This window comes from Patescibacteria group bacterium (assembly GCA_041651355.1).
Taxonomy (GTDB): Bacteria; Patescibacteriota; Patescibacteriia; order Patescibacteriales; family UBA12465; genus JAPLVX01.
Genome location: JBAZJK010000001.1, coordinates 749730 through 865072 on the forward strand (window position 1 = coordinate 749730; position 115343 = coordinate 865072).

At 40.3% G+C, this 115343-nt stretch carries 112 protein-coding genes, 17 tRNA genes and 1 other RNA gene (2 of these 130 cut by a window edge); 84 read left to right on the forward strand and 46 right to left on the reverse strand.

Annotated elements, in window-relative coordinates:
• The 4 genes from der to topA all read left to right on the forward strand — a co-directional run.
• Window positions 1-33, forward strand: partial view of a ribosome biogenesis GTPase Der gene (gene der, locus WC441_03780; protein ID MFA5163618.1) — the final stretch only. 1386 nt of this gene lie to the left of the window's left edge; only the last 33 of its 1419 coding nucleotides appear in the window; its start codon lies beyond the left edge, outside the window; it ends in the stop codon at window positions 31-33.
• A 4-nt stretch (window positions 34-37) separates the two neighbouring features.
• The gene (gene pth / locus WC441_03785; GenBank protein ID MFA5163619.1) at window positions 38-598 is read left to right on the forward strand and encodes an aminoacyl-tRNA hydrolase; all 561 of its coding nucleotides are present in this window, start codon (window positions 38-40) and stop codon (window positions 596-598) included.
• Window positions 599-773: 175 nt separating this feature from the next.
• Window positions 774-1664 carry a DNA-processing protein DprA gene (gene dprA, locus WC441_03790; protein ID MFA5163620.1) on the forward strand — a complete coding sequence of 297 codons (891 nt, stop codon included), beginning with the start codon at window positions 774-776 and terminating at the stop codon, window positions 1662-1664.
• 127 nt (window positions 1665-1791) lie between these two features.
• Window positions 1792-4020, forward strand: coding sequence for a type I DNA topoisomerase (gene topA, locus WC441_03795; protein ID MFA5163621.1), 2229 nt, complete (start codon window positions 1792-1794; stop codon window positions 4018-4020).
• 55 nt (window positions 4021-4075) lie between these two features.
• Here topA and WC441_03800 read toward each other — a convergent pair whose 3' ends face one another.
• From WC441_03800 to WC441_03820, 5 genes are read right to left on the reverse strand one after another with little or no spacing between them, the layout of a single operon-like run.
• The gene (locus tag WC441_03800; protein ID MFA5163622.1) at window positions 4076-4390 is read right to left on the reverse strand and encodes a hypothetical protein; all 315 of its coding nucleotides are present in this window, start codon (window positions 4388-4390) and stop codon (window positions 4076-4078) included.
• A 37-nt stretch (window positions 4391-4427) separates the two neighbouring features.
• On the reverse strand, window positions 4428-6845 hold the full coding sequence (pheT, locus tag WC441_03805) for a phenylalanine--tRNA ligase subunit beta (protein MFA5163623.1): 2418 nt from the start codon (window positions 6843-6845) through the stop codon (window positions 4428-4430).
• Between the two features lie 4 nt (window positions 6846-6849).
• Entirely contained in the window at window positions 6850-7878 is a 1029-nt protein-coding gene (gene pheS, locus WC441_03810) for a phenylalanine--tRNA ligase subunit alpha (GenBank protein ID MFA5163624.1), read from the reverse strand.
• Between the two features lie 4 nt (window positions 7879-7882).
• Entirely contained in the window at window positions 7883-8266 is a 384-nt protein-coding gene (locus tag WC441_03815; protein ID MFA5163625.1) for a hypothetical protein, read from the reverse strand.
• A 10-nt stretch (window positions 8267-8276) separates the two neighbouring features.
• On the reverse strand, window positions 8277-10907 hold the full coding sequence (locus WC441_03820) for a valine--tRNA ligase (protein ID MFA5163626.1): 2631 nt from the start codon (window positions 10905-10907) through the stop codon (window positions 8277-8279).
• A 105-nt stretch (window positions 10908-11012) separates the two neighbouring features.
• On the opposite strand from WC441_03820, the gene WC441_03825 reads away from it, so the two are divergent.
• The 5 genes from WC441_03825 to WC441_03845 all read left to right on the forward strand — a co-directional run bounded on the left by WC441_03825 (window position 11013) and on the right by WC441_03845 (window position 14824).
• The gene (locus tag WC441_03825; protein MFA5163627.1) at window positions 11013-12152 is read left to right on the forward strand and encodes a DHH family phosphoesterase; all 1140 of its coding nucleotides are present in this window, start codon (window positions 11013-11015) and stop codon (window positions 12150-12152) included.
• A 51-nt stretch (window positions 12153-12203) separates the two neighbouring features.
• Window positions 12204-12277 (forward strand) — tRNA-Ile (locus WC441_03830).
• A 6-nt stretch (window positions 12278-12283) separates the two neighbouring features.
• A tRNA-Val gene (locus WC441_03835) sits at window positions 12284-12357 on the forward strand.
• Between the two features lie 94 nt (window positions 12358-12451).
• A complete protein-coding gene (locus tag WC441_03840; GenBank protein ID MFA5163628.1) occupies window positions 12452-12901 on the forward strand; it encodes an Hsp20/alpha crystallin family protein in 450 nt (149 codons plus the stop codon).
• 24 nt (window positions 12902-12925) lie between these two features.
• Complete coding sequence (locus tag WC441_03845; GenBank protein ID MFA5163629.1) at window positions 12926-14824, forward strand: VanW family protein; 1899 nt, start codon at window positions 12926-12928, stop codon at window positions 14822-14824.
• A gap of 252 nt (window positions 14825-15076) precedes the next feature.
• On the opposite strand, the gene WC441_03850 is transcribed toward WC441_03845, so the two are convergent.
• From WC441_03850 to argS, 3 genes are all read right to left on the reverse strand, one after another.
• The gene (locus tag WC441_03850; GenBank protein ID MFA5163630.1) at window positions 15077-15931 is read right to left on the reverse strand and encodes an MBL fold metallo-hydrolase; all 855 of its coding nucleotides are present in this window, start codon (window positions 15929-15931) and stop codon (window positions 15077-15079) included.
• A gap of 502 nt (window positions 15932-16433) precedes the next feature.
• Window positions 16434-17846, reverse strand: a complete 1413-nt coding sequence (locus tag WC441_03855; GenBank protein ID MFA5163631.1) for a glycine--tRNA ligase — start codon at window positions 17844-17846, stop codon at window positions 16434-16436.
• Between the two features lie 19 nt (window positions 17847-17865).
• On the reverse strand, window positions 17866-19572 hold the full coding sequence (gene argS / locus WC441_03860) for an arginine--tRNA ligase (GenBank protein ID MFA5163632.1): 1707 nt from the start codon (window positions 19570-19572) through the stop codon (window positions 17866-17868).
• A 190-nt stretch (window positions 19573-19762) separates the two neighbouring features.
• Between argS and WC441_03865 the strand changes: the two genes are divergently transcribed.
• The 4 genes from WC441_03865 to WC441_03880 are packed head-to-tail and all read left to right on the forward strand — an operon-like array spanning window position 19763 to window position 24876.
• Window positions 19763-20749: a hypothetical protein gene (locus WC441_03865; protein MFA5163633.1), complete on the forward strand. Its 987-nt coding sequence runs from the start codon at window positions 19763-19765 to the stop codon at window positions 20747-20749.
• A 4-nt stretch (window positions 20750-20753) separates the two neighbouring features.
• On the forward strand, window positions 20754-23777 hold the full coding sequence (locus WC441_03870; GenBank protein MFA5163634.1) for a GspE/PulE family protein: 3024 nt from the start codon (window positions 20754-20756) through the stop codon (window positions 23775-23777).
• A 14-nt stretch (window positions 23778-23791) separates the two neighbouring features.
• Window positions 23792-24370 carry a hypothetical protein gene (locus WC441_03875; GenBank protein MFA5163635.1) on the forward strand — a complete coding sequence of 193 codons (579 nt, stop codon included), beginning with the start codon at window positions 23792-23794 and terminating at the stop codon, window positions 24368-24370.
• 5 nt (window positions 24371-24375) lie between these two features.
• Window positions 24376-24876, forward strand: coding sequence for a YfcE family phosphodiesterase (locus WC441_03880; protein MFA5163636.1), 501 nt, complete (start codon window positions 24376-24378; stop codon window positions 24874-24876).
• Window positions 24877-24932: 56 nt separating this feature from the next.
• Here the strand turns inward: WC441_03880 and uvrA are convergent, their stop codons facing one another.
• The 3 genes from uvrA to WC441_03895 form a co-directional block, all read right to left on the reverse strand.
• Entirely contained in the window at window positions 24933-27428 is a 2496-nt protein-coding gene (gene uvrA / locus WC441_03885; protein MFA5163637.1) for an excinuclease ABC subunit UvrA, read from the reverse strand.
• A gap of 24 nt (window positions 27429-27452) precedes the next feature.
• Entirely contained in the window at window positions 27453-28490 is a 1038-nt protein-coding gene (locus tag WC441_03890; protein ID MFA5163638.1) for a phosphatidylserine/phosphatidylglycerophosphate/cardiolipin synthase family protein, read from the reverse strand.
• 125 nt (window positions 28491-28615) lie between these two features.
• Window positions 28616-28687 (reverse strand) — tRNA-Glu (locus tag WC441_03895).
• Window positions 28688-28804: 117 nt separating this feature from the next.
• Between WC441_03895 and tsaD the strand changes: the two genes are divergently transcribed.
• From tsaD to ychF, 4 genes are all read left to right on the forward strand, one after another.
• Window positions 28805-29830: a tRNA (adenosine(37)-N6)-threonylcarbamoyltransferase complex transferase subunit TsaD gene (gene tsaD, locus WC441_03900; GenBank protein MFA5163639.1), complete on the forward strand. Its 1026-nt coding sequence runs from the start codon at window positions 28805-28807 to the stop codon at window positions 29828-29830.
• A gap of 14 nt (window positions 29831-29844) precedes the next feature.
• Window positions 29845-29918: transfer RNA gene (locus WC441_03905), tRNA-Cys, on the forward strand.
• A 746-nt stretch (window positions 29919-30664) separates the two neighbouring features.
• Window positions 30665-30988, forward strand: a complete 324-nt coding sequence (locus tag WC441_03910) for a hypothetical protein (GenBank protein ID MFA5163640.1) — start codon at window positions 30665-30667, stop codon at window positions 30986-30988.
• Window positions 30989-31105: 117 nt separating this feature from the next.
• On the forward strand, window positions 31106-32170 hold the full coding sequence (gene ychF / locus WC441_03915; protein MFA5163641.1) for a redox-regulated ATPase YchF: 1065 nt from the start codon (window positions 31106-31108) through the stop codon (window positions 32168-32170).
• A gap of 54 nt (window positions 32171-32224) precedes the next feature.
• On the opposite strand, the gene WC441_03920 is transcribed toward ychF, so the two are convergent.
• On the reverse strand, window positions 32225-33373 hold the full coding sequence (locus tag WC441_03920) for a hypothetical protein (protein ID MFA5163642.1): 1149 nt from the start codon (window positions 33371-33373) through the stop codon (window positions 32225-32227).
• 152 nt (window positions 33374-33525) lie between these two features.
• Between WC441_03920 and WC441_03925 the strand changes: the two genes are divergently transcribed.
• On the forward strand, window positions 33526-33807 hold the full coding sequence (locus WC441_03925; GenBank protein ID MFA5163643.1) for a hypothetical protein: 282 nt from the start codon (window positions 33526-33528) through the stop codon (window positions 33805-33807).
• A gap of 52 nt (window positions 33808-33859) precedes the next feature.
• Here the strand turns inward: WC441_03925 and WC441_03930 are convergent, their stop codons facing one another.
• Window positions 33860-35050 (reverse strand): methyltransferase domain-containing protein, encoded by a 1191-nt coding sequence (locus WC441_03930; protein ID MFA5163644.1) that lies wholly within the window; start codon window positions 35048-35050, stop codon window positions 33860-33862.
• 270 nt (window positions 35051-35320) lie between these two features.
• On the opposite strand from WC441_03930, the gene rpsF reads away from it, so the two are divergent.
• The 4 genes from rpsF to efp are packed head-to-tail and all read left to right on the forward strand — an operon-like array spanning window position 35321 to window position 37093.
• Window positions 35321-35839, forward strand: coding sequence for a 30S ribosomal protein S6 (gene rpsF, locus WC441_03935; protein ID MFA5163645.1), 519 nt, complete (start codon window positions 35321-35323; stop codon window positions 35837-35839).
• A 32-nt stretch (window positions 35840-35871) separates the two neighbouring features.
• Entirely contained in the window at window positions 35872-36303 is a 432-nt protein-coding gene (locus tag WC441_03940; protein MFA5163646.1) for a single-stranded DNA-binding protein, read from the forward strand.
• Between the two features lie 14 nt (window positions 36304-36317).
• Window positions 36318-36530, forward strand: coding sequence for a 30S ribosomal protein S18 (rpsR, locus tag WC441_03945; GenBank protein MFA5163647.1), 213 nt, complete (start codon window positions 36318-36320; stop codon window positions 36528-36530).
• 5 nt (window positions 36531-36535) lie between these two features.
• Complete coding sequence (gene efp / locus WC441_03950; protein ID MFA5163648.1) at window positions 36536-37093, forward strand: elongation factor P; 558 nt, start codon at window positions 36536-36538, stop codon at window positions 37091-37093.
• 93 nt (window positions 37094-37186) lie between these two features.
• Here the strand turns inward: efp and WC441_03955 are convergent, their stop codons facing one another.
• Window positions 37187-37969 (reverse strand): hypothetical protein, encoded by a 783-nt coding sequence (locus WC441_03955; protein ID MFA5163649.1) that lies wholly within the window; start codon window positions 37967-37969, stop codon window positions 37187-37189.
• Between the two features lie 222 nt (window positions 37970-38191).
• On the opposite strand from WC441_03955, the gene WC441_03960 reads away from it, so the two are divergent.
• The 9 genes from WC441_03960 (at window position 38192) to WC441_04000 (ending at window position 44532) form a co-directional block, all read left to right on the forward strand.
• On the forward strand, window positions 38192-39544 hold the full coding sequence (locus WC441_03960) for an O-antigen ligase family protein (GenBank protein MFA5163650.1): 1353 nt from the start codon (window positions 38192-38194) through the stop codon (window positions 39542-39544).
• On the forward strand, window positions 39507-40214 hold the full coding sequence (locus WC441_03965; GenBank protein MFA5163651.1) for a pseudouridine synthase: 708 nt from the start codon (window positions 39507-39509) through the stop codon (window positions 40212-40214). Before WC441_03960 ends, WC441_03965 begins: the two co-directional genes overlap by 38 nt.
• Window position 40215: 1 nt before the next feature.
• The gene (locus WC441_03970) at window positions 40216-40539 is read left to right on the forward strand and encodes a hypothetical protein (protein ID MFA5163652.1); all 324 of its coding nucleotides are present in this window, start codon (window positions 40216-40218) and stop codon (window positions 40537-40539) included.
• Window positions 40540-40547: 8 nt separating this feature from the next.
• Window positions 40548-40634: transfer RNA gene (locus tag WC441_03975), tRNA-Ser, on the forward strand.
• Between the two features lie 57 nt (window positions 40635-40691).
• Window positions 40692-40970 (forward strand): hypothetical protein, encoded by a 279-nt coding sequence (locus WC441_03980; protein ID MFA5163653.1) that lies wholly within the window; start codon window positions 40692-40694, stop codon window positions 40968-40970.
• Between the two features lie 86 nt (window positions 40971-41056).
• Complete coding sequence (locus tag WC441_03985) at window positions 41057-41731, forward strand: hypothetical protein (GenBank protein ID MFA5163654.1); 675 nt, start codon at window positions 41057-41059, stop codon at window positions 41729-41731.
• 38 nt (window positions 41732-41769) lie between these two features.
• Window positions 41770-41841 (forward strand) — tRNA-Arg (locus tag WC441_03990).
• 89 nt (window positions 41842-41930) lie between these two features.
• Window positions 41931-42947, forward strand: a complete 1017-nt coding sequence (locus WC441_03995) for a phosphoribosylaminoimidazolesuccinocarboxamide synthase (protein ID MFA5163655.1) — start codon at window positions 41931-41933, stop codon at window positions 42945-42947.
• A 142-nt stretch (window positions 42948-43089) separates the two neighbouring features.
• Window positions 43090-44532: a lyase family protein gene (locus WC441_04000; GenBank protein ID MFA5163656.1), complete on the forward strand. Its 1443-nt coding sequence runs from the start codon at window positions 43090-43092 to the stop codon at window positions 44530-44532.
• A gap of 64 nt (window positions 44533-44596) precedes the next feature.
• Here the strand turns inward: WC441_04000 and WC441_04005 are convergent, their stop codons facing one another.
• Complete coding sequence (locus WC441_04005; protein ID MFA5163657.1) at window positions 44597-45382, reverse strand: helix-turn-helix domain-containing protein; 786 nt, start codon at window positions 45380-45382, stop codon at window positions 44597-44599.
• A 90-nt stretch (window positions 45383-45472) separates the two neighbouring features.
• Here WC441_04005 and WC441_04010 point away from each other — a divergent pair, with 90 nt between their 5' ends.
• Window positions 45473-45802 (forward strand): hypothetical protein, encoded by a 330-nt coding sequence (locus tag WC441_04010; GenBank protein MFA5163658.1) that lies wholly within the window; start codon window positions 45473-45475, stop codon window positions 45800-45802.
• Window positions 45803-45858: 56 nt separating this feature from the next.
• Here WC441_04010 and WC441_04015 read toward each other — a convergent pair.
• A tRNA-Asp gene (locus tag WC441_04015) sits at window positions 45859-45932 on the reverse strand.
• A 136-nt stretch (window positions 45933-46068) separates the two neighbouring features.
• On the opposite strand from WC441_04015, the gene WC441_04020 reads away from it, so the two are divergent.
• From WC441_04020 to WC441_04040, 5 genes are all read left to right on the forward strand, one after another.
• The gene (locus WC441_04020) at window positions 46069-46461 is read left to right on the forward strand and encodes a TraR/DksA family transcriptional regulator (GenBank protein ID MFA5163659.1); all 393 of its coding nucleotides are present in this window, start codon (window positions 46069-46071) and stop codon (window positions 46459-46461) included.
• Window positions 46462-46922: 461 nt separating this feature from the next.
• Window positions 46923-47585: a hypothetical protein gene (locus tag WC441_04025; GenBank protein MFA5163660.1), complete on the forward strand. Its 663-nt coding sequence runs from the start codon at window positions 46923-46925 to the stop codon at window positions 47583-47585.
• A 34-nt stretch (window positions 47586-47619) separates the two neighbouring features.
• On the forward strand, window positions 47620-47907 hold the full coding sequence (locus WC441_04030; GenBank protein MFA5163661.1) for a hypothetical protein: 288 nt from the start codon (window positions 47620-47622) through the stop codon (window positions 47905-47907).
• Between the two features lie 105 nt (window positions 47908-48012).
• Entirely contained in the window at window positions 48013-48702 is a 690-nt protein-coding gene (locus WC441_04035) for an AarF/UbiB family protein (protein ID MFA5163662.1), read from the forward strand.
• A 7-nt stretch (window positions 48703-48709) separates the two neighbouring features.
• Window positions 48710-48943 carry a hypothetical protein gene (locus WC441_04040; GenBank protein ID MFA5163663.1) on the forward strand — a complete coding sequence of 78 codons (234 nt, stop codon included), beginning with the start codon at window positions 48710-48712 and terminating at the stop codon, window positions 48941-48943.
• 54 nt (window positions 48944-48997) lie between these two features.
• On the opposite strand, the gene tsaE is transcribed toward WC441_04040, so the two are convergent.
• From tsaE to WC441_04065, 5 genes are all read right to left on the reverse strand, one after another.
• The gene (gene tsaE / locus WC441_04045; protein MFA5163664.1) at window positions 48998-49417 is read right to left on the reverse strand and encodes a tRNA (adenosine(37)-N6)-threonylcarbamoyltransferase complex ATPase subunit type 1 TsaE; all 420 of its coding nucleotides are present in this window, start codon (window positions 49415-49417) and stop codon (window positions 48998-49000) included.
• Window positions 49418-49501: 84 nt separating this feature from the next.
• Window positions 49502-49575: transfer RNA gene (locus WC441_04050), tRNA-Val, on the reverse strand.
• A 12-nt stretch (window positions 49576-49587) separates the two neighbouring features.
• Window positions 49588-49671: transfer RNA gene (locus WC441_04055), tRNA-Leu, on the reverse strand.
• A 10-nt stretch (window positions 49672-49681) separates the two neighbouring features.
• Entirely contained in the window at window positions 49682-50047 is a 366-nt protein-coding gene (gene rplS, locus WC441_04060; GenBank protein ID MFA5163665.1) for a 50S ribosomal protein L19, read from the reverse strand.
• A gap of 91 nt (window positions 50048-50138) precedes the next feature.
• Window positions 50139-50711 carry a cytidylate kinase family protein gene (locus WC441_04065; GenBank protein ID MFA5163666.1) on the reverse strand — a complete coding sequence of 191 codons (573 nt, stop codon included), beginning with the start codon at window positions 50709-50711 and terminating at the stop codon, window positions 50139-50141.
• A 58-nt stretch (window positions 50712-50769) separates the two neighbouring features.
• Between WC441_04065 and WC441_04070 the strand changes: the two genes are divergently transcribed.
• The 6 genes from WC441_04070 to WC441_04095 all read left to right on the forward strand — a co-directional run bounded on the left by WC441_04070 (window position 50770) and on the right by WC441_04095 (window position 56926).
• Complete coding sequence (locus WC441_04070) at window positions 50770-53433, forward strand: AAA family ATPase (protein MFA5163667.1); 2664 nt, start codon at window positions 50770-50772, stop codon at window positions 53431-53433.
• A 119-nt stretch (window positions 53434-53552) separates the two neighbouring features.
• Window positions 53553-54932: an extracellular solute-binding protein gene (locus WC441_04075; GenBank protein MFA5163668.1), complete on the forward strand. Its 1380-nt coding sequence runs from the start codon at window positions 53553-53555 to the stop codon at window positions 54930-54932.
• 3 nt (window positions 54933-54935) lie between these two features.
• Window positions 54936-55325, forward strand: a complete 390-nt coding sequence (locus tag WC441_04080) for a hypothetical protein (GenBank protein MFA5163669.1) — start codon at window positions 54936-54938, stop codon at window positions 55323-55325.
• Window positions 55322-55987, forward strand: a complete 666-nt coding sequence (locus WC441_04085) for a helix-turn-helix domain-containing protein (protein MFA5163670.1) — start codon at window positions 55322-55324, stop codon at window positions 55985-55987. Before WC441_04080 ends, WC441_04085 begins: the two co-directional genes overlap by 4 nt.
• A gap of 4 nt (window positions 55988-55991) precedes the next feature.
• The gene (locus WC441_04090; GenBank protein ID MFA5163671.1) at window positions 55992-56546 is read left to right on the forward strand and encodes a class I SAM-dependent methyltransferase; all 555 of its coding nucleotides are present in this window, start codon (window positions 55992-55994) and stop codon (window positions 56544-56546) included.
• Complete coding sequence (locus WC441_04095) at window positions 56543-56926, forward strand: hypothetical protein (protein ID MFA5163672.1); 384 nt, start codon at window positions 56543-56545, stop codon at window positions 56924-56926. Before WC441_04090 ends, WC441_04095 begins: the two co-directional genes overlap by 4 nt.
• 48 nt (window positions 56927-56974) lie before the next feature.
• Here the strand turns inward: WC441_04095 and WC441_04100 are convergent, their stop codons facing one another.
• From WC441_04100 to WC441_04110, 3 genes are read right to left on the reverse strand one after another with little or no spacing between them, the layout of a single operon-like run.
• On the reverse strand, window positions 56975-57724 hold the full coding sequence (locus WC441_04100; GenBank protein MFA5163673.1) for a glycosyltransferase: 750 nt from the start codon (window positions 57722-57724) through the stop codon (window positions 56975-56977).
• Window position 57725: 1 nt separating this feature from the next.
• Window positions 57726-59081, reverse strand: coding sequence for a glycosyltransferase family 39 protein (locus WC441_04105; protein MFA5163674.1), 1356 nt, complete (start codon window positions 59079-59081; stop codon window positions 57726-57728).
• Window positions 59082-59100: 19 nt separating this feature from the next.
• On the reverse strand, window positions 59101-60771 hold the full coding sequence (locus WC441_04110; protein MFA5163675.1) for a hypothetical protein: 1671 nt from the start codon (window positions 60769-60771) through the stop codon (window positions 59101-59103).
• A 115-nt stretch (window positions 60772-60886) separates the two neighbouring features.
• Between WC441_04110 and WC441_04115 the strand changes: the two genes are divergently transcribed.
• The 6 genes from WC441_04115 to WC441_04140 all read left to right on the forward strand — a co-directional run bounded on the left by WC441_04115 (window position 60887) and on the right by WC441_04140 (window position 63515).
• Window positions 60887-61282: a hypothetical protein gene (locus WC441_04115; GenBank protein MFA5163676.1), complete on the forward strand. Its 396-nt coding sequence runs from the start codon at window positions 60887-60889 to the stop codon at window positions 61280-61282.
• 110 nt (window positions 61283-61392) lie between these two features.
• Window positions 61393-61806, forward strand: coding sequence for a pilin (locus WC441_04120; protein MFA5163677.1), 414 nt, complete (start codon window positions 61393-61395; stop codon window positions 61804-61806).
• 1 nt (window position 61807) lies between these two features.
• Entirely contained in the window at window positions 61808-62203 is a 396-nt protein-coding gene (locus WC441_04125; GenBank protein MFA5163678.1) for a pilin, read from the forward strand.
• The gene (locus WC441_04130) at window positions 62200-62676 is read left to right on the forward strand and encodes a hypothetical protein (GenBank protein ID MFA5163679.1); all 477 of its coding nucleotides are present in this window, start codon (window positions 62200-62202) and stop codon (window positions 62674-62676) included. Before WC441_04125 ends, WC441_04130 begins: the two co-directional genes overlap by 4 nt.
• 4 nt (window positions 62677-62680) lie before the next feature.
• Window positions 62681-63088, forward strand: a complete 408-nt coding sequence (locus tag WC441_04135; GenBank protein ID MFA5163680.1) for a hypothetical protein — start codon at window positions 62681-62683, stop codon at window positions 63086-63088.
• A 4-nt stretch (window positions 63089-63092) separates the two neighbouring features.
• Window positions 63093-63515, forward strand: a complete 423-nt coding sequence (locus tag WC441_04140; protein MFA5163681.1) for a hypothetical protein — start codon at window positions 63093-63095, stop codon at window positions 63513-63515.
• Window positions 63516-63586: 71 nt separating this feature from the next.
• Here WC441_04140 and WC441_04145 read toward each other — a convergent pair whose 3' ends face one another.
• Window positions 63587-64369, reverse strand: coding sequence for a hypothetical protein (locus WC441_04145; protein MFA5163682.1), 783 nt, complete (start codon window positions 64367-64369; stop codon window positions 63587-63589).
• Between the two features lie 260 nt (window positions 64370-64629).
• On the opposite strand from WC441_04145, the gene WC441_04150 reads away from it, so the two are divergent.
• Window positions 64630-65220, forward strand: coding sequence for a hypothetical protein (locus tag WC441_04150; GenBank protein ID MFA5163683.1), 591 nt, complete (start codon window positions 64630-64632; stop codon window positions 65218-65220).
• A gap of 71 nt (window positions 65221-65291) precedes the next feature.
• Here WC441_04150 and ppsA read toward each other — a convergent pair whose 3' ends face one another.
• On the reverse strand, window positions 65292-67703 hold the full coding sequence (ppsA, locus tag WC441_04155; protein ID MFA5163684.1) for a phosphoenolpyruvate synthase: 2412 nt from the start codon (window positions 67701-67703) through the stop codon (window positions 65292-65294).
• 102 nt (window positions 67704-67805) lie between these two features.
• On the opposite strand from ppsA, the gene WC441_04160 reads away from it, so the two are divergent.
• The 4 genes from WC441_04160 to WC441_04175 all read left to right on the forward strand — a co-directional run bounded on the left by WC441_04160 (window position 67806) and on the right by WC441_04175 (window position 69989).
• Window positions 67806-67887 (forward strand) — tRNA-Leu (locus WC441_04160).
• A gap of 29 nt (window positions 67888-67916) precedes the next feature.
• Window positions 67917-68756, forward strand: a complete 840-nt coding sequence (lgt, locus tag WC441_04165) for a prolipoprotein diacylglyceryl transferase (protein MFA5163685.1) — start codon at window positions 67917-67919, stop codon at window positions 68754-68756.
• A complete protein-coding gene (locus tag WC441_04170) occupies window positions 68737-69912 on the forward strand; it encodes an MFS transporter (protein MFA5163686.1) in 1176 nt (391 codons plus the stop codon). The genes lgt and WC441_04170 overlap by 20 nt, the downstream gene beginning before the upstream one ends.
• A gap of 4 nt (window positions 69913-69916) precedes the next feature.
• A tRNA-Gly gene (locus WC441_04175) sits at window positions 69917-69989 on the forward strand.
• Between the two features lie 60 nt (window positions 69990-70049).
• Here the strand turns inward: WC441_04175 and WC441_04180 are convergent.
• The 6 genes from WC441_04180 to WC441_04205 are packed head-to-tail and all read right to left on the reverse strand — an operon-like array spanning window position 70050 to window position 75362.
• Window positions 70050-70442, reverse strand: coding sequence for a DoxX family membrane protein (locus tag WC441_04180; GenBank protein ID MFA5163687.1), 393 nt, complete (start codon window positions 70440-70442; stop codon window positions 70050-70052).
• The gene (locus tag WC441_04185; protein MFA5163688.1) at window positions 70423-71130 is read right to left on the reverse strand and encodes a glycosyltransferase; all 708 of its coding nucleotides are present in this window, start codon (window positions 71128-71130) and stop codon (window positions 70423-70425) included. Before WC441_04185 ends, WC441_04180 begins: the two co-directional genes overlap by 20 nt.
• 2 nt (window positions 71131-71132) lie before the next feature.
• Window positions 71133-72161: an endo-1,4-beta-xylanase gene (locus WC441_04190; protein MFA5163689.1), complete on the reverse strand. Its 1029-nt coding sequence runs from the start codon at window positions 72159-72161 to the stop codon at window positions 71133-71135.
• 6 nt (window positions 72162-72167) lie between these two features.
• A complete protein-coding gene (locus tag WC441_04195) occupies window positions 72168-73103 on the reverse strand; it encodes an EamA family transporter (protein ID MFA5163690.1) in 936 nt (311 codons plus the stop codon).
• 12 nt (window positions 73104-73115) lie between these two features.
• Window positions 73116-74384: a hypothetical protein gene (locus WC441_04200; protein MFA5163691.1), complete on the reverse strand. Its 1269-nt coding sequence runs from the start codon at window positions 74382-74384 to the stop codon at window positions 73116-73118.
• A gap of 39 nt (window positions 74385-74423) precedes the next feature.
• Window positions 74424-75362: an FAD-dependent oxidoreductase gene (locus tag WC441_04205; protein ID MFA5163692.1), complete on the reverse strand. Its 939-nt coding sequence runs from the start codon at window positions 75360-75362 to the stop codon at window positions 74424-74426.
• A gap of 344 nt (window positions 75363-75706) precedes the next feature.
• Here WC441_04205 and WC441_04210 point away from each other — a divergent pair, with 344 nt between their 5' ends.
• Window positions 75707-76357, forward strand: coding sequence for a SemiSWEET family transporter (locus WC441_04210; protein ID MFA5163693.1), 651 nt, complete (start codon window positions 75707-75709; stop codon window positions 76355-76357).
• Between the two features lie 57 nt (window positions 76358-76414).
• On the opposite strand, the gene WC441_04215 is transcribed toward WC441_04210, so the two are convergent.
• Together WC441_04215 and WC441_04220 are read right to left on the reverse strand one after the other, a co-directional pair.
• Window positions 76415-76488, reverse strand: a tRNA-Ala gene (locus WC441_04215).
• Window positions 76489-76619: 131 nt separating this feature from the next.
• Window positions 76620-76691, reverse strand: a tRNA-Arg gene (locus WC441_04220).
• 149 nt (window positions 76692-76840) lie between these two features.
• On the opposite strand from WC441_04220, the gene WC441_04225 reads away from it, so the two are divergent.
• Entirely contained in the window at window positions 76841-77236 is a 396-nt protein-coding gene (locus WC441_04225) for a polymer-forming cytoskeletal protein (GenBank protein MFA5163694.1), read from the forward strand.
• Window positions 77237-77267: 31 nt separating this feature from the next.
• Complete coding sequence (locus tag WC441_04230) at window positions 77268-78011, forward strand: diacylglycerol kinase family protein (protein MFA5163695.1); 744 nt, start codon at window positions 77268-77270, stop codon at window positions 78009-78011.
• Window positions 78012-78063: 52 nt separating this feature from the next.
• Here WC441_04230 and WC441_04235 read toward each other — a convergent pair whose 3' ends face one another.
• From WC441_04235 to rpmH, 3 genes are all read right to left on the reverse strand, one after another.
• Window positions 78064-78819: a YidC/Oxa1 family membrane protein insertase gene (locus tag WC441_04235; GenBank protein ID MFA5163696.1), complete on the reverse strand. Its 756-nt coding sequence runs from the start codon at window positions 78817-78819 to the stop codon at window positions 78064-78066.
• 17 nt (window positions 78820-78836) lie between these two features.
• A complete protein-coding gene (gene yidD, locus WC441_04240; GenBank protein MFA5163697.1) occupies window positions 78837-79094 on the reverse strand; it encodes a membrane protein insertion efficiency factor YidD in 258 nt (85 codons plus the stop codon).
• Window positions 79095-79458: 364 nt separating this feature from the next.
• Complete coding sequence (gene rpmH / locus WC441_04245; GenBank protein ID MFA5163698.1) at window positions 79459-79596, reverse strand: 50S ribosomal protein L34; 138 nt, start codon at window positions 79594-79596, stop codon at window positions 79459-79461.
• A 237-nt stretch (window positions 79597-79833) separates the two neighbouring features.
• Between rpmH and dnaA the strand changes: the two genes are divergently transcribed.
• Both dnaA and dnaN read left to right on the forward strand, forming a co-directional pair.
• Window positions 79834-81246 (forward strand): chromosomal replication initiator protein DnaA, encoded by a 1413-nt coding sequence (dnaA, locus tag WC441_04250; protein ID MFA5163699.1) that lies wholly within the window; start codon window positions 79834-79836, stop codon window positions 81244-81246.
• A 237-nt stretch (window positions 81247-81483) separates the two neighbouring features.
• Window positions 81484-82614 carry a DNA polymerase III subunit beta gene (dnaN, locus tag WC441_04255; protein MFA5163700.1) on the forward strand — a complete coding sequence of 377 codons (1131 nt, stop codon included), beginning with the start codon at window positions 81484-81486 and terminating at the stop codon, window positions 82612-82614.
• A 33-nt stretch (window positions 82615-82647) separates the two neighbouring features.
• Here dnaN and WC441_04260 read toward each other — a convergent pair whose 3' ends face one another.
• Window positions 82648-85476 carry a penicillin-binding protein gene (locus WC441_04260; protein MFA5163701.1) on the reverse strand — a complete coding sequence of 943 codons (2829 nt, stop codon included), beginning with the start codon at window positions 85474-85476 and terminating at the stop codon, window positions 82648-82650.
• An 87-nt stretch (window positions 85477-85563) separates the two neighbouring features.
• Between WC441_04260 and WC441_04265 the strand changes: the two genes are divergently transcribed.
• The 5 genes from WC441_04265 to glgP all read left to right on the forward strand — a co-directional run bounded on the left by WC441_04265 (window position 85564) and on the right by glgP (window position 90055).
• Window positions 85564-86343 carry an RNA methyltransferase gene (locus WC441_04265; GenBank protein ID MFA5163702.1) on the forward strand — a complete coding sequence of 260 codons (780 nt, stop codon included), beginning with the start codon at window positions 85564-85566 and terminating at the stop codon, window positions 86341-86343.
• 51 nt (window positions 86344-86394) lie between these two features.
• A tRNA-Arg gene (locus tag WC441_04270) sits at window positions 86395-86466 on the forward strand.
• Window positions 86467-86532: 66 nt separating this feature from the next.
• Window positions 86533-86605, forward strand: a tRNA-His gene (locus WC441_04275).
• 819 nt (window positions 86606-87424) lie between these two features.
• Window positions 87425-88396, forward strand: coding sequence for a matrixin family metalloprotease (locus WC441_04280; GenBank protein MFA5163703.1), 972 nt, complete (start codon window positions 87425-87427; stop codon window positions 88394-88396).
• A gap of 30 nt (window positions 88397-88426) precedes the next feature.
• Window positions 88427-90055, forward strand: a complete 1629-nt coding sequence (gene glgP / locus WC441_04285) for an alpha-glucan family phosphorylase (protein MFA5163704.1) — start codon at window positions 88427-88429, stop codon at window positions 90053-90055.
• 39 nt (window positions 90056-90094) lie between these two features.
• Here glgP and WC441_04290 read toward each other — a convergent pair whose 3' ends face one another.
• Together WC441_04290 and truB are read right to left on the reverse strand one after the other, a co-directional pair.
• On the reverse strand, window positions 90095-91411 hold the full coding sequence (locus WC441_04290; GenBank protein MFA5163705.1) for a ferric reductase-like transmembrane domain-containing protein: 1317 nt from the start codon (window positions 91409-91411) through the stop codon (window positions 90095-90097).
• Window positions 91412-91415: 4 nt separating this feature from the next.
• Window positions 91416-92102, reverse strand: coding sequence for a tRNA pseudouridine(55) synthase TruB (truB, locus tag WC441_04295; protein MFA5163706.1), 687 nt, complete (start codon window positions 92100-92102; stop codon window positions 91416-91418).
• A gap of 79 nt (window positions 92103-92181) precedes the next feature.
• On the opposite strand from truB, the gene WC441_04300 reads away from it, so the two are divergent.
• Window positions 92182-92466: a DUF4342 domain-containing protein gene (locus WC441_04300; GenBank protein MFA5163707.1), complete on the forward strand. Its 285-nt coding sequence runs from the start codon at window positions 92182-92184 to the stop codon at window positions 92464-92466.
• A 44-nt stretch (window positions 92467-92510) separates the two neighbouring features.
• Here the strand turns inward: WC441_04300 and WC441_04305 are convergent, their stop codons facing one another.
• Window positions 92511-93884 carry a phosphomannomutase/phosphoglucomutase gene (locus WC441_04305; protein MFA5163708.1) on the reverse strand — a complete coding sequence of 458 codons (1374 nt, stop codon included), beginning with the start codon at window positions 93882-93884 and terminating at the stop codon, window positions 92511-92513.
• A gap of 1 nt (window position 93885) precedes the next feature.
• A complete protein-coding gene (locus WC441_04310) occupies window positions 93886-95022 on the reverse strand; it encodes a hypothetical protein (protein MFA5163709.1) in 1137 nt (378 codons plus the stop codon).
• Window positions 95023-95080: 58 nt separating this feature from the next.
• On the opposite strand from WC441_04310, the gene WC441_04315 reads away from it, so the two are divergent.
• The 9 genes from WC441_04315 to WC441_04355 all read left to right on the forward strand — a co-directional run bounded on the left by WC441_04315 (window position 95081) and on the right by WC441_04355 (window position 103662).
• On the forward strand, window positions 95081-96694 hold the full coding sequence (locus tag WC441_04315; protein MFA5163710.1) for a tRNA uridine(34) 5-carboxymethylaminomethyl modification radical SAM/GNAT enzyme Elp3: 1614 nt from the start codon (window positions 95081-95083) through the stop codon (window positions 96692-96694).
• 109 nt (window positions 96695-96803) lie between these two features.
• The gene (locus WC441_04320; GenBank protein ID MFA5163711.1) at window positions 96804-97019 is read left to right on the forward strand and encodes a hypothetical protein; all 216 of its coding nucleotides are present in this window, start codon (window positions 96804-96806) and stop codon (window positions 97017-97019) included.
• Between the two features lie 109 nt (window positions 97020-97128).
• Complete coding sequence (gene glyA, locus WC441_04325) at window positions 97129-98370, forward strand: serine hydroxymethyltransferase (GenBank protein MFA5163712.1); 1242 nt, start codon at window positions 97129-97131, stop codon at window positions 98368-98370.
• A gap of 9 nt (window positions 98371-98379) precedes the next feature.
• Window positions 98380-99243: a bifunctional 5,10-methylenetetrahydrofolate dehydrogenase/5,10-methenyltetrahydrofolate cyclohydrolase gene (locus tag WC441_04330; GenBank protein MFA5163713.1), complete on the forward strand. Its 864-nt coding sequence runs from the start codon at window positions 98380-98382 to the stop codon at window positions 99241-99243.
• A 55-nt stretch (window positions 99244-99298) separates the two neighbouring features.
• Window positions 99299-101074, forward strand: coding sequence for an ATP-dependent DNA helicase RecQ (locus tag WC441_04335; GenBank protein MFA5163714.1), 1776 nt, complete (start codon window positions 99299-99301; stop codon window positions 101072-101074).
• Between the two features lies 1 nt (window position 101075).
• Window positions 101076-101777 (forward strand): class I SAM-dependent methyltransferase, encoded by a 702-nt coding sequence (locus WC441_04340; GenBank protein ID MFA5163715.1) that lies wholly within the window; start codon window positions 101076-101078, stop codon window positions 101775-101777.
• 58 nt (window positions 101778-101835) lie between these two features.
• Window positions 101836-102075: a metal-sensing transcriptional repressor gene (locus WC441_04345; protein ID MFA5163716.1), complete on the forward strand. Its 240-nt coding sequence runs from the start codon at window positions 101836-101838 to the stop codon at window positions 102073-102075.
• A 25-nt stretch (window positions 102076-102100) separates the two neighbouring features.
• Window positions 102101-102433 carry a thioredoxin gene (trxA, locus tag WC441_04350; GenBank protein MFA5163717.1) on the forward strand — a complete coding sequence of 111 codons (333 nt, stop codon included), beginning with the start codon at window positions 102101-102103 and terminating at the stop codon, window positions 102431-102433.
• Window positions 102434-102435: 2 nt separating this feature from the next.
• Complete coding sequence (locus WC441_04355; GenBank protein MFA5163718.1) at window positions 102436-103662, forward strand: Glu/Leu/Phe/Val dehydrogenase; 1227 nt, start codon at window positions 102436-102438, stop codon at window positions 103660-103662.
• Window positions 103663-103721: 59 nt separating this feature from the next.
• On the opposite strand, the gene WC441_04360 is transcribed toward WC441_04355, so the two are convergent.
• The 4 genes from WC441_04360 to WC441_04375 all read right to left on the reverse strand — a co-directional run bounded on the left by WC441_04360 (window position 103722) and on the right by WC441_04375 (window position 107816).
• Complete coding sequence (locus WC441_04360; protein ID MFA5163719.1) at window positions 103722-104687, reverse strand: hypothetical protein; 966 nt, start codon at window positions 104685-104687, stop codon at window positions 103722-103724.
• A gap of 67 nt (window positions 104688-104754) precedes the next feature.
• On the reverse strand, window positions 104755-105516 hold the full coding sequence (locus WC441_04365; protein MFA5163720.1) for a hypothetical protein: 762 nt from the start codon (window positions 105514-105516) through the stop codon (window positions 104755-104757).
• A gap of 67 nt (window positions 105517-105583) precedes the next feature.
• Window positions 105584-106351 carry an RNA pseudouridine synthase gene (locus WC441_04370; protein ID MFA5163721.1) on the reverse strand — a complete coding sequence of 256 codons (768 nt, stop codon included), beginning with the start codon at window positions 106349-106351 and terminating at the stop codon, window positions 105584-105586.
• Between the two features lies 1 nt (window position 106352).
• Window positions 106353-107816, reverse strand: a complete 1464-nt coding sequence (locus WC441_04375) for a flippase (GenBank protein ID MFA5163722.1) — start codon at window positions 107814-107816, stop codon at window positions 106353-106355.
• A 77-nt stretch (window positions 107817-107893) separates the two neighbouring features.
• Between WC441_04375 and WC441_04380 the strand changes: the two genes are divergently transcribed.
• From WC441_04380 to WC441_04425, 10 genes are all read left to right on the forward strand, one after another.
• Window positions 107894-108331 (forward strand): hypothetical protein, encoded by a 438-nt coding sequence (locus WC441_04380; GenBank protein MFA5163723.1) that lies wholly within the window; start codon window positions 107894-107896, stop codon window positions 108329-108331.
• Window positions 108332-108453: 122 nt separating this feature from the next.
• Complete coding sequence (nusA, locus tag WC441_04385) at window positions 108454-109743, forward strand: transcription termination factor NusA (GenBank protein ID MFA5163724.1); 1290 nt, start codon at window positions 108454-108456, stop codon at window positions 109741-109743.
• Between the two features lie 23 nt (window positions 109744-109766).
• Window positions 109767-111764: a sodium-translocating pyrophosphatase gene (locus tag WC441_04390; protein MFA5163725.1), complete on the forward strand. Its 1998-nt coding sequence runs from the start codon at window positions 109767-109769 to the stop codon at window positions 111762-111764.
• 64 nt (window positions 111765-111828) lie between these two features.
• Window positions 111829-113139 carry a trigger factor gene (gene tig, locus WC441_04395; GenBank protein MFA5163726.1) on the forward strand — a complete coding sequence of 437 codons (1311 nt, stop codon included), beginning with the start codon at window positions 111829-111831 and terminating at the stop codon, window positions 113137-113139.
• Window positions 113105-113599: an SsrA-binding protein SmpB gene (smpB, locus tag WC441_04400; GenBank protein MFA5163727.1), complete on the forward strand. Its 495-nt coding sequence runs from the start codon at window positions 113105-113107 to the stop codon at window positions 113597-113599. The genes tig and smpB overlap by 35 nt, the downstream gene beginning before the upstream one ends.
• Window positions 113576-113965: a transfer-messenger RNA gene (ssrA, locus tag WC441_04405) on the forward strand. Before smpB ends, ssrA begins: the two co-directional genes overlap by 24 nt.
• A gap of 8 nt (window positions 113966-113973) precedes the next feature.
• Window positions 113974-114057, forward strand: a tRNA-Leu gene (locus WC441_04410).
• A gap of 7 nt (window positions 114058-114064) precedes the next feature.
• Window positions 114065-114139 (forward strand) — tRNA-Gly (locus WC441_04415).
• Between the two features lie 68 nt (window positions 114140-114207).
• Complete coding sequence (locus WC441_04420; GenBank protein ID MFA5163728.1) at window positions 114208-114723, forward strand: hypothetical protein; 516 nt, start codon at window positions 114208-114210, stop codon at window positions 114721-114723.
• A gap of 83 nt (window positions 114724-114806) precedes the next feature.
• A protein-coding gene (locus tag WC441_04425) for a Type 1 glutamine amidotransferase-like domain-containing protein (protein MFA5163729.1) crosses the window boundary here: on the forward strand, window positions 114807-115343 show its 5' portion. Its footprint extends 93 nt past the window's final position; 537 of the gene's 630 nt are visible here — the first part of the coding sequence; the start codon lies at window positions 114807-114809; its stop codon lies beyond the right edge, outside the window.

Consider the following 115343-nt stretch of genomic DNA (forward strand, 5'->3'; position numbering starts at 1 on the left):
AAAAAACGCCGCGTCCATAGCGTGGCGGAATAAAAATATGCGCGTTATCATCGGTTTGGGAAATCCTGGCAGCCAATATCAAAACACTCGACACAACGCCGGCTACTTAGCAATCGACTATTTAGCCGCTAGGGCGGCTGAAAAGAGTAATGAAAACCTCACCTGGGAAGAGAACAAAAGATTCCAAGCTCTAATTTACAAAAGTAACGACACCATCTTTGCTAAGCCCCTAAGCTATATGAATGCTTCTGGTCGCAGCGCTCAAGCCATCTTAAACTATTACCATCTCTTACCTAAGAAAATCGGACTGATTAAAAAGAAAGATAGCGATCTCAGTGACTTTCTGATCGTTATTCACGATGATATCGATATAGAATTGGGTAAAATGAAAATATCTCTTGATTCCAGGAGTGCTGGCCATCGGGGAGTCGAATCAATCATCCAATATTTAAAAACTAAAAACTTCACTAGGATCCGTTTAGGAATAAACTCGCCAGCCAAGGGACAAATTCCCACCGATAAATTCGTCTTACAAAAATTCAGCCCGGCGGAACTAAAGCTGTTAGAAGGAGTGATTACCAGCTTAAATATCGATTAAAGACTTAGATACAATAATACCCAGGTTACCGCTTGGGTAAGAAGGATATAGATCATAAACGGCAAGGAGGATAGCAGTTTATAATAAACAAACTTCTTACAAAAGCAGTAATCTGGGTATTATTTTGACTTTATATATTAACAAAGCCTCGGACTAATGTCAAGGCTTTTATGTTATGGGAAATCTGAGCCAACAAAACCTAAGATATCTGGCTTTCAACCACTTCCCCGAATTCGGAGCAGTAGCTTTTAAAAAAATAATCGCCACCTTCGGCAGCCTAGACGGTTTTTGGCAGGCTGACTACCGCGACTGGCGTCGCAGTGGGCTAAGAATCGAACTATTGGCAAAATTTAGTAATTTCCGAAAAAACTTCTCAAGCGACAAAATAATTAAAATTCTAGAAAAAGAGAATATTAAACTTTTAAACTATGAGGATGTAGATTATCCCTGGTTATTAAAAGAAATCAGTAGCCCGCCGCCGCTTCTTTATTACCAAGGAAATATCAAAGCCCTGAAAATAAAAAATTTGGCTATCGTGGGTAGCCGTGAAGCTTCACCCTCTGCCGCTAATATTATCCATGATTTACTATCACCACTACTAATATATAATATTGGCACTGTTAGCGGTCTAGCTCGAGGCATTGACGCCCTGGCCCACCGGGAAACGCTAAGATGCCGAGGAACGACGACAGCGGTGATGGGGGCCGGACTTAGCCGAAGCAGTTTTTACCCGCGAGACAATTACCAATTATACTTAGACATTTTAGGCCAAGGAGGGTTAATCCTATCTGAATTTTCTCCGCTTACTCCGCCCCTCAAACAAAACTTTCCCCAAAGGAACAGGATAATTGCCGGCTTAAGCCAGGCGGTGTTGGTCATCGAAGCTAAAGAAAAATCCGGGTCTTTGATAACGGCTAGCTATGCTTTAGACTGTAACCGAGAAGTATTAGCCGTTCCGGCTTCGATTAGTCCTGAGTCACCCCAAGGAACGAACGAATTAATCAAACAGGGGGCAAGGATGGTTACTAAGAGCCAGGACATTTTAGAAAGTTTGAACATGCTTTAAGAGAAAAATTTTAGCTTTATCCCAACGAGCCATCAAAACCCTAGCAAGGCTCAAACTTGACACTTCGTCATTAAATAGTACACTAAGTATTATGATTATCAATAAATCATTATAAACTAGCACAGATATGCCTTTAATTATAGTCGAATCACCAACTAAAGCGAAAACTATCAGCAAATTCTTAGACAAGAAATACCAGGTCGAATCCTCATTCGGCCATATTCGCGATTTGCCGAAAAGCGAGATGGGAATTGATATCGAGAATAATTTCACCCCTCGTTATATAGTCCCTAGCGCCGCCAAAAAAACTGTTAGCAACCTAAAAAAATTAGCGGCTAAAGCCGACAAGGTTATTCTAGCTTCCGATGAAGACCGCGAAGGCGAAGCGATTGCTTGGCATTTAGCGGAAATCCTAAATTTAGACGAAAAAAAGACAGAACGCCTCGTCTTCCATGAGATAACTAAAGATGCTATTACCGAGGCTCTGAAGAATCCCCGTCATTTAGATCACCATTTAGTCGACGCCCAACAGGCGCGTCGCGTACTAGACCGCCTAGTCGGCTACGAGCTGTCTCCTTTTCTCTGGAAAAAGGTGGCCCGGGGCCTATCAGCAGGCCGAGTCCAAAGTGTGGCCATGCGCTTGATCGTCGAAAGAGAAAAAGAAATAAAAGCTTTTATTTCTCAAGATTATTGGAGCCTGAGTGCTGAATTAGCCTCCGCTCAAGATAAGGCCAAACGCTTTAACGCTAATTTGTATAAAATAAATAGTAAAACTTTTGATAAGCTGGAAATCAGCCAAGAACGAGCTGATGATTTAGAAAAAGACTTACAGCAAGCTGATTATAAGATTGCTAAAATAGAAAAGAAAAAACTTAATAAAAATGCACCCGCTCCTTTTACGACCTCAACATTGCAGCAAAGCGCTAATCGGATGCTCGGTTATAGTGCCAAGCAAACTATGACCATCGCGCAAAAATTATACGAACAGGGATATATCACCTATATGCGCACCGACTCGTTGAACCTGTCCCAAAAATTCTTAAGTGAGGCTAAAGACTATTTGGAAAAAAACCTAGGAGCAGACTATAGCTTGAAACAAGCCAAGATTTTCAAAAACAAAAGCAAGAACGTCCAAGAGGCCCACGAAGCTATCCGTCCCACTGAAGCTTTTAACTCGCCCGAAAAAATCCAAACCAAGATCGACAAAGGGTTTTTCCGTCTCTACCAATTGATCTGGCAAAGGGCCTTAGCCAGTCAGATGCCTCCTGCCGTCCTCGATGCCACCGTCATTGACGTTGAGGCGAAGAATAAAGATAAATATATCTTGCGCGCTACCGGCCAAACCCTTAACTTTCCTGGCTACCTCAAAATCTACCCGGAAAAAACCACCGAACAGGAATTACCGACTCTTAAAGAGAAAGACCAACTAAAACTGATCAAACTGCAAAAAGAACAGCACACTACCAAACCGCCCGCTCGCTACAGCGATGCTGGCTTGGTTAAAGAAATGGAAAAGCACGGTATTGGCCGGCCGTCTACCTACGCTCCGACGATTGCCACGATCATTGCTAGGAACTATGTAGTTAGGGATGAAGCGAAAAAATTAGCTCCCACCGATATCGCTTTCGTGGTTGAAGACGTGCTCACCAAGCATTTCCCCGAAATCATCGACTATAAATTCACCGCTAAAATGGAGAATGACTTAGATGAAATCGCTAATGGTGATAAGAAATGGCAGCCGGTTATACAAACTTTCTACAATAAATTCCACGATAACTTAAGCAACAAGTACGTGGAACTTAATAAACAAGATATTATGCCAGAAGAAAAATCTGAGGAGGTGTGCGACAAATGCGGTTCGGCCATGGTCGTCAAAACCGGGCGTTATGGCAAATTCTTAGCCTGCTCTAATTTCCCGGCTTGCCGCAATATCAAAAAAAATAATACAGGCTCGAATGGTTCTGGAATAAGTGACGACAAACACTTACAGGAACTGCAAGAAAAATACCAGGGCTTGGCCTGCGATAAATGTGGCGCTGACATGGTAGTCAAAAATGGAAAATTCGGTTATTTTCTGGCTTGCTCGGCCTATCCTAAATGTAAAAACATCAAGAACCTTGATGCTAAAGGCGGTGAGGCTAAAGATATTCCTTGCCCGGCCTGTGGCGAGGGAAAAATTGTTAAAAAATTTAGCCGTCGCGGCGCCTTCTATGCTTGTAATAATTACCCGAATTGCAAAAACGCCTATTGGGGGGAACCGACAGGCGAAAAATGCCCAGATTGCGGGGCTTTATTGGTTAAGGAAAAAACTGGAAAAATAAAATGTAGCGACCGATCCTGCGGACACGAGGAATAAGAATTTCACAAATGAAAAACAGGTCTCTCTAAGAGGCCTGTTTTGTTATTTAAGCTTATTTTTTTGCCTTAGCTTTTTTGGTTTCTTTCTTCTCCTGATAAGCCGCCTTGCGATCTTTAATAAAATCCATGGCATGCTTGGCAAACTCGGTAAACATCATTAAAGAAGCAGCGCCATTGGTGAATTTATTCTTAATATTAGCTACGATTCCTTCAGCCTCAATAGTAATCTTTTCTATCCTCTTAGTGATCTTATATAATTTTTGGATGCTAGCGACGAAATAATAAATCGCCCAACACAGAAAGAAGCTCAGAGCCAAGACGCAGACCGACAGGACTAAATTTAAGATGTCATTTGATGTTGAAAACATATTTTAAAAAATTAATTTTCCTCCTTAAGGCGCCGGACTAGAAATTTCTCAACTGCGCCTCAAACTTATTTTCTAAATGGCTGACTAGACGGGATTGCAACTCATCGACTTCGCTGGCTTTCAGGGTTCTCTCTGGCGACTGGTAGCTTAGATGGAAGGCCAAACTCTTAAGATTGCTAGCTAATTTCGAACCACTATAAACATCAAAAAGCTCTACCCGGACGATCAGTTCACTAAAGTTCTTAATCTCTTCCCTGATTTCATTATACAATACTTTTTGCGGAATCACAAAAGCTAAATCGCGAGTCAAAGCCGGATAACGGGCTGGCTCTTCATATTTTTTATTCTTAGCTTGTAGAAATAGGTCGTGCAAACTGCGCCAATCAATTTCAGCTACTGAGCAGGCTTTTTTCAAACCGAAATCACCAGCCCGATCTTCGCTGACCCGAGCTATCAAACCTAAAGAGACATTTCCGACACATACCTTAGCGGCTAAACCCTTGCTGGCCCAAGGAGTCTCTTCTTCGAGTGGCAAAAAATTAGTCTCTAAGCCTTGCCCTAATAGACTTTGTAAAAAGTTATTGACGCGACCCTTGAGATTAGCAAAAGAATCTCCTTGGTTACTTGCTATTAGTAGAGCTAAAAATTTATCCTGATATGGCAAGAACTCTCCATTATTATCTTTATTGATCGTCCCGCTTAAAGGCTTAAAAACCCGGCCGATCTCAAACAGGGCAATCTCTTCATAATTGAACTGGTTGGTGCGGACATTATTTAATAAGCCCACCAAAAGGTTCTGACGCAAAAGAGTGTGTTGTTCGGAAATAGGATTAACCAAGCGAAGATTGTTAGACCAATCAAGGTTTAATTTCTTCAGCTGGGTTTCATTCACGAAAGAATAATTATAAATCTCTGTAAAATGATTTTCTTTAGCTAAAATATCTTGAACCTGCCTTTCTAATTCATTCTCAGTCAGCGCTAAGGGTGGTCTTAGCTGTACTACCGGCCAAACCGCTTCGATGTTATCATAACCATAAATCCGGGCGACTTCTTCTAAAATATCTTCTTTGCTAGAAACATCTTTAGCGGCCCGCCAGGTCGGAATCAGAGCGGAAAATTCATTATGAGAGACGCTAACACTAAAACCAAGCTTTTCCAAGATATGAATAATTTTTTTCTTATCTATCTTAAATCCTAAGCGCTGACACAGCCAATCATGGCTAAATTGGACTGGTCCTAGATAAAGGTTGAAGCTGGCTGATTCGCTTAATTGGCTGCCTAGAACCATATCGGGGCAAACTTGTTTTAATAAGAATATGAAACGACGCCAGGCTAAATCGCTTAAATTGGGGTCCAGACCTTTCTCAAAGCGCATCGAGGCTTCAGTCCGTAAACCTAGGGTAGAAGAAGTCTTTCGAATAGAAACTGGTTCGAAATTCGCCGATTCCAAGATGATGCTTCGTGTTTCCGCTTTGATGCCGCTCTCCAAGCCCCCCATAACTCCGGCAATAGCGAGTGGTTTCTTGCCGTCGGTGACAAGAAGCATATCCTCGCTCAAATGGCGCTCGACCTCGTCTAGGGTGACTAAGCTTTCCTGGCGTTTAGCCCGGCGAACAACAATTTGCTTGATATTATCAGCCGCAAAAGCATGCAAAGGCTGGCCCAGCTCCCACATCACATAGTTGGTTAAGTCGACTACATTGTTAATGGGCTTGAGACCAACGGCGAGAAGGCGATCCTTGAGCCAAGCTGGAGATTCTTGAATCTTGATGCCATCAATCTTAATCGCCTGATATCTTGGACAAAGTTTTGCATCTTCAATTTTTAAACTAAGCTTTTCTTTCGCTTCCAACTTAAGTTCAAGATCGATAAAATCACTATAGGGCTTTAACTTTAAATCAAAAATAGTAGCCACCTCACGAGCTAGGCCGTATTGACCCCAAAGGTCACTCCGATTTGATAAAGACTTATTGTCTATCTCTAGAATAATATCATCATGATTTAAATAAGCAGAAAATTCTTGGCCAATTTTTGCTCTGTCTAAAACCATTATCCCGGAATGATCATGACCTAAGCCGAGCTCATCTTCAGCACAAATCATACCTCTTGATTTGACGCCCCTGATTTCTGACTCTTTGATCTCTAGGCCATTCGGTAGCTGCGCGCCCACTAAAGCGACCGGCACTAATTGGCCAACCGCGACATTAGGGGCGCCACAAACTATTTCCAAAACCTCTGAGCGGACATCAACTTTAGTCAAGCGTAGACGATCAGCATTAGGATGGGGTTCAACTGATAAAACCTTGCCGACGATAACCCTGTCATACCGCTTAGCGAGATCGGTAATACCCTCAACTTCAACCGTGTGCATCGTTAGTTTGTCTCTCAATTCGAACGGACTGATCGATTTTGGCAATTTTACAAAATCCTTCAGCCAATTAATGGATAATAACATATAATTAGAATTGTTCTAAAAATCTTAAATCTCCACTATTAAACAAGCGGATATCATCGATCCCGTATTTAAGCATCGCCAAACGGTTCAAGCCAAAGCCAAAGGCCAAGCCAGAATATTCCTCAGGATCCAAGCCTCCGGCCCGTAAAACGCTGGGATGGATAAGCCCGCAGCCGACGATCTCCAACCAACCGCTGTATTTGCAAACCCGGCAACCCTGGCCCCCACATAGAAAACAAGTGTATTCACCGTTAGAACCAGGCTCGACAAAAGGGTAAAACTTAGGCCGCATCCTTAATTTAGTATTCGGGCCATAAAGCCTTTGGCCGACTAACTCCATTAAATTCTTCAGGTGGCCGAAATTGATATTCTTATCAATCATCAAGCCTTCAAGCTGATAAAAAGTGTGCTCATGGCGAGCATCAGTGGCCTCGCTACGATAGGTGCGGCCAGGAATTATCGCTCTTAAAGGCGCTCCATACTTTTGGATAGCCCTCACTTGGGTATTAGAGGTCTGAGTCCTCATCACCAAGTCATAAACACCCTGCTTATTCTTAAGGTCCACATAAAAAGTATCTTGCATATCGCGAGCCGGATGATGCGGCGGAATATTAAGGGCTTCAAAGTTATAATAATCGCTTTCGAGCTCCGGACCATCTAGAGACATAAACCCTAAAGAAGCAAACAAGTCTTCTAGCTCCCTCTTTGTTTGAGTCAAAGGATGCAGCGACCCTCGAGAAAACTTGGGGCCAGGCAGGGTAACGTCAATAAAATCTTGACCTGGGCGTTCGCCTTGGACTAAGCGTTTAGCTTCATTAAACTTCGCCTCCAATTCATTTTTTATATTGTTGGCCAACTCCCCGACTTCCTTCCTTAGATCGGTGCTTAGTTCGCCCAAGCCGTGCATCAAGGTGCTTAAACGTCCTTTACGAGACAAATATGTAAGCTCCAGCTCCTTAAGGAGTTCATGATTTTTCGCTTCTTCTAGGCGAACCAAGAATTCCTCTCTCAGAGCTTGTAATTTATTCTTCATATGGTTAATTATTGTTGCTTTTCTTATGAGAAGAAAAATACTCCCAGATGGCAAATATTACAACTAATAAAATTAAATTAAGCCAGCTAAAGAGATGCTGGGCTAAAAGCAGGAATAAACAGATGATAAAGCAGGCAAAAATGAGCGATTGCTTGAAAGCGAGACGGACAACCCGAAAAGCGAGTTCATGTTTTAAAACCTTAAAACGCACCACAAATCCTAATAGCGCCGCCGTGCCGAACACCGATAAAAACAGAGAGGCGTAAAAAAGCAGGAAACCCAACCAATTGGTCTTTTCTGGATCAACCAAGTTGGTAATGAAAATAAAGACACCCCAACAAAGAGCGGTCAGCATTCCCATCACTAACAAATAATTTTTTAAAGTCATAAACGATTTATTATTTAAGCGATTGATTTATTTTCTCTAGCTCTTGTTGGTAGATGGCTAATTTGCTTTCCTCTTGAGCAACTATCTCTCTGGGGGCGTTAGCTTGGAATTCGGTATTAGCTAGTTTGGCCTGGGTGGCATTAACTAGCCTTTCTAAATTGGCTTTCTCTTTTCCTAAACGCGCCAACTCTTTTTCACGGTCTACGGCTCCTAACAAATAAATTTCCGTTCCCCGACTAATCACTTTGATGGCACTATCATCATCTAGTCTTTCTTTTATAAACTCCAGATCGCTGATACCCGTCTTCAAGCTTTTAATAAGCTCTGACTGCGATTCAATCAAATCTTGATCATCAGGGCTAAAAACCTTTCCCACCACCTTTTTCGCCGGCTCTACCCGATTCTGGCTGCGAGCGTCCCTAATGCTCTGGATAATCTCGATAACGCGACTTATAGATAATTCAGCTGCTTCTGAGTTCCTATCATCTTTCCAATCATTGCTTTGCGGCCAGGCCGCCACCATCAAAAGAGAATCGTTAAAATGACTCCAGATTGCCTCGGTAACGAAAGGAATAAAAGGATGCCACAGGATTAGCACATTCTTTAAGAGATAAACGAGAATTTCGTCTTTATTCTTTTCAACTTTGGCCATCTCTAAATACCAATCTGCTAGCTTATTCCAGGTAAAATCTTCCAGGGCTTCAGCGGCTAAAGAAAACTCATAATTTTTCAGATAAATATCAACGCGCTCAACGCATGACTTAAGATTAAACAAAATCCACTCGTCAGCAGCCGTTCTAGATAGAGGAGTTTTGTCAATCGGGGTCTTATGAGAATCCTCAGAAACGCTACCCAAGATATAACGGGAAATATTCCAAAGCTTATTAACAAAATTTCTCTTAGCTTCGGCCTTATCTTCACTGAAACGGGTAGCATTCCCTGGAGTCGATCCCATAAGCAGGGAGAGGCGCAGGGCGTCAGTGCCATATTTTTCAATCATATCTACCGGATCAACACCATTACCTTTGGATTTAGACATCTTTTTGCCGTTCTTGTCCAAAACCGTACCATGAAGATAAACCTTTTCAAAAGGAATCTCTTGTAGGGCAAATAAGGACATCATGATCATTCTGGAAACCCAAAGGGTTAATATTTCCGAACCAGTCTCTAAAACCTGAGTGGGATGAAAACGCGCTAAGTCGCCCGTTTTTTTATGTTCAGAAAAGCTCTCCGGCCAACCTAAAGTGGAAAAAGTCCACATCCCCGAAGAGAACCAAGTATCCAGAGTATCTGGATCCTGTTCCCAATTACCTGAAGCTGGCATCTCGCCCACCGCTATCTTATCGCCTTGATACCAGACTGGGATACGATGGCCGAACCAAATTTGGCGAGAGATGCACCAATCATGCAGGCTGGCCATCCAATCTAAATAACGCTGTTTGAAACGAGCGGGAATAAATGTGATTTGTCCATTAAGTGCCACTTCTCGGGCCACTGCTTTTAAGCTTTGTCCCCCGAGCTTAGCTACCGGCCGATCAACACCAACGAACCATTGCTGAGAGGGCAAGGGTTCGATAGCGGTTCCGCAGCGATAGCAAACCGACAAATTATTCATAACCTCTTCTTCTTTTTCTAATAAGCCGGCGGCTTTAAGATTTAAAATGATCGCTTCTCCAGCTGCCTTGGCATCTAAGCCGGCATAATCACCAAAATCCTTGTTTATCTGGCCTTCTTCGTTAATTACTTTTATGACCGGCAAATCATTATTCTCAGCCATCTGCCAATCAATTAAAGAATGGGCCGGAGTCACCCCTAAAGCCCCGGTGCCGAATTCCATCTCAACATTGTGATCAGCGATAATTTTTATATCGAGCTCCTGGCCGACAAAATTCACTTTAAAACTCTGACCGATATATTCCTGATAACGCGGGTCCTTGGGATTGACCGCCACCGCGGTGTCACCCAATTTAGTCTCCGGTCGGGTAGTGGAAATACTGATAGGAAAATCGGGGCCATACTTAAAAGTATAAAGCTTAGCGCTTTGCTCCTTATGCTCGACTTCATCATCCGCCAGGGTGGAGTGACAGCGTGGGCACCAATTGACTATCCTCTCTCCGCGGTAAATAACCCCCGCCTCATACATGTCTTTAAACATTTTTCGGACTGCCTCTTGCCGGGAGTCGTCGAGGGTAAAAGCCAGGCGGGACCAATCCAAAGAGGCCCCCATTTTCCTAGTTTGGTTTAAAATCGTCGCTTGGGTAACTTCTACGAATTTACTTACTTCGGCTAAAAATTTATCCCGACCTAAGGCGTGACGGCTCAAGCACTTCTCGGCTAACAATTTTTTTTCAACCACGTTTTGGGTGGCGATAGCCGCATGATCCGTGCCTGGCAACCAAAGCGTCCGATATGATTTCAAACGGTAATAACGGATTAGCAGATCTTCGATGGCTAACATCATGCTATGGCCAACGTGTAATTTATCCGTAATGTTAGGAGGAGGCAGGATGATGGTATAAGAAGGCGCCCCTGGTTCAAGGTTCAAATTATCCGGATTAAACAGCCCGGATTCTTCCCATTGTTTGTAGATTTTAGCCTCATAATCCTGAGGATTATAGACCTTGTTAAATTCAGCTTTCATACCTTTAAAATTACCAAAAAAAACGCCCTGAGTCAACCGAAAAAGCCTTGACTCGGGCTAAAAAATTCTCTATATTTAAAGATTAAATCTATCGCATTAGACAACATGCTCAACCAAGAACAGCAAATCTTCAAACAAATAGAGAAAGCTAATAATATCATTATCGTCTTCCCTAAAATAGCGGATGGCGACGTCTTGGCTTGTGCCCTGGCCTGGCTTCTATTTCTAAAGAAACTAGACAAAAAAGTGGAAATAGTTGGGGGACAGCCTCTCTCCCTCAAAACCTGGTCATTCCTACCTGGGTCAAGCGAAATTAAAGAGAACATTGATAACCTAAGGAACTTTATCGTGTCTTTGGATATAAAGAATGCCAAAGTCGGACAAATCAAATATCTAGTAGAAAACAACCAGCTTAACTTCATCATTTCGCCTAAATCTGGCTGGTTCACGCCAGAAGATGTCTCCGCTTCGGCCAGCGGTTTCAAGCATGATTTGATCTTGAGCCTAGGAACGGCTGATTTAGAGTCTCTCGGGGACGCCTATGACCAGAATGTCGAATTTTTCTACAAGACCACTATTATAAATATTGATAACCACCCAGACAATGAAGAATACGGACAGATAAATTTCATCGACCTCAACTCTCTATCCTTGACTGAGGCCAGCTTCCATCTTTTCAAGGCATACCAAGAAAAAAATATCGATGAGGATATCGCTACCTGCCTATTAGCTGGAATAATTGCAAAAACCAAGAACTTCAAGACGCCTAACTTGACCCCGCGCATCCTTCTCAACAGTTCTGATCTGATCAATCTCGGCGCGCGCCGCGAGGAAATAACTGATCGCCTATACCGGTCAAAAGGCCTCAACGTCCTAAAACTTTGGGGGCGAGCCCTAGAAACATTGCAAGCCGAGGCCGGTAACCACTTGATTTGGTCAATTCTAAATAAGGAAAATCTGCCCCCCAACTATAACCCAGAAAATGACTTAAATGATATCATTGATGAGCTGATCATCAACATTCCAGAGGCTAAGATCATTATTGCCTTTTACCCTGGCGATAATGATAATGAGAGCCGCGCCCTCGTCTACTCCGTTAAAAACATCGACCTTAAAGAAATATTCAAAAACTACGAGCCAGAAGGAAGGATAAAATCCGTCAAAATAAAGATAAACCACGAGCTTACCAAAGCCAGCGAAGAGATAACAGAGTTAGCCAAAAAAGCGCTTGTCAAAATAGTTTAGGTAGGTATAATAAAGGTGCTAGCCATTTTTTCTAGAATCATCTATAATATCGGGCATATAGCTCAGTTGGTTAGAGCACCGCTCTTATAAAGCGGGGGTCGATGGTTCAAGTCCATCTATGCCCACTAAACGGACCCGTAGCTCAGTTGGTTAGAGCGTTACGTTGACATCGTAAAGGTCGCCCGTTCGAGCCGGGCCGGGTCCACACTAAAAACAAGCCTGTCATCGGGCTTGTTTTTATTAAGATAATATTTACTTTTCCCTGAAAGACTGATAAATTAGAGAGGTAGATACTCTATATGATTAAAATATTCAAAAACCCTAAGATAAAGAATGAAGAAAAAAATAACCGTAACAGTTTTTTGGAAGAAATCGCTCAAGATCAAGATGATTGGAGCCAAGAAGATCAAATTGAAGGACAATTAGCTATTGATGTTTATCAGACCAAACATAAAATTATCATTAAATCGACTATTGCTGGCGTCAAACCGGAAGATTTAAAGATATCGCTCCATCACGATCTCTTAAGCATCAAAGGACATCGTCACCTCGATGAAAACATCGATGAGAACGACTATCTATTTAAAGAGTGCTATTGGGGTAATTTTTCCCGAGCGATTATCTTACCGTCTGAAGTCGACCCCGGCCGCATCGATGCCGTTCTGGAAAACGGCATCCTAACTATTAGTTTAGAAAAAATCAAAACCGAACCGGTACAGATTGCTGTCCAGGAAGAAGAATCCGAATAATATAGGCCTTAAGGCCATACATCTATGGTCAAGAAAACTAAACACGTTGTAATATTCTCCCTGCTGGCCGTGCTTATAATAGCGATGGCGACCGGGAGCATTTTTTTATACCAATCTTGGCGAAATCAACAAGGCAAAATATACCCAAAGCTCTATCTGGGCTCATACCAATTAGGTGGCCTAAGCCAAGACGAGGCTTTACGCTTAATCAGTGAAAAAAGTGCGGAATTAAGCAAACAAGGTTTAAATTTCTCATACAATAACAAAAAATTAAATGTTGGACCAATCGTCTCAGCCGGATCAGATGCTTACGCTATTAATGTTTTTACGCTCGACCCAGAAAAAAACCTACAACTGGTCCTAGACTACCAGGGTCAGGGTTTCTTAGCCTATCTCCGCTACCGCTGGCAAATCCTCTTTAAAAACCCTCAACTCCAATTCAGCTACGATTTAGACCGGGAGGAACTAACAAAAATATTAAACGAAGCCTTCCATGACCAGGAGATCCCAGCTGTCAACGCTGGTTTCAAGCTAGCCTCTGAAAAAGATTTAAACTTTCAACTAGAAGCCGAGAAGGCCGGAAAAATAATAGACTACGAAGCTGCTTTAAATGAAGTGGAAAATAACCTGGCTCGGCTGAATCAGCAAACTATCTTCTTGAAAACCAAGACCGAATATCCGGAAGTCTATCAGAAAGACTTGCCCGCCCTAGAGGCTGACGCGCGGGCAATTTTGAGCCAAGGTGAAATAACTTTGAATTTTAAAGATAAAAAATGGCTCGTCAACTTAACCAGGATAGCCTCCTGGCTTAAGACAGAAAAAAAAGACTCCTCCCTATCCCTTGGTCTGGACCAAGAAAAAATACAGGAATTTTTAAAAGACAAAATAGCTCCAGAGATAGACAAGGAAGCGGCCTTGCCTCGTTTTTCTATGATCAACTCTCGCCTCGCTAATTGGCAGCTCGGAGAAGATGGGCAAAAATTAAACTTGGAATCAAGCAGCCAAAAAATACAAAAAGAATTTATCGAAGACAAGAAAAACAGCATCGAACTGGAAGTCGACGTAGTAAAAACTGATAATTCTAACCCGGAAAACAATCTCAATATCAAAGAAATAATCGGCACCGGCCATTCAAACTTCTCCGGTTCACCAGCTAATCGCCGCCATAATATCAAAGTCGGGGCCGATACGCTTAACGGCCTACTGATAAAACCAGGAGAAGAATTCTCCTTAGTCAAAACCCTGGGGGATGTTGAAGAAGGGTCTGGCTATTTGCCGGAATTAGTGATTAAAAACAATAAGACGGTGCCCGAATATGGCGGGGGTCTCTGCCAGATCGGCACGACCGTCTTCCGTGCCGCCATGCAAAGTGGTCTGCCGATTACCGAGAGGCGCAATCATTCATACCGAGTTAGCTACTACGAGCCGGCCGGGATGGATGCCGCGATTTATATTCCTAAACCAGACGTTCGTTTCCTCAACGATACCGGCAACTATATCCTGATACAAGCCCGCATCGAAAAAAGTGATCTTTATTTCGATTTCTGGGGAGTTAGCGATGGACGTCAGGTGGAAATCAGTAAACCAACCATATACAATATAGTAAAACCGGGGCCGACCAAGATCATCGAAACCACTGACCTTAAGCCTGGCGAAAAAAAATGTACAGAAAAAGCCCACAATGGAGCTGATGCTTTCTTTGATTATAAGGTTGTCTACGCGCAGGCAAATTCTAGTGAAGACGCAACAAAAAAAGTGCGCTTTAATTCGCACTATGTCCCTTGGCAGGAGGTCTGCTTAGTCGGAGTCAGTGCCAGCAGTACGGCTAGCAGCACGGCTTCCACCAGCCCCATTATAGCCACCAGCACTAATCCCGATATTGAATCAGCTACTAACACTGCTAGTAGCAGTCAAACAAACTAATCCTATTATACAAAAAGACCGACTTTAACGGGTAGGCAAGAAAATTTCTCCTAGGAATTCTCGAGCTCACTACAATCAATTAATATCATAATTGATTAAAGTAAGCCCAAAAAACCCTAGCAAGAAAATCCCCATGCTTGTCGTGCCTGACCCGTTACAATCGGCCTTTTTCTTTTTGTAAATTAAATAACTAAGTACTATAGCATAGTAAAAATTATTTGTCAATAGTAAGTAACGCCGACCCGAGCACCATCAATCAAAAGATAATTTATCAATAACATATTTGCCATTATTAGCATAAATTTTAAGATCACCATCGAAGTCGGTTCTAAAAACTTTAAATTTTAAACCAGCTAATCTCAGTAAAGTGCTGGTAGCTGGGTGCCCGAATTTATTATTCTCACCAACAGAAATAATCGCTACCGTAGCGCCGCTTGCCTTTAAAAATTCCGGGGTACTAGCAGTCTGAGAGCCATGATGAGATATTTTAAAGAAGCCCGCCGATAAATCCAACCCTGAATCAATCAAAGATCTTTCAACTTTCTTGCCCGCGTCGCCAGTGAATAGAACGGCTACGCCGGGGCACTCGAACTTAAAAACTAAAGATGAATCGTTAACATCGGAAATAATAAAATCACTTTCAGATAAAGGGTATAAAAAATTTAGGGAACAGCCCGCTCGTAATCTGATTATCTGCCGGTGCGAAACTATATAAGTTCTCTGTCGGGAAAGTTGTGAAAATAATTGATCCGCCGCCGTATCAGAAAATAATGATGACCGCACGACATTCTTAACCTGATAACGCCGCCAGATTTCTATTAACCCGAATAAATGATCGTCGTGCGGATGACTAAGGATCAGATAATCTATCTGTCTTTGCCAAAAAGACAAGACTAAACCCAGCTTCTTTAAAACTGATAAATCCGGGCCGCCATCCACCACAATCAACTCCCCGCCTCGGCTTTTGATCAAAATAGCATCTCCTTGCCCGACTTGGAATATAAAAATCTCTGCCCCAGGCAGCTGCTTATCAAACAAGAACAAAAAAAGAACGATGAAAATAAAAATAGCTATTAATGGCCAAAATAACTTATTTTGATCGCCCATAAAGCATTTCGATAAAAAATAACCCGGAATAAGGAGTAAACTAGGTAATAATATAGCAGACCCTGATAAAATCTAAATAAACTATTTACAAATACAAAGGCCACCCCAGAACAGGGTGGCCTTTGTATAATTTTTAAATTAATAAAACTTACTAATTTCTAAATTAATAAATTTTACAATTTGAAGCTATGCTTATTTTTTCTTTTTAGCTGGTTTCTTCTTAGCAACCTTCTTCACAGCTTTTTTTACAGGTTTCTTCTTAGCAACCTTCTTCACAGCTTTTTTAGTAGCTTTTTTCTTAGTAGCCATAATTATTCACCTCCTTTCATGAGAATAATTGATCTAAAAATTTATTTTTTTAAAAATAAATTTATCGTTCTTTCTAAAATTTTATATCTCTAAGTTAATTATACTCTTTTATTTTTTTTATGGCAATAGTTTTAACTAAAAAAATCTCCCATCGCTGAGATAGGAGATTTATTTCTAAAAAAATTATCACCCATTAAAATTTATCCGCTAAGAAATTTTTTAATTCAGAAATCTTGACTCGCGGTAATTCGGCGCCACTCCTCTTGTCACCCCTAGTTCTAATCGTGACGTCATTATTTTCCAGACTATCGAAATCGACCGTGATACAAAAAGGCGTTCCGATTTCGTCTTGGCGACTATAGCGCTTACCGATGTTGCCATTATCGTCAAACTCACAATTATAGGCAAGCTTTAAAATATTAAAGACCTCTTTGGCCTTGGCCACTAAATCCGGTTTATTCTTAAGCAAAGGAAAGACCGCTAACTTCACCGGGGCTAAATTATAGGGTAGATCTAAGCTAACCCTGACTTCGCCGTTTGTTTCTTCCTCGCGGTAAAATTCGCTTAAGACGGCCAAAAAAGTCCGACCCACGCCAACGGATGATTCGATGATATGGGGCAAATATCTTTCTTGGCTACCAGTATCTACATAACTTAAATCCTGACCGGAAGCTTGGGAGTGGACGCTAAGGTCATAGTTCCCGCGGGCATGGATGCCCTCTAATTCAGAAAAGCCGAAAGGAAAATTATACTCGATATCATACGCGGCCTTAGCGTAGAAAACTAGATTCTCATGCTTATGCCAACGTAAATTTTCCGGGTTCAAGCCTAAATCAAGATAATATTGCCAACGGGCGGAGCGCAACTTTTCATATTCTATCATCTCCTGGCTGGGATGGACGAAATACTGCATTTCCATTTGCTCAAATTCCCGAGTACGAAAAATAAATTGACGGGCCGTGATTTCATTGCGAAAGGCTTTACCGATCTGAGCGATGCCGAAAGGAATCCTGACACGAGCAGAGTCTAAGACATTCTTATAATTAACATAAATGCCTTGGCAGGTTTCTCCCCGTAAATATACCGGCTCTTTCGTCCAATCGCTGGTAAAATTTCCTAGATTAGACTGGACCAATAAATTAAATTTTTTCAGATCGGTAAAATCACTTGATCCGCAAGCCGGACATTTTATCTTCTTAATATTTTTAACAAACAGCTTGCTGATTTCTACTTCGCTCATCTTTTCGTCAGCCTTGAGCCCAATTTCCTCCAAGGCATGATCGACGCGTAAACGCTGGTGGCATTTCTTGCACTCAACCAAGGGGTCAGAGAAGCCTTTGACGTGGCCGCTAGCTTCCCAGATGCGGGGACTCATGAAGATAGCCGAATCCAAACCGACTACATCTTCCCGCCACTGTACCATGTTTTGCCACCAAATCCTCTTAATATTATTAGCTAATTCTACGCCATAAGGTCCGAGGTCATAAATAGCAGCCATGCCGCCATAGATTTCCGATGAGGGATAAACGAAGCCGCGCCGTTTGCATAAAGAAACTATTTTTTCCATCTTCTTGCTATCATTTTGTTTGAATTTAGCTGTTTTCATAATTTTAAAATCTTGTAAATTACATTTCCTCCAAAGTTTCGATGCCTAATAACTCTAGACCGTTACTCAAAATCTGCCCCAACGCTTGCAACAAACTTAGGCGCCAAGTTTTTTCTCGGCTCTCAGCCTGTAAGACATTAACTGATTGATAATAATCGTTGACCATTTGGGCTAAAGAAAAAAGATAATGAGCAATTTCCGAGGGATCACGTTTAGCGGCAGCTATTTCCCTGATCTCAGGATATTTAGCCATAGTCATCAACAAATTCTTTTCTTTTTCTAAAATTAAGCCCTCCAAATCAGCTGGGCAAGTTAAGCGTTTACGCCCAGACTTCCTAATAAGACTTTTAATACGAACCAAAGAATATTGCAAATAAACAGCGGTGTAGCCGTTGAGGCGCAAAGCTTCATTGATATCAAAGGTAATAATCTTGTCAGCTGAAACTTTCAGCATCTCAAACTTGATTGTCCCCAGGGCTAGCTTTAAAGCGAGTTGGTCGATCTTCTTTTGGTTCCAATCAGAGTGCCTAGACTTAATTTCCATCTTGTTCTTTTCCCAAGCCTCCTGCTTTAATTCCTGATAAGTGATAACGTTGCCGGTCCGCGAAGCCATCATGCCCCCAGGCAAGGTGACAAAATCATAAACTAAATGGCTACGTTTATTCTTGTCTCCCATTAGCTCCAATATCTTAAATAACTGTTTGAAATATAAGCTCTGACGCAAATCCACCACATAAATGGATTCAGCCAGCTTATATTTCTTGGCTTTAATCAAAGCTAAGGCTAAATCAGCCACCGGGTATAAAGCCGTGCCGTCAGATCGAATGATGGGCAAAACGCCTAAATCATAGGCTTGCAAATCGGCCACAATCGCTCCTTGGCTTTTAACCAAAATGCCTTTAGCTAATAAAGACTCAACTATTTTTAGCCCCTGTCCTATTACTTCGCTTTCATAAAACGTTTCCTGGAATACGATTCCTAACTCTTTATAAATCTTGGCGAAATAAACCAGGCTCCAACGGCGGCTGGTCTGCCAGAGCTTGTACATCTTGCCCTGCCGTCCCTCAATCACTTTCATCACTTCCGCCACCTCGCTCTTAGCCTTTTCGTATTCAGAAATTTTCTGAGAAGCGGCGCTATAGCATTTGCCTAAGAGATAGCCCTTATCCAGACCTTTAGCTGAATCGCCGATGCGGCGCAGATAATCCTCCCAAAACCACAGAGTCTTGGCAACATGAATCCCGAAATCATTTATATAGGAAACCGGTACCACTCGATAACCGCTACTAGATAATAAACGAGAAGCCGACTCCCCGTAACAAATATTGCGCAGATGCCCCACATGATATTCCTTATGAGTATTGCCATTAGAATACTCTATCATCACTGTCTGTTTGCCGCCGATATGGCTCTGTCCGAACTTAGCGCCCTGCCGGCTGATATCTTTAATCAGGGAAGCGGCTAGATATTCTTCTTTGAGATAAAAATTAAGATAAGCCCCCTCTGCCCTGATTTCTTTAATAACTTGCTTTAGCTCTGGATGCTGACTATATTGATCGGCTAAATCCTTGGCTACCAAGACCGGATTCCTTTCCAACTCCTTAGCTAAAATAAAACAAGGCAGGCTTAAATCACCTAAGTCCGCTTGGGGAGGATAAATAAAATCACCAGCCTCCCGGTCTAAAACCTTAGCGATCATTTTTCTTATCTGTTCTAAAACTGTCATTTATTTAAATTTTCTTATTTATGGGTCGAACTGAAAAATACGGACAAAAACAAGAAAAACGGCATCTTTCCAAAAACAAAAAAATTTGGTAATTATTTAGATTTTATGATATAATATTAACAAACTTCTTTGGTTTTTTCAATAATATAAAAAAAATTAACAAGCTAAGAGTCTTAGCTATTTTAAACTTATGTTCTCTTATCGCGCTTTATTAAAACAAGCCTGTAAAATCAGCTGGCAGCACAAATATCTTTGGTTTTTCGGCCTATTTGCGGCCATGCTAAGCGCTGGCGGCGGCTGGCGACTACTAACCCAAAACATTCAAGCTAATTATCAGGGGGATTTCTGGTCTGGCCTGCTGGGTTTCCTTAATGTGAAATTCTTCTATCAAAATGTCACCGTCGGATTAGCCAATATGTTCAAATACGACTGGATATTTGCCTTAGATAACATCCTGGGCCTTATTTTGATTGGCTTTATCGCCATCTTCTTCATCTGGCTAACTGTCGCCTGCCAAGGCGGCCTGATCAGCCATATCCAAAAAATTATCAACCACAAGAAAGGCTCTACGCCGGAATTAATGGTTAAAGACGGTTTGCATACCGGACACTTAAGCTTCTGGCCGCTATTCGGATTGAATATACTTTTCAAAGTCCTGATTAATTTTGCCTTCATCTTAATCAGCATCCCCTTCTTATTCCTAACCTTGACTGACAACGGTTGGCTCGGAGCTTCTTATATCCTTTTATTCCTAATCTTCATCCCGGTGGCTATCGCCCTTAACCTCATCGTTAGATATGCTATGGCTTATGCGGTTATCGAGAAAAATTCTTTCGTGGAGGCGGTTGAAAATGCCTGGCGCCTATTCAGCAAAAATTGGCTGATTAGCATGGAAATGCTAATTGCTCTGTTTATAATCAATTTCGTGGCTGGCGCTTTAATCTTATTATTTCTCACTATCTTCGTTCTGCCGCTTCTCATCGTTAGTGTCACCTTCGCCATGGGCTGGCTAACCGGCTTGATGATAGTTATCGGTTTGATCGTCCTCGCTCTAGCCGGATCTGTCTTAACTACTTTCGAGAATGCGGGCTGGGTCAGCCTTTTTGTCCGTCTAGAAGAAAAAGGCGGATTAGCAAAATTAGAAAGAATTTTCCAAAAAAAGAAAAACAAAAAATAAAGCTATGAGCGGTTTCTCCTCGATTGAAAACTTGCTAGATCCGGCCGATGAAGCCCAAGACGAAGAAAGCGTCGGCGCCCAACTCAGCCGCAAACAACAAGAAATAAAAAACAAAGAAATAGAAAGGCAAACTGAGGCCAAAGCGAAAAGCGCTGGCCTTAATTATGTTAATCTTAACGGTTTCCCCATCAGTCCAGAAGCGCTATCGATGGTAGACGAAGATGAGGCTAAAGAAATCAAGGGCGCTTGTTTTTTTTATGACGGCCATGCCATCCGCTTGGCGTGTTTAGCTTATACCAAGAAAATCGAGGATAAAGCCCTGGAACTACAAAACAAATATTTTGCCGAGGTAAAAATATATTTGATTTCACCGGCTAGCTTCGCTCGCTTATTGGATTTCTATCACGCCCTGCCCAAAACAAAAAAAATAATCGGTGGAGTGGAAATCAAAGAGGAAGATTTGGAAAAATTTAAACAGGAAATTAGTAGCTATAAAAGCTTGAACGCCAAAATAAACGAAGTGAATATCTCTGATGTCGTAACCCTGCTTTTAGCTTCAGCTATGAAAACCGGGGCGAGCGACATTCATGTTGAAGCTGAAGAAAGCCGCGTTGTCATCCGTCTGCGTATCGATGGCGTTCTGCAAGAGGCGGCCACGATTGAAAAGTCACAATGGCAAAAAATTATCAGCCGTCTTAAGATAATCTCAAAAGTTAAGATTAACATCGATGATAAGCCGCAAGATGGCCGTTTTTCCATATATTCTCAAGCGAAAAAAATTGAAGTCCGATCTTCTTTCCTGCCCACCGCTTACGGCGAAAGCGTCGTCATGAGGCTGTTAGACTCCCAAGCCGTACCTCTAAACCTTAAAGGCTTAGGCATCCGCCCTAATATAATCGAAATCTTGGAAAAAGAAATCTCTAAACCGAATGGCTTAGTTTTGACTACCGGACCGACTGGCTCAGGCAAAACCACTACCTTATACGCAATCATCAACCAGCTCAATCGGGCCGGCACTAAAATAATTACCCTGGAAGACCCAGTCGAATACCAACTAGAGGGTATCAATCAGAGCCAAGTCGATGCCGCTCATGGCTATTCTTTCTCTGATGGTTTACGTTCAATCTTACGTCAAGATCCGAATATCGTCATGGTTGGAGAGGTGCGCGACCTAGAAACCGCCGAAATAGCTGTCCAGGCAGCTCTGACTGGCCATTTAGTCTTATCAACTCTACACACCAATGACGCCGCCGGAGTCATCCCGCGCCTTTTAGATATTGGGGTCAAACCATATTTCTTGATTCCCGCGATTAACGCCGTTATCGGCCAGCGCTTAGTCAGAAAGCTTTGCCCCCATTGCCGCCTTGAACACGCGCTAAGCGCCGAAGAAGATGAACAGATAAAAAGAATCTTGGCGGTAATATCCCCTAAAGCCGGAGTTGAGGTTCCACCCACATTGCCGACGATCTACAAGGCAAATCCAAGCGGTTGCGCGGAATGTAATTTCATCGGATATAAGGGGCAATTAGGTATCTTTGAAATTTTTACCATGGCCGATAACCTTAAGCAATTAACAGCGGATAATGCTCCTTCTTTTCAAATATTGAGACAGGCGATTGAAAATGGCATGCTCACCATGCTCCAAGATGGCATATTAAAGACCTTAGATGGTGAAACTAGTCTCGAAGAAATTTACCGTGTCGTTGGTGATTTTGATTATGTGAACGAACTTTATGACTTAATTATTTCCCAAACCATCGGCCGGGGATTAGTTGTAAGCCAGGAAATCAAACAAACAGCCGAAACTCTTAGCCAGAACCTTGGTGGACTGAAAGATAAGCTCCAAAACCTTTCCTCTCAAGAACTCTTGAATTTGACAATGGCGGTCGCGGCCGCTTCTGAAGCCGGCGATATACACATCGAGCCAGAAGAAGCTAGCGTTAAAATCCGCTTCCGAATCGATGGCGTCTTGCATGATATCGCTGATATCCCTAAAACCCAATACCTGCCCCTGATTGCTGAGATAAAGACCTTAGCTGGCTTTGCCACCAATGTCAGACGGGCAACCCTAGATGGCCGGTTTTCCTTAATCTTCCCAGAGAAAAAAATAGATTGCCGCCTATCAATCATCATCGGCGGACGAGGAGAAACGATCGTTATCCGCCTGCTAAACAATTCAGCGGCAACTTTAAAAATGGAAAAATTGGGCATTACCGCCAGTACTAAAGAAACCTTGGAAAAAGCCATCAAGAAAACCCGAGGTATTATCCTAACTACCGGTCCGACCGGTTCCGGTAAGACCACCACTCTCTACTCCCTACTGAACGAACTCAATCATCCGGATGTAAAAATCATTACAGTCGAAGATCCAATCGAATATGAGTTAGCCGGAATAATGCAAACCCAAATTGATCCAGAAAGAGGCTACACTTTTGCGGCGGCCATCCGCTCCCTCCTACGTCAAAATCCCAACATCATGATGATTGGAGAAATTAGAGATGAAGAAACAGCTAAGATCGCCCTAGAAGCCGCCTTAACCGGACACTTGGTGCTTTCCACTATCCACGCCAACAGCGCCGCTGGAGCTATCTCCCGTTTTGCTGGCCTAGGTATCGACCGCAAAATCTTAGCTAATGCCATAGAGTTTGCTATCAGCCAAAGACTTGTCAGACGCTTATGTCCACATTGCAAAAAGAGCTATGAAATAGATGCCGCTACTGAAGAAAAAATCAGGAATATCTTTAAAGACCTAAAAAACCCGGCTATTAAAATACCTAGTGGCCGGACATATTATCAGGCGGTTGGTTGCGACAAATGCGGTAATATCGGTTACAAGGGACGGATTGGCCTGTATGAAGCCATGGAGAATAACCCTGAATTGCAAAAAACTATCAGCGCCGAAACTAGTACGGATCATGAGATTGAGCTAGATGCCGTCAACCAAGGGATGGTCACTATAGCTCAGGATGGTATTATCAAAGCCTCGCAAGGTGACACTAGCTTAGATGAAGTATTCCGAGTTATTTAATATAAGAAACAAATATGATCAATGCTAAATTTTTAGTCCAACTTAAAAAAGAATATCGCACCCAAGAATCGGAACGCCGCCAAATTATCAGCGCTTCAAATAATATCCTATTCCAAGCTAAGAAGACGATTTTTGCCTTGCAACGACAGGATTTCTCTGCGGGCCAGGAAAAACTGGAAGAAATGGCTAAGCTGCTTAAGGATTTAGCTCAACGCTTCGGCGCCAACCGCTTGAATCAAGAGGGGACATATAAAGCGGCCGTGGAAGAATACCTCGAAGCCTATACTTTTCATCAAATTATAAAAGGAAAGAAAATAGATAAGGTTAAAGGCCTATCCTTAGACCACAGCAGCTACCTCGGAGGTATCTGCGACCTCATCGGAGAACTAGTCCGCTATGCTACCAACCAAGCGGCTAAGGGCAAATTTTCCGAGGTCGAAAAAATCAAAGCTATTTCCGAAGATATTATGGCCGGGCTTCTAGATTTCGATATGACTGCCTATCTGAGAACTAAATACGACCAAGCCCGAGGCCACTTGCGTAAACTCGAACAAATGGCTTATGACATTAGAATCAGGTCTTTAGATAAATAAGCCTTATGCTGGCCGCCATCATTTCCGATATCCATGACAACCTAGTGAACCTAGATAAATGCCTTGATTGGTGTCAACAAAAAGGGGTGACCTCCCTGATTTGTCTGGGAGACCTTACTAACTCGGAAAGCCTGGCTAGAATAGACGCTAATTTCCTCGAAAAAATTTTTCTGATCCAGGGCAATGCAGAAATATATCAGACAGAAGAAATAAAAAATTTCCCCAGGATCAAGAATTGCGGACGCTACGGATGGATAAGATTAGATGATGTTAATATCGGCTTAGTCCATGAGCCGTTTTTTATTAACCAGTTAATAAAGGAGAACCAGGAGATAAACTTTGATTTTATTTTTTACGGCCACACCCACAAACCCTGGCTTGAAGAAAAAAATGGCTTTAAAATAGCTAACCCAGGAACCTTGGGCGGTGTCTTCCAAGCAGCCAGCTTTGCCATTTTAGACTGCCAAAATAAAAGATTGGATTTAAAAATACTCAACGAACTATAGTTAGCCCTAACAAAAAAACAGTCTTCAATCAGACTGTTTTTTATAAAATAAAATTATTATTTTCCTAAAATTTCCTTAAGATATTTAGCTGTATAACTATTTTTAGCTTGAGCTACTTGCTGAGGACTTCCTTCTGCGGCGATATAACCACCCTTATCGCCACCTTCTGGACCAAGATCTATAATCCAATCAACCGCCTTAATTACATCAAGGTTATGTTCAATAATCAGGACGGTATTACCCTGGTCAACCAGCATATTCAACACTTTCAATAATCTTTCGATATCGGCAAAATGCAGACCGGTAGTCGGTTCGTCTAAAATGCACAGAGTCTTACCGGTCGCTCGGCGTGATAATTCGGTGGCTAATTTGATCCTCTGCGCCTCACCACCAGAAAAAGTAGTTGCGCTCTGCCCTAACTTGATATAGCCGAGTCCGACCGAGTCTAGAGTCAACAGCTTCTGGTACAAAGCAGAAATTTCCTTGAAAAAAGGCAAAGCTTCGCTCACCGTCATCTCTAAAACATCGTAGATATTCTTGCCTTTGTAGTTTATTTCTAGAATCTCTGGCTTAAATTTTTTACCACCACAAACATCACAAGTTAGATAAATGTCGCTCAAGAACTGCATATCGACTTTTATCACTCCATCTCCAGCACAATTTTCACAACGGCCGCCAGCTACATTAAAAGAAAAATGCCCAGCGCCATAGCCTTTCAACTTAGATTCTGGCAAAACAGCGAACAAGTCGCGAATATAAGTAAACGCCCCGGTATAGGTAGCTGGATTAGACCGGGGTGTCCGGCCAATCGGCGACTGATCAATATCAATCACCTTGTCGATATTATCCAAACCTTCAATCGACCGGTGCTTGCCTGGCAAGGCCTTAGCTCGATAAAATTTCTGCTTCAGAACGTTGGCTAAGATATCAGTCATCAAGGTAGATTTGCCAGAACCGGAAACACCAGTAATCGCCACCAGCTTACCGAGAGGAATCTCGACATCGATATTTTTCAGATTATGCTCACTAGCGCCGATAATCTTCAGGCTCTGCTTTTTACCAGGCCGAAAATTATCCCTAGCCGGAATTTGCTTAATGCCGCTCAAATATTTCCCGGTTAGAGATTCTGGGCAATCCTTGATGCCAGCCGGCTGGCCGCTATATATGATGTGTCCGCCCATCTGGCCGGCGCCCGGACCGATATCAACTAAATGATCAGCCGCTAACATCATAGCGGCATCATGTTCGACCACAATAACAGTATTATCGTTATCCCGGAGATTTTTTAGCATCGCTATCAACTTATCATTATCTCTCTGGTGCAAGCCGATTGATGGCTCATCCAAGACGTAAAGGACTCCGCTTAGAGTCGACCCGACTTGAGAGGCCAAACGGATACGCTGGGCTTCACCGCCTGATAAACTGGCGGCCGAGCGGGTCAAACTCAGATAATCTAAGCCGACTTTCTCTAAAAATTCTAAATTCTTAATCATTTCGCCAATAATCGGGGCGACTATTTCCGCTTGACCGTTCAAATTTTTAGCGCCAGCTATAAGGGTGCTGAGAAACGACTTGAGTTGGCTGACATTCTTGTCCGCTAGATCATAAATCGAGAGACCATCTATCTTCACTGCCAAGACGGCTGGCTTCAAACGCTGTCCATGACAGGTTGGGCAAGATGTTTCGCGCATACATTTCTCGATCTCTGACTTTATGAAGCCCGACTTAGTCTCTTGGTAGCGCTGTTTGAGCATTTTTATCAAACCAAAAAAATCATCATCCCCGAAAAGAAGGAAATCCAGCTCGGTCTTAGAAAAATTCTTAATAGGGCGGTTCAGGTCAAGCTGACGGCTTTCGAGTTTAACCCTCAAATCACTTAAAAAAGAGGTTTGATTGGCAAGGTTGAAGTGACGCCAAGGCTTAATGGCTCCCTCAGCAATACTGAGATTAGTGTTCAGCACTAAGTTTGGATCGATCTCTAATTTCACACCGAGGCCCAGGCAATCAGGACAAGCTCCATAGTTAGAATTAAAAGAAAAATCTTTGGGTTTTAGATTGAGAAGCTGATGCGAGCACTGTTCACAGGCATAGGACCACTCGCTACGCTTATTGCCCGTAATTTTCCCATTCCTATTAGTGCTCGGCTTCAAATCTTTGATTTTCTTTAATTTTATCTGACAATTAGGACAGTATGGAATCCCGATTTTAGCGAACAAGAGACGCAAATAATCATATATCTCTGTTATCGTCCCCACTGTGGAACGAGGATTGTGCCCTACTGTCCTTTGATCGATAGCGATTGCCGGAGACAATCCTTCGATTAGATCTAATTCTGGCTTATCTAACAGATTGACGAATTGCCTGGCATAAGAAGACAAAGATTCAACATAGCGACGCTGGCCTTCGGCATAAATAGTATCAAAAGCTAATGATGATTTGCCTGAACCAGATAAACCGGTGACGACAATCAGCTTATGTCGGGGCAGGTCAATATCTATATTTTTTAAGTTATTAACGCGCGCTCCGCGAATTTTAATCAAATTATCTGGCATGTTGTCTGGTTTAATTAATAATATTTAAAAAATTGGATAAAAGAGCTTCAGCATAAAAACCAGAAAACGATCACTAGTCTTCATGAGAGGCCGTGGATTTTGAAAAAATTCTCCCTCTTTTTTCCACTTAGCTAAAATCTTCTCTAAATCAGCAATTAAGTTCTTCTGGCGGAAAAAGACGCCTGCTTCCATATTAAGGCCGAAAGAAAGGATATCGATATTAGGAGAACCGACTACGCCTTCCACGCCATCGATTAACATAATTTTGGCGTGGTTCATAAAAGGCAGAAAATAAAATTTTACCCCCAAAGATGACAAACGGCAAGCATTGATATAATTAATCTTATTCAAAGGCCCGACGTCTGTAAACTTAGGTATGATAATCTCGATATTAACCCCGCGCCGGATAGCCTCATCAAACAAGGCAATCAGCCATCTCGGCGGCAAAAGATAGGGGGTGGTTATCTGGATAAGGCTCTTGGCCTCAATTATCTTCTGCCGATAATAATTATTAAGGTAATATGAATTCTTACGGCTAGTCCAGTTATCAAGCAGCCAGGACTTTATTTTTTGGGATAAAGCCGCCTTCTGATGGATTAAGATGGATGCTTTGCGGCCCCCGGCCATGCGATAGGCATAGGCAAAAGATTTTAAAATCGGCTTTACGATTTTACCTTCGATCCGAATATTTAAATCGTTCCAGTAACGGGTTTTTTCTTTAATATTAACGCCCCCCAGAAAAGCTATCTTATCATCTATAATCACAAATTTACGATGGTTACGCCTCAGCCAATGGCTAAAAAACAGGAATTCCACACCGGCCGCCTTCAAATCATTAACGTCAGAATTTTTCAAATCAAAGCTGCCAAAATAATCAGCCACAATCACAACCTCCACCCCTGACTGAGCCTTAGCCTTGAGCCTGCCCAAGAAATCGTGGGTGTTATTGGTATCAGCTAAAAAGATATACATTTCTATATAAATGGATTTCTGGGCTAAGTCAATCGCTTTAAGCATCCCATCCCAGGCCTTGAGCGAAGTTTTATAAAATTTATATTTCATTTTTTTAGTTTAAATAATCAAGGCTAATTATAGCACTAATTTATGATTCTTTTAAGGCTAAGGCAGCTTAGGTGACAATATTGACATAAAAACACAAGACAGGCCTTTAGCCTGTCTTGTGTACGCAGTCCCTGGGGGAATCGAACCCCCGTTATCAGGATGAAAACCTGACGTCCTAACCACTAGACGAAGGGACCAGATGAAAAAATAAAATCTACCATTTATAAACTGAGATTACGGTAGATTTTTTTTCTGAAGTATGTTAATACTAAAAATAGTATAAATAACTTTTTTTGTCTAGTCAAGATTAAATTATGTATATTTTAGGCATAGAAACCAGCTGCGACGAAACCGCCGCCTCTATCATTAAAGCTGATTCCCAGGGGAAAATGGCTGTTTTATCAAACATCATATCCTCACAAATAGATATTCATAAGAAATACGGAGGAGTAATTCCTGAGATTGCCGCCCGGGAACATATTCTAAATATTCTGCCAGTAATAGATGAATCATTCAAGAAAGCTGGTATAGGCCCAGAAAAGATTAACCTAATAGCCGTTACCAAGGGGCCGGGACTAATCACCTCCCTAATTGTCGGTGCTGAAACGGCTCGGACCCTAGCTTCGGTCTGGAAAAAGCCTATGATAGGCATCAACCACATAGAGGGTCATATCTACTCTAATTTCATAGCTCCCCACCGAACCATTAAATTTCCGGCCTTAGTTCTAACTGTTTCTGGCGGCCACACCCTCTTAGTTATTATGAAGGAGCATAACCAATACAAGATGATCGGGGAAACTCTAGATGACGCCGCTGGAGAAGCTTATGACAAAGGCGCTAAGATGCTAGGGCTCGGTTATCCAGGCGGTCCGATTATCTCTCAATTAGCGGCTGAATACAAAAAAATGGGACAAAAATCAAATTTGATATTTCCTCGCCCTATGTTGCATGCTAAAAACTTTGATTTTTCCTTTTCTGGACTAAAAACATCCCTTCTATACCAACTCAAAAAAGACAAGAACTGGAAAAAGAGGATTAATGAGTATTGTTTTGCCTATCAAGAAGCGATTATTGATATATTAGTTAAAAAAACTCTCAAAGCCGCCGATAAATATAATATTAGAACTATAATGCTGGCCGGAGGCGTTTCGGCTAACGGGGCTCTACGGGAAAAATTCATTCAAGAACTAGATAAAAAAAGGCTTTTCTTAGTTCCAGATCTCCAATATACCACTGATAACGCCAGTATGATCGCGGCGGCGGCCTACTTCCGCTACCAAAAAGCCAAGAATTGGAAAATTCCCAGCCTCAAAGTTGACGCTAACTATAAATTATCATAATATATAGAAATAAAGGCTGGATGGCGAAGTGGTCCAACGCTGCAGTTTGCAAAACTGTCATTCGTGGGTTCGAATCCCACTCCAGCCTCAGAATAAGTCTAAGATATCTTAGACTTATTTTTTATTTACCCAAATTAACAATTAAAAATAAATAAAATCTGTGGATAACTTGTGTTTTTTGTGTATAAACTAAGACTTTAAGTCTACTATTTCTTAGACTTAAATATTAAATTTTTACATTATTTGGCTATTATAAAACAAATTTTGTCATAAAGTACAACTTAAGTCCATAATATTGACCCCATTTTCTAAAAATGATATAATAAAGATATAGAAATGAACATTAACAATTTAAGCTAAAAGGAAATTTACCGAAAAGTTCTTTTGGGTCAATTTCCTTGCTTTTTAACTGATTATCAATCTCCATTTTATTAACACTGGCGTAATAAAATCTACTCCAGATGTTTTATCCACGTGCTAAACAAAAATAAAAATTTGATAAGTAACAAAAAGATTATTTACTAAATTTCTATAAAAATAGCAAAAACAATTAAAAAAATCGATAAAACATACTAATAATCGGTAAAAAGCCAGCTTTTAAGCCAGTAAAAAGCTCAATCCCTAATACGGTAAATATTTCAACTCTAAATAAGGAGGAACAAAGAAATATTATTAGGGACGAGGCTCAGAATATACCCCTTATAAATCATAAATTTATATAAAAAGGGGCCCGTCTGGGCCTCTTTTTTATACAAGAATTAATATTGACATTTTCAAACAAATATACTAATATAAGCTCAGTTCCGTAAAACAATCAAAAAAAATATATTGACCATGGAAAATCTGATCTTTTTTCAAAGGACTTTAAACCCAACAGTCCTAAAGGTTTCTATTCGCAGCGGTAGCGAAAACCGCACGGTAGATGCTGCTAATCGGCTGAACAAAGAGTTGGCGGATAAAATCGCATCTGCCCATATTTCAAAGGCCTTTACCGGTCTGTGTGCCAGCTTCATCGACATCGAGGATGGAAGACTGATAATCTCGACTGATGTCGGAAAAATCGAGCCTAACAGCACCGAAGAAGAAGACAAAATCTACATTCAAGAGATTATGGAAGCCCTGGAAAACGCTGGGATTAATAAAGCTATAAGAATGTAAAGACACGCCGCCTCCAAGGTTTAAAAACACGAGAAAGCCGCTCACCTAGGGTGGCTTTTTGATAATTGCCTTTTTCTGGATAACTTGGTTTAATAGACTTATATTTATAATCACACTATGTCCCTATCAATCGGTATCGTCGGTTTGCCCAACGTCGGCAAATCAACCTTATTTAATATTCTAACTAAAAAGGGTGTAGAAGCAGCCAATTACCCCTTCTGCACCATCGATCCTAATGTTGGCGTCGTTAAAGTCCCTGATTTTCGCTTAGACAAACTAGCAGAAGTATCTAAACCAGCTAAAATAATCCACGCTACCATCGAATTCGTGGATATCGCCGGCTTAGTGGCCGGGGCCAGCCAAGGAGAGGGCTTGGGTAACAAATTCTTGGCCCACATCCGGGAATGCGACGCTATCTGCGAAGTAATCAGGGATTTTCAAGACAAGAACATTATTCACGTTACAGGCAAAATAGATCCAGAAAGCGACCGAGAAACCATTAATCTAGAGCTCATCTTAGCGGATTTAGCTACAGTGGAGAAACGCTTAGACAAAACTAGACGTGATTCTAAAAGCGGGGATAAAGAATTAATCTGGCAGGGACAAATCTTAGAAAAAATTAATAAACAGCTAAGCGATAGCCGGCCAGCCAGGGATTTAGAGTTTAGCCCCGAAGAAATGATATTTGTGAAAACTTTAAACCTATTAAGCATCAAACCCCTAATTTACCTGCTTAATATCGATGAAAACCATGAAAGCGATAAGTTTTCCCATCCCGGAGAAGAATTAATCAAGATCAATGTTCGGCTAGAAAATGAAATAGCTAATCTGCCAGAAGAAGAACAGGCAGAATATATAAAAGAGCTGGGCCTAGCTCAAAGCGGACTAGACAAACTAATCCAAAGCTCCTACCGCATTCTTGGCCTAGAAACATTTTTTACGACCGGAGCGGATGAGAGCCGGGCTTGGACTATAAAAAAAGGAACTATCGCTCCTCAGGCAGCTGGGGTCATCCACACCGACTTCATTAAGGGCTTTGTCCGGGCAGAAGTAATCAATTGGGAGAAATTCATTAATGCCGGCAGCGAAGCTAGAGCCAAGGAATCAGGTCTGGTACGTACTGAAGGCAAAGATTACGTGGTTCAAGATGGAGATGTCTGCCACTTCCTGATAAACAAATAAAATCACCAAAAAACACCCCTATTCCAGGGGTGTTTTTGAACATAAAATTAATCTTTAAGCTGTTTGGCGCTTAGCTTGAGACCTTTCCGCTTCTTTTTTCTGCAAGAATTTCTCGGGATTTTCTGTGCTGACCATTAAATTCAAGGGAGCAACGGCAAAGTTAGGGTTCTTCTTGTCCACGAAAAAAGCGTCTGGATTCACATCAAAGTAATATTCGCCCTCGGGCAAATCATTCGAGAATTGAACATATCTAACCTGCTTATTCGCGTTAGCTTCACGATCATGAAAACGCATGATATTCAATAGTTGGCGTCGACCCTTGAATTCTTGGGATCGAAAATTAGCTTTCGGCCAACCTTTATAAGCAGCGTATTCCTGAGCGCTCTCTAGAATTTGAGCTTCATTCAATTCACCACCTTTGGCAAAACTAGGGCGGGGCAATCGTTGATTTTTCAGCCAGGCAACCGAAGCTTCCATAACCTTTAACTCTTCTTCAGAAAACTCCGGGACATCCTTCCAGCTGTCTTCTGACTTAGCAATACTCACCTTAGCTCGAGCCGGATTAGTGATTTTATCCTCTAATAAAGAAATGCTTTTAGATAAATCTAATCTTTTTTCTTGGATATTACTGATAAAACCATTCCGCTGGGAATCTAGGCCCTTATTAGTAGAGTAGACGATGCTACCATCAATTGGTCCTCTGTCCAAACCAGCTTTCTCGTTAGCGGCGGCAATCTCGAAATCTAATTCGCCCAGCCTTTCTTTCATTTCAATTAATGATTTAAGGTCTTCCTCAGAAGCATTTGCTCTTTCCTGCTCAGTAAAGGGCAAGCCATCATCAGACTTAGCGGCCAAATATTCTCTATAGAAAATGGCTAGATTCCTAACCTCATCTATATTTTTAAGCGGCTGTGCCCCTTTGCCAGTCTTGAGATAATCCTCACATTGTTTCATTAAATCCCTTAATTCCCACTCTTCCCGTTCATATTTTTCCATTAATTCTCCAATTTCTCCACCCCGACTATTATCAGCCACTGTTTCATTGAAAACATATTCATCTTCAAAGCCTGGCTCATTATAATTATTCTCGCGGTCTACGACGTCCCAGCCTTCTCGGCGGTTTTTAGGATTAGGCTCTGGCTCGGCCTTATAATCATAATTATCATCCTCCTTAGAAACGTGCCTGAATTCAAAAAGTTTCATAAACTTAAAATTAATTATAAATCTTAATTATATTATAGCATAAACCGAAAAATTTTTATCAAAAAATATATCATTGACAAAAAATCAATTTGATTATAATATAAGCGAACCTAAGCCACTATCTTTAATAAAAACTTAAAAAACCATGAGCCATGACACGGCACCGACAAGAAGGCCAAAAATTGCGACACAAAAGAAAAACCCGTAATGTCATCCGCTTATTAAATGCCAATATCGGAGACCTGAATTTAAGCGTTATCGCTCGAGCTAGCTTAGAAAAAATGGATATTAAAAATCTAGCTCAATTTAGGAACGATTTACTCGAGTCCAAAGTGGATCTTAAAAATATGGGTCTGAAAGCCAGAGAAGAGCTGCACCAAATATTTAAGACCAACCACATCAAAATGCCAGCCAATTGGATATGGGGCCTATAGGACAAAAAAGCGAAGATTTAATCTCCGCTTTTTTCTTATATAAGACTTTCGATTATTTCTTCTCCAAGATAAGTATCTCTCTGAATACTCGCTGGCCAGGCCGACCATAGACGATGGTCTGGCGCTCAGTAATTTTTAAATCCTTAGATGATAGTAAGGCCTGGCTAAAAGGCGGGACTATTTTGAAGCTGCCTAAATCTGGAGACAAAAAGTGTTTATTCAAAAATACCGGCCAAACCATCACGACACGGCCACTGCTCTTCAAGACTTTAGAGAATTCTAACAAAGCTTTGGAGTAGAGGTCATTTAATTCCCTGGCCACGGCGGCCGGCTGGAAAAAGCCTCGTTGCGGCCCCAAATAAGGCTCCGTCACGATATAATCAATCGATTCTTTTTTGATGAACCTTTCTAAATCCAAGACGCTTTTCTTAAATAATTGGTAATGGCCGTCACTGATGCTAAAATTACTGATCAGCCATTTCAGGTTAGCCCGGGAATCATCCAGGGCCGTCTTGGAAATATCGCTACCGATAACCTGCTGGAAACCGATTAAGAGCGCTTCGGTTAAAATCGTGCCCGAGCCACAGAAAGGGTCAAATAAATTGGTAGCAGGGGATACATGAGGACCAGTAGCCAGATTAATCATCATCTGTGCCAGCTTCGGGGGTAACATTCCGGACTTATCGTCCCGGCCCGGTCGGCCATAATCCCTTTTTGATAAACCTTTAAAATCCTGGACGGCTAGGGTGCGGCCGATTAGAATATTCTTTTCCTGCCGAATCAAGACGATTTCCGCTCCTCTGGTTAAAAGTTTGTTCTGAGCGATAATCACGCTGGATAAATTAGCTTCCCGACTGACAACTAAGCGGGAATTAATCTTTTTTTCTCTTAAAAAATTCTTTAATTCCAAGCCGATAATCTTCAAATTAACCGGCTTCTGACCATAAAAAGAAAAACCGAAATTAAACTTACCTGCAGGTAGCGAGGGCTTAGAACACAGGATATTGAATAAGCCTTTTAACTTATCAATTATCTGGTTCTGGCCACCCACGACTTCTTCCTCTATCACTCCGACCTTGATTGTCCCACCTAAGCGCTTGATCAAATTCTCAACTGGTAAATCGACGGCTTCCATTAATAAAACCTCCGGGCTAGCTAGCCAGCATTTAGCATCAGGAAAAAGGGCTTGGATTTCCGCAACTGACAAGGCAGGATGATTGCCTAAAACAAAGAAATATCTCATAATTTTAGATTAACTACTTCCAAGATATAACAATTTGCTAACTATTGCAATTTTATAAGATTCATGATAAGCTAAGCAAACAAATTAATAAACAAATATCTTTCCCACGCCCTGGCTGATAGCCAAGGCAATCCTATCAACTAGAATAGGATTAAAGGTATTCTAAGCCCTCAGCGATCTTGGAATACTGGGGTTTTAATTTAATCAGGGGTTTTAAAGAATATTTAGAGAAGATTTAAATAGTTTTTAAGCCCTGACGCTAATATAATTATGTCAAAAACCAAAGCTAGCGGCTCATCTCATTATGAGATCCTCTTTATTGTCCCTAATAAATATACTGAGGCTGAAGCCAAACAAGTTATCGCTAAGACCAGCGATATCATTAAAGAAAACGGGGGTACGATCACCCTGGAAGAATATTGGGGCAAGAAAAGATTAGCCTATGCCATCAAGCAAAACCACTATGGCTACTATGGCTTATTTGAATTTGACCTAGAAGGGGAAAATTTAGCTAAACTCGATAAGACCTTCCGTCTTTCCAACGAAATCTTGCGCCACCAGATTGTTAAAAAAGCCCTGCGCAGCCCAGAAGAAATAAAACTGGAAAAAGAAAGACGAGAAAAAATCGATCTAAAAAAAGCGGAAGCCGAAAAAGATAAGAAACCAAGCAAAGCGGCCGCACCAGCCAGCCCCGCCAGTAGCGCCCCTACCAGCGCCAAAGCTAAAGTCGATTTAAAAGATTTAGATGAAAAACTGGAAGGCATCTTGAGTGCGACCGATTTAATTTAATCGCCTCTTAAAATAAACTAAGCTTCAAACATATGAATCTTAACAAAGCAATGCTTATCGGCAATTTGACTCGCGACCCGGAAATAAAAACCACCCCGTCGGGTCAAACCGTAGCCACCTTCTCTATCGCCACCAATCTGGTCTGGACTGATCAGAGCGGCGTGCAGCAGAAAAAAACTGAGTTCCACAACATCGTCGCTTGGAGAAAATTAGCCGACATCTGTGCAAAATACCTGCGCAAAGGCTCCAAGGCTTACGTCGAAGGTCGCTTGCAAACAACTGACTGGACTGGACAAGACGGCGTCAAGAGATATCGGACGGAAATCGTCTTGGAAAACATGATCATGTTGGATGCCAAAAATACCAATAGCGGCAATAGTTCCTATAGCTTGCCCGAGGAATTGCCAGCGGAGGCGGAGATGGTCGATGAAGAAGAAATCCGCGTAGAAAATATACCCTTCTAAGAATTTAAAAAAATATGAATAACAAAAAACAAAAAGATTGTCATTTTTGCGCCAACCAAATCGAAGTCGATTATAAGGATGGTCGCACCCTTAAAAAATTCGTCAACTTCTACATGAAAATACTACCTGGTAGCCGTACCGGGGTCTGTGCTTGGCATCAAAGAAAATTAGCCGCCGCCATAAAAAGAGCCCGCGTCATGGCGCTAATGGCTCCAACCCACAAATAAACCATATGTTAAACTTTAACGAAATAAAGTTGGGCAAGGTCATTAAAGCTAACGACGAGCCTTATGTCATTATCAAAACCGAACACCATAAGATGGGCCGGGGCGGTGCTGTCCTTAAAACCAAGCTACGGAATTTAATCAACGGCAACATCCTGGAAAGAACCTTCCAAGGAGCAGAAAAAGCAGAAGAAGCTGAAACGGAAAGGAAAAAGGCTAGTTTCATGTATAAAGACGCCAATGAAGCCTATTTTATGGACGCCGATACTTATGAACAATTCAGCATCGGTCTAGAAGAAATTGGTGATAAAGAAAAATTCCTAAAGGAAGGAATCGAAGTAAATACTCTTTACTACAATAGTCGCCCAGTGGCCGTAGAACTGCCGATCAAAATGGAATTCAAGGTCGTCAGCGCACCTCCGGGAATAAAAGGCAACTCTGCTGGCAACGTTAACAAACAGGTTGAGCTAGAGGGGGGATATAAGATCAATGTCCCAATGTTTATCAACGAAGGCGATATTATCCGAGTCAACACTGATACTGGCGAATACGTAGAAAGGGCCTAAAGACAACAAAATATTCCCGATACAAGAAAAGGCTGCCCGCTTTCGCTGGCAGCCTTTTTTTATTAAAAGAAGAGAGAACTAATCACTTAATGATTACTTTAAACTTTGCTTATCGTCTTCGCTGATAACATTAAGGTTTTCAACCAGGGCTTTATTTTTCTTCTTATTCGAACGGTAATAGCTAATGAATCCGCTAATAATTCCACCTATTAAAGCCGATAGATATATTGGAGATATTCCCGGAGACCCTGCTGTCAGCACCAAAAAAACAAACAGGATGGCGACATTCAAAATTACATCTGGCCATAACCTTTCAAGAGCTGAACATAAAAGTACGCTGAACAGACTGCTTAGGAAAAAGGCGCCGATTAACAACCAATAATCAAACCTCACCTCTTCATAAGAGTAATCTTTGAATTCACTAAAGAGAGTTTTTTCCTTCTCAGAGTAAGTAGCCAAGGAGGCTGTAAATTCATAAGGCCTATGCTTCATTAAATTAAGAAAACCGCTTCTTTTGGTTTCTCCGCGCTGAGGGCCAAGCTGACAACGAATAGTTTGGCCGGGATTCAAGATTAAATCCAGCATACGATAAGAATATACCCAGTTAGCGATCTTTTCTCCACTGCACCTAACGAGCATAATCTTATAACTGGTAACTTGTTGATATGTTGTAACCAAGGAATCACCAATCAAGGTGTCGTGTTTTACTTCGCTTACTTTGGCATAAGGCAAAACGATCTTACAGATGTTTGAATCCCCCCTATAGGGATACTCCCATTTAACATTTGACCGGTTATATTGCTGAACGCCTTGGGCGACCAGAAATTGCGCACTCAGAACGCAAAAAACTATTACATACAAATACAACTTTTTCATTATTATAAATTTTAGTGATTAATTACTTTTAATTATGAAATTTTCAAACAACTGCGCTTAGATTAGCATAAAAATATAATAATGTCAATACTTTATGTAAAGCTTTTTTAGTGTTATAATTATATTTAGCTAATTATAAACAAAATGACTCTATTAATAATTATCTTCGCCTGTCTTTTTTGTCTTCTTTGCCTGAAAAAGCTCAACTGGGCTCTTTTCTTTATGATAGCTACCCTGCCTAGCTACCTCATTCGCTTCAAAATTGGACCTATCCCCAGCACCTTACTAGAGGTAATGATCCTGATCTGTTTTGCGGTCTGGTTCTTTAAAGACAAACCATATAAACAATGGAGAAATAGAAATAACGACAAGCAGCAAAAAATTAATTATCCTTTCCGCTGGGAAATCATATTAATATTAATCATTTCTTTCCTAGCTCTTATCCCCGCCTCTTTCTCTAGTGATGCCTTAGGAATAAGCAAGGCCTATTTTTTGGAAGCCATCTTAGTCTTTATTCTCATTATTAATGTATTTAAGGACGAAAGGAATTATCGCTCAATATTCTGGGCCCTCAGCCTATCAGCTTTCAGTGTTTCCCTTTGGGCGATTATCCAAAAAATAAGCGGACAATTCATCGCTAATCCCTTTTGGGCTAATCCACAAAATTTCCGAGCCGTTTCTTTTTATGGCTATCCTAACGCCATCGGCCTTTATTTGGGCCCGGTCATCATCATGCTTGCAGCCTTCCTAATTTCTTTGATAAAAGATGTTGATTTCAAAAAATCAAAATTCCCTGAAATCAAGATATTTTTTTTAGGGCTCACCATTATAACATCCATAACGTCTATTATTTTGGCTCGTTCCGAAGGAGCTCTAGCAGCAGTATCAATATCAACTTTTGTCCTATTTATAATTTATGGCCGCCGAAGTCGCTATCTAGCCATCTCCCTGGCCCTCATATCGATAATATTGGTATCCTTTTTACCAAATACTAAAAACTACATTTTAGAAAAAGCTACACTAGAAAATCTTTCCGGCCGAATCAGGCAATTACAGTGGCAGGAAACCTATAACATGCTAAATGACGGCCACTTCATATTAGGGGCTGGACTTAATCAATATCCGATAGCTATCAAGCCTTATCACCAAGAAGGTCTTTTCTTCAACCGCGATCATTTAGATAATTTCGATCAAAGGCTCAGGGTCAGCGCCGAACTAAGGAATAAATACTGGCAGCCGGTCGAAATATATCAATATCCCCACAATATCTTTTTGAACTTTTGGAGCGAAACTGGACTTCTTGGTGCCATATTGTTCTCATGGTTCATTATTAAATTCTTGATAACAAGCATCATCCAGGCAAAAAAATGGGGTCAAGCTAGCCAGAAACCTGAAAAATTGATTGCACTCGGACTCTTTGGCGCGATGACAGTAATCACCCTTCATGGTCTCGTCGATGTACCTTATTTCAAAAATGATCTCGCCGTCCTATTCTGGCTATTACCAGCGCTTTTAGGGATATTAATAATAAAAAATAATGAAAATAATCTTGCAAAAACTAATCGCCCAAACTAACGACTATTCCCGCCGACAGGCTGAGCAACTAATCAGGGATGGCCTAGTTGTCCTAAATGGGAAAACCGCTGTTTTGGGTGATAAAGCGGATGAAACTGATAAGATTAAGGTTGGCGGCCAAAACCTTAAGCTGGATGCAGCTAAAAAGGTTTATATCAAGTTAAACAAACCAGCTGGCTACACCTCAACCACTCGCGCATTTAAAGGAGAAAAAAACATACTTTCTTTGGTTCAATTACCAATGCGCCTATTTAGTGTTGGCCGTTTAGACAAAGATAGCTCTGGCCTGATACTACTAACCAATGATGGAGACTTCGCCCTCCAGCTTAGCCACCCGCGCTTTCAAAAGGCTAAAATTTATGAAGTAAAAACCGCTCGCTCTGATAAAAGACCAGAAGAAATAATGTCAGCTCTTAAATCAGGAATCAATATAGGAGATGGGGACGGTAAAGTTAAGGTAAAACACGTTAAATATTTACAAAACCAAACATTTGTAATAACCTTAGGGGAAGGCAAAAAAAGACAAATCCGTCGCATGTTTCAAATGCTTAACATCAAGGTTATCAAGCTACACCGGACAGAAATTGCTAATATTAAACTGGGTAATTTAAAAACTGGCCAATGGGAGTACCTGAAGCCAGAAGAAATAAAAATAACTAATAATAAATAATATGAAACAAGAAAACCTAAAATTATTTAAAAGAGCCGCCTTAAGCGCTCTGGGCGTGCTTGTCTATATCTTCCTGCTATCTTTGTTTATGAATAATGGCAATAAAATTTTCGGCGCTGAAGACAATAACATGTTAGCCCCGATCCTATTTTTAATGCTCTTTGTCTTTTCTGCCTTAGTGACTGGATTCCTTATCTTAGGCAAACCGATCATGATGTACCTGGACAATGAAAAAAAGTCAGCCCTTAAGTTACTATTCTATACCGGGGTCTGCTTGTTCGTGTTATTAATCATCACCGGCCTATTACTTTTCTTGCTGAAATAAATACACTAGGAAAGGTGCGAGAGTGGTTGAATCGGGCGCTCTCGAAAAGCGCTATGCCGGAAACGGCATCGAGGGTTCGAATCCCTCCCTTTCCGCGTTTACGTTTTTGCCAAATTGGCTTATTTTATGGATAAGACTATTTAATAAATAATATGAAAAATTTTGAAGCGCCAAATAATTACACACAATTTGAAGGTAAAAATTTAGAAGTTGATCCTGAAGGGTTTGTTCGCTTTGGTGATATAGCGAGATATTTTTTAAATCAACAATCCCAATACGCAAGTCGTTATATAGATGGTAAAATTGAAGGTTACCCTAATCTTGGAGAGGGTTTAAGATTTAAAGGAGAAAGCTGGAATTATCATTCTGTTCAAATACACAAAGACGATATTGCTGAATTTATTAAAAGATATATAGAACATCAGAAATAGCCTCAATTTTTAAGCATTTCAGTTCTAACAACATCCACGACACTCCACAACATCGCGTTAGCACAAAATTGTTAATCAATAAAGTTATGAAAAAATTATTAATGATTTCTTTTTTATTCTTAGGCCTGCTATTTTTATCAGCTTGTTCTAAAAATAATAATGAAGCTCAAGAATTAAACTCAATAAATAATAATCCTGTAAATTCAATTTCGGAAATCAACAGAGATGTGGACAAAAATAATAACACCGAAGAGTTATTAAGCAGTGTTAGTAGTAATTGGCCGCTATTTAAAAACAATGATTATTTGTTTGAATTTAAATATCCTAATAATTCCTTAAGAACAGAAACTTTGTTAGGACAAAAAGTTATAATTCCTAAATGGAAAAACGGAGCAGCGGTTAAAGAGGAAGTATTATCAGATAAATATTCATTAAAGATTAATTCTCAAAATGATGCTGTTGAAACTTACTATTTTAATATAATGGTTTATCCTAACACAGACAAGAAATTTGAAGATGTTAGAAATAATGTCTTGTGCAAACCAGAAAATATCGATGTTGTCTGTGAGAATATTAAAATTGGTAATATAGTAGACGCTTACAAGGTCACTGTTAACTCTACTCAAGCAGTGCCTGGTTCAGATTATTATTTTATTTATAAGGGTAACTATTATATTGTTCAGCACTCTATTAAACCTACTCATGGTTCTAATGTTAATAATTTCGGCGAAGAAATTTTTAAAACTTTGTCTTTATTGTAATTAAACCCTAACAGCGGCGACAACGCTTCAATTAAATTGCCTCTATAGTTCAACGGATAGAACGTGAGCTTCCGGAGCTTAAGATGGGGGTTCGATTCCCTCTAGAGGCGCAGATTAAACCGGTTGACTAATCCTGATTAATCGTCTTAAATATATTATCGACCTTTTAAAACCCAGTATTAACCTAATAATGAACACGATGGCAAAAATTCCTGCACTCCTGCAAGCCGATCCTTTAATCCAACATTTTCAGGGACTCGGCATCCCCCTTGTTGGACAGGGCAAAGTCCGAAACACTTTTCGCATCAGCCAAGAGCTTCTCTTAGCTGAAGCTACGGACAGAATCAGTATTTTCGATTTCGTCTTAAATGGCCTTATCCCTAAAAAGGGGGAAGTCCTAACCGCTCTAACCCATTTCTGGGGTAATACCTTTGATTGCTTTCCTCACCACTTGATCAAAAGTGAGTTTGATCCCTTATACAACGGCGCCTACGATTTGAAGAAAAAATATCCAAGCATTCCCCTGGAAAGATGCCTACTGGTTAAAGATCTGACCGGAGAGCTGGATGGCTATGAATTAATCTTCCGCATGCATATCGGCGGGTCAGTGTACTCGGTTTATATCAAAACCGGCATCGTGGCCGGCCAAAAGACAACTCCTGGCCTGCCGGAATGGTCAAAGCTGAAAATAGCAGTCTTCACGCCATCAACCAAAGCAGAAACTGGCCATGATATCAATGTGGACGCTAAGACATACTTCGATGCCAACGGCCGCAAAGGCAGAGAGTTTATCAAAATGCTCAGAGACTTCTATGCTGCCGCTTATCAGTATGCTAAAAGACAGGGCATTCTCATCCTGGACACAAAATTTGAAGGCTCTTCATCTTTAAACATTATCGGAGATGAATTTTTAACGCCAGACTCTTCCCGCTTCTGCGATGTTAACGACTGGAAAAAAGCCATGAAAACCGGGAGCAAGCCAAAATTCATGGACAAACAATTTGTCCGCAACTGGGGAATGAAAATCGAAACCCCCTTTGGTTTTACCGGAATCAACAACCTGGATCCAGAGAACAAAGAACATGTGGATTTTGTCCACTCCCTGGATATACCAGCCGAAATCATCGACCAGACCAGCGAAAAATACCTGGAGATATTTTACCGCTTAACCGGGATGAAACTTGCTGACTATCAAAAAGAAATGATGGGGGCATAAGAACTCCTGACAATACAAACAAAGCTGTCTTTAAATAGGTGGCTTTTTTAATATACAAATAAATTGACAAAAAGCCTTAATTTGATAAGCTAATAAGTCAATTAGCACCTTAAACAACCAAATAATCACCAAACTTTAAACCATGAAAAATCTGATCCTGCCGGGCAATCCCCGCTACCAACCTAAACAGATGCAAGACATCTTTGGCTATGACAACCTATACCGCATGCCAATCGCTGTTGAGCTGGCGACAATGAAAGTTCTCCATGACCTTGGAATTATTCCGGACGAAGAATATGCCGCCCTGAATCAACAAATCGAGGAAGAAATTAAGAGCGTCACTACCAGCGAAGTAGATGAAATCGAAAGCAACGTCACCCATCACGATGTGAGGGCCCTGGTGATGATCATCCAGAGCCTTATCAATGAAAAATTGAAACGCTGGGTACACGTACCGCTGACCAGCTACGATCCCTTGGATACCGGCCGGTCTTTACAGTTTTTAATGGCCTATCGCCAGGTAATAAAACCAAGCATATATGAAACGGCTGGCTATTTGATGGAAATGACCGAAAGATATGCTAACACCTTACAAATTGGCCGCACTCACGGTCAACATGCTCTGCCGGTAACCGTTGGCTTCTGGTTAGCCAATATTTTGGACCGCCTGCTCAACAACTGGATAGAAATGGACAGATATGCTCACGCGCTGGTCGGAAAAATTTCTGGAGCAGTTGGAGCCTATAACGCCCAAATAGCCCTCGGACTCACCGGGACTAAGTTAGGGAAAAAGAGTCTTGAAAGCTTAGTCCTGAAAGAGTTGGGTTTAAAACCGGCCAGGATCAGCACGCAAATACTGCCGCCCGAGCCTTTGGCCTACTTTCTATTCAGCTGTACCATGACTTCGGCCACTTTAGGCCAATTCGGTCGCGACTGTCGTCATTTGATGCGGAGCGAAATCGCTGAAGTGGCTGAATCATTTGAAGCCCACCAAGTCGGCTCATCGACTATGGCCCATAAGCGCAACCCGATTACCTTTGAAAACTTGGAAGGCACCTGGCTCAAAACCAAATGTGAATTTAACAAAGTGTTCGAGATTTTAATCAGCGAACACCAACGCGATTTGGTTGGCAGTTCGATCTTAAGGGACCTCCCTATCATCGTCATCAATCTCCAGCAGCAATTAAATACGCTGAATAAAAAAAATAAAGCCGGGGTACCTTTCTTGAAAAGGATAAGCATCGATGAAACTAACTGCCGCCGCAACTTCCAACAAAACGCTGGCTACATCCTGGCCGAGCCGATATACTTGGCCCTGCAAATGCATGGCTATGAAAAAGATGCCCATAAACTGGTTAATGAAGTTTTAATGAAAATCGCCAAAGAGAAAAAGATCAATCTCTTTGAAGCTTTACAGCTTCAAGCCCGGGAAGATGCCGAAATCGCTGGTATACTTTCTGCCTTTTCTCCTGATATGCAGGCCGCTTTTCAGACGCCAGAAAAATACACCGGTCTGGCTACAGAAAAAGCTATAGATGTTGTAGGCAGGACCCAGGATGTCATGAAACTTATGGAAATATCTTAAAAAATAAGTATTTCCTGATAAAAAATAACCGCCCCAAAAAGGCGGTTTTTAGTTTTACTCTGACCTATTTTATAATCTTTGACTTATTCCAAATGAAATCAAACCAACTTTTAAGCATGACTACTAAGGGACCGCTTTCAATAAGAGAACCAAATAAACCGTCTTCCAAAGAATAAAAGGCGACCTTATCATCCCAGAGTATAATATTAGATTTCAAACGGATTAAGCCCTCGGGACGCAAGCGTAATTCCCGGAAATATTTAGAGTCTTCGCCTCTTTCATGGCCGCCTCTTTTAAGTCCAGGCCTTAAAGATCTTATAAATATACCCTTGGCGACTCTTCGCTGCTGGTAATCCATAAGGAATTCCTGTCCCAATTTTTCAAGCATATCTAATTCTGAACCAGCAAAACGTAATTCCTTATCCACGCTCTGAAGAGAAAGCCTAATCAGCTTTTTCAAACTCTCTTGACCCTGAAAATAAGAAAGCTGAGAATGGCTGGAAGATGGAAAGGAGCTTAAGCTTTCAAAAGCTGGCAATAACTCATGTAACTCATTTTTAAGAACAGAAATCTCTTTAGCTCTATCATTAAGAATCTCCAAAATTTCTTCAGCCTTATTAGCCTTAATCTTGCGACCATATTCTGTCCCCTGACTAAAACAGAGCCCACGTTTTTCCAGGCTTTTAACTACATCGTAAGCATTAGTTCGCACCAAACCGCAAGTTTGCGCGATACGGCTAACTGTTTGCGGGCCAGAACTGAGTAAAAATAAATAAACTCTTTCCTCTTTATCATTAAAACCGGACTTTTTTAAAAATTCTTTAATTTTACTAGGGATTTCGAGTTTCATATTAGCTTTGTTGTCGAATGTTATACGACATATATACATGTTAACGCTTTTGCTTTTAAATAGCAATATCATTCTTTAAAAACCTAAATCATGGGAACAAAAACCGAAAAACTAAATTATTTAGTAGAAACTAAATTCAAGAGTCGGGGTGAAGAACACTATTTCTTTTGTAGCAAATGCGGCTCTAAACTGCACGCCGGCATTTATCGCACTCTATTCTGCCCCCAGTGCCGTAGCTCGGAAAACCCCGAACAACTGATCGAATGGGAAATGTCTTGCTGTCATTGTCGGCAAGCTGCCGTTATCATGCTTACCTCAGATGGACGCCGCGTTTGTCGCTGCGACAACCCTAGCTGTGGCGATTTATTCTCCATGCAGGATTTAACAGGAATTGGATTAGAAGCGCCTATCGGCGGCTAAATCTAAAATCCCAAATCTAAAAAACCGCCCCAACTAATGAGGCGGTTTTTAAAATGCGGAACGGACGGGACTCGAACCCGCGACCTCTGCCGTGACAGGGCAGCGTTCTAACCAACTGAACTACCGTTCCTTTAAAAAAATGACTATTTGCTAAGTCAACAAAAAAAGCATAGCAAATAGATTCAGACTTGTCAAAAACGTATTTTTACCCTATAATGAATACATAAAATGATGAATTTTTATATATTTTGAGTTTTTCCAAAACTATGTCAAATGAAATTAAGGTAGATGAAAAGACAATCAAGGAAATCGAAAAAAACCTGCTTCAGGAGAAAAAGCAGATTTTAGATGATTTACAAGATTTATCTAAAAAAGATAACCATGACGCTGATAATATGGCAGCTAAATTCCCAGAATATGGGGATAAGCCGGATGAAAATGCCCAAGAAATAACAGACTATTCGACCGCGGTTGTTACTGAAAAAGTATTAGAAAAGAGTCTAGAGGACATCAATAAGACCCTAGAGCGCATCAATAAGGGAACTTATGGGATCTGTCGTTATTGCCAGAAGCCAATCAACCCTAAAAGGCTTATGGCTAGACCAACAGCCAACTCTTGTATTGATTGTAAAACAAAGCTTCAAGAAGAAAATGAATAAGCTTTCTAAAAAAACTATTAAAAATATAGCCATAATAATCATGATGGCTATATTTTTTATACTTGACAGATGTCTTAAGTATTTAGCTCTTCAAACAATATCAGGCCAACCGATGGGGCTCATTGGTTCATTCCTCCAATTTTCTTTCTCAAAGAACTATTTTATTGCCTTCTCTTTACCCCTGGCTGGCCTGGCTTTAAACATCTTGATAGCGCTTATTATTATAAGCTTACTTTCTTATATATTTTATCTAATAATAAATAAAAAGGCGCCAAAAAGCCTTATTCTTCCCTTGACACTTATTTTATTTGGTGCTATAAGTAATTTTACTGATCGTTTCATCTTTGGCTATGTTATCGACTACTTCGATTGCCGATATTTTACCGTCTTTAACATCGCCGATATAATGATCAGTCTAGGCGTCGCTTATATTCTATTAGAATCATGGAAAAATAAAAAATATGTTTAGCTATGACTCGCTAGAAAAATCTATCAATAAAATAGATAATAGCGGCACCTTACTGGAGTTCGAATGTTTTTCCGGCATCAATCAGAATAAATATGGTACCGCCTTTATCCCTTTAGCCCACCCCGAAGAATTCACCGCTGATAAAAAAGAAAAAGACGAGATGGCTGAATATTTCCGCAGGAAAAACCTAGTTGATAAATACCATAACGAAATATATAAATTCGACACCTACTTGCCCTATGACAAGGCGATTGAACTAGTTAAGGACTGTCAACCATTTAATCCGGAAAGTCCGAGCCCAGATTTTGCCAAGAAACTACATGCCGCCATTGAGTCATACATAAAAATAGGAGATGGATTATCTTTAAAATTCTTTACAGCCGTTAATTCCCATCTTGACTATTTCCACGGGGTCGACGCTTTCTTTGAAATTAGCGATCAATCTGATAATATAGCCGCCAGGACCACGATTGACATTAAAAAATATAACCCAGAGAAGGCCATTAAAGCCGATCTACTAATGGTGGTCACGGAAACAGAAAAAGAAGCGTACGAGAAGGATGACCAAGCATACCAAGACAGAATAAACCAGGAAGCGAGAAAAATTGCTGTCAAACTCCTGGATAATTTTACCAAAAGAGCTAAAAAAAATTAATCAATAAAACATTTTTCTTTAAAAAAACTAAGCAGTGAAAAACCTAATCGGAGAGATTACCAAGAAACGTCTCGGCTTCTATCGTGTCGATGAGACAGCCCTAAAGAAACCCTTTGAATGGCCGCGAGCGGTATCCAGAAATTTCTGCACCAGCTGCGGCACCTTAACGGAAATTGGCCCTGATTATGCCAAACTTCTGCTCAAATATGCGCCTGAGCCCCGTCCTAACATTGAAGAGTTAAAAGACTTCTATTTAGAGAGTAACGGTTGCGGCGCTTGTAAAAAAAGAAGTACACAAACCAACATTAAGCCTATCTTATGAAAGGCAAGGAGCTAAAAACTCCTTTTTTTATTTAAAATTAAGTAAAATATACAATGAATATTTAACTTACTTGACATATATTTTATTTAATGATATATCTTCTTTATGCTATTTAAGGAACCAAAAATAGAGCCAGCTTTCGAACGCTACCGCGATCTTTTTGAACGTATAGTCGAAGAAGAGGTCCAGGAACTGGAAAAATGTGGTCATAGTATCGGCGAGGGGCGCACTGCGAAAGTCAAGGTTTCTGATGTAAAAGATTTCATCTGCCTTAAAATTATTGACTATCGTCAAGTTAGGAAGAATAGCGTCAACCTTACCAATAAAGCCAACGAAGAAATGGAATTTCTGGATAAATTATCCGATATTGATTTCCTAAAATCCATCGGGATTAATCAAAGGATAGTGCCAAGGCCGATGTATTCACAGAATAGCTCCAATTTTGGCTTTATCTTCATGCAAAAAATCAGCGGCTTTACTATCAAAGACTGGAGAGAGGGAGGGTGTAAAACCGAGGCTCTGCCAGCTGGGTTCAATTGGAAACAATATTTTGATCAGTTAGAAGATATTATAAATAAACTTAACAATGCAAATATACACCACCGTGATTTTCATGACGGAAATATATTTGTTGATGATAAGGGCCACCCGATTATAATTGACTTCGGTAACGCCAGAGAGACATTCTTAAGCGACGAAGACCCTTACCGGGAAGATGACTTCCGAGGTGGCACCACCGTCTACAGCTCTGATAAAAAAATGCTTTCGGACATTAAAAAAAACATTCTAAAATAAAATAGCTATGCTCAGTAGAGAAATGAAAAAAAGCATTACAACTAATGCTGAAAAACTCAACGAAGAAAATCAAACAATCCGGCTGGAGGAACCATTTAACGGCGTCCTGATCAGCCTGAACGAACCAGAAGATGAAAAGCTGAAATCACGATCGGAAAAAATCCCTTTCGCTGAAATCGGTCTGAGCCGGGAAGGCCATTTCTATCTCATCATCGAAAGAATGTTTGGAAAGAGAAACTAAGGCTAAACGCCTTAACCAAAAAAGGACTGAAAACAGTCCTTTTGTTTTTAAAAATTAGTAGAGTATTTCCCTTAAATCACCCTGTAAATGGCTAATCCTGATCTTCTGGGCGTTTTTTAAAAGCCCCTTAACTCTATCAGCCCATTCTATTAAAACCACCGTAGAATGGTTACAATAATCAGCAAAACCGATTGATTCTAGGTCCTGGGCAGAATGAAGGCGGTAAGCGTCAATGTGACAAAACTGTTTGATAGATTTATGTCCTTTCACCGGATAAACTTTCATGATATTGAAAGTGGGGCTATTAATCCTTGATTTTATACCCAAGCCACGAGCTATACCTTTAGCCAAAACCGTCTTGCCCGCCCCTAAATCACCATATACGGCCAAAACTTCTCCACCACAAAAGTCGGCCGCTAACCTTTGGCCGAAGGCGAATGTTTCCTTATCTGATTGGCTTAATAGCTTAATCATAATTCAAGCTTAAATGATTTTCTAGAAAAATAAAAGCATGATTCGCATAAAACAAAATAAGCCTGCAAGGCTTATTTTATTAAGTGGGCGCACAAGGATTCGAACCCTGGACCCCTTCGGTGTAAACGAAGTGCTCTAACCAGCTGAGCTATGCGCCCCTTCAACCCCGGTGGGCGAAAGAGGACTCGAACCTCCACGGCCTTGCGGCCACAAGCCCCTCAAGCTTGCGTGTCTACCAGTTTCACCATCCGCCCGGCGTCTAAATTAAGATTTAACAACCTTTTCTTTAAGTCTCTTCTTATAGCCGGAACGCAAATAATATAATTTAGCTCGTCTCACCTTAGCCTCTTTCTTCACTTCAATCTTGGTAATAGTCGGCAAATTCAAAGGGAAGATCTTCTCTACGCCAACACCGCCATCGGAAATCTTGCGCACGGTAATCGTAGCACCAATCTCTTTTTTGTGCTTACGGGCAATGATTAGACCCTCAAAATACTGGACCCTCTCCTTTTCTTCGCCTTTAGAATTCAATTCTTTAATCTTTTGATAAACTCTAACGGTTAAACCAGGTTTTAGTTCTGGAAAACCAGCCTTGGCTTCCGGTTTATCAATCGCTTTGTTTTCAGCCATAGTATTAATGGAAACAAATAACGCGTAGTCTAAGACAACGCGACTGTTTAAAATAATAATTCACTAACTTTCCTTTATATTATAAGTAAATTCATTTCTTGTCAATATGACTCCGGACAAAGCCTAAAACAGCTTTAAAAACCTGTTTCAGGCTCAAATCGCTAGTATCTAGATAAAAATCATAGTGTTTTTTCAGGTAAGGATTGATATTGAAATACTTCTTATACCTCTTCTTATCGCTTCTTTTTCTTTCTTTCAAGCTCCGCAGAACATCTTCGACGCTATTTAAGCCATCCGCCTCGTTGCGTGATTTTTGCCCGCTTTTTTGCTTTACATCTTGCAAAATGCGCTTAGCCGCCTCATGATCATCTACATCTAAATAAATTTTAAGAGAGTGAGGGATAAAATACCAAGAAGTCCGACCCTCGATTATAAAATTGTCCTTGGTACGCCCCAACTCTTCCTGATACTTATCTACGGCCAGATCAGTCTGGGGATCGCTTTCGCCTAGCTTGTTATACTCAGCTAAGGTCAGCCCCATCTTTCTGGCTGCTTGCCGCCTCAGACCACCCATATAATAACGCGGCCAGGACAATTCATCGGCTAACATTTGCGCGATCGTACTCTTACCCGAACCATGGTTGCCACTGATGGAAATTATCATATTTTTAGTTTACTTTTCTAAATGAAGTATACTATAATGATACCATAATCATACAAATATGTATTTAGAAAAACTAGAAATCCAGGGTTTTAAGTCCTTCGCGCATAAAAACAAATTAGTTTTTCCGGGAATAATCAGTGGCACCAAAAGAGGCATAACCGCCATCGTCGGACCTAACGGCTCGGGCAAATCAAACGTTGCCGATGCGGTTCGCTGGGTCTTAGGAGAACAAAGCCTCAAGACTTTACGTGGTAAAAAAAGCGAAGACGTGATCTTTTCCGGGTCACATCAGAAACACCAGCTCAGTTTTGCCGAGGTATCATTATATTTGAACAATTCCGATAAATCATTCAGCTTCAAGGTTGATAACGATAATCAAAACGGCCAAGAATCCAATGATAGCTATATAAACTACTCAGAAATAATCATCACACGTCGCCTCTACCGTAACGGTGACAGCGAATACTTGATTAACAACAGTCGCGTCCGACTATTAGACATCCAGATGCTTTTAGCTAAGGCTAATTTTGGACAAAAGACATACAGCGTTATCGGCCAAGGGATGGTCGAAAACTTTCTCAATACCAGCGCGGCTGAGCGGAAAGATTTTTTTGATGAAGCGACTGGCGTCAAGCAATTTCAGATAAAACGCGACTATTCCTTGAATAAATTAGAAAATAGTTATGAAAACCTGCAGCAGACAGACATGTTGCTCAATGAAATCCAGCCTCGCCTGAAAAGCCTGACCAGACAGGTAGAAAAGTTAAAAAAGAGAGATGAGCTAGAAAAGGAATTGAGGGAAAAACAGCTCGATTACTATAGTTTTTTCTGGAAAGAAATAAATACCAAGTTGGAAAAAATAAATTCCGACTCTCTAGAATTAGAAAAAACTGAACGGGGGCAGAAGGAAAAGATCGAAAAACTCCTGGCGGATTTAAACAAAATTAAAAATACTAGCCAACATCAGGAAACCGAAGGCTTACGCTTGGATTTAGAAAAACTACAGGGTAATAAAAACCAATACATCAAACAGCTGGCTCGTCTGCAGGCGGAAATCGAACTTAATCTAGAAGCTCAGGGTCAGTTCGACCTTTCTTGGCTGAACAAAAAACAAGCCGAGCTGATTTTAGAGATAGAACGGGCTGATAAAGAATTAAAACTAATCCAAAATGCTGGCCCTCAAGAGAATAAAGAATTGGAAGCTGAATACCAAAAGATTCAAAAAGACTTAAGCCACCTAAACCAAACGCTAGCTGAGAGACAGCGTAATAGCCGAGACCAAGCAAAAAACAGCCAGCCAAGCCCGGGAAACGAACTGATCAAAGAACTACTAGTCGAACTAGAAGAAATCAGAAAAGAAAATGATTTAGAAAAAATAAGAGAATTAATAGAGAAACTGAGACAATCATACATTTCACGGCTGGAAAAGCTAGAAAATTCCGAGGCATCTGATGTCCTTAAGGAAATCCAGACTATCCAGGCGGAAATCATCTCGATCAGTGAAAGAAAACAAGAACTAAGTGAACAGATCAGCCGCTACCGCTGGGAAAACGACAGACAGGCAGAAAGAATGACCGCGGCCAAAAAAATCAAACAACAGCTAGAACAGGACTTATTGGATATAGAGAGTAAAATAAAAAAGAGCCAACAAAAAGTGTCTGTACCTCAGATCCAAAAAGAACAGAAAGAGCTGGAAGAAAAAATCAAAGGCATCAACCAAGAAATAGAAAATCTAGAAGATCAGCTAAGAAAAATCGCGGCTGGACAAGAAAATGAAAAAAAACAGTTATTCGAGCTCCAAAAAAACTTGCAGAATCTACAATCGGACCACAGCCGAATCCAATTAGAGCTAAACGATCTTAAAATTAACGCCACCCGGCAAGAAACCCGGCTAGAAGACCTGGAAAATAACATCCGTAATGAGAGCCTCGACCTTCTAGCCATAAAGAAACATGAAAGAAACTCCATTGAATTTGAAGCTGACAAAGCCCAAAAAAGAATCAATGACTTAAAAAATCAATTAGAGCAAATCGGCGGTATCGATCCAGAATCGGAAAAAGAATACGAAGAGACAAGGAACCGCTTTGAATTCTTAAATACCCAAACCCAGGATTTGAAACAAGCCATAGATTCTTTAGAAAAAATAATTGGCGAACTCGATGTTAATATTAAAAACCGTTTTGATAAAGAGTTTAAAATTATCGAAGAGAAATTCAACGAATACTTTAAGATCTTGTTTAATGGCGGCAATGCCAAAATCACCAAGCTCAGCCTAAGCGAACAAGAAAAAGAAGAAAACGGAGGCAGCGAAGGCGGGGTAGAGAAAACTAATGAAGAGCTAAAACGGGTAAAACTCCTTAAGAAATATAACGCCACCGGCTTAGCCGGAATTGAAATACAGGCGACTCCACCCGGAAAAAAGATCCAATCGGTTTCAATGCTTTCCGGAGGAGAAAGAGCCCTAACTGCTATCGCCTTAATTTGTGCCATCATTAGCGCTAATCCGTCGCCTTTTGTCGTCCTGGACGAAGTTGATGCCGCTTTAGACGAATCAAACTCGGAACGCCTGGCAAAAATCTTAGACGACCTCTCCAATCGCACCCAATTCATCGTTATCACCCATAACCGAGCTTCCATGAAAAAGGCCAATATCCTATACGGCCTGACCATGAATGAAGGCGTCAGTCAGCTACTGAGCTTAAAGCTAGATACGGAAAAATAAAAAATAAAAACAACTTAAAATCTGCTAAATAGCAGATTTTATTGTGGGCTAAACCTGAAAAACAAAATTTACTTTTTTACCTTAAATTTGATATAATATAAATGATTATCTTAAAATATATGACCAAAAAAATTTTTGCCCTTTTTCTTCTTGGAACCTTCATCATCACCTCTGGCTTCGGCTGTAAGACGACTGACTCTAAAACTAAAAAGGCCATGGAGCCAATTACGATCAACTACTGGCGAGTATTCGATGGTCCTGATGATTTCCAAGATATTATAAAAGAATACCAAAAATTACATCCATTCGTAACTATCAACTACCGCAAGCTGCGCTACGCTGAATATGAAAATGAACTGATAAATGCTTTGGCTGAAGACCGTGGCCCGGATATTTTTTCTATTCACAACACCTGGATTAAAAAATATCAAAACAAGATTGCTCCTCTCCCCGCTGAAATAACGATGGCTTATCCAGTAGTTACAGGCTCAATCAAAAAAGAGGTTATCAACCAACTCCAAACCAATAAAAGCCTGACAGCTAAGGATGTCCGGGACAGATTCGTCGACGTAGTTGGCAATGATGTGATTTTAGAAAACAACCAAATCTACGGCCTACCTCTATCAGTCGACACCTTAGCCATGTATTACAACCGGGACTTATTCAACGGCGCCGGCATTATCGAAGCGCCCAAGTATTGGAATAAGACTTTCCAGCAAAATGTCAAAAGCCTCAGCAAACAAGATCCTAAAAAAGAGATCATCCAATCAGGCGTAGCGCTAGGCGGTTCCACTAACATCAACCGGGCTAGTGATATCCTCTCGGTCTTGATGATGCAGAATGGTGCCGTGATGCTCGATAACAACACCGTCCAATTTAACCTGATTCCTAACAAGCCGGGATTTAAAGAAAACAACTTCAATCCAGGAGGGGACGCTCTAAAATTCTATACCGACTTCGCTAACCCAGGCAAAGAGGTATATTCTTGGAACGAAAAACTGCCCAATTCTCTAGAGATGTTCACTAGCGGCAATTTAGCTATATATTTCGGTTATTCCTACGATCTGCCAACGATTAAGGCTGACGCGCCAAAACTTAATTTCTCGGTCTCCAAGCTGCCCCAGATAGAAGGCAATCCGGATGTAAATTTTGCTAATTACTGGGTAGAAACCGTATCGAAAAAGAGTAAATACATCAACGAAGCTTGGGATTTTATCCAATTTATGACCCAAGAAAAACAGGTAAAGTCATATCTGGATAAAACTAAAAGGCCAACCGCCATCAGAGCCTTGGTCCCAGAGCAAAGAGAAAACCCCGAACTGGGCGTATTTGCCGACCAAGTCTTAACAGCTAAAAGCTGGTATCGCGGCTTAAATCCGAATATAGCAGAGAATGCTATCCTAGAGATGATTGACGCGGCTGTTAGAGATAAGGACAGCGGCCGCCTAATGGAAGCCCTAAATGATGGCGCCGCCAAAGTCCAACAATCTATTAATTAGAATATGAAAAACAAAAAAATAATCGGATTCATCATCGTTGCCTGTTTCTTCCTGGGTGGTATTAGTCGGACAGGTTCCGCCGCTCCACTAATCCCAACAAATGAAAGTGGCAACTACACTCTTAATGATTTTGTCATCCTAGGCGTCAATATCTCTAACCTCATCTTAGGATTAGTCGGCTCCCTGTCTTTACTGATGTTCATCTACGGTGGTATCACCTTTCTAATTTCTGCTGGCAATGCGGAGCAGGTGTCTAAAGCGCAAAAAATTATAATTGCGGCCGTAGTCGGGCTTATTATCGTATTCACCAGCTACCTGATCATCCAATTCATTATGACTAACCTAGGATATAAATTTAATGGAGGCGTCTGGAATGCTGTTTCAAATAAATGACCCCAACATTTACCCCCAAAAAAATAATCAACGAGGAAAATATCGGAAATAAGCTGCAACAAGCTAGAGCTTTTAAAGGCTTGAGCTTATCCCAAGTCAGCGAAGCGATAAAAATTAAAACCTCATACATCGAGGCCTTAGAGGAAAACAATTATCAAACGCTTCCCTCCGGCTTATACCGATCAAGTTATTTAAAGAAATATGCTAAATTCCTAGGATTAGATGAGAAATACTTATTCGCACAACAAGGCCCGCAATTTTTAGAAATAAACAAACAAGACAACCCCTTTTCCAGGCCAATTATCCAAAAAAGAAAATTACTAGTTTTTCCTAAAATAATTCGCAATCTCCTAATCACCATAGTCATCCTAATCTGTCTTTTCTACCTGGGCCTTTATATTAAAAAGATCTTCTTCGCTCCCTATCTCATAATATCCCAACCGAACAAGAATCTAGTCCAGGATTCCAACCGATTAGAGGTAATCGGCCAGACGGAGGTAGAAGCCGAGGTCAGAATCAATAATGAATTAGTCTTAAACAATAAAAATGGACAATTCTCTCAAACGCTCATCCTTAAGAAAGGCTTGAACAATATCGTTATCGAAGCCAAAAAAAAATATAGCCGCACCCAAGTCGTCACTAGACAAATTTTAATCCCTTAAAAATATGCTTCAACTAAGCAAAACAAATCCTTTGATAGACATCCGTTACATTATCGACCGCATCGGTTTTGAAGAAAACGACAAGGTGGCCGAGCTTGGCTGCGGCAGTTTTGGTTATTTCGTTTATCCTATCGCCCGCCTAGTTGGTAAAAATGGCCGGGTATATGCCGTCGATATCCTAAAAACCGCCCTAGAAGAAATCAAGAGAAAAGCCATCCAGGAAAACCTTAGACAAATAGAGACTATCTGGAGCAATCTAGAAATCTTCAAGGCTACTAAAATTCCCAGCAACTCACTGGATGTGGTTTTATTGATAAACGTGTTGAGTCAATCCGATAAGAAAGCGGAGATTATCAGGGAGGGCACGAGGCTCTTGAAAAGAAACGGGAAATTAGTTATTATCGAATGGAAAAGCGGTGGCACGTCTTTCGGGCCTATCCTGGAAAAGAGGCTAAAGATAGATTCTATGAAAAATGCAGCCGGACAGTTAGGCTTAAATCTAGATAAAGAATTCACCGCCGGGCCGCACCACTACGGCTTAATACTTAAAAAAATATGAAAAACCTTCTAAGCTTCAATTACTGGTTCAATCTAAGACCGGAGGCACTTAACCCTATGGCTAATAAGGCCTTCATCGCCCTTATCTTGTTACTAGTGATTGGCGGCGGCATCTTCCTATGGCTTAAGAACAGAAAAGGCTTTTATCGCTTCCTGTTCAAAAAACTATACAATTTCAGCATCAGCAATGCGATTATCGGTTTATTATTTCTATTTTTTAACTACGAAAACGCTATCTTTTTCTCGGCCCGCTTCTGGCTCCTAGCCTGGTTGATCATGATGATAATCTGGCTGATATTCATTGCTAAAGAACTAAGAAAGATACCTCTTCAGAAGCGCCAAGCCCAAGAAAATAAAGACTATAAAAAATATATTCCCTAAAATAAAAACCCTCGAATCCGAGGGTTTTTTGGTGCTTATCTTTAGAGGCTAACTTTTGAGACCGCTTGACGCTTTTAACAAGCGTTTTTTTAATTTTAATAAATTGGTCAGAAACTTGAAACTATCACGAAAAAATTTAACCTTACTGGGACGAGCTTGGTATCTTTCTTCCCGCCAATCAACCGGGATCTCTTGCAGGCGCCAACCCTGTCTAGCAGAAAAAACTAAGAGCTCGGTATCAAAAAACCAATGATCATCTAAAATCTCTTGAGCGACTGACCTAAAAACCTCATTTTTAAAAGCCTTGAAGCCGCACTGGGAATCAGAAAAACGGTGGCCCAGGAGGAGACGAGATAAAGCGTTGAAAATATAGGAACTCAAGGTCCGGTACCAAGAGCGATCAGTCTTTGACCCGGATAACAAGCGAGAAGCAAAGACTAAATCGGCTTCATTGCTTAATATCGGTTGTAAAAGAGCGGGCAGAGCTTTAAGATCAACCGCCAAATCAATATCCATATAAACCAAGACTTCGGCCTGGCTCAGCAAGAAATAATGTTTCAAGGACCGCCCCTTGCCGCCTAGTTTAAACTCTAGGGATTGAATTTTTTCCGGGAATCTCAAACATAAATCGCGGGTTATCTGAGCCGATTGATCGTTAGAGCCGTTAACTATGACCAAAAGGCGCCAATCTTTGTCTTGAAAAAATATTTCCCGCCCAAGATAATCAAGCACCTTTAAAATATTACTTTCCAAAATTTTTTCTTCATTGTAGACAGGGAGGCAGATCTCTATTTTCATATTACTTCACTTTATAAAAATATAACTTATCCTCGACGTCAAAGACTAGATCATATTCACGCCTGATATATGATTCTACCACATTATCACGCTTATGTCGGAAACGCTGCAAAGGATCAGCATAAGCTAAAATGGCACAATCTGGCCTATTTTCAGCCAGGTCGCCAAGAGCTGAGGCGAACTGTTCTTCAGTCTGATGCCCGCTAATTAAGATATCAAAACTAGTAGCATTAACCTTGCCGGATTCAAAATATAGATTAGGGAAAAATGGACCGACAAAAAGATAGGGCGAATGACAATTCTCTTGTATATAGGCAATAAATTTCTGGCTGCGGAAAGAAAATGGCCCCCACCACTTATCCTTAAGGTAAATAATCGAGGGAACAAGTAGCTGTAAAATAAAGATTAGAGCTACTACAGCCAGAACTATTTTCTCTATAATTCCCGACCTTACGGTTCTTAGATAGATAAAAGAAGCCAGACTAAATAAAGGGAAAAGCGATAAAAATAGATGATACTTATCGGGCAGGGGCCAACAAGCGACTAATAAAAATGCTTGCAAATAAAGCAATAAGCGTAAATCTTGACGTTTTTCTCGGCGTAAAAACAGCACAACTAGCAGCCAAATAACGGAAAAAAGTCCTAATCTGGCGTAAGAAATACGATTAGCTTCAATGTAGTGCAATAGAGGGAAATCTATTAAATTGGAATACAACACCTTTAGAGGCCATAACAACAGGATAAGCAAAGGAGCGATAGTGCTGATTGTATAATAAAATAATACCTTGGCTTGCGCGACGAACTCTTTTCTGAATAATAAGCTGAAAAAAATAAAAGAGGCCGCGGCCCCAAAAAATGCCAAACCCTTTTGTTGTAAGAACAATATTCCCAGGCCGCTCATTAGTCCCGCCCAACAGACTGATATAATCTTGTTATCTTTTAAATAAGACAGCAAAAAATAGGTAGCCCAAATCAAGCAAACAGTATTAAAAACATTATGGTTAATCAGCCAAAACCAAGCAGAGACAAAAACCAAAAAAATAGGGATTATATAATTAATCCAGGATCGACAAACTTTTTGGCTAATAGAAAAAATACCGACTATCCCGACAAACCAAATCAAATCGGCCAAAATTTGAGCCGGCCAGAAGCCCACCCCAAATATCTTCCAACAAAAGTAGACTAAATAGAAGCCAGCCGGAGGAATAAAGGCAAAAAAATCAAGATAAAGCTGCCGGTGATTAAACAGGTTCCAGGCGCCACCCAGTAAAACGCCCTCATCACTGTTTAAATAATGGGTTGAATGCAGGAAAAAAATGCCAAAAAATATCGTTAACCAATAAATTAGTCGTAACAATTTTGATGGCTTTAAAATTTTATTCCTTATTGCTATTTTTTTCATTTCGATGATAAAGGAGGCTAACAGAATCAGAGTATACCAGAGTCCAATCAGACGAAGAGGCTAAAAAATCCAATAATTCATTATCTTTATTGATTTCATCTTCGTTAATCATCATGAAGCTCTTTTCAAAAGCATTCAAATGTAGCCGTCCTACCGGATTCCTAGATAAAACCAAATCTATATTATATTCCTCAAGCTTATCAACCAGCTTATCCTGATCAAAAAAATCAAAATATTCTTCTAAGATAGAACGTCCTTTAAAATCAGCCTGGGGCATGCGTCCATCTATAAATAATTGCTTTTCTGGATATCGCCACAGCAAATAACCGCCCCAGCCAAAATCGTTAAACAAACGCTGGTTCTTAAAAAGAGGTTCGGATTTTATAAAAGCTAGAGCCTGACAAGGATAGAGGAATTGTCGGCGGCCGGGCCGATATTTATCCTCGCAAAAATTTTGGAAGGGATCCTGAGTGAACTTTATTCCTAAAGCCAAATTAGCAGTTACCACCAAGAAAGTCGAAATAATAAAAAACTTGATAAAGATATCTAGGCCCCTATTCTTAAGAGTTAGTCTCTCTTCTTTTGTTTTCCAAACCGGCAAAATATCACTAATAAATAATTTAAACAGGAGAGGAAAGGAAACGATAAAAAACAGAGGAAAGTGACGCCTTGATTTAATGGCTAAAACTAAAAAGAACAAAAACATCAGGCCGGCGAACAAATCCAATTTTATCTCTTTCTTTTTAAGAATTTTCCTAGTCCAAAAATAGATAGCCAAGAGGCTAACGGAAATATAGGTGAACTGCCAATATTGGTAAGGGAAGGCCCATTGGGGCAACCATTCAGATATATGGTTAAAATAGAAAGTGTTACCATAGCTAGAGAGGAAGTCGTAGAGGCTAAGGCCATAAGGACCTAGAAGGGTACTAACCCAAGCCAACAGCAAAAAGGCGACGAACATTAAAATTTCTAGCCAGGAGAACACCGTCGTGCGATCTAAGAAAGACAAGGCTTTTTGATTAATAACTAAACGCTCAAAAACCTTAAGCCCGATAAACATAAAAAGGATTCCTAAACCGAGTAAAAAGCCGCCGTGCAGATTCGCCCATAAATAAAAAAGTGGCAGCAGCCACCACAAGACCAGCCATTTTCTATATTTACTATAATTTAAGATTATAACCAAAAGAAGGACAAAAAAGAGCCAAGTGATCTCTTGTATTCTGACGCCTAGATGGGGTGCAACCGCTACAAGGGACAAGCTTTCAAATAAAATCAAAGGCCATAAATATTTTTTTAAGCTAATATTAAAATAATTATTTAAAAAATTATTTAAGATAAACAAGACAATCAAGGGTATGAAACAAAAAAATAAATTCAGCGTTAAATAACCAAGATTGTTATAAACATAGTAAATTGTCAAATTAGACAACCATTCATGATCCACCCAAGAGAAGCCTTCAAGGGTATAATTAGAGTAATTGATGGTTGGAACCTTGCCAGTACTGGCAATTTCTTGCCCTAAGCGAAGGTGCCAACCAAAATCAGGGTCGAGATAAGAAAAAGAATGCTGTAATAAAAAAACGAACACCAGAAGGTAAAATAAGACCCAGACTACTTTATAAAAAGGCAAACTTATTTTGGTCATAAAAGGCAAATCCTCAATTTGTGGCTAAAATTATGATAACATATTTGTTTTCATTTTTAAAATATGTTATCATTATTAGTATCAATAAAAATTACAACTAGAAAGGTGGTGAATTATGAATAAAAAATTATTAGGCAAAAGCCTTTTATCTTTCGCAATAATAATGCTTTTGATTTTACCAGTATTCGCTTTCGTTAGAACGTCTGCCGCCCAGGGTCTTGATGTTGGTATCAATGAGATCAACAATGAAATCCAATTAGGCACAGACGATCCTAGACTTATCGTCGCCAGGATCATCAACACTGCGATGTTATTCTTAGGTATTATTGCTGTTGTCATCATCTTAGCAGCTGGTTTCAAATGGATGACTGCTGGCGGCAATGAAGATAAGGTGGCTGAATCTAGAAAGTTAATGGGAGCTGGCGTCATCGGTTTAGTTATCATTTTAGCCGCTTGGGGTATCGCCAGATTCGTGTTAGAGAGATTAATCAATGCTACTAACAACCAATAAACCGTAGCATTATTTTCGGAGATCGATTTCGGAAAAAGTGGTCCTCATTAATAAATGGGGATCACCGCCCTAAATATAAAAATTGTATTTAGGGCGGTGATAACAATACTATGAATTTATCTCTTATAAAAAAGACAGTTTTATTTATGGGGCTGTTTTTTTGTTTTATTTCTTCATTCCAAGCTCTACCAGCCCTAGCGCAAACGCAAGTTGATAAAAGCTATGGTCTAGACGAGACCATGGGAGCGGACAATAGTAAATTAAGACAAGCTCTTTCAGACACCGACCCCAGGGAAAGAGTAGGTCAGATTATCGGCATCATCCTATCCTTCATCGGAGTTGTTTTCTTGGTCTTAATGATCTACGCCGGTATCCTTTGGATGACGGCGGCTGGCAATGACCAACAGGTTAACAAGGCAAAAAATTTATTGATAAACGCCATTATTGGTCTAATAATCGTCTTCGCTGCTTATGCGATCACTGCTTACGTCGGAGACCTACTAACCAACACTAGCGGGACATAAAATGAAAAAGTTAGCCAAAAATCTGATCGCCCTATGTTTGTCTGTTTTGATGCTTCTGCCGGTCCTAAGTCAGGCAGAAACTTTTAATTTTGCCACTGATACTGGCCTAGCTTCCACCAGCGACAAAGCTGGCTTCAGCCAAGAAAAGAAAAGTCCGGAAAATATAGTCCAGCCAATCATAACCGCTGTTTTATCTTTGATCGGTGTCCTATTCTTAGGTTTAGCAATTTTTGGCGGTATAAAATGGATGACGGCCAAGGGTAACGAAAAACAAGTGAATGAGGCGCAAATGATTATCACTAATGCCATAATTGGCTTAGTAGTAGTAGCGGCTGCTTATGCGATTACCTACTTTGTCCTTAAAAGCATCGCCAGCCAAACATTCAAGGGAGTATGAAAAAGCTATATCAATCAATAATTATAATCCTAATCTTGACGCTGGCTATATCTTTTGGATCTTCAGCTCTTCTAGCGGCCAGTTCTACGCCCCCGGTCAACCCTAAAGAATTAAATCTCCAAGATGCCTTTAAAACTCGGGACGGTAACGTCTGCCAAGGCGGCGACACTTTAGACTGCGTGGCTGATAAAGCTGGATTTGATACCGGTAAGATAGCCCAAAATGGCAGCAACGACACCATCGAGCCGATGATCCGGACGATTATAAATATAGTCCTATCATTATTGGGGATTATATTCATCGCTTTTATCATCTATGGCGGCTGGGATTGGTTTTCAGCGCGCGGAAATGAACAAAAACTAGACCGAGCTAAAGACACTCTAACCCAAGCCATCATCGGACTGCTGATCGTCTTAGGTGCTTACGCTATCAGTTATTTTGTTCTCAACATCTTTATCCCTTACCTAAAGTAAAATTATGAAAAAAAAATTAAAAGCCTTGCTAGTCTTGTTATTTTTAACCGCCATCTTGGTTTTGCCTTATTTCGTCTTTGCCCAAACGCCCACCAGCAGCCCCAGCAATAACCCCGTGGACAAGCTAAAGGTTGTAACTAGCGGCTCATACCAAGAAGCAGATGAATATACTTTAGCAGAGATACTAGGTCGAATCGCTAATGCCTTTCTTAGCCTCTTGGCGATCATTTTCATAATCCTTATCATCTTGGCTGGATACAACTGGCTTACAGCTAGCGGTAATGAGCAAAAAGTAGAAAAAGCGAAAGACACCATGACGCGCTCGATCATCGGCCTTCTAATTATATTGGGAGCCTGGGCAATTTGGATATTCATATTAAATAGCGGCCTTATCGGGGCGACCTTAAGCTAAAATTATGAAAAAAATTAAACTCTTGACTTTAACATTAATGGGTTTGGTGATAATGAATCTTGGAGTCCAGCCTCTTTTAGCGGCTACGAGCTCACCAGCTATTAATATCCAAGAGCAAAGCAATAGATTTAACCAGCAGGCAGGCTTCATGTCCAGCGACCTTGGCACTATCATCTCTTTAATCATTAAAGTGTTGTTAGGCTTCTTGGCCCTTATATTCCTAGTATTAATAATTATCGCCGGTTTCCAATGGATGACAGCGGCCGGTAATGAACAACAGATAGAAAAATCCCAAGCGACGATTAAGGCGGCGGCTATCGGGCTGGTTATCGTTCTCTCAGCCTACGCCATTACTTATTTTGTCTTCAATAAACTGCCATTCAACATGGCCGGACCAAGCGGTCCGGTTTCTAGCGGTCCATATTAAAAATAAAGATAAGCCAAAAGAAAAAAGGCGGCCGTTTTGGTCGCCTTTTTTTCAAAGATCGAGGTATATTATTAGTAAGGGGGGTAGAAGACATATCCATGACAGGCTATACCTGCATAATTCTGGACGACTCTTCCAACCGTGAGATTAATGGCACGTAAAGTGCTACGATATTCAGTAACTACCAGGTAGTTACCGGGGACCAATGTTATCTCCATTCTCGTTTTCGCTGGTACAGCGATTGATTGCGACAAACCGCCATTTAATGGTTTAAACTGGAATGAAACCATCCCTATAGCCTGGTTATCAATGACCACCTTCAACATTATTGTTGAATCAACCATGGTGCCATAAATAGGCAAATGTTCCAGTACATTAATTGAGGATTCCTCACGTCTTATGACGTTAGCTTGAAGCCTGCGCTTCATGGTATTCTGAGTCATCTCTCGGGGTATCCCGGTGGTGTTAGTATAACGATCAAAGATCGCTTTCCTGTTCTGCTCTAATTGAGCAATGCGGGAGTATAACCCGGTTAATTGAGAGGCGACAGCCCTGTTGTTTCTAACCTGTTCGGCCTTGCTTTTCCTTGTTTCATTCAGGAGGCTACTGAGTTTTTTAAGCTCCCTGATGCTTTTCAACTGGGAAGTAACATCTTTTGGATTAGCCGTATCGGCTTGAAGCTTGGCAATCAGAGCCATGAGTTTGGATTCCACCATAATCGTGGAGCTGGTGTCCTCCATGCTGTTTTCCAAGCGATTTGCCTGGTTCTGTAGACGAGTAATCTCGCCTTCAATGTGGGCAATTTGCCTGTTTTCCTGCCTAGTTTGGCCGGAAGCGACGGGAGCGGTGAACATAAGCCAAAAAATGGCTAAAATTACGGATAAAAAAGTGGTTGTCTTCATGATTGATATGTTTTTTTTGTTTAATATTCGTTGTTTTAATGTTCGAGTAAATCCTTTTTAATTTACTTAGGGTAAGTATATCACACTTTATTAATATTGTCAATATTTATCCCCAGGCCTAATCTTGACTTTAAAAGGCGGCTGTGATATAAAGATAAGTTCAAAAATTCCCCTTTAATAGGGGTTTTTGATTTCCCAAATTAAACAATTATATGAAAATATTAAAGAAATTAGGTGACGACTTAGTGCCTCTCAGTAGACGACAACATTCCTTGTTGTTCCTAATTGTCGCTTTGGTTTTCCAATTCATCTTTTTTGCTTTACCCAGCCTAGCTGATGAAATAAATACTAAAACCGCCAGGGCTGAAGGCGACTTAACTATAAAAGGCGATTCTTTAACTAAAAGTGACCAGCTAGACATGGTTATCGAGCAAGCCATCCAAAAAAGCCTGGATAGCCAAAAAGAATACGATACTGAAGTAAAAGAAGAAATAAAAGTTATAAGCTCCAGCGTGCGCCGATTAAGCGCTTATAACTCTGAAGCTGGGCAAACCGACAACTCTCCTTGTATAACCGCTAACGGCTTTAACGTTTGCGAACATGGCCAAGAAGATACTATTGCGGCGAACTTCTTAAGCTTTGGAACAAAAGTTAGAATCCCAGAATTATTCGGTGACAGAATATTTGTGGTCCGAGACCGCATGCACAGCAAAAACGGGCAAAAGGTTGATATCTGGATGAAGAACCGCTCTGACGCCCTTAAATTCGGGGTGAAGGTGGCTAAAATAGAAGTTTTAGAATAAAACATAGATATAAAAAACAAAAAAGCATCCTCCTCGGTGCTTTTTTGTTTTACTAACAGTTGGTGCTAGTTCTAGAAAAATAAAGGCAAGAAACGACGACGTCTTAAAAATCTTTCTTTCTTTAAAATCGCTAAAGTCGTAGGCACGACCGTGTCAGGAATCAAAGAGATACTATTAATACCGCATTCTACTAAAAACTCGGCAAAATCAGGAAAATCACTAGGCCCCTGGCCGCAAATTCCTACCTTGCGCTTATGCTTTTTAGCGCTAGCGATTAAATTCCTAATTAAAATTTTAACTGCTTCATTCTTCTCATTAGAAATTCCGGCCACTTCTAAGCTTCCGCCGGAATCTCGATCAATCCCTAAAGTTAATTGGGTTAAATCGTTAGAGCCGATAGAAAAGCCATCAAAAATCTGGCAAAACTTATCAGCTAAAATAATATTAGCGGGTATTTCTGCCATAACATAGACTTCTAAGCCATTCTGGCCCCGCTTCAAGCCGTTGCGCGCCATAATATCCAAAACCTTCTTCCCCTCTTCAACGGTACGGCAGAAAGGAACCATCACTTTTAGATTCTTCAAACCCAATTCATCGCGAACCAATTTCAGGGCCTGGCATTCTAATTCAAAGGCCGGCAAAAAACGCTTGGAATAATAACGACTAGCACCCCGCCAGCCAATCATAGGGTTGGATTCTTCCGGTTCATAAGCTTGGCCGCCGATCAGATTAGCATACTCATTGGTCTTAAAATCAGATAAACGGACTATTACATCTTTTGGATAGAAAGCTGCGCTGATCATCGCTATTCCTTGTGCCAGACGGTCGACGAAATATTTAGCCTTGTCCTTATAGCCCGGAGTTAGAGCTTCAATTTTTTTCTTCACAGCTAAATCCTTGAGCTTATTATAATCCAGTAGGGCCAAGGGGTGAATCTTTATGTAATTATTAATGATAAACTCTAAACGCGCTAAGCCGACTCCATCATTAGGGATAAATGAGTTAGCAAAGGCCATATCTGGTTCGGCAATATTAACCATTATCTTTGTCTTGGGACGTTTAAGATCTTTTAAATTTGTCTTTTCAATCTTAAAAACCGACTTACCTTCATAAACATAACCTTCTTCACCGCCAGAACAATCTACGGTCACCGCTTGTTTGTCCTTGATTTTAGTGGAAGCATTATTAGTCCCGACCACGCAAGGAATTCCAAGCTCCCGAGAGACGATGGCGGCATGGCAAGTCCTGCCTCCTTTATCGGTCACGATGGCGGCCGCGATCTTCATAATCGGCTCCCAATCAGGATCGGTCATATCTGTAACCAACACTTGGCCCGGTTTAAAATTACTAATTTCCTTAAGACTCATAATCCGATGGGCCATACCGGCACCAATCTTATTGCCCACGCTTTGGCCGCTGGTAATTACTGAACCGTGACGTCCCAATTTGTATCTCTCTAAAAAATTATAATCCCGCCGACTCTGGACAGTTTCTGGACGGGCCTGAATTATATAGAGCTCATGGTTGCGACCGTCTAAGGCCCATTCGATATCCATCGGCTTTTGATAATGTTTCTCGATATCAATGGCCCACTTAGCTAACTGCCTAACTTGGGCGTCGCTAATGGAAAATTTATCTTGATCAGCTAAACTAACCTTAACATTTTTAACCGTATTATGACCGCGGTTCTTATCATAAACCATCCGCAATCCTTTTGTCCCTAAAGATCGGGAAATAATCGACAGTGTCGGCTTAAAGACGTAAAACTCATCCGGGTTAACCCGACCTTGGACGATATTTTCTCCGAGGCCATAGATGGAATTGATTAAAACTGCATTCGCAAAGCCGGACTCAGTGTCGATAGTAAACATAACACCAGAGGCACCCAAGTCGGAGCGGATCATTTTTTGTACGCCGACCGATAAAGCAATGGAAAAATGATCAAAACCCTTATCAACTCGATAAGAAATTGCTCGATTAGTAAAAAGAGAGGCGATGCATTTCCTGACAGCTAACAAAAGATCTTTCTCTCCAACGACGTTCAAGAAAGTTTCCTGCTGACCAGCGAAGGACGCGTCAGGTAAATCTTCGGCTGTAGCACTCGAACGCACAGCTACATCTAACTGAGCCACTTTGTTTTCCTGAGATAATTTTTTATAGGCTTTCACGATCGCTTGTGAAAAATCTTTAGGGAATTCTGTTTGCTCGATCAATTTCCTAATAGCTGCCCCCTTAAGCGCCAAGCTTTTTAAATCATGCGTATCCAAACCTTTCACAATTTCCTTGATTTTCTTTTTTAAACCCGTGCTCTCTAAAAAATAATTGTAAGCATAGGCGGTAGTGGCAAACCCATTGGGAATCTTAATCCCTCGACCGGATAAATGCTTATACATTTCTCCTAAAGAGGCGTTTTTGCCTCCGACTTTAGGAACATCTTTAATGCTTAGATCAGAAAAAAACTTAATCAAATCGCTTTTTAGCATAGGAATATTATCTTAATTTAATTTTTTATTTTATGTTATGATTATAACACATTCTTTACATTAAAAAAATAATAATCTAAGATGAAAGAGCCCTCTTAAGGGGCGGACGTGGCGAAACTGGTAGACGCACTTGGCTTAGGACCAAGCGGGGCAACCCTTGAGAGTTCGAGTCTCTCCGTCCGCACAAGCAAGATCATCCAGAAAAAGCTATTTATGATCAATTTTCTTCACAATTTCCAGCCGCAGGCAATCCTCTGGTCCGGCTCTTTTTTTGATATCAGATGGTATGGCTTGCTGATGGTCACAGGGATCAGTCTGGCAATTATTAGCGCCTTACTACTAGCTAAAGCCTACGGCTATAAAACGGAGACTATCTTAGATTTAAGCTTCTGGTTGATAATCGGCGGCTTGTTAGGGGCTAGAGTATACGAAATCTTCCTAGAGTGGCCTTATTATTACCAAAACACTTTGTCTATCTTTAAGATATGGCAAGGTGGCCTAGCTATTCATGGAGCGATTATTGGTGGGCTAATAAGCGCTTGGCTATTTACCCATAAAAACAAGCTTGATTTTTGGTTTGTCACAGCCTTAGTCGTCCCCGGACTTGCCCTGGGGCAAGCTATCGGCAGGTTTGGTAATTATTTCAACCAAGAATTATTTGGTTTGCCGACAGACAAGCCCTGGGGCATCCCTATCGATCCTATCAACCGGCCACTAGAATACATCGGAGAAAAATTCTTCCACCCCACTTTTATCTACGAAAGCTTTGGCAGCCTGATTATCTTTTTAATTTTAATAGCGATTCATGTTATAATGTTAAGGAAGCTGAAAAGCGGGGATTTTAAAAAAATCTACCGTCATTTTTTCATAAGACTAACAGCAATTTATTTGATTCTCTACTCTTTGCTCCGTTTTTTTCTGGAATTTATTAAAGTCGACCAAACCCCAAAACTTTGGGGTTGGCGTTGGCCGCAAATTATCAGTTTAGTCATCATCTTCTTGGCTATCCCTCTATTTTTCAAGAAAAATAAACATGCCGAAATTGAACGCTAAAAAATCAAAGGCGAATTTAAAAATCCTATATCTACTGGGGCTGATTTTAGCTTTAGCAACAGCTATTCCAGCATATATTCAGTCTAACTTTATCGGGCAGTTCGTCAGTTTATCGCAAGTGAGTTTGTTTTTCGTTCTGTCAAATCTTGTGGCTGTTTTTGCTATCATATTTTTTCCTGGCTTTATTAAAAAGCTCAGCAATTATTTCCTCACTAAAATCGTCTTGGCTATCTACGGCGCTTCGCTTTTAGCTCTTAGTATTGCTAGTAGCGCCTGGGCAGTCTTTACTGCATTTTTATTCTTTAATATTAGCTCAAATCTAATCTGGATTAACATGGATGTCTTTGTTGAGGGATTTTCCAGTGATACAAAAACTGGCCGGATTAGAACCATATATTTCACTTTTATCAACATAGGCTGGATCCTAGGACCTCTTCTGTCTAGCTATCTGATCAAAGAAAACGACTATGCCTGGCCATTCGTCTTAGCTGCTCTCATCCTAATCCCCTTCTGCCTGATTTTCATACAACATAGCCGTGGCTTGCAAGATAAGATAAAATACCATAAGATAAATATCCGGCGGACCTTGACCAACATCTGGCTTAACCGCAATTTAAGGGGGGTTTTCAGTCTGTCTTTGCTCCTAAACATATTCTTTAATAGCGCAGTTGTCTTCATCCCGATATACTTGCACCATAATTTAGGAATAGATTGGGATAAGTTGGGGCTAATTTTCGCTTTTATGCTCCTCCCGTTTGTAATTTTTGAAATTCCGGCCGGGATTATCGCTGATAAGAAGTTGTGCGAGAAAGAAATATTCATGATCGGCTTTTCGATCTTAATCATTTCTCTCTTATCTTTCTTCTGGGTTAAATCAACCAGTGTTCTGATCTGGGCCTTGCTTTTATTCTTTAGTCGTATCGGCGCTTCTCTAATCGAGGCAATGAGAGAGTCCTACTTCTTTAAGATAGTGGACGTAAAAGATGTCGAATATATTGATTTTTTTCGGATTACCACCCCTTTAGGATATGTCTTGGGTTCAATTATAGGGATGATAGTCTTTAAGTTCTACAGCTTAGAAAATCTTTTCCTAGTCGTAGCTATAATAATGTTTTCCAGTTTTTATTTCCTCCATTTGATGAAAAATAATCATTAATCAGGCGGGTATCGTATAGTGGTTTATTATGTCAGCCTTCCAAGCTGAAGATGGCGGTTCGATTCCGCTTACCCGCTCAGCTAGTAAAAACACGCTCCTATGGGGGCGTGTTTTTATAATGAAAATGTTTGAAGTAATTAGGGGCGCCTAAAAAGACTGATAAGGATGAAAATAAACATCAGATGTAAAAACCAGCCAACTGCATTCGCTTGAAAAACAAACAAACTCGATAATTGCCTTAGTATTGTCTGATAATCAACGATTAGCGCTTGGGTGAGAGCAAAAATCAAGAATAAGACTAAAATCAGCGCGGCCTTCCTGCTTTCGTAGTCCAGAAAAAGACATAGGCCGCCGATAAATTCTAAGATGATGAGGGGCCAGACTAAAATTGGGGGGAGGCTTAAATTTACCAGTTCGATCCGAGCTGCTTCAGGGTTAAAAATACGGAAAATAGCTGCGCTTAAAAAAATGAGGCCCATGACCACCCTTAATAAAGTCCAGGGGTTATTTTTAATATTTCCCAAAATCATATTTAACAATCTTTTTTTTAATCTTTAAATTAAATAGGGTAAAAGTGGCCATTTTCAACCATTTAAATAATGTGCGGAATTTACCATCCTTTTCTAGACGACGAGAGGAATACGGTAATTTCACGCTTTTAATCATCCTGAAACGTCCTAAACGGGATAAACGAAAACAATAATCATAATCTTCAGCGACATAGATAGTCTCGTCAAAACCATTAATCTTATGATGGGCTAAATTTCTTGATATGATCCCAGCGCCAACGGCTGCTGGAGCGAAATATTGGCGAATAAATAAAAATTGATTGAGAAAAAAGGCGAATAAAGAATAGAGGGGGCGATTTGGACTAAATTTAATATAAAAACCAGCGCCAACTAAATCTCTGGACTGGAATTCGGTCAGGACGGTATCTGTAAAATTATCAGGCAAGACCGTATCAGCATCTAAAAATAAAAATAATTCTCCTTGAGCTAGAGCGGCGCCGACATTTCTCTGATGAGAAGGGTGTTTTACCGTAGAGTCAACTACAAACCTGCAGCCAGCCTCTCGAGCAATAGATGCCGTCTTATCATTTGAGCCGCCATCAGAAACAATCACTTCATAATCAGAAACTTTTTGGTTCTTTATGGACTCTAGTAATAATGGTAAATACTTTTCTTCATTTAAGGTGGGTATGATGTAGGATAGGAGCATAATTATTTAAAAAGCAATTTCGCTAGATTCCAGAACCTATCGTCGCCATTCTTATATTTCCAATACCACCACTCCACTCCCCAAAGATAAGTTTTATTGAAGTTTATCTTGGTGGCATACAATAAATTACCATAGAACTGGTCGAAACTCATCGAACGATCCGCTTCGTCTTTAGGTAGATAAATCATACTGCCCTGAGGCACCCAGGGTTCAGTTTGGAGCTCAATAATATAGCGCCGAGATTGATCGAGGCCGACCAGGTCGGCCTTTAAGCGATAGAACCAAGCAGGAATAGGATATCTGACATAACCCAACCACTTACCCCAAACTACCCTATAGACGGTCGTCCCAAAAACATCGCCGATTCTTGCTTCTTTATTCCAAAAACTTAACTCTCCAGTAGAAGAAACCATAACTGGCCTGGTATCCAAACTTTTAACCAAAGCAACTTCTTTCTTAAAAAATTCTATATCGCTAGGCGGACAAATCCCGAAAGCATCCAAAAATGGTTCATTTTCTACTTGCCAATACACAATATTGGAATAAAAACGATAATGGCTAACTACTTTCTCTATCATTTTAAGAGATTCTTCCCGGTTAGCCTGTAAGCTATTTTTGTTCGTCCAGGCAGGGGCGTGGCATTCTGGCCAACGAGGCAAACGCCAGCCGATATTAATTATAAAATTAACATTATGTCTCCGTCCCTCCTCAATAATGAAATCATAGTCGGAAAAATCAAAATTTCCCTTGCTTTTTTCGATTTCATCCCAATAGATCGGGAGACGTATTTCCTTCACTTTTAAATCATCCAGGGTGGCGCTATAAACTTCGCGCCAATCCAAGCCAAGCTCATTACAAAATTTGGTAGAAAAAGTTACCCCAAAAAAACCAGGGGGATATTTTAAATCCTTGTCAGTCGAGTAATTCTTGGCTACCTTAAAAAAATAAAAAATTATAACAAACAAAGACAGTGCCAAAAAGATGCTTATCTGCCAAAATTTATTGTTCTTAAAACGCCAGTCTTTTCTCATATAACTTTATAAAGCAATAAAATATAAACCCAAGCCGATTAAAAAGACAGCGGCTGTTTTTTGTAAAATTATCAAACCAGTAAAACTTTCTTTTAGCATTTTAGGCGCAGAAAAAGCTAAGATAGCGCTAATTAGCAAAATAAAGGCATATTGGACGCCCTGCAAGGCATTCACTAGGGCTACTGATCCAAGAAAAATAGCATAATTTTGCAAAATAAACCCAAGCGAGCCGAAACCTTGGCCTAATAGAACTAGGAATTTATGTTTTTGAGGCGAAGAAACGTGTAAAAATTTAAAGATTTCTCGGCGAGATTTTCTTTGTAGTAAAAATAATAAAACAAAAAAAGCGGCTCCTAAGCGCGCCCAGATAAAGGCGCTGGCAAAAGACTGACCATTAAAGGCATATTTACTACCGACAAAATAAAGTGCATAAGCTACGCCTGATATAAGCGCAAAAAACAAGCCATCAAGACCCACCTTTTGACTGATCCCAAGATGCCTGACCACTCGGCTTAAAAAACTGCGATGACTAGGCAGAAAAGCGATCAAAAAGGTTCCCAACACTAGTAGACCTAAGCCTCCCCACTGATCTAAGTTAAACTTTTCTTTTAAAAAAACTACTGATAAAAGTATAGAAAAAACTGGAACAACGCCCCCAACCAAGACTAGAGTCTTGGCCGCCTCACCTCTCTTTAAAGCCTCATATAGGAACCAAAGGGCAAGGGCGAATATGAAACCTAAACAAACATCCCAAAAGAATAGACGCCACCCTGGCCATTCTAATAGCCAAGGAGCGGCAACCACGACTATTCCTCCTAATAAACAAGCGACGAAAGCATACGCCTTACTACTACTAATGACATGATCGATAAGAAATTTATCAAAAAGATTGGAAACAGCTAAAAAAAGATAGGCCAATAAAGCGACTGTGATCCAAGACATAGGCTTAGTAGATTATTTTAAATTTTTTTCAATATTATAAACCCCTGCACTCTCAGCATTTAAAAAACCATCAACCGCCGCTCGGGCTAAGCGTCCAGAATTAAGCAAATCTACCCACCACTCTTCAATATTTTCAACCGCCAAGCTATCCAGGCCGGCTCCGACTGATAGCAGCCATTCTCGATTAAAATCTTCTTGAGAACCAACCGGCTCAGATATAATAATTGGCAAACCTAGGGCGCAATAAAAAGAGAGTTCAGATGGCTTAGTCCAAAGCACATCGGTAGTCCTTAAGCATTTATTAAATTCCTGAAAATATTCTAATTTACTCGGAGCAAAAATAATCTTTACATTACGACAATCTGTTAAATCATTCTCTTGGATGGCTCGGGAAAAAAAATCCTTCACTTCTGGCCTAGAACCAGCGACCAGGTTCAGCCGTAAGTCGCCTTGGCGCAAGAGCTTGGCTAATTTATTTACAATCATGGCACCAATCTCGGCCTGGGCGCCCGCCCCTCCAACTGCGAAAGTTAAAGTTATTCCTGAATTGTTTGAAGTATGCGCTTTTAAATCAAGGCTAGGAATATTTTTATAATAAGAGCTTTCCTCGCCCCGAGGATCCAAACGAAGCAAGCGTTGTCCTAAATCTTTTAAAAGGATTTCTTTATTCTCCCCTATATTCTCTTTAGGTAAAGGGAAGCCGCTAACAATAATGTTTTCTTGCTTGACGCCATACATCAGAAGTCTTGTTTTAACTCTATCGCTCGGAACAAGAAATTTCGTGCGGCTCTTTTTCGGCCAAATAGGCGCCCAAGCCCGAGAGATATCAGTATCACAAACCACACAATAAACATCACCTTTATACCCGTGGTAATCAGCTGCATAGGCAGCCACAAAGAAAGTGGTTACTAAGGGTAAGCCATTGCTAGACAAGGTATCCATCAAATCCTTCCCTAAACCCTTCTTGATCGCCCGCAAGAAAGTTAATTGTTGCCAACTAGGCTTCGATAAATCACGAAAAGGATAAAATGGCTTTATCCTTTGGAAATGATCCATTATAGAAAAAACTATTTTGCCTAAAATAGGGATTTTCTTAAAACGGGAAATCTTTTCATATAACGCCAGGTTATTCTGCCAATATCGACGTTCCCAGGCCGGCATTTGCGGATAATCATTCATGCTTAAAATCTCTCCTCCGGCCAAATCCAACAATGGGTAGGCGGCTCTTTGGTGTCCGTAACCCATATCAATAGCTACTAAATTTATCTTCTTGAGACTCATATACTTTTGAAGGCTCCTCTTTGGCTATTATAGCAAAAATTAATGATCTTTTGGAGTTTCCTGGATGCCTTTTTGCAGCTGTAAATATTGATAGGCACTTAAAGCGGCGACTGTCGCCTGCCCCATCGCTATAGTAATCTGTTTAAAATCAGAATCGACAACATCCCCAGCGGCAAACAAGCCAGGCGTCGTAGTAGACATTTTTTCATCTACAATCACTTGGCTGTTCTCTTTTCTCTCTGCTAAACCTTCAAGTAAATCTGTATTAGCTAGCCTGCCTACTTCGATAAAAACGCCGTCAACCGCCTTCTCTGTTATCTCTTGCTGGTCGTGATGACTTATTCTTATCTTCGCCACCCGATCACTTCCGACAATTTCCTCTATTTCCGAATTTAAAAATATTTCTATATTTTCTCTGGCTTTAACCTCGGAAACTAAGGTATCAAAAGCCCGAAAACTATCGCTTCTATGGATAAGATAGACCTGGGACGCTATCTTTGAGAGAAGTTCAGCCGCATCCAAGGCAGAATTGCCGCCCCCAACCACAGCCACAGTCTTGCCCTTGAATAAAGGGCCGTCGCAATTAGCGCAATATGATACCCCCCGACCATTAAATTCTAACTCTCCTTTTACTGCTAAACGACGCGGAGCTAAACCCATAGCCACCAAGATAGTTTTAGCTTGGAATTCTTCTTTATTAGTATAAACTTTAAAACTTCCGTCACTTAACTTTTCAATTTTCTTAACTTCATCTTCGCTCAGCTCGGCCCCTGAAGATAACATATGATCCTTAATCTTGTTGATCAATTCAAAACTCGTGATACTCTTAAAACCAGGATAATTTTCTATTTCGCTAGCCCAAATCATTTGCCCCCCAGTCTCTTTCCCAATCACTAAGGTTTTCATTTCTCGGCGGGTGCTATAAATAGCGGCTGTCATGCCAGCTGGGCCAGAGCCGATTATAATAATGTCGTACATAAAAATAATAAATTAACTCATTCGAAATCGATGAGGTTTAAAAAATAATTTAATTACTCTCTTATTATAATTTTTTTTAGTATTAATAGCAAACACTCAATATTGGGCTATAGGATTTAAATAAATATGCTTATATTTTTCAAGAACAACAACCAACAACAGATTATCCACAAGATATCCAATAATTTTATTTTGCTAATTTTAGGTAAAATTAAAAGTTAAGTCTACAAAACTGTAGACTTATACACCAAAAGCAGAAAAGTGTTTTTATCAACAACAAAAACGGAAAATTTGACTTTTATACTGAACAGAAATAAGATAAAAAAAGAAAGGAGAATAAAAAATTGGAAACGCTCTTTGAAATGATCAACAACACGATCGAGTTAAAAAACTTTGGTCTTAATGCTGTCACCATCAGCTTCATTGCTACTCTAGCTATCACTACCTTGCAAATAATTGCTGCGATTAAGCAAAACCAAAGGATTAGGAAAAATCGTTCTGGAGAAGCTTGGACCCTAAGCTTGTTTGCCTATCTTAGTTTTTATTTCCTGTCTTTCCTGTTTTACGGCATTAGTCGCAATAGTTTAGCCTTATTCCTCAGTGGAATTCCTGGTTTCTTTTATATCCCGATACTAATCAATATTTGGATATATCAAGAAAACTCTAAATTTGATCGCATCAGCTCAATATTGTTGTTTTTTGTAGTACCATTAATCGCTATTTCCCAGTATAAAGGCCTGATAATTTTACTCATATTTGGACTAGGGGCGATTGCGATGCTAATTCAAACCTATAAAATGGTAAAAAATAAAGACTACAAAGATGTTGAGCCTGTATTTCTCATTTCCTTTTTTGTCAGCTCTTTATTTTGGTTTATTTATTCAACAGCCATTAATGACCGAGCCGTACAAACTTCCAGTGGATTATCATTGATATTTTTGATCGTTTTGTTGTCATTATACTATCAATGGAAACATAAAAGATCTGCCAAATAGAGCAGATCTTTTTTAGTATAAAGAAAAGAGTCTAGAATATCCTAGACTCTAATACTGTGGACCATAAGGGACTTGAACCCTTGACCTCTTCCATGCCATGGAAGCGCTCTAGCCAACTGAGCTAATGGCCCGTTCTTCGTAGAACATTTTGTTCTATATTCTATATAATAATGGAAAAAATAGAATAGTCAAGAGTTGGACAAAAGAAACAATTATTAATTATTGTCAAGTATTTGACAATAATTAACTTTTCCATTAAATGTGTCCTCATCAGGAATCGAACCTGAATCTAGAACTTAGGAGGTTCTCGTTTTATCCATTAAACTATGAGGACGAAAATAGGTATCACTATATATAATAAGCTAGAGTTAGTTTTTTTTCAAATCTTAAACCAAGGTTTTGACAAAAGCTAAAAATTGGCTTAAAATTAAGGAGAAAAAGACAATTTTTATATACTCTCGTCATTAATTTAACAATAAAAATATGTTCAACAAGGATAATAGGCCAGAAAAATTCAAGGACGCCGAAACTATTATCGGCTCCTCGATTAAGGTAAAGGGTAACTTCCACGGCCAAGGTAATATTATCGTTGAGGGCAGCCTAGAGGGTTCGCTCAAGACAGAGGCCAACCTATTTATCGGAGATCATGCCAAGATTATAGCCAATATTGAAGCTCAGGAAGCGATTATCAACGGGGAGGTCAAGGGTAATGTAAAAGTAAAAAAATATTTAGCCATCGGAAAAACCGCCAAGATTTTCGGTGATCTCCAATATGGAGAGCTATCAATTGAACGTGGCGGTATCGTAAACGGCCAACTATTGATAAATTCGGAAAACAAGAAGGAGGGAAAAGAAAATAAGGAAGAAATAGAAAAATAATTATCATATATAAACCACTCTCTGCAAAAATATGTACGTTTATATATACGATGATTATTTAAATAAGAGTAAGTACACCAGAGCTTTAAACAAATTAGAAATTCGTTTGACGGATTTGGGCTTAAGCGGTAAAATCGTACGCCTAGGAACTATTAAAAATGTTAAAGATCTTATTCAGAACGAAATAAAGACTGGTGCTAAGACGATCGTAGCTGTGGGCAACAACAAAACCGTTAACAAAATCATCGGCGCTGTGGTTGATAATTCCCTATACGATTTTTTTCAAAAAAACATTCTATTATTTATAATCCCCATCGGAGATAATAATTCGATTGCCGAATCCCTAGGTATTAAGAAAGATGAAGCCTGTGAAACTTTACTAGCTCGAAGGATAAAAAAGATAGATTTGGGCACCGTGGCTAATAAATATTTTTTAAACAAGGTTTCCTTAGACAGCCAGGGAAGCGAGATAGAGATAGAAAAGAAATATTCCATAGAACCTGAGACACAAGGACAGATTCACATTGTTAATCTCGCCAATCAACAGGATTTAAACAACGAAATAAAATCTGACCCTCAAGACGGATTCTTAGATTTTTATTACAAACACAAGAACAAAGATTATACTTATCTTAAACTAAAAAACCTTAAAATAACCAATAAAAACAAGGTTTTATTACTAGACGACAGCGAAGAGGTCTCATCGCCAGCCGAGGTGGGCATATTAAAAGAAAGGCTTAATTTTATTGTCGGTAAAGATAGAAAATTTGATTAACTAAAATAAAGTAACAAAAAAACAGCCTTAAACAAGCTGTTTTTTTGATAGATTATTTTATCAACTCACCCTCAATAACAACCTTATCTTGTGTCTTGGAAATCTTTTTTAAAATTACAAACTGTTGCAAAGCGGTTAACAGGGTAATTACCAGCCAATAAAGAGTAAGCCCGCCGGGTAAAGTGGCTCCAATAAAAACCGTCAAAATTGGCATCATATAAGTCATCTGCTTATTCATTATCGCTGTCATGCTTTCATCTTTGGTACCACCTATAGATGTTTCGGATGTTGCTTTATTTTTAGCGATCATCATTTTTCCTTGCCAGAACTGAGCGGCCCCAGCTAAAATCGCTAAATAAATATTTTTCTCACTTAAATTAATAAAACCAAAAGAGATGGTATTAATTGTTTCTGGTTTAGAGATAAAGGAATAAACTAGGTCTAATTTGTTATTTAAGCCATCTCGGAACACCTGGTAAACTGCGATTAAAAAGGGTAGCTGAATCAGTATTGGCAAACAAGAAGAAAAAGGATTAATTTTGTGCTCCTTATACAGAGCCATGGTTGCCCTGGCCTGCTCCTCTTTATTGGTAAATCGTTTTTTTAATTCTTCCAACTTAGGCTGTAACACCTGAAGCTCTTTTTGAGATTTAATCGCCTTATTGGTAAGAGGCCACAAGATTAAACGGATTATTATGGTTAATAATATAATTGCCACGCCAATATCGTTAAAGGCGGCTGTATTATATAAAAAAACCAATAAACTTAGAATTGGCTGATAAAAAACTATCGTAAAAAAATAAATCATAGCTTTAAAATAATATATTACTTTAGGGGGTCATAGCCGCCCTTGTTCCAAGGGTTGCAACGCATAACACGCCAAAGCGATTTAAATCCCCCCAAAACCACCCCATACTTTAAGATTGCGGCTTTGCCATATTCTGAACAACTCGGATAAAAGCGGCAAAAACCATTAGGATATAGGTGCTTCATTGGTCCATGGTCAAAAGAAAGGCTCTTCTGATAAATATTAATTAACCTCACGACAAACAAGCGGGGTCCATATTTAAACAATTTCCACATACCTAGTTATACATATTAAGCCTCTTAAGAGACTCTTTAATAAGGATTTTAACTTCTTGAAAATTTTTTTCTAATATTAGAGGAAAAAAAATAAAAACACAATCGAAACCCTCTTTTAATAAACCACTTTCTCCACTTATAATTTCTCTTACTTGTCTTTTTAGCTTGTTTCTAACCACGGCCTTTTTACTCACTTTAAGACTTATAATTATACCAAAACGGTTTAAATTTGAATTATTTTTCTTTATTTTTAGCCCAAAAAAATCAGAATAGCATGACTTGCCACCTCTAAAAACCGAATCGAAGTCTTTGTTTCTCTGTAATCTTTGTTTTCTGGGCAGCATTTTATTTATGAGAAGGAATTTTACTTAGACAAAACCGCCCGCCCCCGAGTGCGGCGTCTTTTTAAAACATCCCGTCCATCCTTGGTTTGCATTCTCTTTCTAAAGCCATGTTTTTTAGAGGCTCTTTTCTTGTTTGGCTGATAAGTTCTTTTTGGCATATTATTAAAAACCACTAAAAAACGCTTTTCAATGGCTTTAAATTAATTTATATTTTCCATAGACACCTTAACACTTAAAGCAAAAAAGGTCAATTATATAAAAATTTCCAAAACTAGTATTATCCACTAATTGTTAACACCTTATAAACAAACATCAACCCTTGTGATAATGGTGTTTATTTAATATAATATAGCTACTAATAAGCTCTAATTTTTTCAAAAGAAAAAGATAAAAATATGACTAATGAACAAATCTGGCAATCAGTCTTAGGAGAAATGGAAGTCAGTTTATCCAAGGTTAATTTTATCACTTGGTTCAAAGATACTTTTATATCCTCGTTTGAAAACAACCGGGCGATTATTTGTGTGCCAAATGCTTTTGTAAAAAGATGGTTAGAGGAAAAATATCACCGCAACATACTTAAAGCGATGGAAAATGTCTGCCAACAAAAAATAGAGGGAATCATTTATAAAATAGAGCTAAAAAAACCAATGGGCGGTCAAGTCGTTTATTCCACTAATCAAAAGCCTTTGGAGACATCGATTGAAGCCGAAAAAAACCATCAATATCCCAACAATGAGAGACAAAATTCTGATTACCAAGTCCAAAATAATGGCCGTTTCGGCTTAAACCCCAAATATATCTTTGAAAATTTTATCGTTGGCAAAAACAACGAACTGGCCCACGCTGCCTGCAAGGCGGTAGTCAACAGTCTGGGTAAAGCCTATAACCCCTTATTTATCTATGGCGGAGTCGGCCTTGGTAAAACACATCTCTTGCAAGCCATTGGGAACGAAGCCGCTAAATATACTGATAAAATTCTTTACACCACCAGCGAAAAATTTACAAACAACTATATCCAGGCAGTCCAAACAGGTAAAGGAAAAGACTTTAAAAACATATATCGTAATGTCGATCTGCTACTAATAGATGATGTCCAGTTTATGGGTGGAAAAGATGGCACCCAAGAAGAATTCTTCCACACCTTTAACGAACTACAGCAAGCCGACAAGCAGATAGTCTTAAGCTCTGATCGGGCGCCAAAATCGATACCAGCCATAGAAAAGAGATTAATATCCCGTTTCGAATCAGGGATGGTGGCCGACATCGGCAGGCCTGACGTTGAAACAAAAATGGCAATATTAGAAAAAAAAGTTAAAGAAAAGGGCTTTCCCTTAGAAAGAGAAATATTATTATATATAGCTGATAACATCCAAAATAATATCAGAGAACTTGAGGGAGCACTAAACCGAGTTGTCGCCTCTCACCAATTAAGGGGAATTGAGCCAAGCATCAAAAGTGTTAAGGAATCTTTATCTGACTTTGTCTCCAACATTCAATCAAAATCACTAACACCCAAGGAAATAATAGAGGCTACCGGAAAATTTTATGATGTTGCTTTTAAAGATTTAATTGGAAATAGCCGTAAAAAGGAACTGGTTTGGCCAAGACAGGTAGCTATCTATATTATCAGAGAAGAATTAAACACATCATATCCTAGTATTGGCAACGAATTAGGAGGCAGAGACCACACCACCGCCATGCACGCCTACAACAAAATAAACAAAGAAATTACCGAAAAGGGAAATGAAAAAATAAAACAAGAAATAAATTCTGTCAAACAACTTTTAAATAATCACACCATTTAAACTGTATATAAAGTGTTAATAAATGGTTAGCAGGTCTTTAATTCCTGTTGACAAAAACGAAGCGGCGCGCGCATTACACAAAAACATCACAAATGATCCAGACTAATTACAGAGGATATCAACCGTAAAAAATCAAATTATTGCCGTCTTTATTAGCTAAAAAAGAAAAGGCTAAAATTATCCACCTCCTTATTACTATTATTATATATAATATATATAATATATAATTAATTAAATATGAAACTAATAAGCTTGCAAGAAAATTTAAAAAGAGGATTAACCCTAGTTTCCCATATTACTAGTAAGAATATTAATTTACCAATCTTGAATAACGTTTTAATAAAAGCATCTAAGAATAAAATAGAATTAATAAGCACTAACCTGGAAATAGGGATAATCCATCAAATAAGGGGCAAGGTTGAGACGGAGGGATCTTTTACGGTTGATGCCAGGGTTATTAATGATTATGTAGGCTTATTACCTAATGATAAGGTTAAGATAGAGGAAAAGGGTGGAGAGTTGAAGTTGGAGTGTAATAATTACAAGACAAAGATAAAGGGAGAGGCGGCGACGGAATTTCCTTTAATCCCTACAATAAATAAGGATAACGGTTTTTTGTGCCCGGTTTATGATTTTAGGAAGGCGCTGGGGTCGGTCTCTTTTGCTATTTTAAACAACGAAAGCCGTCCAGAGCTCTCTGGTGTCTTATTTATCTTTAATAAAAATAAATTAACTTTAGTGGCCACAGATAGTTATCGCTTGGCGGAAAGAGAAATCTCTGTAAATTCTAATATAAAAACAGAGGATGATATAAAAATTATCGTTCCCTCTAAAACCATCCAGGAGCTCGGCAGAATATTAGTTGGCTTAGGTGATGGTTTATCAGAAGATGAGGAAGTAAAAAATATAGAAATTTATTTATCGGATAACCAGATACTATTTTCTTTAGGTCAAACAGATTTAATTTCCCGCCTTATCAGTGGTAACTACCCAGACTATAAACAAATAATACCAAACAACATTAAAACAGAGGTTTTGATTGATCGATCAGAAATGTTAAGGGCGGTCAAAGCCTCGGCCATCTTTTCAAAGGCCGGAATAAACGACGTAGCTCTAGAGTTTAAATCATCTGGAACCATAATCTCAGCCTCTTCTGGGATAAGTGGTGAGAGTAGGATTGAGTTGGAATCCGATAATAAAGGTGATTTAAGTGAAATTATAATAAATTACAAATATTTAGTTGACGGTCTAACCAATATAAATAGCGAAAAAGTTAAGATCGAGCTGGTTAACAATGCTTCACCGTTTATTTTAAGGCCAGAGCCTAAAGAGCCATATTTATATATAGTTATGCCTATTAGGCAATAAATAAAGAACGGGGCGTTTAGCCCCGTTTTTTGTTTATTTAATTACTAGATTAATCTCGTTACTCCTTTTAATCTCCCCATTCCAATCATATAGTTCTCCGTATAAGGTATAATCCCCTGGTTTCGGACTAGAACCCCAAGAGATTATCGTTTCATTATTGTTTAACTCTCGAACAGAAGTAATTAATTCTGGAATATCATTTGCCGGTGTTTTTAGGAGGATATTTGTTTTAGCCACTTGTTTTAATCCCTTTATATCAAGAACAATATTTAAAGGAAAATCTATTTGGTTTAGAGCTAGTCCGTTTACGGGTTGTTTTATAGTCAAGCTGGTTTTTTCTGGAATTTTATTATTCTTTATCATCAGATTAAAGTTTACCGAACTTTCATTACAATTCTCTACGTCGTCGCAAGCCTTAGCGCTTAGTTTATGATAACCATTGCCCAGGAAGCTTATATCCCAATTAAGGTTAAATGGTTCTTGTTGAGAGCTGGTGAGAAAATTGTTATTCAAATAATAGTCAACCCGCCTAACTCCGCGCGCTGATGAGACATTTACTTGGGCAGATAAGTCTTTATTACTAATAGTCGAGCCGTCATTCGGACTAGTTATGATAATGTTAGGCTTATTTTCTAGGGTGTGGAGATTATCGTATTCAGTTGGTGTGTTAGGATCACTGTACTCATTATTCTTTTTTGCCCATTCGATCACGGCTTTTTCCCAAATAGAAAATTGTGGGTCCTGGTTTGGATCTTTTGGAGCTGCACCTAGGGGGTCGTTCTTATCAACATAAAAAAGTATACAGTGGTGTTCCCTGACATTTTTTGATTCGATTAGTTCCGGGGGAGTGCTGGAAGTCGCTAGCAGGCCAGAAACTTTATCAATAAGGACGGTTCGGCCAGATTTTATTTCTCCATCTAAAACCGCCTTTCCAGTCTTATCGTTTTCCGCCTCCTTGAAGCTTTCTTTGGGGCTGTCACCCAAAGCGCTAAGCATGAAGTCGTGCCAGATAGGTGCCGCCAAGACGCTACCATCAGACCCAGTTTTCATCTTAGAGGCATCATTGTTGCCAACCCAAACGCCAGCTACTAATGACGGAGTATAACCGATTGTCCAAGCATCTTTAAAATCGTTGGTCGTGCCGGTTTTTGCAGCCACCTGTCTGTCAGGCAGGGTGAGGTAGTTTTTTTCACCAAAGATAAAGGCCCTAGCGGAATTATCAGATAAAACGCTGTTTATAAGGCGAGCAACCTTAGAACTAATAACCTGTTTATTGCTTGGCTTGTATTCTTCTATAGTTTTACCATCTTTATCTTCTACTTTTAAAATAGCGCTAGTTGGGCTCATAACACCATCACGAGCGAAGGCACTAAAAGCGTTGGCATGTTCTAATAATTTTACTTCCGCTCCACCTAAAACCAGGGACAAGCCAAAGCGTTGACGGTCACCGAGGGTTGTATAGCCCATTACTTCCGCAGTATCAATAACATTATTAACCCCAGCTAAGTATAAAGCCTTGACCGCCGGAATATTAAGGGAACCAGCTAAAGCCTGTCGGATGCTCACCGGTCCATGCTCCTTGCCATCATAATTGTGAGGCTCATAAGTTTTTCCTGATTCAGTTGAGAAGTTAGTCACTACATCATATAAGATGGTATTTGGGGTGTAGCCTTTTTCAAACAGGGTAGCATATACTATTGGTTTTATTGATGAGCCTGGTTGTCGAGAACTGAGGGTAATATTAACCTGGCCGTCTATTTCTTCATTAAAATAATCGCGTGAACCGACCATGGCTAGAATTTGGCCTGTTTTTGGGTCGAGGGCGATCAAGGCGGCGTTGGAAGCATTGTATTTTTGTTGATAGTTTTCTGTTCTTTTGCTAATAGCTTCTTCGGCAAATTTTTGTTTATCTAAATCAAGGGTAGTTATAATCTTTAAACCGTCTTGTTCAATCACTTTTTCGCCATACTTTTCTGCTAATAGTTCTTTGACATACATAACAAAATGAGGAGCAATGATGTTGTTGTCAGCAGCTTGGAAGACTATTTCTTGCGTTTTTGCCTCATCCCTTTGGGCCTCCGAGATATATCCTTGTTCGGCCATAAGATCTAAGACATAGTCTTTGCGTTTTAACAATAAGCTTTTATTGGGTCCGTATGGCGAATATCTGCTTGGAGCCTGGGTTAACGCGGCTAAAATAGCCGCTTCAGCTAAACTGATATCTTGGACTTTCTTGCCAAAATATTTTTGGCTGGCGGCCTGGATGCCATAGGCGTTAGAACCATAGGGAATCTCATTGAGATACATTTGTAATATTTCGTCTTTACTGAATTTTTTTTCTATTTTAACAGAGAGAACCAGCTCTTTGATTTTGCGAGTGAGTTTCTTCTCTGGGCTAAGGATGGCGTTCTTGACGAATTGCTGGGTTAAAGTAGAGCCGCCGGCTAAGCGCCTATAAACCACATTAGTGACCATGGTGCGGGCAATCGCCCACCAACTTACCCCGCCGTGCTTGTAGAAATTTTTATCTTCAATCGCGATGGTCGCTTGCTTTACCTGGTCAGGAATCTCGTTTAGAGTAACCAAGGTTCTTTTTTGGTCGCCATGGATTTCATATAATATATTCTCACCGCTACGGTCATAAATTTTAGTGCTTTGAGCCACCTCGCGGCTCATTAATTGGTTTGGATTTGGCAGATCCTTACTGAGATAAGAAATATATAATAGAACCACCACTACTGAGATCGCAGCGAATTTAAGAATAAAAAAGAATAACCTTTTTTTGAAAGATTTCTTCGGGGCCGTTCGGCCTTGCTTTTCCTTGTTTTTAGTCCAAGTTTTTCTTAATTGAGGGATGGGCATATATATTTTTGTCTTTATTATATGTTTATTATAGCAAAAAAAAGTTGTAACTTCTATTTTTAATTTTATCTGCTATTATATAGATATATGCTAAAAATTACCAGTCCCCACAATGAAAAGATAAAAAATCTAATTAGACTAGCTAAGAACAGAGAAAGAGATAAGCAGTCTTTGATTATTATCGAAGGCGCCCGGGCGATAAAGGAGGCGATGAGAGCCGGCTTTTTGATCAGCCAAGCTTTTTTTTGCCGAGAATTAATGAAAGACAAGAGCCTTTTGCCAGATTTTCCTGATTTTATTGAGGTCGAACCGTCGGTTTTTAAGAGAGTCTCTTATGCCGAAAATCCCGATGGTTATTTAGTCCTGGCTAAGCCTAAATACATAGATTTAAAAGATAGTAAGCTCAGTAGCCAGCCCTTAGTTCTTGTTTTGGAGTCTCTAGAGAAGCCGGGAAATCTGGGGGCTATTTTGCGTAGCGCCTATGCGGCCAAGGTTGACTTGATTATTATAAATGACCCTAAGACCGATATATATAATCCCAACGTCATTAAGACGAGTGAGGGATTTCTGTTTAACAATCAGGTGGTCATAGCCACTCAGAAGGCGACTTATAAGTTTTTAAAAGATCACGAGATCCTTGTTTTAGCAACCAGCATCCAGGCCGCCAAGATTTATACCGGTATTGATTTTACTAAGCCTCATGCCTTAGTAATCGGATCAGAATCCAAGGGTTTAAGCCGTTCTTGGCTATCTCTGGCTGACGAACAGATCAAGATTCCTATGAAACCGGGAATTGACTCCCTAAACGCCTCTGTTAGTACGGCTGTTATTCTGTTTGAGGCTTGGCGCCAGAGAGGGTTTAGTTGACACAAAGGATGTTTTTTATTAATATCATCAAGTCTAGGATAATACTTTAATGCGCCCATAGTTCAATGGATAGAACACCAGCCTTCTAAGCTGGTTATGGGGGTTCGATTCCCTCTGGGCGTACGGATTTGTTAGAAATTGACAAGTTGCTTATAAGGATTTACGCTATTTATAGCATGAAAAATAATGGTGAGTGTAGCTCAGCTGGTAGAGCGCTGGATTGTGGCTCCAGTGGCCGTGGGTTCAAGTCCCATCACTCACCCAGTAAAAAATAACCCTAATATTGGGGTTATTTTTGTTTTAGTTTGGATAGACCCCTAGAGGGATGGCAAATTAATTGACAAAATATAATAAATATGATAAAATATGGGCACAGTTCATTGAAATATTAACCAGAAAATTATATAAGTCATGAAAAAGTTTAAAATTTCTTTTTTAACCTTTATTTCCACCTTTCTTCTCAGTGTTATGTTTGGCTGGGTCGCGTCTAGTATAATTGTTTTTTTTGTTATTTTTATTATAAAGATGATTTCAGGCCAAGAAAAAAGAAGGGTAAAAGAGAATTTCATATACTATTTAGGGCAGTTCAGTAGCATCGCGTTAGGATGCTTAGCAAATGTTCTTGAAGTGTATTTAATTGGAATTTTAGGCATCTAGCCTGTTTTAGCTGTTAAATCCCGCGCCCAAATAAGTCGGGATTTTTTATTTAGTTAAACGCTCCGTTAAAATGGTTTCTCAGCTTTCCATAACAGCTACCCCCGATATTTTTTTGAAATTTTGTTAGGATATAATCCTATAATCAGTGTAGATTAAATATCGAACAACAAGGCGTTAGAGGACGCCTACAAGGACTAAAAAGTCCGGAGACTGATTACCATAAGGGGTTAATTGAAAACCTCTTTTTTATTTACACAAGCACTCCATTAAAAAATTTTTTTCGGCTGTCGCGATTAGCTACTTCAAGCGGAAAAGACGAGTTCAAAGGCTCGTCTTTTTATATTAGTCCTATAGACCATCTTATTGGCGGGATTTTTGATCTACAAAACAAAAGTGCTCCTAAAAATTAGCATTTTGTGTTAAAGTGAAGATATTAATTTTCTTAGTTATGGCCTTGGTGACGAGGAATAAACAAGTGGGCAATTGGCAAAAGTATTTTTTACTGTTTATTTTATTGATAGGCTTTATTCTTTTTAAAGATAGGCTTTTAGTATTTACTAATTCCTTATCTAGGAATCTTTTCGGGCTAAGCAATAAGCCTATAAGCTACCGGATAAATCAGTTAGATCCAGGCTTTGGCCTAACTCAAGAAGATGCTTTATCTGCGCTGGCTGAAGCGGAAAAAGTTTGGGAATCTCCTTTTGGTAAAGAATTATTTATTTCTGATCCCCAGGGAAATTTAGCGATTAATTTCGTGTACGATAAGCGACAAGCTTCAACTAACGAATTACAGAACTTAGATAATCAAGTATCCGAAGAAACCGCTGAGTTTGAGTCCTATAAGCAAAATTATGATGTTTTGGTTAAAGAATATAATCAGAAGAAAGCTGCTTTAGAAGAAAAAATTAATAATTATCAATCTCTGGGCTCTGAATATGAAAATAAACTCCGGCTTTATAAGAGTTCGGGTTCTGATCCAGAGAAAGCAAGTTCTCTAAATGACGATATGGAGAGATTGAGTCAGATGTATAGAGAAATAACAGTCGAGCAGGATAATTTAACTAGTTTAGTTTCACGTATAAATTCTTTAGCTCAAGGCGCTAATCGTTCCCTGCCTCAACTTAATGACAACGTCCGGGCCTACAACGATCTCTTGGCTGATAATTCTGGCGAGTTTCAAGAGGGCGAATATTTATATAAATCGGGCAAGCAATCAATTAATATTTATCAGTTTACGGATAGGCAAGACCTGATTTTTTTATTGGCTCATGAATTAGGACACGCTCTTGGTTTAGAACATTCTGCTAATCCCAATTCCTTGATGTATAAGTTAAATTATTCGCAAACAGCTTCGGTTGTAGAAGATGATCTAAGAAGGCTGAGGGAGCTCTACTGATATTTAGCCTCTTTATGGTATAATTAAGATATGATTAATAAAAAAGATTATAAGATAGCTTATTTCAGTATGGAAGTGGCTCTGGAAGAAGGGCTGGAAACTTACGCTGGCGGCCTCGGCATCCTGGCTGGCGACCTATTGCGCTCTGCTCATGATTTAGGATTACCAATGCTTGGTCTGAGCTTATTGAATAATAAGGGGTATTTTAATCAATCCTTGGATAAGACCGGTGAACAGACAGAGCTTCCAGAAAAAAACTTTGATTTTTCTCGTTTAAAGAAGATGCCCCAGCTGGTCAGCGTTAACATCGGCTCGGATGAAGTTATGGTGGCCGCCTGGCAATATCTGATCGATAATGAGGCTCCGATCTATCTTTTAGATACTAATTTGTCAGAAAACGCTCCCGAGTATCAAGATTTGACTAGCAGTCTGTATGGCAGCGACAAGGAGCATCGCTTAAAACAAGAAATTATTCTCGGTCGAGGTGGAGTTAAAATGTTGGCGGAGCTTGGTTATGATGTCAATAAATTCCATATCAATGAGGGGCATGGGATTATGGCAGCAATTGAGCTTTTTTCCTCTTCTACACAAAACAATGAACCGGAAAAGATTAGAGAGGTGAAAAAAAAGATAGTCTTTACAATCCATACTTCGATTAAGGCCGCTCAGGATGTTTTACCCAATGAAGTTCTTATTAAAAATGTGCCAGATTTTCCGATTAATTTGCCAGGCTTGTCCCGAGACGGCAGGGTAAGTCTAACTGACGTCGGAGTATATTTTAGCAATTATGTGAACGGAGTCTCTTTGAGCCATAAGAATGTTTTGGAAAAGATTTTTCCTGATATTGATGTCCACGCCGTTACTAACGGTGTCCGGGCTCTAACTTGGACGTCTGCTGAATTCCAAGCCCTATATGATAAATACATTCCCGGCTGGAGGATGTCTAGTTCATTTTTAGTAGAAGCCAACTCTATTCCTTTGCCGGAGCTATGGCAGGCCCATCAGAAAAACAAAGAACACCTTTTGGACTATATAACACAAAAACAAGAAATATTTTTGAAGGCCAAGACTTTTACCATCGGTTTTGCCCGCCGCTTTACCGCCTATAAAAGGCCACTCATGCTTTTAACCGATATGGAGAGGCTTTTGTCTATCCATCAAGATGTAGGCAAAATACAAATAATCTATGCCGGTAAAGCTCATCCTAATGATTTGGATGGCAAGAAGATGATTAAGGAGATATATCATATCAAGGATGCTTACCGTGACAAGATAGATATAGTTTTTCTAGAAGACTATGAGATATCCTTGGCTAAATTGCTGGTTGCCGGTGTCGATCTTTGGCTTAGTAATCCGCTACCACCAAACGAAGCCTCTGGTACTAGCGGCATGAAGGCGGCACACAATGGCGTGCCACAACTCAGCACTTTTGATGGCTGGTGGGTGGAAGGCTATATTAAAGACAAAACCGGCTGGTTGATTGAGGGCGAGTCGATAGATTTATATAACATCTTAGAACAGGAAATAATTCCGATGTATTATAATAACCCTGAATCTTATCAACGCTTAATGAGGTCAACAATCAGCCTAAGTGCTTCGGTTTTTAGTTCGGAGAGAGCCTTAAGGAAGTATAATGGCCAAGCTTATCAAAGGAGATAATTTTTATTAGACAAAAAAAGAGGGGCCGAGGCCCCTTTTTTACCAACTGAATTTTTCCCAGTATATCTGGGATTTTTTTATTTTAAGGGTTTTGAGAATCTTAATGATGCTTTTAGTCATCATTTCAGGGCCGCAGATAAAAATATCCCTTTCTGTTAAATCGGGGGAAAATTTAGTGATCTTTTCCAGGTCAAGCCGGCCATAATCATAGCCATCAATTTTTTCTTGGCTGAGAATGTGGAAGATCTTGAGTCGAGGGTTAAGCTGGGTTAAAGCGGCTAGCTCTTCTTTAAATACAATTTCTTTTAGGCTTTTGTTGGCGCAGATTAAAATAATATCCTTAGCTTGTTGGCCAAGCTCCTCAATCATTGCTTTTATCGGGGTAATGCCTATACCGCCAGCTATCATTAAAACTTTATCCCTTTTAATTTTAGCAGACACAAAAGATCCGTGGGGGCCATCTAAAATGACCGGGTCTCCTACTTTAACCTTTTCTTCTAGTTTGGAGCTAAAATCTCCCAGGGCTTTAATGGTGAATTGCAGGGTGTTGTCACGGATTTGACCACTTAAAGAAAAGGGATGCTCTTCATACCAGGCGCGGCGATTAATAAAGCGCAAGAGGAAGAATTGTCCAGCGGCTATCTTATAATTTTCCATGTTTTGGCCTTTGATATAGACGGAGCGGACTGAATCGTTTTCCCTTTTTATTTCAGCCACCCTGAATAGGTGTTTTTTGAATCGCCAAACTGGCCGCAAGAAACGATACCAGACTAAAATTGCAATCACTATAAAATAGATGACATACCAATAAATTGCGAAGATGGTATTTTGTAAGCTATGGCCGACCTCTAGTTGGTGACCGTAGGCCCAAAGGATGGCTAGGTATAAGAATAAATGGCTTAAATACCAAAATTCATATTTGATTTTGTTCTTGATTAGATTGAGGGATATGATGGTGGCTGCAATAAAGACGATCGTTCCTAAAACAGCCATCCCTACTTCGTCCCAATATAGAACAAAGCTTTGTAGTTGCTGGAAAAAGGCATTATTGGTCCTTTTGCCATACCCAATGATGAGTAGTATGGGGTGCAAGATAATTAAGAAGAAGCTTAAAAAACCATTAAGTCCGTGGATGACTAATAATTTATCAAGACTGACTGCTTTTTCTAGGTAATCAAAACGGCTAATCAAAATCAGTTGTATTAGTATGAGCAAGACAGCCAGCAAGCCGCTTAGGCGACCGAAGGCAATCAGCGGTTCAGTTAAAATAATTTCTCTGGAGCCTAATTGCCAGAAAAAGATAATAATCGCTAGGTTAAGCAGGAATACTCCCCACAGAATATATTTTCTGTTCATATTTTTATAAAGAATTTTTTAGATATTTATTTAAATTTTTAGCTTGGATTTTTTTGAGTTTAATCGCTTTTTTTAGGCTGAAGCCGTTGATTTTCGTTCTTTTTAAATCATAGAGATAAGCGCCGGTGCCTAGGGTTTGACCTAGGTCGTGAGCTAATGAGCGGATATAGGTGCCGGAAGAACACTTGACTCTAATTTTTAAGTGAGGCCAGCGGTAACTGGTGATTTTTATTTCATATATATTAATAGTTTGTGTTTTTGGCGTAAATGCTTCCGCGCGCCTGGCTAAGCGATAAGCTCTTTGTCCTTGTATTTTTTTAGCACTGAAGATAGGCGGTCTTTGCTCAATCGGGCCAGAATAGTTTAAGACGGCTTGTTTGATTTGAGTTTTTTTCAAGCGCTGACCATTATAGCTGGGTATGACCTCCTGCTCGCGGTCATAACTCGGACTAGTTGCCCCTAAATATATATCAGCTTGATATTCTTTATCCAGCTTAATCAATTTTCCTAGTTGTTTTGTATATTCCCTCCCCACGGCTAAAATCATGAGCCCTGAAGCTAGTGGATCTAGCGTCCCAGCGTGTCCGATGCGTTTCAAGCCGCTAACTCGCCTTAAGTAGTTGACCACCCCATGAGAGCTAAGTCCAAGCGGCTTATCAATCAGGATAAAACCGGTTTTAATTTCCATCATAGCTTAATTTTATAGAAGATTTACTTATTTTACCAGTTTTTGCTATAATAGAAGTGTTATTTAATTTATTTTTAATTTTATGGCTAGTAAGAAACAAACCGGGACTAAGACTAATAAAAACGAAGGGGCCAAGAAGACGTTTCGCTTCAAGGTTAATGGTCATGAAGCTTTAAGCAAGGTTAAAGAATTGATTAAAGCCGGTAATATCCGTAGGATTATAATCAAAAATGAGAAAGAGGAAGTCTTAATGGAGATTCCTTTGACCGCAGCTGTCATTGGAACGGTCTTTGCTCCAGTTTTGGCGGCCGTCGGAGCCTTAGCCGCTTTGGTCAATAAATGCACTATTGAAGTGGAGAAAAAGTAACCTTTGAAACTTTAGTAAAGAACCGCCTGAGTGGCGGTTCTTTTTTATTCTCGGATAAGTTTTAATACCTCTTCGGTTTTTGCTTTCATGATTTCCGGCCTGGTGGCCTCTAGGTTTAGACGTAATTTATTTTCCGTATTAGATCCTCTGACATTAAACCAAAAATCAGGATAACTAACTGAGAGGCCGTCTAATTTATTTATCTTCCCGTCCGCATACTTCTTGGCCAATTTTTCCAGGCTCGCCACTTTGTCCTTTACCTCGCTATTTATTTCCCCGGATAAGTAATATTTATTAAAAGGTTTAATATAATCAGCGGCGCTGACTGACTGACTGGAAATTTCTTGTAGCATCTTTAAAATAATGATTACCGGCATCTCAAAGCAGCCGATTTCCAGATTAAGATAAAAGTGTCCAGATGATTCACCAGCAAAGTAAATATTATCTTTCAGCATCTGTTCTTTTATTAAAGCGTGTCCGACTTTAGTTACCACCGCTTCCCCGCCATTTTCTAAAATCAAATCCTCAGTTATTTTACCCGGTCTGATATCGTAGCCGATTTTTGATTTTGGTTTGTCTTTAAGGAACAGCTTAGCTAACAGTCCACGAATGATCGCCTGATTGATAGTTTGGCCTTGGTTGTCGAAAAAGAAAACCCGGTCACCATCACCATCGATGGCGATGCCCAGATCAGCTTTTTCCTTGATGATAGTTGCTTTTATTTGTTGATTGTTCTCTTCTTTTAGGGGGTCAGCTTCGTGGATCGGGAAGGATCCGTCCAGTTCAAAGTTGAGAGGGATTAATTTTGGCGGGATTAAGTTGAAAAGTCTCTCGATGTATAAAGATCCCATGCCATTAGCTGTGTCCACTACCACTTTTAGTGCTTTGATTTGCTCGGCTTGGGCATATTTGAGGTCGTGTCTGATTTGTTCTTCTAAGACGTTATCCAAAATCCGTAGTTCACCGCGGTCCTTAATTTTAGGAAAATCATTCGCTTCAACTAACTTTAATAAATCCTGTAAGCCGCTGTCGCCACTTACTGGTCGAGCTTTAGATCTAACTATTTTGAAACCGTTCCACTCTTTGGGGTTGTGGGAGGCCGAAATCATTAAGCCGCCATCATAATTATAGTTAGCTACGGCAAAATAGAAGGTCGGCGTAGATACTAGATTAATATCGATAACATCTGCTCCTGCGTCAAGTAGCCCTTCTATTAAGGAGCTCTTTATATCTTCGGAGGACAGCCTCATGTCTCTGCCAACCACCACTTGCATCCTGTCGCTCGACTTTAAATAATCAGGATCCTTTCGTCTAAGGGCAACATAAGCTTGTCCCAAGCGATAGGCCAAATCATTATCAAAGTCTTGCCCGTAGACACCTCTTATATCATAAGCCTTGAAGATTTCTGGTTTAAACATATTAGTATTTTTCTTTTTTTAAGAAATACATTAAGCCTAGTCCCCATAGGGTGGCCAATAAAGATATGAGCCAGCCGATTATCGGCAATGAGAACAGAATCCAGCTAGCAGTGACGCCGATGACCAAAACCAATATCAAATTGTCTTTTTTATTAGGAATTAAGCGTTTACTTAGGTATAGGCCAAAGACAATGGCGACCACTATCTTGCTTAGATATAAAGCAATCAGCCAAAAAGCTAAAGTAATTAAAGCCAAAGGTAAGCCAATAAAGGTTAGAGCCAAGATTAGTGCAATGATTGGAGTTAGTAATAATATGACTATTCCGGGCCACAAAGTTTTTTTCATTTTTTCCGGGAGATCCTTATCTAAATCTTTGATTTTATTTCTGAATAAATTGATAATTATTAAACCAACGACTAAAGCGGCGAATAAAGAGTAGAGGCGACGCCATAGCCAAGAAGAAAACTGGTCGCCCGACTTCTCCTTGATTTGATTTTTAGTAATTTGGCCACTAATAACCGAGGGATTCATTATGTTTGCCTCCTTATTGGCCGTATAATTTAAATCACCCTTGATGATCGCGTCAGAATAAATATTAATCGGATTTATTTGACCATTGTTCGGTACCCTTAAATAAACATTTTTTCCGATTTTACTACTAATGTTCAATATATTAGCTGAGGCATAGACATTAGATCCAACTCCGCCTTTAAGATCGGCGCTGGTAGCCGCTAAGACTAAATCGCCGCCGGCATTAGCGCCGTCATTAAACACAACTTTGGAGCCCAGGACGTTGATGTTTTTTCCTGTATTGCCGTTAAGATTAATATCTCCGCCAAAAACTCTGATATCACCCAGAACTTCACCATTGATATTAATAGTTTGGGCTATGGCGATAACGTCTCCCTGAATTTGGCCATTGATAGTCAGGGTTTGGCTAGCTGAGACTAAATCACCTTGAATCTGGCCGTCTATAACGACGCTTTGGCCTACCAGATATGTACTGTCGCTTCTAATCTCTTCTTTTGGTATATAGATATTGGTCGGGTCATAGCTACTCGCCGCTCTGGCTATTATGGGACTGGTAACCAGGATAAGCAAGGAAAAGATAAGAAATTTTAGCTTGTTTTTAGACATATAAGCCTTGTTAAAATATTGATTTTATTGTATTATACCGTTATTATAACGCTAAAATATGACAAAAGTAAACCCGGAAAAATTAGCATTAACTGATATTCTTGGCCAGCGTATCGAATCTTTAGCAGATTTAGAAAAAGCCAAAAGATTATCGGCTAAAAAATATCATATTCCCACAGTCCTTAATTCTACGATTCTTAGAGAATATCGTCATCTTTTAAGCTTGGGGAGAAGACGAGACGAGCGATTAGAGCGTCTTTTAAGAAAAAGGACAATCAGAACCTTATCCGGTATCGCACCGGTAGCAGTTTTGACCAAAGTTTACCCTTGTCCAGGCCGCTGTGCCTATTGTCCCAATGAGAAGGACGTACCAGTTAGCTACTTGGCTAATGAGCCGGCGGTAATGAGAGCTATTCGCTGCCAATATGATCCATATAAACAAGTCACCATGCGTTTATATGCTTTAGAGAACAACGGTCATGAGCCGACAAAAATCGAGATTATTGTTATCGGTGGTACCTGGAGTTATTTGCCAGAGAGGTATAAATTTTGGTATATCCTTAATTGTTTCCGAGCCGCTAACGATTATCCAAATAACAAAAATAATCCTAAGCTAAAGTCTTTAAAGGCGCCTTTTGGACAAAATCTTGCTTTATCAGAATTAAAGAAGCGCTTATTAATTGAGCAGAAAAAAAATGAAAAGGCGGTTTATAAAATTATCGGCTTAACCCTAGAGACCAGGCCTGATTATATTAACGACAAGGAGTTGAAAGAAATGCGTATCTTGGGGTGCACGCGAGTGGAAATGGGGGTGCAAGCTATTGATGATAGGATTTTACGCCTCAATCAAAGAGGGCACGGGGTAGCCGAGATAATCGCGGCGACCAAATTACTAAAGAGCTACGGCTTTAAGATTACCTATCATATTATGCCCGCCCTGCCCGGGTCTACTCCCGCCAAAGACCTAAAGATGTTTAAGGAGTTGTTCAGCTCGGAAAGCTATCAGCCCGACCAGATTAAATTTTATCCGACCATAGTAACCGCTGGGACCCTGCTCTATAGATGGTACCGGCAGGGTAAATATAAACCTTATACCGATAAGCAATTACAGGGATTGATTGTCAGGTGCAAGGAATCTGTCCCGGAGTATGTGCGAATTATCCGCTTGATTCGGGACATCCCAGGGGAATCTATTATTGCCGGCAACCTGATTACTAATTTGCGACAAGTAATGAAAGATAAAGGAGTAAAATGTAATTGTATCAGATGTCGCGAGGCTAAAGATTCGAAATTTTCAAAAACCGATTTTTTTATAAAAGTAAATAGTTATAAAGCTTCTGGTGGTCAAGAATATTTCATTTCAGCGGTTTCGCGAGATGGTCGGATTCTCTATGGTTTTTGCCGTTTGAGATTAGATGCCAGCAGTCGAGTGGCCCCCGCCTTGATTAGGGAATTACATGTTTATGGAGAATTGGTTTCGGTTGGCGCCAAGAAGAAAACCCAGCACAGCGGTCTAGGCAAGGAATTAATGAAGAACGCCGAAGCTATAGTTAAACAGAATAAGATTAAGAAGATGGCGGTTATTTCCGGAGTCGGAGTCAGGGATTATTATAGAAAACTGGGCTATAAGCTGAAAGATAGTTACCTAGTGAAACAGATAAAGTCTTATTAAATAAAGCGAAGTTAATCTTAATATTTAAATAAAATCATTTTTGACGGCGGCGTCATTCCTGTTTAGAATAAGAAAAAATAAACCATTCGCTCTTTTTAAAATTTAGGTCATGGAAATTGTCGTCAAATTTACCCCAGAAAATTTTTCGGATTGGCAGAACCGCGGCTTTGCTAGAGTTCCTCTGGCGAGAGAAAATCTAATAGGTGTGGTCGAAGTCCGTTTAAAAGCAACCGAAATTAACAATATTGAACGCACGGAAACCGACTTAATCTATCATAGTCGCTTCTTTAAGCGTCCCGGTCCGGACAAAGGAGATAGTCTGTAAGTTTTAGGTAGCGCTTCATAAAGAAGCGTTATTTTTATAGGCAAAATCAAGCTTATTTGTTGAAAAAAATAATTTTGACAAAAGCAGGCGTCTAAATTAAGATTAAGATATGAATTACAAGGATTTATCACAACAGGATCAGGATGTCTGGAAAATAATCGAGCGGGAAACCAGGCGCCAACAAGAAGAGATCGAACTAATCGCCTCAGAAAATTATGTTTCTAAGGCGGTTTTAGAGGCAATGGCTACGGTCCTAACTAATAAGTATAGCGAGGGCTATCCAGGTAAGCGCTACTATGGCGGCAATCAAGTAATCGATGAAATTGAGTCTTTAGCAGTTTCTCGTTGTCAGAAGCTATTTAAAGCTGAGCACGTTAACGTTCAGCCATTATCTGGCTCCCCGGCCAATGCCGCTGTCTATATGGCCTTTTTAGAGCCGGGGGACAAGGTTTTGGGCTTAAAGCTCGATCATGGTGGTCACTTGTCACATGGCCATAGTGTTAATTTTTCCGGCCGGTTGTATAATTTTGTCCAGTATGGCGTCAAGGCAGAAACGGGCATGATCGACATGGAAGAAGTCAGGGAAATTGCTCTAAAAGAAAAACCTAAGATGATCGTGGCCGGATTCAGCGCTTATTCTAGGGAGATTGATTGGCTCGGGTTTAAAAAGATCGCTGATGAAATCGGCGCCTATACTTTTGCCGATATCGCTCATATCGCCGGCTTGGTTGCAGCCGAAGTTTTAGATAACCCCGTGCCGATTTTCGATGTCGTTTCAAGTACAACCCATAAGACTTTACGTGGTCCAAGGGGGGCGATTATTATGTGCAAGGAACAATTTGCCAAACAGATTGATCGGGCGGTGTTTCCAGGTATGCAGGGTGGCCCGCATGACCATATTACCGCCGCTAAGGCGGTGGCCTTTGGCGAGGCCCTACAGCCAGAGTTTAGAGATTACGCTGAACAAGTGGTTAAAAATGCCCAAGCAATGGCGGCCGAATTTATAGCTAGAGGTTACAGGGTGGTTTCTGGGGGGACAGATAATCACTTAATGGTACTTGATTTATCAAGTAGAGGTTTGGTCGGTAAATTAGCCGAACAGACGCTTGAAAAGATTGGCATTTCTGTTTCCCGCTCTACTATTCCCAATGATCCTAATCCTCCGATGAATCCCTCTGGTTTGCGTCTAGGCACCCCAGCGGTGACTACCCGTGGCATGAAAGAGGCAGAAATGGCAGCGATTGTTGATTTGATTGATCAAGCTCTAAATAATATCGATAATGAAATAAAGCTCAATGAGCTGAAAGATAGAGTCAGGGATTTATGTGCTAAATTCAAGTTAAACTATTAATGGATATTTATGGAGATTATTGACGGTAAAAAGATTGCTGAAAGGATTAAAGATGAGATAGTGGCGGAGACTTGCCAAATAGCAAATTCGGCCTCGAATAGAAGGCCGAATTTAGCAATTATTTTGGTTGGCGAGCGGGAAGACTCCAAATTGTACGTTTCTTTAAAGGAAAAAGAAGGCGTTAAGATCGGGATTGATACAAATTTATATAAGTTAGATGAATCAACCAGTGAAGCGGAAATTTTAAATCTGATCGGCTTCCTTAATCGCGATGAGATGATCGATGGCATTTTAGTTCAGTTGCCTTTGCCAGAAAAATTTGATACCGACAAGATCATTAAGACAATTAATCCTCTAAAAGATGCTGATGGCTTCCATCCCCAGCATCCCGCTTATTTGATTTCTCCAGTGCTGGGATCAATTCTGGAGATTTTAAAAGAAATAAAATTTTCTAGCCAGGGGAAGCGGGCTTGTGTATTGTATAATTCTGAAGTTTTTGGCTCGACATTAGCTGCCAGCCTGAAGTCTTTAGGCTTGGTAATCGATTTAGTCTCCTTTAAGGATCTAGACCTTTCAGATGATAAAAAGCAACAATCTAAACGTGGAGAGACAAAAAAAATCAGTGTTCAGGCCGATCTTCTAATCAGCGCTTTAGGTTTGCCTGGCTTCGTAACCAAAGAAATGGTTAAATCGGGATCGGTAGTTATCGATATCGGAATTACCAAACTTGCCGGTAAAGTTAAGGGTGACGTCGACTTTACAGATGTTAAGGATGTAAGCGCTTATATTACTCCTGTTCCTGGCGGCATCGGCCCGCTGACGATCGCTTTATTATTCCGTAATGTATTAGAGATATATAAACACAGGAAATAGTACCGTTTATTAATTTTTTGCTAATCTTATAAGCCTGTTCAGGCTTATTTTAAACATGACAGCCATCGAGCTTAAAAAACAACAGTTGAGAGAGCTACTAAAGATTCATTTTGGTTATGAATCTTTTCGTCCTGGACAAGAACAGGCGATTGATAATATCCTACACGGCCGCCATACGGTCGTGGTTTTGCCTACCGGCGGAGGAAAGTCCTTGATATATCAATTGCCCGCCCTGGTTTTAGATGGTATCACTTTAGTCGTTTCGCCCCTGATCGCTTTAATGAAGGATCAGGTTGACTCCCTCGAAAGGGTGGGTATCCCGGCTACATATATAAATTCTTCTTTGAGTTTAGCCGAATCCGGCCAGCGTTTAGAAAAAATAAAAAAAGGCCTGTTTAAGTTGGTTTATGTGGCCCCAGAAAGATTCTATAACCAAGATTTCATTAACGACCTTAAGCAGCTTAAGGTTTCGTTGTTTGCTATCGATGAAGCTCATTGTATTAGCCAATGGGGGCACGATTTTCGTCCCAGCTATCTTAAACTGAAGGAAGCGATTCGCTTCTTCGGCCAGCCAACCGTGGTAGCGCTGACGGCAACAGCAACGCCTGAAGTGAGAGACGACATCGTGAAACAGTTGAATTTAATGAACCCGGACTTAGTTATCAAAGGTTTTGCTCGTCCTAATTTACAGTTTGGCGTCATCCAAAGCAATGATAGCCAAAAGATAGATTTTATCGTCGATGTCATTAAGAATATGGAGCATGGCTCAGGTATAGTTTATGTTGGCACCAGGAATAAGGCGGATGAATTAGTGGAAATCCTTTTAGCTAATGACATCAAGGCCGTCGTCTATCACGCCGGCATGGATAGCGATAGTCGGGATTGGGTCCAGGACAGCTTCTTAAGGGGGCAAGCCCAGGTCGTAGTCGCTACTAACGCCTTTGGCTTAGGAATCAACAAGAAGGACATTCGATTTGTCATCCATCATGATTTGCCTGGCACAATCGAAGCCTATTACCAAGAAGCCGGCCGAGCCGGTCGGGACAATCAGCCTAGTTTTTGCCTTTTATTCTATTCTCCTAAAGACAGGTATTTAAGAGAGTTCTTCATTAAAGGTGATAATCCTTCGCCCGAAATCATCAGTGAAATTTATGAGTTTTTAATTGGCGCTGAAAGCGATCATGATGGTTCCATTCTTATTACTTATAGCGATATCATTAAAAATCTATCAGACAATGTGCCAGAGATGTCAGTAGGTACGGCCCTAAAAGTCTTAGAGAGGCATGGCTATATCACCCGTCCGAATGAAAAGACGGCCAATGCCTATATAAAAGTTCAAGGTCAGGAGACTGATCTGCGGGCAGCCGTCGGTCGGAGGGCTAAAGTTCAAGCTGAGATCATCGAGAAGCTTTTAGAAAGCCAGACCGATAAGCTTTTTAGCGGTTGGGAAATAAACCTTGAAGAGTTGGCCGCTATTTTGAAAGTTAAAAAAGAGTCTTTAGTTAGGACGCTTAAGAAGCTGCAAGAAAGGCAACTATTGGAATATCGTCCACCCTTCAAAGGCACGGAAATTAAAATCCTTAAAAGAGTTGACCCCTTTGACCTCGATTTAAACCATAGGGCGCTCCGGGAGAAAGCCGCTCGGGCCTATGAGAAGCTAGATGAGATGGAATCTTACGTCTATAATCTAGGTTGCCGTCAGACCTATATCCTTAATTATTTTGGCGATCATAGTTCTAGCGATTGCGGGCAGTGTGACCGTTGTCTTAAAACGGATAAGCTGAAATCTTCTGGGCAGGAGGATTTTCGAAATAAAGAGTATTTAAGCTAATATGGATAGGCAGACAGAGCAAAACTTATTAAAGATAGTCAGGAACAACTACCAAACGGTCGCTGAAGAGTTTAATGTTACTCGTAAAAAAGAGGTCTGGCCGGAGATAAAAGAATTAGCCGCTGAGATTAAGGATGGAGACAAGGTGTTGGATGTTGGTTGCGGTAATGGTCGCTTACTCGAGGCTTTAACTGGTCGGAATATTGAATATTTAGGCATTGATCAAAGCCAGAATTTAATTGAGCTAGCTAAAACGAACCACCCCTTAGCCGATTTTCGTACCGGCGATTTATTGGACTTGGGGCAGATAGACAGTCATGGTTTCGATCACGTTTTTTGTTTAGCGGTTTTTCATCATTTGCCTTCAGATAAGTTGAGGATACAGGCCCTAAAACAACTGAAAAATAAAGTCGGTTTTGAGGGTCGGATAATTATCAGTGTTTGGAATTTATGGGGGCACAGAAAATACCGTTCATTAATTTGGAAATTCTTTTTTTTAAAACTTCTTAAAAAACATCGGATGAAATTTGGCGACGTCTTATTCTCTTGGAAGAATAGCCAGCAGCAAGTGGTTAGTCAAAGGTATTATCATGCTTTTAGGACGCGCCAGCTAAAGGACTTGGCGAAAAGGGCTGATTTGAAAATCACCAAACTTTATCACGATAAATATAATTATTGGCTTATTTTAGAAAAGAAAAAATGAATTTAAAAAATAGCTTTTTCTTGACACCCCCTAGGGGTGTGTGCTAATATGTAAGCCTATGAAAACAACTGAACAAAGGATCAATAATATCATCGGCCAGCTGGAGGGCGTTAAGAAATCCCTAAGCCAGAAGAATAAGGATTGCTTCAAGCTGATTATCCAGCTGAAAGCGATAAAATCGGCAGCCTCAGCCTTGATCGATAAGGTTATTCAAGATGAATTCGTCGCTTGTTGGCCCCAATCTCAGGCTAAGAAGGATAAGATCCAAAAAATATTCACTGAAATAATTAAAAAATAAAATATAAAAATTAAGTTTAAATTTTATGTCAAACGCTTTAGAATTAAACGTCGGTAACTTTAAAGAAGAAGTTTTATCAAGCCCAGTGCCGGTTTTAGTAGATTTTTGGGCACCTTGGTGTATGCCTTGCCAGATGATGGCCCCAATCCTAGATGAATTGGTTGTAGATATGGGGGGGCGAGTCAAGATAGCTAAGGTTAATACCGAAGAGAGCGAGAACGCTTCTTTAGCCCAGGAATACCAGATCCAGAGTATTCCTAATATGAAGCTTTTTCGGGATGGGAAAATTATCGGTGAATTCATCGGTTTAAGAGACAAGAATACCCTAAAAGGAGAAATTGAAAATTTAATAAAATAGATATGAGCATCTTCGCGGATAACCTTAAACGTTTGGAAAAAGTCGCATCGCTTGAAGGCATAGATGCCTCAGAGATGTCCGTCTTATTGAAACCAAAAGAGGTTAATCGGGCCGAATTAGAGATTGGCGGCCAGCGCTACCCCGCTTGGCGTATAGTCTATAATCGCGCTTTGGGACCGGGTAAGGGTGGAATCAGGTTTCACCCTGAGGTTTCTGAGGATGAAGTCCAGTCCCTAGCTTTTTGGATGGCCCTTAAAAACTCTTTAGCTGATATTCCTTATGGTGGCGCTAAAGGAGGGATCAAACTAGACCCAAAAAAGATGAGCCCCCAGGAGTTAGAGCAGATTAGCCGCGCTTATATTGACCAAATGTACCCTTTTTTAGGGCAAGACAAGGATATTCCCGCCCCAGATGTGTACACTAATGCGCAAATCATGGCCTGGATGCTAGATGAGTATGAAAAAAAAGTCGGGCATCATGAGCCGGGCATGATTACCGGAAAGCCTTTGGAATTAGGCGGCTTAGCTCTCAGGTCAGACGCAACCGCTCAAGGTGGGTATTTGATAATTAAAGAAATGATTGCCGCCTTGTCCGAAAAGACCAAGGGGCTTAAAATCGTGGTCCAGGGTTTTGGTAACGCCGGACTTTTCATTACAGAAAAATTGCATAATGATGGCCACAAGATTATCGCCGTTAGTGATAGTCGGGGAGGTATATATAACCAAGCTGGACTAGATATCCGCGAACTGGCGATTTGGAAAAACAGCGGCCAAGCCGTCGGCGACTATAAGGATGGAGAAAAAATAGATAATTCCCAGCTTCTAGAACTGGATTGCGATATCTTAGTCTTAGCCGCTCTAGAAAATCAGATAACTAGTGGTAATGCCGCCAAGGTTAAGGCCAAATATTTAGTAGAATTGGCTAACGGCCCGATAAGCTACGAGGCAGATGAGATTCTTTTTAACAACAAACAAGTAGTAGTCCCGGACATTCTAGCTAATTCCGGCGGTGTAATCGTTAGTTATTTTGAATGGGCGCAAAATCGCGCTGGCCAGATCTTAGATGAAGATTATCTTCGTGGTTTGTTGGATAAAAAAATGAAATCGGGCTGGGAGGCGGTTTATACTAGTTTCCGTAAACATGAAGGCCAGATCAGCTTACGCCTCGCTGCTTACATCATTGCCGTTAAGAGGATTCTATCAGCCGAGAAATGGCGAGGTAATATTTAATTATCATTTTAGACTAACAAAAAACAGGCTCGATCAGCCTGTTTTTTTGTGGGAATATTTTATTGGCAACTAGCAGCTGTATTATTAGCGGCTGTACCGAAACCGAAGCCGGAAGACGGAGTAGCACTAGATAATTCGGTTTCACATTCTTTCGGAGCGGTTTTAAAGGCGGAACAAATTGCCTTTAATAAGCTATTAGAATCTCGGCCAGATTGGACCTCCTCACCATTGATAATCAAAGTTGGAGAACCGCCGACACCATATTTATCGTTGTCAGCCTTGTTAACATTGAATGGAGGGAAGTTTCCTTTCCAAGTGCTTTTGTCATTATAGTTGGCGCTTACCTTATAGGTGGAATCAGTCGCTTTGACACATTTATCAACATTGATTTTATTGCTGCTCAGGCACTCAGCTCCTTTGCCTGCCTCCAAGAAACACTTGAGATAGGCGGATAACTTTTCCGGAGACTCTTTTTGGACACAGTATTGAATGAGATTTTCATCGACTTCTTGTTTTTCGTGCATGGCATAATCAACGAATTTCAGCTGGAAGTCCATTTTGTTGCCCAGGGTTTCGATGACTGGCAACATCCCTTTCTGCATTTGGGTGCCGAATGGGCAATAGCTCATCACGAAGAGTTCCACCACTGGTTTGTCGGTTTTATTCTTAACCTCTACTACCGGTGAACTATTAGAGTCTGAGCCATTATCATTTTGCTTGGCCACATCGGTCATGCTCAAGGCCTGGGGGAAGAATTGACTGCCATCGACCGCCACGAAAGAATCGATGGTTTGGCCGTTACCGATGTCAACCTTTACCTGGTATAAGTCTTTTTCATATTTATTAATCTCGTTAATCTTAGCTTTACTGCCGCTTTGCATTAAGTAAGAATTAATAAATTGCTCGGTTTTAGCTTTAGCTTCGTCCGGGCTTAACTTTTTAGCCTCTGGAGCTTTTTTGGTACAACCGCTAAGTGCGATTGCGCTAATTAGCAACAAAGACCCTAGAACTATAAATTTTTTCATAATTTTATAGAGCCTTAGCCCAGGAGAAGCTGAGCTGGCTTGTAATAAAAAAATAATTTAATTTGTATTAAGGCTTTCTTATTATAGTAAAAATTAACAGGCAAGTCAAAATTAACCCCAGGTATTTCAAGATTGTTTTCTTGTCTAGATTATCGCTTTTTTCCGTATTTATTAAAGGGGTGTTGGTGGCGGCACCAGATGGGGCGCTTAGTATCCTTATATCATCAGTCTTAAGCGGGTAAATCCTGAGGCTTTCACTTTTTTTAAAGAGAAGTCCGCTGATAGACAGTTGGCTGCTATTAGCCAAAGAATTACTTGAGAATTGAGGAAGATTCTGCATATCTACGGTGAATTCGTGAAAATCATTTTTAAGCTTAATAATGTTTCCTTTGATTTGGCTGACTGAGCCCCTGATTTTGGCTAAGCTAATTTTACTCTGCTTTTCTAAATCGGTTAGAGACTCTATTGTTTCCGGTTGGTAATCCGTTTTCCCCTCGCTCTTATTAATAGTCGAAATGTCGCTGATTTCTTTGGTCTTGATCCTGGGTCCATTGCTTAAGCGAGAAAAGACGCCTCTGATTTCTAAGTAATCCCCCAAAGATATTTCGGGAAAGCGTTGCCAATAATTATATATTTGGACAACTTCACCCTGATGGTATAAATAGAAGAATTGTTTGCCAAATTGTCCTGGTCGGCTTAGGGCCTGCCCCTGGATTCTAACCAGGCTTTGGTCGGGTATATCTACTGCAGCTTGGGCGGATAGCAGGGGCAGGAGAATGAAAAAGCTGAGCAAGAAAAAGTTTTTTATTTTTTTTGATATCAAAAACATAAAAGCCTATTGCTAGGCTTTTATGATAACTTAAGCGAATAAATTCCGTTTAAAAATTCCTTAAGGTTTATTTGAGTTTTTTTAGAAAAGCTTCTAGTTCCGGTTCTAGCGCTAGCTTAAATTCCTGTTTTTCTCCTGAAATATCCTTGAAACTAAGTTTTTGGGCAAACAAGAAAATTCTGCCCAAGGCAATTTTTTTGTTTTTTATTCTGGTCTTAGCCGTACCGTAGAGGTCGTCTCCGACCAAGGGGTGCCCATAGGCAGAAAGGTGGACTCTAATCTGATGGGTGCGCCCAGTCTTAATCCTAAGCTCTAATAGGGTATAATTAATCAGCCGTTGTTTGATTTTGAAAAGAGTAATCGCCTCCCGAGAGGCCATTAGAGCAGCATTGGTTCCCTGGTCTCTATCGGATAGGCTTTTCTTCTCGATTAAGCCTTTTTTTATCAAGGGCAGAGCTGCCATCTTATGGCCGCTACTGGCTCTTTTGATAGGAAAATTTATTTCTCCCTCCTCTTTGTTAATTTTCCCATAGACTAAGGCTAGATATTCCTTGATTATATCCCTGGTTTGAAACTGTTTTTTAAGGTGTTCAAAGCTAGCCTGGTTTTTAGCTATTACCATTAAACCGCTCACCTCTTTATCAAGCCGATGGACGATTCCAGGGCGAAGCGGGTCTTCGCCGACGGTTTTTAATTTTGGACGCTCTTGTAATAAAAAATCTACCAAGGTTTTTTCTTTGATGCCCGGACCGCCATGGACGATTAGTCCGGCGGGCTTATTAATTACTAAATAATCATCAGTTTCCTGGATTATTTCCAAAATATTATTTTTCATTTTAGTTATATGGGGTTAGGTGGCGACGCGGCTTATCCCCAAAAATCAAACTCAAATCATCTTTAGTGAAGCCGCCGAAGACAAAAACCAGAATTAAATAAATAGCTACCGCTCCAGCACCCACGCTCAGGAGTCCGGGGATAGAGTTTAGCCAGTTCGTCGGGCAGAAATAGAGGATTAGGCCCATAATCAAAGCGGAAAACAAAGATCTGAAAAACATTTTTAATTTTGGCAGGAAGCGGCTATAACGCCAGACATAATAGATTGAGAAAGAGGCGATTATCACTTCACTGTAGACCGTGACGGCCGCCGCTCCAATGTAGGAATAATGGTAGATAAAAAACAGATAGGCTAACAACGAACTTAGGCCGGTAAAGATATAGGCGCCGATTACCTGTTTTTGTTTATCGATGGCGATGACAGCGTGGGCGAATAAGCAACCCATAAAAATAGCAGCGATAGCCACGATTAATATTTTCAGGATTAGGCCAGCGGCATTAAAATCGTCGCCGGCGACAAAGTGCATTATCGGTTCGGCTAGAAATTGGGTGCCGATTACTAGCGGGATGGCGCAGATAACCATAACATCGAAAGCTTTTTGCAGTATTTTATTGAAATGTTCCTGATTCTTATTAGCCCAATCAGCACTCAGGATGGGCAGGATGATGCCGGCAAATATAAAGGGGATGGTTGTTAGGACATCTATAATTTTATAGGCAGCGCCATATAAGCCGACTGCGCTTTGGTCTTTAAATATGGATAAGATGAGGATATCGGCTTTAAGATAGAGTAAGTTAAAGACTATGGTAATCGCCAGCGGCCAGGTTTTTTTAATGATTTGTTTCCAGATGCTTAAATCTATCTGGAATTTTATTTTTACAAAACGTTTAGAAAAGAGATATAGGACTAAGAAGCTGCCGGCCGCCGAAGCCACGGTTGCCCATAAGATGCCATTTATCCCGCTATCCCGGAAGATGACCAGATAGATGCCGCCGACTAAGATTATGCGGCTGAGGATTTCCGATAAAGAAACAGCCTCCATTTTGAGGTTTTTTTGGAATAGGCCAACTAAGATTTGGTTGAGGGCGGGAAAGATGAAGCTGATGGCCGCGATTATGATGCCCAGTTTAATCAGGTTGTCATAGGGGAAAAAGAAGCTGATTAGCGGCGCTAAGCCGAGAAAAAAGAGGATAGAAACCAGGCGCAGTGATAATAAGTTATTTACTATCCGGCTGGTTTCATCTTTGATAGTGCTAATCATTTGTACTGTTACCAGGGTTAATCCTAAATCAGCGATAATCGCAAAAAAGGAGACAAAGGTGATAATGGTCGTATACTGGCCGAAACCTGTCTGGCCTAAATATCTAGTCATTAAAGCCAAGGCAAAAAGGCCAAGAACGGTGGACACCACTTTTCCGGCGACTTGGATAAAAGTATTGTAGGCGATCTTTTTAGTTAAAGACATAAAGCCAAAATAAGGCCTTGGTAGCCGGAACTTTATTTGCTATAATAATAATGTTGTTTTTATTATATCAAAACCCTATGAAAATTACTAAGAAGCGTTTTTTTGCTTTCATTCTTAGTCTGTCCCTTATAACAAGCATTAATTTTTTTGTCCACTCTCAGGCCTTAGCTGGCAATCTCTGGGACCAACAGGTTGGAGTGCAGACAATCGGTGAGAATGCTTATGGCCAGAGTCAGCCAGAGGATGTCAGGGTGACCGTGGTGAAGATTATTAATACAGTTTTGTTATTTTTAGCTTTAATCTTTTTGGTTTTGGTCTTAATTTCCGGATTCAAGTATATGACGGCTGGCGGTAATGAGCAGAAGGTATCTGAAGCTTTGGGTTATATCAAAAATGCCACCATCGGCTTAGGCATCGTCTTAATGGCTTGGGCCATCAGTTTCGCTTTGTTAGTCAGATTACGAGCGATTACCACCGGTCAGACCAGCTATCTATACGGACCTTGGTACCACTAGACAAATTATTAGACAGTGATATTATATAGATAAAGCTAGTTGTATTTACAATTAGCTTTTTATCTAGCCAATTTTAGACAATTAAATACTTAATAAGGGGTTAATTGCCCCGTCCAAAAAATATGTCAGAATTATCCAGTGCAATCAAACAGATTTGCGAAGAGAAGAATCTGGATTACGAAACCGTTGTGAGCGCGATTGAGTTGGCCTTAGCCGCCGCTTATCGTAAGGACTACGGTGAGAAAAACCAAAATATCAAAGTTGACTTTGATCCTCAAACCGGCAAGACCGCCATTTTTGACGTGAAAACCGTGGTGGAAAATTTACCAGAACACATTGAAGAGGAGATGAGAAAGAGCCTAAATGACCCTAAAGAGAACGGCAAGATTATTACGATCGAGGAAGCAACTGATGAAGCCGAGGCGAAGAAGTTTAATCCAAGAACCGAGATCCAGCACAAGGAAGCCCTGATTCTTAAACATGACGCCCAAATCGGAGAAGAAATCCTAACCGAGCTCCCTATCCCTGATAGCTATGGTCGTATGGCCGCCCAAACTGCCAAGCAGGTAATAGTGCAGAAATTAAGAGAGATGGAAAGGGATATGATTTTAAGAGAATTCAAAGATAAGGAGAAAGAGGTGATTAGCGGTATAGTACAAAGACGCGAAGGCCGCTTCGTCTTGGTTGACTTGGGAAAAGCGATCGGCATCTTGCCACTGGAAGAGCAGATTTATAATGAACGCTATAATCCAGGAGAAAGAGTTAAGGTTTACGTAAAAGAGGTTAAGTCTGGCCCTAAAGGTCCGGAAATTATCCTGTCCCGCAAATCAGAGGAAATCCTTAAGAAGATTTTCTATCTAGAGATACCAGAAATCTCCAATGGCCTGGTAGAATTAAAAGCGGTCGCCAGAGAAGCTGGCTCTCGTTCCAAGGTGGCTATTTATACAGAGGCTGAGAATGTTGATCCAGTCGGATCTTGTGTTGGACAAAGAGGCGCTAGAATCCAAACTATTATCAGTGAATTAGGCGGGGAAAAGGTGGATATTATAGAGTATAGCGATGATCCAGAGAAATTTGTGGCCAATGCTTTAGCTCCGGCTAAAATTATCAGTATTGAGATAGATGATAAGCAGAAAAAGGCAATCGTCAAGGTTAGTCCGGATAAATTATCCTTAGCAATCGGGAAAAATGGCCAGAATGTCCGCTTAGCTGCCCATTTGACGGGCTGGAAAATAGACATCATTGAAGCGGGAGAAGAAGGTGAGAAAAAAGTGCTAGCCAGCGAAGAAGAAGTCTTGCCATCCGATGTTTCTGAAGAAACCGAGGCAGAACCAGCTGAGCCAGAAACGGCGGAAGTAGAAGCAAAGGAGAAAAAAGCTAAGAAAGAGCCTAAAACTAAAAAAACTAAATAATTATAAATATTAATCTTGAAACTATGACTACGTTTTTAATTCTCGCTAGCGCAGTGGTCGCCATTATCTACGGGGCAATCACCATCGCTTCTATTCTGCGTCTGCCGGAAGGCAATGAAAAAATGAAAGAGATTGCGAAAGCCATTCAAGCTGGTGCTAAAGCTTTCTTGAATCGTCAATACAAGACAGTGGCTATGGTCGCCTTAGTTTTGTTCTTGGTAATTGGTTTTGTCCCCGCTCTTGGCTGGGCGACTGCCCTAGCTTTTTTGGCGGGGGCAATTTTGTCCGCTCTGACCGGCTATATTGGTATGTTCGTGAGCGTGAGAGCTAATGTCCGTACTACTGAAGCCGCTCGGGGCGGTCTGAAGAAAGCTTTGAATGTGGCTGTTCGTGGTGGCAGCGTTACTGGTATGTTGGTGGTCGGTTTAGCTTTGCTCGGAACGGCTGGTTTTTATTTCATAACTAAAGATTTACACGCCTTGATTGGTTTTGCTTTCGGTGGTTCTTTAATCTCTATCTTTGCCCGTTTAGGTGGCGGCATCTATACCAAAGCAGCTGATGTCGGCGCTGATTTAGTCGGCAAAGTCGAAGCCAGTATCCCGGAAGACGATCCTCGCAATCCAGCGGTTATCGCTGATAATGTCGGCGACAATGTTGGTGATTGCGCGGGCATGGCCGCTGATTTGTTTGAAACTTATTCAGTGACCTCGATTGCCGCCATGGTCTTAGGCTCTTTGGCGTTTGTAGGAAATGAAAATATTATTTTATTACCTTTATTCTTGGGAGCGATTTCTATCATCGCCTCGATTATCGGCATCTTCTTTATCCGTTTAGGCAAGGGTAAGAATATAATGCGCGCCCTATATAAAGGTTTGATTGCTGCCGGAGTGTTAGCCGCTGCAGCTTTTTATCCTTTGATTAGATTTTTAATCAGTGATGCTGCTTTAGCTTTGAATATTTATTTTGCTACCCTAATAGGCTTAGCAGTTACCGGTCTTTTAGTGGTAATCACTGAATACTATACTTCTACCAAGTTCAATCCGGTGAAGAGTATTGCTGAAGCTTCTAAAACTGGTCATGGTACTAACGTTATCGCCGGTTTAGCAGTTTCTATGAAGTCAACCGCTTGGCCGATAATCGTAATCGCTCTGGCTATACTCGGCTCTTATGCTTTAGCTGGTCTGTTCGGAGTGGCTATCGCTGCTATGGCCATGTTATCCATGGCTGGCATCATCGTTACTATCGATGCTTACGGCCCGATTACTGATAATGCTGGCGGTATTGCTGAAATGGCCGAACTCGGAGACGATGTCCGCAATATCACTGATCCTTTGGATGCGGTGGGTAATACTACGAAGGCTGTTACCAAGGGTTATGCCATCGGTTCAGCCGCATTGGCCGCTTTAGTCCTGTTTGCTGACTTTACCTACAAGATTAAGGCCAATGGTGGTAGCGCCCAATTTTTGATTGATAACCCTTATGTTTTGATTGGTCTTTTTATCGGCGGTCTCTTGCCTTATCTGTTCGGCGCCATGGCCATGAAAGCGGTCGGCAAGGCTGCTGGCTCCGTAGTTGAAGATGTTCGAGCTCAATTTAAAGAGAAGACTGGCATCATGGCCGGAACAGACAAACCTGATTATGGCCGTACCGTAGATATTGTGACTAAAGCTGCTATCAAAGAAATGATCGGCCCAGCCCTTATTCCGGTTTTGGTCCCGATTATCGTTGGCTTTGCCTTTATGGGTCATGGCTTGGAAGTTTTGGGTGGCCTTTTGGTCGGCTCAATCGTTACCGGTATCTTCGTGGCTGTTTCTATGACTTCCGGCGGAGGCGCTTGGGACAATGCTAAAAAATATATTGAATCTGGCTTCTTTGGCGGCAAAGGTTCTGATGCGCATAAAGCAGCCGTTACCGGCGATACGGTCGGCGATCCGTATAAGGATACAGCTGGTCCAGCGATTAATCCAATGATCAAGGTTCTTAACATCGTGGCTTTATTGATTGTGTCTTTACTGATGTAGGACTAATATAAATAATGAAAAAATATAAGCAGGCTACCAGCCTGCTTATATTAACGGCATATATATGAAAGTTGAAAAAAAAGAATTAGTTAAATCCCAAATGGAAATATTGGTAGAGGTTTCTAGAGAGGAGCTTCAACCCTATCTTGAAAAGGGTGCCCAAAAGGTTTCTGAACAGGTTAAGGTTGAGGGTTTTCGTCCTGGCAAGGCTCCTTATGACATCTTGAAGCAGAAGATTGGTGAAATGACCATATTAGAAGAAGCCGCTCATCTCTTTATCGAAAAGCAAGTTGATGAAATAATCAAGGAAAATCTGATTGGACAGGACCCGGTGGGGCAACCACAGATAGAAATCACTAAATTAGCTCCCGGCAATGCCATGGAATTTAAAGTTATTTTATCCTTGCTTCCAAAAATAAGCCTAGGAGAATACAAAGGATTCAACCTTAAAGTAGAGGAGGTCAAGGTGTCTAAAGAAGAATTAGAAAAAACTCTGCGCGATCTTAGGGAAATGCGTGCTCAAGAAGTAATCAGTGAACAGCCTGCTAAGATCGGCGATAAAGTGATTATTGATGTGGAGATGTTTTTAGATAAAGTTCCGATTGAAGGCGGCCAATCTAAGGATGTCGCCGTGATTTTAGGCAAGGATTATTTCGTTCCTGGTTTTGATAAAAAATTAGAAGGAAGTAAAAAGGATGAGTCCAGAGAATTTTCTTTGCTTTACCCAGACAATCATCACCAGGCAAATTTAGCCGGGAAAATGGTTAGTTTCAAAGTCAAGACAAAAGAGATCTATGACCGTCAAGTGCCTGAGTTGGATGATAAGTTTGCCGCCATCTTTCAGTTTAAGAATGTTTCAGAACTGTCTAAAGCCTTAGAAGAAAATATAGAGCACGAAAAGAAACATCAAGCGGAACATAAGTATGAAGCTGAGATGTTAGAGAAGATTATCAGTAGTGCTAAATTTGGCGATTTGCCAGACATTCTTGTGAATAATGAAATTCAGGTGATGTTAGGCGAGTTAGAACAATCCTTATCCCAGCAAGGCGCCAAACTCGACGATTATCTAAACCATCTCAAGAAAAGCAAAGATCAGTTGATTATGGATTTTACCCCCAGTGCTTTGAAACGGGTGAAGACCGCTCTAGCTATCAGAGAAATCGCTATTATCGAAAAGATAAAAGTGAGTGGGAAAGAGATCGATAATAAGCTTGAAGAATTAAAGACTAGGTATAAGAACCAGAAAGAAATACAAGACATGATAAGCCAAGCCCACTATCGCCAGTACCTAGAGAATTTACTGAGCAATGAAAAAGTGATTAAAAGTCTAAAAGAGTGGAATTATGCCGACTCTCGCGATCAACAAGAAGGCTAGTTTTGATTATGAACTTCTCGATAAATATGAGGCTGGCTTAGTTTTGTTCGGCCACGAAGTTAAAAGTGCCCGTGATGGGCAGATTAATTTAAGCGGCAGCTATATAAGTATCCGCGGAGCTAAAAATAAGCGTCCGCAACTATATCTAGTGAACGCTAACTTCAGTCTCTATAAGATGGCTAAAAGCATCAAGGACTATAATCCCAGCCGTGATCGCCAGCTATTATTACACAAAAAAGAGATAGATAGTTTGTTAGGCAAGAAGCAGCAGACAGGCTTGACATTAATCCCGCTAAAAATATATACTAATCATAGTTTTATCAAGTTGGAATTCGCTTTGGCGCGCGGAAAGAAGAAATTTGATAAGCGAGAAAGTATTAAGAAAAGAGAACTAGACCGGCGCCTCCGGACCTTAACAAAGAGAAAAACTGTGCCAGGGGATGACAGGAATCGACAGTAAGATTTTTTCTAAATATTCAAGGCGTGTTTTAGTTAGAACGTAAAAATAACTTACAAAAATACAAATGCCAAAAAAATGGCAAGAGCGTTTACTTGGAATGTTCCAAGTTTCGCTCCAGTTATGGCCTAACAAAAATCGGCTGTAACCATCGGCCCGTCTAGGTTCCATAAGCGGCCACCGGTGTTATTCATGGAACTAGATCTGGATTCTTCTCTAAGATCCAAGTCGAAATCAAATGGAGATAGCTTTATCCGCTTTTGTCCGGCTTAATATGGGTAAAGTGAAAATCAACTAAACCGGTCTAATCTTGTAAATGTATTTAGGAAAACTTATTGGACATGGGTTCAAGTCCCATCATCTCCACTAATGTTAAGGCCGCGGTGGCGGAACTGGTAGACGCGCTGGACTTAAAATCCAGTTGTAGCAATACAGTGAGGGTTCGATTCCCTCCCGCGGCACGTTTATGCGGGTATCGTATAGTGGCTATTATGCGACCTTGCCAAGGTCGAGAGGGGGGTTCAATTCCCCCTACCCGCTCCATTTACGGGGGTTTATAACCCCCAGATTACAAAAACCCTCGTAATGAGGGTTTTTGTTTTATAAACTTTATGGATTTGAGAGAAGGCAAAAAACAATCAGAGAAGGAGTGTGTCGAACGTTTTTTATTTGGGGAGGACTATCTCAAAATGGAACAAAATAATTGTTTGGATAAAAAAGGAGTAGATGTATTAGTTCATATCAATAATAAAGAATTTAAAAAATTCCAGATAGTTAATGCAGACAAAAACCAGGCCGGTAAGATTGGAGTCTACAGCGCAGAAAGAAGAAAACACAGAAGAAAAATAGTTTTATTTGCACGGAGCAATAAAACTATTTTTAAAAAGTTTGATAATGAGGTTGAGACTACATGTGCCGATGTTGTTTGTTCTATAAGAGAAAAAATTGAAAAGTATAGACAACAAAATAAAGATATAAACGATATTGTTTTGTTGGCTGATGACGCAGGAGATATACCCGCTAGCATCTTGAGCCAAATGAAAGCTGATAATCTTTGTTTGCTGGAAGGCTCCGGCTTTAAAGAAATTTGGTATGTTGGAATGAATAGCAAATTTAAACTTTATTAATTTATAACCAAACTGTAAAATAGGGCTACACAAAAACAATCTCTCTAGATGTGCTATAATTCAAATATAAAGATTTTAAATATATGATTAGAAGGATTTTTTTAACTTCTAGCGTTAAGTTAATCGCTCAAGATATAGCTAAAAAAATTGGTGGGGCAAAAGGTAAGCGCTTGCTCTATATCTATACCGCTTGTGAGCTAAAGTTGGGTGAAGCTTGGCAGAAAGCAGACAAAGATGCTTTAACTAAGGCCGGCTTTAAAATCACTGACTATACATTAAGCGGTAAAACAAAACAGGAAATAGCAAAAGAAATTAAAAAAGTCGACGTCATTTATTTTACCGGTGGTAACACTTTTTATCTTCTCCAACAGATACAACTCAGCCAATCAGCTGATTTATTTAGGAAGGCGGTTAAATCCGGCAAGATTTATATCAGTACCAGCGCCGGCTCTATCGTGGCTGGTCCTGATATTTATCCCACCTATAAACTCGATAATTTGAAACAGGCACCTAAACTTAAAGGCTACAAAGGCTTGGGCTTGGTGGATTTTGTTGTTTTCCCTCATTGGGGTAGCAAACATTTTAAGGAAAGGTATCTTAACCATAGATTAGCCCATAAC

Coding starts and splice junctions, on each gene's coding strand:
- pth (MFA5163619.1), top strand. CDS start 38: ATGCGCGTTATCATCGGTTTGGGAAATCCTGGCAGCCAATATCAAAAC.
- dprA (MFA5163620.1), top strand. CDS start 774: ATGGGAAATCTGAGCCAACAAAACCTAAGATATCTGGCTTTCAACCAC.
- topA (MFA5163621.1), top strand. CDS start 1,792: ATGCCTTTAATTATAGTCGAATCACCAACTAAAGCGAAAACTATCAGC.
- WC441_03800 (MFA5163622.1), bottom strand. CDS start 4,390: ATGTTTTCAACATCAAATGACATCTTAAATTTAGTCCTGTCGGTCTGC.
- pheT (MFA5163623.1), bottom strand. CDS start 6,845: ATGTTATTATCCATTAATTGGCTGAAGGATTTTGTAAAATTGCCAAAA.
- pheS (MFA5163624.1), bottom strand. CDS start 7,878: ATGAAGAATAAATTACAAGCTCTGAGAGAGGAATTCTTGGTTCGCCTA.
- WC441_03815 (MFA5163625.1), bottom strand. CDS start 8,266: ATGACTTTAAAAAATTATTTGTTAGTGATGGGAATGCTGACCGCTCTT.
- WC441_03820 (MFA5163626.1), bottom strand. CDS start 10,907: ATGAAAGCTGAATTTAACAAGGTCTATAATCCTCAGGATTATGAGGCT.
- WC441_03825 (MFA5163627.1), top strand. CDS start 11,013: ATGCTCAACCAAGAACAGCAAATCTTCAAACAAATAGAGAAAGCTAAT.
- WC441_03840 (MFA5163628.1), top strand. CDS start 12,452: ATGATTAAAATATTCAAAAACCCTAAGATAAAGAATGAAGAAAAAAAT.
- WC441_03845 (MFA5163629.1), top strand. CDS start 12,926: ATGGTCAAGAAAACTAAACACGTTGTAATATTCTCCCTGCTGGCCGTG.
- WC441_03850 (MFA5163630.1), bottom strand. CDS start 15,931: ATGGGCGATCAAAATAAGTTATTTTGGCCATTAATAGCTATTTTTATT.
- WC441_03855 (MFA5163631.1), bottom strand. CDS start 17,846: ATGAAAACAGCTAAATTCAAACAAAATGATAGCAAGAAGATGGAAAAA.
- argS (MFA5163632.1), bottom strand. CDS start 19,572: ATGACAGTTTTAGAACAGATAAGAAAAATGATCGCTAAGGTTTTAGAC.
- WC441_03865 (MFA5163633.1), top strand. CDS start 19,763: ATGTTCTCTTATCGCGCTTTATTAAAACAAGCCTGTAAAATCAGCTGG.
- WC441_03870 (MFA5163634.1), top strand. CDS start 20,754: ATGAGCGGTTTCTCCTCGATTGAAAACTTGCTAGATCCGGCCGATGAA.
- WC441_03875 (MFA5163635.1), top strand. CDS start 23,792: ATGATCAATGCTAAATTTTTAGTCCAACTTAAAAAAGAATATCGCACC.
- WC441_03880 (MFA5163636.1), top strand. CDS start 24,376: ATGCTGGCCGCCATCATTTCCGATATCCATGACAACCTAGTGAACCTA.
- uvrA (MFA5163637.1), bottom strand. CDS start 27,428: ATGCCAGATAATTTGATTAAAATTCGCGGAGCGCGCGTTAATAACTTA.
- WC441_03890 (MFA5163638.1), bottom strand. CDS start 28,490: ATGAAATATAAATTTTATAAAACTTCGCTCAAGGCCTGGGATGGGATG.
- tsaD (MFA5163639.1), top strand. CDS start 28,805: ATGTATATTTTAGGCATAGAAACCAGCTGCGACGAAACCGCCGCCTCT.
- WC441_03910 (MFA5163640.1), top strand. CDS start 30,665: ATGGAAAATCTGATCTTTTTTCAAAGGACTTTAAACCCAACAGTCCTA.
- ychF (MFA5163641.1), top strand. CDS start 31,106: ATGTCCCTATCAATCGGTATCGTCGGTTTGCCCAACGTCGGCAAATCA.
- WC441_03920 (MFA5163642.1), bottom strand. CDS start 33,373: ATGAAACTTTTTGAATTCAGGCACGTTTCTAAGGAGGATGATAATTAT.
- WC441_03925 (MFA5163643.1), top strand. CDS start 33,526: ATGACACGGCACCGACAAGAAGGCCAAAAATTGCGACACAAAAGAAAA.
- WC441_03930 (MFA5163644.1), bottom strand. CDS start 35,050: ATGAGATATTTCTTTGTTTTAGGCAATCATCCTGCCTTGTCAGTTGCG.
- rpsF (MFA5163645.1), top strand. CDS start 35,321: ATGTCAAAAACCAAAGCTAGCGGCTCATCTCATTATGAGATCCTCTTT.
- WC441_03940 (MFA5163646.1), top strand. CDS start 35,872: ATGAATCTTAACAAAGCAATGCTTATCGGCAATTTGACTCGCGACCCG.
- rpsR (MFA5163647.1), top strand. CDS start 36,318: ATGAATAACAAAAAACAAAAAGATTGTCATTTTTGCGCCAACCAAATC.
- efp (MFA5163648.1), top strand. CDS start 36,536: ATGTTAAACTTTAACGAAATAAAGTTGGGCAAGGTCATTAAAGCTAAC.
- WC441_03955 (MFA5163649.1), bottom strand. CDS start 37,969: ATGAAAAAGTTGTATTTGTATGTAATAGTTTTTTGCGTTCTGAGTGCG.
- WC441_03960 (MFA5163650.1), top strand. CDS start 38,192: ATGATAGCTACCCTGCCTAGCTACCTCATTCGCTTCAAAATTGGACCT.
- WC441_03965 (MFA5163651.1), top strand. CDS start 39,507: ATGAAAATAATCTTGCAAAAACTAATCGCCCAAACTAACGACTATTCC.
- WC441_03970 (MFA5163652.1), top strand. CDS start 40,216: ATGAAACAAGAAAACCTAAAATTATTTAAAAGAGCCGCCTTAAGCGCT.
- WC441_03980 (MFA5163653.1), top strand. CDS start 40,692: ATGAAAAATTTTGAAGCGCCAAATAATTACACACAATTTGAAGGTAAA.
- WC441_03985 (MFA5163654.1), top strand. CDS start 41,057: ATGAAAAAATTATTAATGATTTCTTTTTTATTCTTAGGCCTGCTATTT.
- WC441_03995 (MFA5163655.1), top strand. CDS start 41,931: ATGGCAAAAATTCCTGCACTCCTGCAAGCCGATCCTTTAATCCAACAT.
- WC441_04000 (MFA5163656.1), top strand. CDS start 43,090: ATGAAAAATCTGATCCTGCCGGGCAATCCCCGCTACCAACCTAAACAG.
- WC441_04005 (MFA5163657.1), bottom strand. CDS start 45,382: ATGAAACTCGAAATCCCTAGTAAAATTAAAGAATTTTTAAAAAAGTCC.
- WC441_04010 (MFA5163658.1), top strand. CDS start 45,473: ATGGGAACAAAAACCGAAAAACTAAATTATTTAGTAGAAACTAAATTC.
- WC441_04020 (MFA5163659.1), top strand. CDS start 46,069: ATGTCAAATGAAATTAAGGTAGATGAAAAGACAATCAAGGAAATCGAA.
- WC441_04025 (MFA5163660.1), top strand. CDS start 46,923: ATGTTTAGCTATGACTCGCTAGAAAAATCTATCAATAAAATAGATAAT.
- WC441_04035 (MFA5163662.1), top strand. CDS start 48,013: ATGCTATTTAAGGAACCAAAAATAGAGCCAGCTTTCGAACGCTACCGC.
- WC441_04040 (MFA5163663.1), top strand. CDS start 48,710: ATGCTCAGTAGAGAAATGAAAAAAAGCATTACAACTAATGCTGAAAAA.
- tsaE (MFA5163664.1), bottom strand. CDS start 49,417: ATGATTAAGCTATTAAGCCAATCAGATAAGGAAACATTCGCCTTCGGC.
- rplS (MFA5163665.1), bottom strand. CDS start 50,047: ATGGCTGAAAACAAAGCGATTGATAAACCGGAAGCCAAGGCTGGTTTT.
- WC441_04065 (MFA5163666.1), bottom strand. CDS start 50,711: ATGATAATTTCCATCAGTGGCAACCATGGTTCGGGTAAGAGTACGATC.
- WC441_04070 (MFA5163667.1), top strand. CDS start 50,770: ATGTATTTAGAAAAACTAGAAATCCAGGGTTTTAAGTCCTTCGCGCAT.
- WC441_04075 (MFA5163668.1), top strand. CDS start 53,553: ATGACCAAAAAAATTTTTGCCCTTTTTCTTCTTGGAACCTTCATCATC.
- WC441_04080 (MFA5163669.1), top strand. CDS start 54,936: ATGAAAAACAAAAAAATAATCGGATTCATCATCGTTGCCTGTTTCTTC.
- WC441_04085 (MFA5163670.1), top strand. CDS start 55,322: ATGACCCCAACATTTACCCCCAAAAAAATAATCAACGAGGAAAATATC.
- WC441_04090 (MFA5163671.1), top strand. CDS start 55,992: ATGCTTCAACTAAGCAAAACAAATCCTTTGATAGACATCCGTTACATT.
- WC441_04095 (MFA5163672.1), top strand. CDS start 56,543: ATGAAAAACCTTCTAAGCTTCAATTACTGGTTCAATCTAAGACCGGAG.
- WC441_04100 (MFA5163673.1), bottom strand. CDS start 57,724: ATGAAAATAGAGATCTGCCTCCCTGTCTACAATGAAGAAAAAATTTTG.
- WC441_04110 (MFA5163675.1), bottom strand. CDS start 60,771: ATGACCAAAATAAGTTTGCCTTTTTATAAAGTAGTCTGGGTCTTATTT.
- WC441_04115 (MFA5163676.1), top strand. CDS start 60,887: ATGAATAAAAAATTATTAGGCAAAAGCCTTTTATCTTTCGCAATAATA.
- WC441_04120 (MFA5163677.1), top strand. CDS start 61,393: ATGAATTTATCTCTTATAAAAAAGACAGTTTTATTTATGGGGCTGTTT.
- WC441_04125 (MFA5163678.1), top strand. CDS start 61,808: ATGAAAAAGTTAGCCAAAAATCTGATCGCCCTATGTTTGTCTGTTTTG.
- WC441_04130 (MFA5163679.1), top strand. CDS start 62,200: ATGAAAAAGCTATATCAATCAATAATTATAATCCTAATCTTGACGCTG.
- WC441_04135 (MFA5163680.1), top strand. CDS start 62,681: ATGAAAAAAAAATTAAAAGCCTTGCTAGTCTTGTTATTTTTAACCGCC.
- WC441_04140 (MFA5163681.1), top strand. CDS start 63,093: ATGAAAAAAATTAAACTCTTGACTTTAACATTAATGGGTTTGGTGATA.
- WC441_04145 (MFA5163682.1), bottom strand. CDS start 64,369: ATGTTCACCGCTCCCGTCGCTTCCGGCCAAACTAGGCAGGAAAACAGG.
- WC441_04150 (MFA5163683.1), top strand. CDS start 64,630: ATGAAAATATTAAAGAAATTAGGTGACGACTTAGTGCCTCTCAGTAGA.
- ppsA (MFA5163684.1), bottom strand. CDS start 67,703: ATGCTAAAAAGCGATTTGATTAAGTTTTTTTCTGATCTAAGCATTAAA.
- lgt (MFA5163685.1), top strand. CDS start 67,917: ATGATCAATTTTCTTCACAATTTCCAGCCGCAGGCAATCCTCTGGTCC.
- WC441_04170 (MFA5163686.1), top strand. CDS start 68,737: ATGCCGAAATTGAACGCTAAAAAATCAAAGGCGAATTTAAAAATCCTA.
- WC441_04180 (MFA5163687.1), bottom strand. CDS start 70,442: ATGATTTTGGGAAATATTAAAAATAACCCCTGGACTTTATTAAGGGTG.
- WC441_04185 (MFA5163688.1), bottom strand. CDS start 71,130: ATGCTCCTATCCTACATCATACCCACCTTAAATGAAGAAAAGTATTTA.
- WC441_04190 (MFA5163689.1), bottom strand. CDS start 72,161: ATGAGAAAAGACTGGCGTTTTAAGAACAATAAATTTTGGCAGATAAGC.
- WC441_04195 (MFA5163690.1), bottom strand. CDS start 73,103: ATGTCTTGGATCACAGTCGCTTTATTGGCCTATCTTTTTTTAGCTGTT.
- WC441_04200 (MFA5163691.1), bottom strand. CDS start 74,384: ATGAGTCTCAAGAAGATAAATTTAGTAGCTATTGATATGGGTTACGGA.
- WC441_04205 (MFA5163692.1), bottom strand. CDS start 75,362: ATGTACGACATTATTATAATCGGCTCTGGCCCAGCTGGCATGACAGCC.
- WC441_04225 (MFA5163694.1), top strand. CDS start 76,841: ATGTTCAACAAGGATAATAGGCCAGAAAAATTCAAGGACGCCGAAACT.
- WC441_04230 (MFA5163695.1), top strand. CDS start 77,268: ATGTACGTTTATATATACGATGATTATTTAAATAAGAGTAAGTACACC.
- WC441_04235 (MFA5163696.1), bottom strand. CDS start 78,819: ATGATTTATTTTTTTACGATAGTTTTTTATCAGCCAATTCTAAGTTTA.
- yidD (MFA5163697.1), bottom strand. CDS start 79,094: ATGTGGAAATTGTTTAAATATGGACCCCGCTTGTTTGTCGTGAGGTTA.
- rpmH (MFA5163698.1), bottom strand. CDS start 79,596: ATGCCAAAAAGAACTTATCAGCCAAACAAGAAAAGAGCCTCTAAAAAA.
- dnaA (MFA5163699.1), top strand. CDS start 79,834: ATGACTAATGAACAAATCTGGCAATCAGTCTTAGGAGAAATGGAAGTC.
- dnaN (MFA5163700.1), top strand. CDS start 81,484: ATGAAACTAATAAGCTTGCAAGAAAATTTAAAAAGAGGATTAACCCTA.
- WC441_04260 (MFA5163701.1), bottom strand. CDS start 85,476: ATGCCCATCCCTCAATTAAGAAAAACTTGGACTAAAAACAAGGAAAAG.
- WC441_04265 (MFA5163702.1), top strand. CDS start 85,564: ATGCTAAAAATTACCAGTCCCCACAATGAAAAGATAAAAAATCTAATT.
- glgP (MFA5163704.1), top strand. CDS start 88,427: ATGATTAATAAAAAAGATTATAAGATAGCTTATTTCAGTATGGAAGTG.
- WC441_04290 (MFA5163705.1), bottom strand. CDS start 91,411: ATGAACAGAAAATATATTCTGTGGGGAGTATTCCTGCTTAACCTAGCG.
- truB (MFA5163706.1), bottom strand. CDS start 92,102: ATGATGGAAATTAAAACCGGTTTTATCCTGATTGATAAGCCGCTTGGA.
- WC441_04300 (MFA5163707.1), top strand. CDS start 92,182: ATGGCTAGTAAGAAACAAACCGGGACTAAGACTAATAAAAACGAAGGG.
- WC441_04305 (MFA5163708.1), bottom strand. CDS start 93,884: ATGTTTAAACCAGAAATCTTCAAGGCTTATGATATAAGAGGTGTCTAC.
- WC441_04310 (MFA5163709.1), bottom strand. CDS start 95,022: ATGTCTAAAAACAAGCTAAAATTTCTTATCTTTTCCTTGCTTATCCTG.
- WC441_04315 (MFA5163710.1), top strand. CDS start 95,081: ATGACAAAAGTAAACCCGGAAAAATTAGCATTAACTGATATTCTTGGC.
- WC441_04320 (MFA5163711.1), top strand. CDS start 96,804: ATGGAAATTGTCGTCAAATTTACCCCAGAAAATTTTTCGGATTGGCAG.
- glyA (MFA5163712.1), top strand. CDS start 97,129: ATGAATTACAAGGATTTATCACAACAGGATCAGGATGTCTGGAAAATA.
- WC441_04330 (MFA5163713.1), top strand. CDS start 98,380: ATGGAGATTATTGACGGTAAAAAGATTGCTGAAAGGATTAAAGATGAG.
- WC441_04335 (MFA5163714.1), top strand. CDS start 99,299: ATGACAGCCATCGAGCTTAAAAAACAACAGTTGAGAGAGCTACTAAAG.
- WC441_04340 (MFA5163715.1), top strand. CDS start 101,076: ATGGATAGGCAGACAGAGCAAAACTTATTAAAGATAGTCAGGAACAAC.
- WC441_04345 (MFA5163716.1), top strand. CDS start 101,836: ATGAAAACAACTGAACAAAGGATCAATAATATCATCGGCCAGCTGGAG.
- trxA (MFA5163717.1), top strand. CDS start 102,101: ATGTCAAACGCTTTAGAATTAAACGTCGGTAACTTTAAAGAAGAAGTT.
- WC441_04355 (MFA5163718.1), top strand. CDS start 102,436: ATGAGCATCTTCGCGGATAACCTTAAACGTTTGGAAAAAGTCGCATCG.
- WC441_04360 (MFA5163719.1), bottom strand. CDS start 104,687: ATGAAAAAATTTATAGTTCTAGGGTCTTTGTTGCTAATTAGCGCAATC.
- WC441_04365 (MFA5163720.1), bottom strand. CDS start 105,516: ATGTTTTTGATATCAAAAAAAATAAAAAACTTTTTCTTGCTCAGCTTT.
- WC441_04370 (MFA5163721.1), bottom strand. CDS start 106,351: ATGAAAAATAATATTTTGGAAATAATCCAGGAAACTGATGATTATTTA.
- WC441_04375 (MFA5163722.1), bottom strand. CDS start 107,816: ATGTCTTTAACTAAAAAGATCGCCTACAATACTTTTATCCAAGTCGCC.
- WC441_04380 (MFA5163723.1), top strand. CDS start 107,894: ATGAAAATTACTAAGAAGCGTTTTTTTGCTTTCATTCTTAGTCTGTCC.
- nusA (MFA5163724.1), top strand. CDS start 108,454: ATGTCAGAATTATCCAGTGCAATCAAACAGATTTGCGAAGAGAAGAAT.
- WC441_04390 (MFA5163725.1), top strand. CDS start 109,767: ATGACTACGTTTTTAATTCTCGCTAGCGCAGTGGTCGCCATTATCTAC.
- tig (MFA5163726.1), top strand. CDS start 111,829: ATGAAAGTTGAAAAAAAAGAATTAGTTAAATCCCAAATGGAAATATTG.
- WC441_04420 (MFA5163728.1), top strand. CDS start 114,208: ATGGATTTGAGAGAAGGCAAAAAACAATCAGAGAAGGAGTGTGTCGAA.